Raw genomic sequence first — 115343 nt, 5'->3', positions numbered from 1 at the left:
GAAATGTGGGCGGTCCGCTGGAGATCGGGGGTGTCGCGGTACCGGGTCACGAGCGTCACGACGTTCTCCAGCTCCAAGTCCCCCCAGGCGAAGGCGTCTTCGGAACGGGGGAAGGGAGCGGTGGCCGCCACTTCCGTGAGGTGACCGGGGAGTTGGGCCGCTGTGGGTCGGCGGCGGTCGTCCTGGTCGAGGCCTGGTTCGACGATGGCGGTGAGCGTGCGTTCCGCTACCGCGGCGTACCAGGCGAGGGCAGTGTTCACGGGGTCGGTTCGGGTGGGGGCGGTGTCGGTTCGAGTGGAGGCGGCGTTGACGGGGTCGCCCTTCCTTTCCGTGCCCTTGCTCCTGTCTCCTCCCCCGTCCCCTTCCCTCTCCGCCAGTTCGCGGGCGAAGTCGCGAACCAGGTCGTGCGGGGTGTAGCGGCCGTACGCCGTTTCCTCCAGGAGGGCTACGTCGACGAGGCGGTCGAGGGCTGACCCGGCGCGGTGTTCGGGGGTGCCGGCGAGGCGGGCGAGGAGGGGGCGCCGTAGGCCGGGAGGTCGAGGGCGCCGATGTGGCGGAGGGCGAGGGCAGCGTCGCGGTCGGTCCGGCGGTGTGAGGCGGCGAGGGCTTCGTGGGCCACCGCCAGGGAGCGGCGGACGCTGAGGTCGTCGTACTCCAGGTGGTGCAAGCGGCTTTCCGTGGCGGCGAGTTGACCGGCGAGGACGTCCGGGGTGAGGGCCCGGCGGGCGGCCAGCCGGGCGGCGACCACGCGCAGGGCGAGCGGGAGGCGGCCGGTGAGTTCGACGAGCGGGTGGGCCGCGTCGAGGCCCTCGCGGCCGGAGACCGCGCGCAGCAACGCGGCACTGTCCTCGCCGGACAGCGGCGCGAGCGGGAAGCGGCGGGCACCGTCGAGCGCGGTCAGCGGCGAGCGGCTGGTGACGATCACCGCGCACCCGGTGCCGGCGGGCAGCAACGGCCGTACCTGGGCGGCGTTCTCCGCGTCGTCCAGCAGCAGCAGCGTGCGGGTGGGGGCGAGCAGCGAGCGGAGCAACGCGCTTGCCGCGTCCGGGTGTTCGGGGATGTGCCGGGGTTCGGCGCCGAGGTCGCGGAGCAGGGCGTGGAGTGCCTGGCCGGAAGTGAGGGGGGTCATGCCCGGGGTGGCGCCGTGCAGGTTCACGTACAACTGCCCGTCGGGGAAACGGGTTCGCAGCGCGTGCGCCGCGTGCAGCGCGAGCGCGCTCTTGCCGACGCCCGCCGTGCCGCTGATGACGGCGAGGGGGTGGGAGCGCCCTGGTTCCGTGGACGGGTGCGCGAGGGTGTCGTGGAGTGCGTGGAGGGTGTCCGTGCGGCCGGTGAAGTGGGCCGGTGGGGGCGGGAGTTGGGCGGGGCGGGGGGATGGGGGTGCGTGGGACGGCGGTGAGTGGGACGGGGCGGGGGCACGCATGCCGGGGGCGGCTGTCGGGTCGGGCGGGTTCGCAGTCGGGTCATCCGAGCCGTCGGCTGCGGCGGCTGCGGCGACTCCGGTCACGACGGTGACTCCAGCAGTTCCACCGGCCCCAACGTCTCCGTAGCCCCCGGTGAGACCAGCAGTCCCCTCCCCTTGTCCGTCCCCCTGTACCAGCCCCTCCCCCCGAACCTCCACCCCCCGCAACACCTCCGCGTGCGCCTCCCGCACCCCAGCCCCCGGCTCGATGCCGAGTTCCTCGATGAGGCGGTTGCGGAGGTCGCGGTGGACGGCGAGGGCCTCGGCCTGGCGGCCGGTGCGGTGGAGGGCGAGCATCAGCTGGCGGTGGTAGCGCTCCCGGAGGGGATGGTCGGCGACGAGGGCGGCCAACTCCGGTACGAGACCGCCGAGTCGGACGCCACCCAGGGCCAACTCCGCGTCGTAGCGCCATTCGAGGGCGAGGAGGCGGGCCTCGGTCAGGCGTTGGGCGAAGGCGTAGCCGCCGAGTTCGGCGGGGAGGCCGCTGAGCGAGGTGCCGCGCCAGAGGGCGAGGGCCGCCGTGCAGGCGCGGAGCGTGTCGGGCCAGTTCCGGGCCGCGTGCGCGGTGCGGGCCTCGGCGACCCGGGTCTCGAAGACATGGACGTCCAACTCGCCCTCGTCGACGCGGAGAAGATAGCCCGGCGGGACCGCTCGCAACCGCTCGGGATCGTCGAGCAGACGGCGCAGGCGGGTTACGTGGTTGTGCAGGGAGGCGTGCGCGGACGCCGGCGGCGAGCCGCCCCACAGGGCGTCCTTGAGGGCGTCGACGGAGACCACCCGGCCGGGTTCCAGGAGCAGCGCGGCGAGCAGGACCCGCACCTTGGGGCTGCCGACGGACCGCACACCGTCGCCGTCACGGCCGTAGAGGACGGTCGTGCCGAGCAGTCCGAACCGCAGCTCGCACCGCATCACACCGACCCGTCGCCCTTCCGCGCGGCCACTCGTGGCCGTGCTCCGCGGCGGAGGTCTCCGCCGTCCCTGGCGGATTCCCGCCCTGCTCACAGCGGTTTCCCGCCACGTTCTCCCAGCGTCCGAGAGCCGGGATCCGTTACCGTACCGGCCGTCTCCCGCCGCCGCCCCACGACTTCAGGCCACACCGCCCAGGGGCACCGGGCGCACCATTGGCCACATGTTAGCGATCCGTTGGTGCGACCTGATGTGATCACTTCATCGGATCTGGCCCGACGGTGCGCGCGTACGACGCGCAACTCGGGGGAGTGTCGCCGTCGCGGCCGGGTCCGGGGACGCGAGAGGGCCCCGGTCGGCGGAGGTGACCGACCGGGGCTCTCGTCCCTTACGCAGTCCTGATCCGGACCCGCGTCTCAGATGACGGGCGGGCGGCCCAGCCGCGTCAGCCGCCACACCGTCCGCCAGCGCATCGGTCGCCGCTCCCCCGCCGGTTCGCGCAGGCCCTCCATGAATCCGCCGAACCAGGCCCGCAGCCCGGCGCGCGACCGCGTCCGTACGAGGGTGAGCAGCGTCCACACGCCCAGGTGCACCGGGATCAGCGCGAGCGGGAGCCGGCGGCGGACCAGCCAGACGCGGTTGCGGGCGGTGACCCGGTAGTAGATGGCGTGCCGGGCGGGCGAGGTCTTGGGGTGCTGGAGGAGCAGTTCGGGGGCGTACAGGATGTCCCAGCCGGCGTCGGCGGCCCGCCAGGCGAGGTCGGTCTCCTCGTGCGCGAAGAAGAACTCGGCCGGCCAGTCCCCCGTCTCGGCGAGCATCGCCATGCTGAGCGCGTGCCCGCCGCCGAGGAACCCGGTGACGTATCCGCCCTCCATCGGGTCGCCCGCGCCGACCCGCGGCACATGGCGGCGCTGGGTCTCGCCGTGCTCGTCGGCGATCCGGAACCCGACGATGCCGAGGCGGGGTCGGGCCGCGTACAGGTCGTGGACACGGCGCAACACGTCGGCGTCGACCAGGAGTCCGTCGTCGTCGAGTTCCACCACGACGTCCACGTCGCCGAACGCGCGGAGCCGGGCCAGGCCGACGTTGCGTCCGCCGGGGCAGCCGAGGTTCTCGTCGACGTCGATGGTGGTGACCTCGCCGGGGAGGGAGAGCCGGTCGGTGAACTCGGGGAGCCGGCAGCCGTTTCCGACGATCACGATGCGGGTGGGCGCGAGGTCCTGCTTGGCCACGGACTCCAGGAGCGCGTCGACCTCGGCGGGCCGGTTTCCCATGGTCACCACGGCGACGGCGATCCTCGGCTGCACCACGTCCCTCACTCCATCCGGCCATCCGGCGATGCCCGCGCCCTGACCGCGCGGCACTCGCCGTTCACCAAGATGTTTCCCTACATCGACCGGTTGCCCCAACTCACGTTCATTTTGCGGGAGCTTTGTTCCGGCTTTGCCGGTTTTCCCGCCGCCGTACGAACTTCAGCCCCGACCAGTCGTCGCCGAGCGCGGCGACCTTCACATCGACGACACCGAGCGGGAGGAAGAGCTCGCGCAGGCCGTTCTCGGTGATGTCGCTGACATGGCCTGCGGCCTTGCGGGGCCAGGCGATCCAGAGCATGGCGGCATCGGCGAGACCGAGGACCAGATCCGGGGCTTCCGCCTCCAGGTGCCGCCGTTCCCGGTAGAAGGCGACGGTGACGTCCGCGCCACGGGGGCCGCCTGGGGTGACCTCGCAGTCGTCGGGGAGTCCGGGGACGGTCCAGTGGTCGGGGGCGTGGTGCAGGTGCACCTCGTGGCCCGGTTTGACGCCGATCTTCCTGGCGAGCGGGGTGGCGGAGTAACCCCCGGCCCCCGTGGGGGAGTTGACCATGTCATTGCCCTCCGGCCCGTGGTTCCGTGCACTGTTATGAGGAAGTGACGCGCGGTACACCCGATGATCCAGGAGCCGCTGTTAGCCTCCGGTGCATCTTGCATGGGGGGACAGCCGGGGGGCTGTACATACGCAGACACGTCACGGAACCCGCCGACGCGCACGCGCACTCACTCGGCCACCGCCGTCCCGCCACGCCCTGCCCTCGTCCAGGAGGCCGCGTTGGCCCGCCGTAGCACCGCCCGCCGAACTACCGCCCGTGGCATCGTCGCCGTGTCGGCGGTTCTTGTCGTGACCGCCGCCACCGGACCACTGTCCGTGCCTGCCGTCGCGGCCGGGAGCACTGGCACAGCGGCCGAGAAGGTCTTCCAGTCGGACCGTTACGTCCCGCGCGCGGACCGGCTGTACTCCGCCGGAGCGAGCGGCTATCTGCATGCGCAGGAGGGCACTTCGGGGTACCTCTGGACGTCGTACGACTCCGGTACCACGACCGAACTGGGCGCCCTCGCCCGGCTGGAGACGCCCGCGTATCTCGGGGCGTCGTCCGATCTCGTGACCGATGTCGTCTCGGCCACCGCGAAGGTCGTCCTGCGGGACCCGGTCGCCGGTACCGCCACGGACGTGGCCCTCACCCACGGGACGTACGCGGCGACGTACGGCACCCACGTGCTGACCCAGGCGCGGACCGCCGACGGCAGCCGTGTGCTGTACCTGTACGGCGACGGCGCGCCCGCCGACGGTGCTCCCGTCGACGGGTGGCTGACCGGGATCACCGCGAACTTCAGTGTGCTGGGCGGTGACAGCGGGGCCGCGGTGATCAGCTACGCGCTGGGCGCCGTACGGCACTTGGCGCTGGTGGATCTGGCCGCCGCGAAGGTCACCGCCGATGTGACGGTGTCCGCCGCCCCGGCGGGCGTCGCGCTCAGCGCGGACCGGCTGGTCTGGTACGCGGACGGCGGCACCGCCGCACACGTCCTGGACCGTGCCGATCCGTCCGCCGCGGAGACGACCGTGACGCTGCCCGGCACCGAGGGCACCCCGTCCCTGGGGATCGCCGGACGCTGGCTGGTGGTGGCACGTTCCGTGCCGGGCCAGCCGCACAACCTGGTCGACAGGTCCGGCGAACCGGTCATGGCGGTCCCCCTCGCGGGCGGCGACGCGGTCACCCTGCTCCGGCACGCGAACACCTCGGTCACCCCGACACCGGACGGCGGCCTGTTGGTCGCGGGCGGCGCCGACGCGGCGCACTGGGCGGTGCGCAAGGTCACCGACACGGGGGCGGACGCGCCGACATCGACGGACGTGACCGCCGTACCGCCGGTGGCCGCGGAGATCGACCGGCTGTCGCTGCAGAACGGCCTCCTGGCCACCGACGAGCGCGACTCCAGCTTCCTGGCGGCCTACTACACCCGCCGGATCTCGACCACCGGCACGTCCTACTCGCCGGGCGCACCGACCTGGCAGACGTGGGACAACTACACGACCGGCCCGTACGCCACCGGCGACGGCCGCGCGGTCGCGTTCCTGGCCGACACCGCCACCAACTCGGGAGGGGCGTTCGTCCAGTCCGTCGACAACGGTGACGAGGAGGCCTTCAACATGCCCTCCACCTCCGGAACCGTCCTCGACCTCGCCGGCCGCTACGCCGTCGTCAACGGCACCTCCCCCACCAAGCAGTACGTCGGCGATCTCGGCGTCTACGGCAACCTCAAACCCGTCGTCACCCGCTCCGTCACCGCCGCCTCCGTCTGGGGCACCAAGCTCTGGACCCCGGGCACCGGCAACGGCGTGGTCACCGCGAAGGATCTGAAGACCGGCAAGGTGACCGACACCGTCAGCACCGGCGCGCCGTGCGTCGCCAAGGAACTCCAGGTCGTCGGCCGGTGGATCTACTGGTCCTGCGGCCCGACCGCCGAGGCCGGCGTCTGGGACCGTACGGCGAAGAAGAACGTCACCGTCCCGTCCGGCGAGGCCCTGCTCGGCGACGGCTATCTCGTCCGGCACGACACGACGGCCCAGACGCTCCAGCTCACCGCCTTCACCGACGGCACCGCGACCACCCGCACGATCGGCACGCTCGCCGCGGGAGCGGGCAACTCCAGCCTGCGCGGGGTGAGTTGGACCGTGGACAAGTTCGGCGGACCGGCGGCCTACATCGACGCCAACCACCGGATCCACCTGGTGCCCGCGGGAGTCACCCCGCAGCCGCTCGCGATCACCGAGTCCGAGGCGACCGACAACTCCTTCGGGAGCGACGCGATCAGCAACCCCTGGTGGCAGTACCGCGCGCTGCTCTCCCGGCCCGCCGCCTCCTGGACGGCCACCCTCACCAGCAAGGCCACGGGCAAGGTGGTGCGGACGTACACCGGCGGGGAGGTGTCCGGCACCCTGACCGCGCGCTGGGATCTCCGCGACACGGCGGGCGTGCTCGTCCCGAACGGGGCGTACACCTTCAAACTGACGGCCGCGCCCGCCGACGGCTCGGGAGCGGCGCTGACGATGTCGCAGTTGGTGCGTGTGTCCACCGGGGCCGCCGTCCGCCGCGACTTCACCAACTACAACTCCTGGGCGCCCGACGGGATCGGGGACGTCCTCACCCTCTCCCCCACCGGTGTCGTCAGCTACCGCCCCGGCAACGGGACCGGCGGCCTCGCCGGCACCATGTCGGCCAACGGCTGGCCCTCGACGGTGGCCCTGGTCCCGTTCGGCGACCTGAACAAGGACCGCCGGAACGACGTCCTGGTCCGCTTCGCCAGCGGTGAACTGCGCGTCTACCGCACCTACCGCGGGCAGGCCTTCCTCACCTCCACCCCGCACACCTCGCTGGGCACCGGCTGGAACCAGTACAACGTGCTGACCTCCCCCGGCGACCTCACCGGCGACGGCCTCCCCGACCTGATCGCCCGCAAGACGTCCACCGGCGAGGTCTTCCTCTACAAGGGGACGAGCGCGGGCAAGCTCTCGGCGCGGGTGCGCGTCGCGACCGGCTGGTCCGGCTACAAGAAGATCGTCGGCATCGGCGACTTCAACGGCGACGGCCGCGGCGACCTCCTCGCCCAGGACAGGTCGAACACCCTGTGGCGCTACGACGGCAACGGCACCGGCGGCTTCAGGCCCCGCGTGAAGCTCGCCACCGCCTGGGGCTCGTCCTACAACGTCGTCATCGGCGCCGGCGACCTCACCGGCGACGGCAGGCCCGACCTCGTCTCCCGCGACACGGCGGGCACGATGTGGCGCAACTCCGGCAACGGCAAAGGGTCGTTCGGACCGCGCGTGAAGGTCTCGACGGGCTGGCAGACGTACAAGGGCCTGTTCTGACCCCGAGCCCCCGCCCTGCTTCTCCTCTACGACTTCTCTTCTACGAGTTCTCTCCTACGAACACGGCGCCCGTCTCGATCGAGACGGGCGCCGTGTGTCCGTACGGGTGCCTTCGGATCAGCCGGTGATGTCGAAGGTGGCGGTCCTGGGCGCGAACGTCGTGTCGCCGTCCTTGGCGGTCGCGAGCGCCGAGACGTACCAGGTGCCCTTGGCCGCCTCGGCGGCCTCCTTCTTGGTGATCTTGAAGGTGTAGGTGCAGCGCGAGGTGCTCTCCGAGGTGCTCTTGCATATGGCGGAGTCGACGAAGCGAAGGTCGGCCTTGGTGGGCTCCAGCTTCGAACTCGCGGGCCAGGCAATGACCTTGAGGCCGCGGATGCCCGAGTCGTCACTGACATCCACGGTGTAGGTGAAGGAGCCGGTGCCGGTCGCGGAGGGCGCGGTGTAGCGGGCCGAGCCGTTCTCCAGCGTCGGCTTCTCGGGGGCCGCCGAGGCGGCCGAGGCGGCGAGCCCGCCGGCGACGACTCCGCCGACCGCGGCGACACCGGCGAGCGAGAAGAGGAGCGTGCGCTTGGTCATGGACATGGGAGATCCCCCTGGGTGGTGTGGATGGTGTGGGAGGCGGTGGTCGACCGCTTCCCTCGATGTGATCGAGCCTAGGAGCGGGACGGGCCCCGGTCCTCGGGCGGAAGGACGGTTGCCGCGTCGAACCAGAGATAGAGAAGCGCGGGACCGCAATCCCCCTTCAGCCTGAGCCGGGCCGTTCACCCGCGCCCCTAGCCTTTGAGGGTCATGAGACGAACCGACGACCGGCTGCTCCCGGTCCTGCTGATCTGTGCCCAGGCCCTGGTGTGGCCGGGGGCTCCGCTGCTGCGCGGCACCGTGCCGACCGCGGCCGACCTGCTGGTGGCCGCGCTGGTCGCCGGACCGGTGACGGCCGCGCTCGCGTTGCGCCGCAGCCGCCCGGTGATCACGCTGATCGTGGTCGCCGCCGCCTGCGCGGTGGGCGCGGGACCGCTGCCCACCGGCGCGATGGCGGTCCTCGGCACCGCGGGCGTCGCGCTCGCCCTGTTCACGGTGGCGACCGAGCGCGACACCTTCACCACGGTCCTGTCCGTGGTCGCGCTCGCCCTCTGGCAGTTGCTCCAGAACATCACCCTGAACGGCCTCAGCGACAACAACGGCCTCGACCTCGTCCTGACCGCCCTCCTCTATGTCACCGCGTGCGGAGCGGGCTTGTTCGTACGCTGGTCCGCCCGCGCCCGCCAGACGGCGGAACTCCGCCTGAACCGGGCCGAGTCCGAGCGCCACCGCCTCCCGGCGGCCGAACGGCGCCGGATGGAACGGGAGTTGCACGACGTCAGCGCCCACCACCTCACCGCCGTGGTCGTCACCGCCGGCGCCGCGCTCGGCCTGCGCGAACGCCGTCCCGAACTCGCCGCCGAGGCACTGGAGTTCGCCACCGAGACCGGCCGCGAGGTCACCCGAGCACTCGGCGCGGTCCGCGCACCGGCCCCCTCACGCGAGGAACTCCCCTCCCCCGAGGAACGGTTGCGGTCCCTGGTCGCCGGCTTCCGCCGCCTGAACCAACCGGTCGACCTCGAACTCGACCCCCTCCCGGACGGCGCCGTCGCGGACGCGGCCTACGGCATCGTCCGCGAGGCCCTGACCAACGTGGCCCGCCACGCACCGGGCGCCCACACGACGGTGATCTGCCGCTACGGCGACACCCGCACCGACATCGTCGTCACCAGCGCGGCACCCCCGTCCGGTACACCGGCCCATGGCGCGGGCCTCGGCGGCGGCCGCGGCCAGGGCTTCCTCCGCTCCCGGGCCCGCGAAACGGGCGGCACACTGACCACCGGCCCGACGGCGGAAGGCGGTTGGGAGGTCCGAGCGGTCCTGCCGGGCCGTACGGCGACCCCGGCGGAACCCGTCGTCCCGCGGAACTATCGCGTCGCCCAGGTCATCGCCGCGATCGGCCTGTGCGTCCAGCCACTGCTACCGGTCCTGATCATCCGAACGGAGACGACATCGAGCGGTTCGCATGTGTCGGCGGGGGTGCTGTTCGCTCTGCTGGCGGCTGCCCAGGCGGTGGCGCTGTTGTGGCTGGGCAGAGCGCGTGTCATCGCGCAGGGCGCACTGCTGGTTCTGGCTCTGCTGTGGCCAGTGGCGATGCAGGTCGGCAACTACACAGGCCCGGTACTGCTGCCACCGACACTGAGCATGATCGCGACGAGCGTGGCGCTAGCGGCTTTCAAGGGGCGCGAGGAACTGCGCGACCAGCCCCCACGGACCTGCGCATACCGACTGCCTCAGGCTCCCACCCCTGTCTTTTCCATCGCAGCCACAGCCGCACACACCACCGCCCTGACGACCGCCGTCCTGCACCGAGGCACAACCATCCCCACCTGGGCGGTAATCCTCCTCGCAACAGCAGGCGTATCCCTGGTGATCGCCACCGCACACTGGATCGGCTCCCTGCGCGCGCAGCGCAACAAGACAGCTCAGGACGCCCAAACCCAACGCCTCGCCACCTGGACCGAGGACGCCGTAAGAGACGCCTGGGCGGAGCGCCGTCGCATCGCAGCCGGTCTGGAGACAACCGTGCTGGCCCGAACCGCCGACATGATCACAGCGGCCCGGGCAGGCAGACTGGACGAAACAGCGACCCGCGCCCGCGAGGCCCTCGCCGCGATGCGCGCCCTCCTGGACGAAGTCCGCGTCCACGACGACGGGACGACCACCCCCGCCCTACGCCCCCAACCCACCGTCCAGGCTCTCGACCTGCTCGCCCACCAGGCGCGCGCGACCGGCCGCGACGTGGAGATACGCCTCACCGACCGCGTCCCGGACCGGCTCCCCACCGAGGTGGACCTGGCCGCCTACCACGTCGCCGAGACCCTCCTCGCGACCGGCGACGACGACCCCGCCGTGCTCGAACTCGACGTGGACGACAGTACGTTGACGATCACGGCCACCGGCGTGCCCCGCGCCGCCGACCCCGCCGTACGGGACCGTCTGACGGCACGGATCGCGCCGCTGGGCGGCACCCTGACGGCCGGCCGCCCGCCGGGCACGGTCCAACTCCGGCTGCCGCTCGCGGCGTCGGACGACGAGGAGAGAGAACGATGAGCCTCAGGGTGCTGGTCGTCGACGACCAGGGCATCGTCCGGGCGGGCTTCGCCGCCGTGATCGACGCCGAGGACGACATGACGGTCGTGGGCGAGGCCGCCGACGGCGCCACCGCGGTGGTCCTCGCCGCCGAACTCGCCCCCGACGTGGTCGTGATGGACGTACGGATGCCCGAGCTGGACGGTATCGCCGCCACCCGGATCATCACCGCCCGGGAGAACGCGCCCCGGGTGCTCGTGCTGACCACCTTCGACCTCGACGCGTACGTCTTCGACGCGCTGCGCGCGGGAGCCTCCGGTTTCCTCCTCAAGGACGTGCACGCCTCCGAACTCCTGGACGGCATCCGGGTGGTGGCGAGCGGCGAGAGCGTGCTCGCCCCGTCCGCGACCCGTCGGCTGATCGGCCACTACGCGTCGGGAGCGGGCACGGGATTCCGTTCCTCCGACCCCGACTCCGGTGCGGGGAAGGGCCCGCGCGAGCTGGAGAGTCTCACCGGCAGCCAGCGCAACGTCCTCGCGCTGCTCGCCTCCGGCCTCAACAACGCGGAGATCGCGGCGGAGTTGGACATCACCGTCGGCACCGTGAAGTCCCATGTCAACGCCCTGCTGCGCAAACTCGGCCTGCGCGACCGGGTCCAGGCCACGATCCTCGCCTACGACCTCGGCATCACCCGCCCGAACCCACCGGGCGCGGACCACCTCTGACGGACCCTCAGCAACCTCAACGCCCTTTCACCCACGCGCACTCAGGAGTACACCCATGCCCGGAACCGATGCCCACGCCGGCCGTTCGCCCCTCCACCGGCTCGGCCGGAACCTCCGCAACCCCTTCGCGCTCGGCTACCTCGGGATCTGCGTGGCCACCGTCGTCTGGACCGTCGTCGTGACCGTCATGGACGACTCGGGCGAGTCCATGGCGGGCGTCGTCCCTGTCCTGGCCACCGCCCCGGCCAGTCTCGTGCTCCTCGTACTCCCGGACGCCAGGGCCATGTTCGTAGTCGCCGTCGTCCTCGGCGCGCTGGTCAACGCCTCGATCATCGGCTGGTGCGCCCATGCGCTGAGCCGCGGCGGGCGTCCGGATCCGACCCGCTGAACGCTCGGGTCAGGGACCGCCATAGCCGATCGAGTGGTCGTCGGGGTCCTCGGTCGCGTAGAAGGAGGGCCCGAGGCGAGCCGCGACAGCGTCGCCCGCGATGTGCGTACTGGTGACCGTACCGTCGTCGTTCGAGGTCAGCTCCGCGTAGTAGCCGAGGGCCATCCAGTCCATCGGGCGGTGGAAGAAGAACTCGGCGGTGTCGTCCGGGTATTCGGCGCGGAGCAGGGGGAGCACCGTCTCCAGGTCGTACTCGGCGCTGCTGCCGCTGATCGCCACGATCACCTGGTCCGGCGCCGTCCGCCACACCCGCACATGCGCGTAGCCGCGCCGGCCCTGGGCGGACTGCCAGGGATGCTCGTCGCGGATCAGTTCGGGATGGACGTCCTCAACTCCCATACGGGGACCTCTCTTTCGGATCCTTCGGCTTCTTCGGCTTCTTCGACTTCTTCGGCCACTCGGTCGCGTACGACCACGGTAGGGACGGCACGCCGGGCCGAGTCCGCAGCTCGCAACGCCCCGTGCCGTACGGCCAGTTCAGCGGGTGTGGGCCGGGTGGAGACCCGTTCCCGTTGCGGGCCGGACCGGGGAGGTGTCGCCGAACTAGACTCCCCTCGCAGACAGGCAGGTCGGTCCGGGGGGAGACGCGGGTGGGCGGGCGCGAGACCGACGACGATCCCAGACTGGCGTTCGCGGCGGCCCTGACCCGGCTGCGCCGACGGCTGCCGGACGTGTCGGACGAGACCCTGGCGCAGCGGGCCGGCGCGGTGACCCTGCCGTCCGGGCGGCGGGTCGAGGTGAACGCGCGCAGGCTCGGCGAGTGGCTCAGCGGACAGTCCGTGCCGCGCCGGTTCGAAGCGGTGATGGCCTTGGTGCGGACCGTGGAGAAGGCGGCGGGCGGACTGCCGGGCAGCGGGCCGGGCGGGCAGCTCGGTGTGGCGCAGTGGCAGGGGTTGTGGCGGGCGGCCCGGGAGTACCGGAGTGTCCCGGCCGGTCCGGGACAGCGGGTGCCGGTGGAGGCCCGGGCGCGGATCGTGGTCGGCCGGCCCCCGGGGGACGCCGCCGCGCTGCGCACCCGCGAGGAGCTGGCCGGGAGCATCGACGGGGCTCTGCTGGATCCTTCCGTACGGCAGGTGTTGCTCACGGGGGCGGGCGGGGTCGGGAAGTCGCAGTTGGCCTCGGCGGCGTTCCACCGCGCGGAGCGGCGGGCCGAGGTGCTGCTCTGGGTGTCCGCGGGCGACCGGGTGTCGGTGCTGGGCGGTTACGCCCGTGCGTGGCGGGCGCTGTCGGGGGCGAGCGGGACGGGCGCCGCGCATGCCTCCGGCGGGGACGACGAGACCCAGGCCGAGCTGTTCCTCGCCTGGCTGCGGTCGACCGCCGTTCCCTGGCTGGTGGTTCTCGACGACATCGACGACCCCGCCGAGCTGGCCGGGCTACGGCCCACCGGTGACGCCGGCCGGACCGTCCTGGTCACCCGCCGAAGAGACGCGGCACTGCTGCGGCCCGGGGTGCGGGTGATACCCGTGGGGGTGTTCACGCCGGACGAGTCCACGGCGTACCTGACCGCCCGACTCCGGCTCGACCCGGATGATCTCGGTGATCCGGGCTCGGCCGCACACCGCCACGACGATCTCGCGACCCTCGCCGCGCTGTTGGGCCACTTCCCGCTCGCGCTCTCCCAGGCCGCCGCCTTCCTCATCGACACCGGCATGGACCTGCCCACGTATCTGACCCTGCTGGCCGACCGGCGGGAGAGCGTCGCCGGTCTCCTCCCGTCCTCCTCCCCCGCTGACGAACACGGCGCCACGGTGACGGACACCCTCCAACTCGCCCTGGGCCGGGCGGAGTCACTCGCGCCGCCCGGCACGGCCCGCGCGATGCTCGAACTGATCTCGGTGTTCGCGCCGGACGGCATCCCCGACGCGGTCCTGCTCGGCTCGGCGGCACGCGCATGGCTCGGCAGCGGCGCCGCCCCGGACGCCGTACCGGAACGGGCCACCCTCCTGGCCCTCCGGGCACTGCACCGTCTGAGCCTGGTGACCCACCACGTCCCCGCCCCCGCCGACGGCGCCCTGCCCGTCGTAGAGGTGCACGCCCTGGTCCAGCGGGCGATCCGCGACGGCATACCGCCCGACCACCACGAACGTCTCGCCACGGCCGCGGCCGACGCCCTGGAGGAGACCTGGTCCACACCGGACTGCGCCCCGGAGACGGAGAGCGCCCTGTACCGCAGCGCGGAGACCCTCCTGACCCATGCGGACGGCCACCTGTGGCAGAGCGACTCGTCGCATCACCGCGTCGAGCCACAACACCCCCTTGGACTACGGCCGTTGCCCGATGGGCACCTCCCGCCCACTCCCGGTCTGCACCCCCTGCTCCGCCGCTTCGGGCCGTATCTGACCGCCCTGGGGAGGCCTGGCGCGGCGCGGGACATGGCCGGGGCGCTGGTCGATGTGGCCCGGCAGCGGCTGGGCGACGCCCACCGAGACGTATTGACGCTGCGGGCCCAGGTGGCACAGGCCGGGGGTGAGCTCGGGGATGCGGCGGCGGCCCTTCGGGCGCTCGGGGAGATACGGCGGGCGGCGGAGGAGAGGCTCGGCCGGGTCGATCCGGACACCTTGGCCATCCGGCTGCACGAGGCGCGGTTTCGGATGGAGTCGGGGCTCATCGACGCCGCGCTCGCCGACTTCGTCGTCCTGGCCGCCGAGGCGCGGGCGGCGCTCGGCGCGGGCGACCCGGTCGTGGCGCTCGCCGACGATCACGTCGCGCTGTGCCGGGGGCTGTCCGGGGACGCCCGCGGCGCGCGCGAGGGATATGCCGTGCTCGTCGGGGAGTTGGAGCGGGACCTCGGGTCCCGGCACCCGACCACGTTGAAGGCGCTCACCGACCTCAGCCGGTGGATCGGCGAGACCGGTGACGTGGAGCTGGCCGTGACCACGTACCGGCAGGCCGTGGAGGGGCTGGTCGCGGTGCTCGGGCGGCTGCATCCCGACACCCTCGTCGCCCGGCACAACCTCGCCTACTGGCACGGAACGCCGGCCAACTCGACGAGGCGATCGAGCAGTTCGTCACCGCGGCCGACGACGCCGAACGCGCGCTCGGCGCCGAGCACCCCACCACCCTGACCTACCGGGTCAACCTGGCGTTCTGGCGCGGCGTCGCCGGGGACACCGCCGCCGCGCTCTCCCAACTGGAGGAATTCCAACGGACCTTGGAACGGGTGCTGGGCGCGGACCACCCCCGCACCCTGCGCGCCCGCCAGCAGCGGGCCGAACTCCTGCACCGCCACGGCGATCCCACCACCGCCGCCGCCCAACTCACCGTCCTGCTGGCCGACATGGTCCGCGTCCAGGGCACCAACCATCCCCGCACCCAGGAGGCCGAGCACCTGCTGGAGCGCTGGTCCCGGGCGGGAGCTCCGCCGGACCTCAGCGCGACGGAGCCGGCGTCACCGGACGCGGACCGCGCCCCCGGCGACCGTTCCTGACCATCACACCACCCACCACGGCCACCACCGTCCCGCCGATCGCCACCTGGATGTTGAGCCGCTCGCGGTCCTGGACATCCGCCAGGTCCGCCCGCGCCCGCGCCTCGTCCTCCCCCGAGAGCCCAAGGTCGTAGACCCGGTGTTCGGCGAGCCGCCGGTCGTCCTTGTCCGCGTACGTCAGCAGACTCAGCAGGGCGAACGCGACGCCCACCACGATCATGAGTACGCCCACCACAGACCTGGTCCCGCGCATGATGCCTCCCCGATGCCGCCGACGTTCCCGAGGCTCCCGAACGTAGAGCCGCAGCCCGGTCACCGCCCCGCCCGCACCCGCATCGCCCCAGCTCAGCAGCGACATCACGCGTCCCCGCTCCGGCCCGGTACGGGAGCCGTAGGGTCGGCCCATGACGCGAACGCCGAACGGCCCTCGTCCTTACGGCCGAGGCGGGCGCCCTCAACCGGCCGTTGTGCCGAGGCGGCGGGCGCCCGCGCGGCGGCAGGCTCTGAGGACAGCAGCCGGTGGGTACCGGCCGCACCGCGAATCGAGGAGCTCCGTATGAAGCGCATCGTCATCGCCCTGGCCGCGGCCGCCGTCCTGGCCGCCGGCGTCGTGGTCGCCTGGAGCGTGTTCGACAACTCGTCGGTCGCCACCGCGAGCGGAGCCGATCACACGGTGCCGCGCTCGGAGGTCGAGAAGCAGGCCAAGGAGAACTACGCCATTCCCTTCTTCCAGGACGGCCCGCAGTCCGTGAGCTGCCCCGGCGGGCTGCGCGCGAAGATGGACTACACCGTGGAGTGCACCGCCGTCTTCAAGGGCCGGACCAAGAAGATGCTGATCTCCGTCACCGGGGTGCACGGCGACCGGGTGAGCTTCGACTACGGCCTGACGAAGTAGGCGATACGACGAGGCGGGCCAGGGCGACGGCGGCGGTCAGCGGTCGCCCACCACGCCGCACCGCCACGCCCACGCGGCGATCTCCACCCGGTTCCGCAGCTTCAACTTGCCCTGGACGCTGGCCATATGCGTCTTGACGGTGGAGAGCGACACGAACAGCTCGGCGCTGATCTCCTGGTTGGTCCGGCCTTCGGCGACCAGCCGGACCACGTCAAGTTCTCGTCCGGTCAGTGGACTTGAGGACTCGGCAGCCCGCCGGGCGGCGTCCGCCGCGGGCCGCTGCTCGCCGATCCGCTCCAGCAGCCGTACCGTCACGGCGGGCGACACCAGCGCGTCACCGCGCGAGGCCGCGCGTACGGCCTCCACCAGCAGCCCGGGGCCCGCGTCCTTCAGCAGGAACCCGCAGGCGCCGCCGTGCAACGCGCCGTAGACGTAGTCGTCCTGGTCGAAAGTCGTCACGACCACCACCCGCAGCGGGTCCACGGCCTTCGGCCCCGCGAGCAGCCGGGTCACCTCCAGGCCGTCGAGTCTCGGCATCCGGATGTCGACGAGACACACGTCCGGCCGCAGCTTCCTGGCCAGCTCCACGCACTCCGCGCCGTCCGCCGCCTCGCCCACCACCTCGATATCGGGCTGGAGTTGGAGGATCAGCCGGAATCCGGTGCGCACCATGTCCTGGTCGTCGGCGATCAGGACCCGGATGCGTTTCCCCGAACCACTCACGCCGGCACCGGCATTGGCCTCGGTCATGCGGGCGATCCTGTCACAGCCCCGCGCGACGAGGACTCCGCCGTCGCCCCGCGCAACGGGAACTCCGCCGTAAGCCGCCATCCCCCGTCCTCCGCCCGGCTCGCGTGCAGGGTGCCCCCGACGGCCTCGGTGCGTTCGGTCAGCCCGACGAGTCCCAACCCGCCCCGCCCGCCGAGGGGTTCGGCGTGCGGCGCGGTCCGCCGCGAGGGCGGCGCGTTGTGCACCTCGACGCGCAGCCGCCGGGCATCGCCGTCCCCCTCGCCCGACAGGCCGACCCGCACGGACACGGACGGCGATCCCGGCGCGTGCCGGCGTACGTTCGTCAGTCCCTCCCGCACCACGTTCCGCACCGACGTCTCCACCTCGGGATCGGGCCGCGCCTGCCGCACCTCGGCCGCGACCTTGAGGGTGGCGGGGGCGTCGCGTTCGGCGAACGCAGCGACCAGTTCGCCCAGTTCGGCGAAGAGATCCCCGGGCCGTACCGCCCGTGCGTCGTCCTCGCGCAGCACCCGCACCAACTTCCGCATGGACTGGAGGGTTTCGGACCCGGCCCGCTCGATGTGCCCGAGCAGCACGTCCACCTGCTCCGGCGCGCTCTCCCGGATCGCCCGCGCGGCCTGTGCCTGGACGACGATGCCGGTGACGTGGTGGGCGACGAAGTCGTGGAGTTCCCGGGCGAGTTCGAGCCGCTCGCTCTGCCGGACCCCGGCGACGGCGCGCCTTCTGCGGTCGTCGAGGCTGCGCAGATAGCAGCCGAGCCCGACGGCACCGCCCGTGGGGAAGGTCAGCAGGAAGGCGAAGACGACACCGCTCCCGTCCAACCGCATCGGCGCCGCGAGCACGGCGATACCGAGCGCCGCGCCGAGCGCGGCGGCCAGTCCCGGCGACGGCACGTCCTGCGCCGTACGCACCAGCAGAAGCAGCAGACAGAGCGTCTCCAGCAGGCCCCAGCCGGCGAAGGTCGGCGTCACGGACCCGAGCAGCCCCAGCGTGACCGCCCAGGAGACGGCCGCGGCCACCCCCGCGCCCCAGGTCGACGCGGGCGGCCTGCCGGGCGACAGCAGTACGGCACCGGCGACGACACCGGGCAGCACCCGCCACCACACGCCGTTCCCCTCGAGCCCGGCGGCGCCGACGACAGCGGCCACGTCGAGCACCCACAGCAGCGCCATGACCACCGCCAGCGCGGTGAGGGCGGTACGGCGGGACAGTCGGGAGAGGGGCGTCTGATCGTCCGGGTTCCGACGGTTGTTCCGATCGTGTACGTCTCGCACAACTCGCAGCGTAGGGGCGGGCGTTGCCATGCGACCCCGGAACTCGTGAGTCGGACGGCCCGTCAGGCGCCGAGGCTCAGGCCGCCGTCGACGTGGATCTCCGCTCCCGTGACGTAACGGGAGCGGTCGTCGGCGAGCCAGAGGACGGCGTCGGCGATCTCCTCCGGTTCCGCCGGGCGCTTGAGGAGGGTCCGGTCCAGGGGTTGTCGGCGCATCTCCTCGGGCATGTCCTCCATCATCTCGGTGCGGACCAGGCCCGGCGTCACGAGGTTCGCGGTGATGCCGTAGGCGGCGTACTCCCTGGCGATGCTGCGGGCGAGGCCGACCAGACCGGCCTTGGACGCGGAGTAGTTGGCGGCACCGCGCCGGCCGCCCGTGCCGAGCACCGAGGAGATGAAGACCATCCGGCCGTTCCGGAGCCTGACCATGCCGCGGCTCGCGCGCCTGGCGACGCGGTAGGCCCCGGTGAGGTTCGTGTCCAGGACCCGGCCGAACCGGTCCTCCGCCAGGGCGGCCGGCGGCGCGGAGTCGGTGATCCCGGCGTTGGAGACGAGGATCTCCACCGGCCCGTGGGCCGACTCCGCGGCGGCGAACGCGGCGTCGACCTGCTCCGTGCTCGTGACGTCACACGGCGGGTCGAGGGCGCCCGGCGGTCCGTCGCCGCCCCCGCCCCCGCCCCGGTGCGCTACGGCGACGCGGTCGCCCTCCTTGAGGAAGGCCTCCGTGATGGCGCGGCCGATACCGCGGTTGCCACCGGTGATCAGGACGGAACGGTTCATGTGAGGCGCCTTTCGCGGGTCGCTGCTTCGCGGGTCGCTGCTTGGCGGGTCACCAGTGGAAGGCGATCTTGCCGACGACCTCGCCGTCCAGAAGCCGTTCGAAGCCCTTGCGGGCGTCGGCGAAGGGGAGTTCGTCGGCGATGTCGGGACGCAGACCGTGCCGGGTCATGAGGGCCAGGAGGCGGCGGAGTTCGTCGAGGGTGCCGGAGGTGGAGCCGACGATCCTGAGAGCGCTTCGTTCCAGAAGATCCGGTTCAGGTGGGCGATCGGGTCGGCGCCCGAGATGGCGCCGGTGACGACGATCGTGCCGCCGGGGCGGGCCGAGCGCAGGGAGTGGGACCAGGTGGCGCGTCCGACGCTCTCCATCACCGCGTCCACGGGCCCGGGCAGCGGCCTGCCGCTGGCGAACACGGCGTGCGGGGCGGGTTCGAGGATCTCCAGGGCGGCACCGGCGTCCGTGGGCTCCAGGGCGCGCACCCACGTCAACTCGGCCAGGAACTGCCCGGCGTCCGACTCCAGCGGCGAGACCTTCAGCAGGTATCCCGTGGCCTTGGCCAACAGACCTTCCGCGCCCGGCACTTCAGGCTCCCACTGCCGCAACGCCCGCCGCAGCCGCGTCATATGGGCGTGGACGGCGCGCAGCGGCTGGCGCGGGATGTCATCACCGTAGAGCGCGTCCGCGAGCCGGTCGGTGGAGACGACCACGGACTCCGCGGCGGGCAACTCCGTGATGAGCGTGGCCTGCAAGCCCCGCACATGGACGACGTCGCCGTCCGCCAGTTCCACTCCCAGCGCACCCAGCACGAGGAGTTTCACCATGCACCGGACACGAGGTGTTCGAGTAACTCGCCCACTGTCTGCTTATGCACCGACAACTCCACTCAATACTGGAGGAGGCTGCTGCCTGACAATCTAGCGGTGCAGGTTGTTCGGTACAACGAGAAGCCCATCAGAAGTCATGGACGTTAAAAAGCCATCCCAAAATCATTTCAATTTGCTGTGCAAAAGCGATGGCGGCCTCCATGGCCCGCTCCATCACCCTCCACAGGGCGATCCGCAGCAGCCTGAACTGTACAAACAGGCAACACATCACCCCCGCAGGAAAGCTCCGCACAGGCAATTCAAGACAAAGAAATGATCCCCGCACAAGTCGCGCCGAGGACCCAAAAAATAGGTCACCCAGGACCGAATGAACAGGTCTCGAGAAAACGGCCCCGACCCCGCCCACCGGAATCGACGACAAAGGCGGCGGCGCCGTCACTTCTGCCGCAGATGCCGATTTGTCCGCCGCTGCCGGCCGGGTGAGCGGGAGGTCGCCGGAGGTCGGACCCGCCGCTAAGTCAACGGACGCTCGCACCTCTCGAAGGACGCCATGCGCCGCGTGGGGGACATGTTCCGGCCCGCCCCGGAACAACCTGACCCGCCCCCGCCGCCGTATCCGGCAAAAGCAAAAGCCCCAGGTCACGGCGAGTGAGTCCTGAGGCTTCGGCAGAGCCGCCTTCGGGATTCGAACCCGAGACCTACGCATTACGAGACCATGAGCGACCGTGTTGTGCGGTGCCTGGTCGTGCTGCCCAGTGACGTTCTGCCTGATCAGAGGATGCGCCGCGGGTTGGCCTGTACCACCTCGTGATGCACCGTCCAAAGGCGTCCGGCCACCGGGCGGCCACCACGAGCGCTATGGCCACGAGCATCGCCGCCTCCACCTGCCCTCCACACCTGTTGTGGCAGACCTACAAGTCACGGAGGATGCGCGCTCCGGCGGGTGGCCCACGAACCCGGCAGCGAATGGCATCGGCGGCAGTTCACCGGACGTCGACGTAGTCGGTGACCTGGGCGCTTCTGAGGTAGTGGTCTCCGGTCTGGCGGCTGAGGGCGATGGCCCAGGTGCCGTCCTGTTTGGCGGTCTCCATGCCGATGAGGTGGCCGTGCCTGTCGGTGCCCAGTTCGGTGACGTAGCGGTATGTGGTGGAGCCACGGGGCTTGAAGTAGAGGGTGGGGGAACCGCCGTAGAACGGCTTCCAGGTGGTGCCGTTCTTGTACTGAAGGGTGCCGGCGAAACTGAACGCCTGGTTCTTGCGGACCGGGTTCGCTGAGGCATGGAAACCGGTGATGCGGGTGGCGTAGCGGTAGAGGTGGACAGGTTTGGTGGTGTTGGTTGCCAGGTCGGGATTGCCGTCGAAGCGGGCGCGCCAGTAGGCGTTGGTGTTCGTCGTGGTGAGGGTGCGGGCGAAGTCCTCCTCGAACAGGGGCTTGTTGTAGCGGATCTTGATGGGGATCGTGGCCGCGTTCTTCCAGCCGCTCTTGCCGTCCTTGGAGTACTGCAGGGTGACGGTGGGCTTGGCGGGCCAGTGGGCGCGTGCGTCTTCGTAGTAGACGTAGCCGGAGACCTTGAGGGACGAGGTGTCGGTGAGGTCCGCGCTCATGTCGAGGTGGGTGGCGTAGGCGACATGGAGGCTGAAGGGTTCGGTGGCAAGTTGCTGGAAGGGCATGTAGTCGGTGCCCGCTATGAGCTCGGCTGCCGGGGCGGCGTTGTAGGAGGAGACGTGCAGCGTGTAGGCGCCGTGGCTGTCGGTGGTGGTCTCGCCGACCTCGAAGGAGGGACGGTTGCTTGCGTCAAGCCCGGCGAGGGAGATCGTGGTGTTCGGCAGTGGCTGCCAGCCGGCGGTGGTCTGGATCTCGGCGCGGCCGGTGACGGTGCCGGTGGCGCCCTGCTTCAGGTTCAGGGCGTGCGTGCTCGCGCTGAAGCGGACGGGTGCCTGGGTGGTGTGCAGGGACTTCTTGGGGCTCAACAGGTCGATCGCGCCCGGGTAGTTGACGGAGGCCCCGGGAGCGGCCGTCAGGTCGATGGACGTCTGGACGGGGACGAAGGCGACGGTGAAGCGGCCGTCAGCCGTGGTGGTCGCGTTCACCCGCCCCCGCCCGGTCTCGATGTCGACGGGTACGCCGGCGGCGGGAGTTGGGGTGTCCGGGTGGCGGGGGTCCGTGGCGACGGCGGTGCCGCTGACGGTGACCTGCTGGTGGAGATAGTCCGGCACGGCGGGGGTGGCGGTCAGCTCGGGGATCCTGACCAGGGTCTGATACCGCAGCGTGTGCGGTGAGAGGGCGCCGGTGACGGTGGCGCCGGAGGCGTCCTCAAGGTCGACGGTGACCCGGTAGTCGCCGAGGTCGGCCAGATGGACCGGCGCCCGCCAGACCCCTGACGTCGCGTCCTGTCCGGTGTACTGGGTGAAGTCCTCGGTCGATCCGGCTTCCGGTCCGCCCGCCGGTGCGTCCAGCGGATAGAAGTGGGCCGTGATGTGCGTGAGAGGCCGGTCCGAGTGCGCGGTCACGAAGACCAGCCCCGGTTCGTACCAGCCGTCCGCGTCGGACAGGACGGGGCCGCCGGTGGTGTTGTCCGCGTGGGCCGGGGCGAGGCCCGCGAAGAGGGTGGCGGACAGGGCGGTCGCCGTGGCTGCCGCCAGGAAGGTACTGCGTCTCAAGATGGTTCCCCCAGAGAATCGGACGACTTCGAGCATGAGTATGAGGATCGAGAATTTTAGTGACGTGCTCTGACGGGGCGGTGCTTGGGGGCGCCGTCAGGGGCAGCTGCGCAAACTCACGGCCCCATCAGCGCGAGGCGCTCGCCCAGGAACTGCTTGGGCGAGCGCCTGAACGCCCTTAGTGGATCAGCCGAGTTGGCTGACAACAGCGTTGTCGCCCTTCGCGGCGGCGTCGGCGGGCGGCAGGGCCGTGTCGTAGATGTGGATGTCACTGACCTTGCCGACGGCGTACTCGCCGTAGGTGCCTTGGTAGAGGCGGCGACCGATCTGGACGGGACCGGCGGCGTTCCAGGAAGTGCCGCTGTAGGCCTTGGTGCCGGACTGGCGGCCGTTGACGTAGAGGGTGAGTTGGTTGGTGGAGGCGTCGTAGACGCCGACCAGGTGGGTCCATTGGCCGATGGTCGGGGTGCCTCCGTAGACGGCCGTGAAGGACGTACTGGTGGTGTCGTCGTTGTGGCGGCTGAAGGCCCAGGCCTGTTTGGCGGAGGAGTAGTACAGCTGGAGTCCGTTGGCGTTGCCCGCGCTGTCGGACTGCGAGACGAAGGTCGAATTGGCCGTGAGAGACGCGGGGTTGACCCACGCCGAGATGGTGAAACTCTTGGACGTGTCGACGGCCGGTCCGCTCGTGGCGGCGTATCCGGTGGTGCCCGTGAGGTTGAGGACCTTGCCGCGGGTGGTGTCGGTGGTCCAGGAAGAGGCGCCGCTCAGGGTGGCGCCGAGGGTACCGACGCTGTCCTTCGCGGTAGTGCCGGTGCCGTCGTCGAGAGTCCATCCATGGGTGGCGGTGTTGGTGACCGTGCCCAGGGAGACGGGGTCACCGAAGATGTACTGGGGCGGGGAGACGAGGACCTTGCTCCGGATGTACGGGTATTCCGTGAGCCCGCCGTGGATGTCCACGGCGTACAGGTCGGGGTTGCCGTCGGGTCCGCCGGTCGGGCTGTTCAGGTCACCCGGTGAGGCGACGACGGGGTAGGTGCTCGGTGACAGGGTCAGCGGCAGGTTGGCGTGTGTGGAGGCGTGCAGGAGTGCGGGCAGCCCGTTGGCGTCGACAGTGAGCGGGTAGCTGTAGAGCGCCCCGGTGGAGTTGTCCCGTGCCCACAGGGTGGGCGTGCCCTGGAACTTGCCGGGCGCGATCAGCGTGAGGCCTGACCAGTCGCCGTCACCGAGAAGGATCGGGTCGGCGAGGTGCTTGCCGTTGTCGGTCTGGTAGATCCACAGCTTGCCGTTCTCCACCGTGATGACGGCGGGGTGGCCCTGCTGATTTCCGTAGACGTCGCCGGGTGCGATGAGTTGGGTGATATTCCAGGGCGTGGTCGGGTCGTATCCGGCGCCCGCGCAGCGGCTGTCGGGAACGGTCGGCTGGCAGGGGTCCTTGGTCACGGGGTCGCCGGCACGCTTGCCGATGTAGCCGGGGAAACTGGACCACGGGTCGAGCTGGGCGGCACTGTCGTTCACCGGATCGAGGTCGTTCGGGACGACGTACAACTGGGACGTCTTGCGGTTGTAGGCAAAGAGGTCGTCGACGTCCGCGCCGTGCAGATTGCCCCGGTGGGCGACGAGGTAGTTGTTCCAGCTGGTTCCGTCGGGCGAGTCGGCCGGGGTGGAGACGAGTACCGGGCCGCTGATCGCGGGAGCAGTGCTGACCTGCCCGGTCTGGGCGGGGGTGGAGGTCTGGGCGGGATCGGTGTCGCCGGGGATCAGTTCGAGGTCGCCGCTCCTGGTGGTGGCGAGCAGGTCGGGAATGCCGTCACCGCTGATGTCACCCGGTGTGATTTCTGTGTCGGGGTTCCACGGCACAGTGAAGGTGTAGCCGGCTGGGGCCTGGGAGATGTTGCCGGCCCCGTCGACGGCCGCAACGTACAAGGTATGCACGCCCCATGTGGGCAATGCATTGATGGGGATCTTGCCGGTTGCGGTGCCCTGGCTGTCGGTGCTGATGAGCGGCGCTGGTGTGCCGGTGGTGGCGGTGGGTTGGCTGTCCATCTGCCACAGGAAGTGGTCGACGCCACTCGACAGGCATGCGTTGGGCGTGCAGCTGCTGTCGGAGGGAGCGCCGTCCGCCGCGGTGACGGTGAAGCTGGTAGGGCTGCCGGTGTAGATGCCGTGGGCTGTGGAGCCTGTACCGACGGCCGGGACGTCGGAGTTGTCCGCGATATTCGGAGTGTCCGGCGGGGTGAAGTCGGTCTTGAACCAGCAGTGGTCGCTGATGTCGGAGATCAGGCTCAGGGTGGAGTTGTTGTCCTGGGCGTAGACGTCCCAGCCGTATTCGTGGCCGTCCTTGAGCGTGAACCCGATCGGCATGGTGGCGTCCGAGCCGGATGAAAGGTAACCGCTGTCGGGGGTTGAGTCGCTGTAGGCGTTGCCGCTGGAGTCGAGGACGGTGCGGTCCCAGACGTGATAGTGCGCCTTCACGAGTTCGCCGGAGACGTTCGCTGTGACCTTGGAGTGCAGTTGGACGTTGCTTCCGGCGTCGGAGGAGGTGACTGCGCCGATCCAGCCATCGCCGCTCGTGACGCAGGAGCCGTCGGCTCCGTCGGCGGGTGGGGTGGTGGTGAGGCCGGTCGGGATGCCCGGGGGGATGTCGAACTTGACGGTCATAGTGAGTTTGCTGGACATCCGCAGGTAGTCGTCATTGCTGGACGAGATGCTCTCGTTGCCGTAGAGGGCGACGGTCCAGTAGTCGCCGCTGGAGCTGTGATAAGTCGCTATCCGCTGGGCCTGGTCGTGCACCTGGAACGACGCGGTGTGGTCGCTGCAACTGCTGCCGGAGTTGGACGCGCTGGGAATCGTGGTCTTGACGGGGTCGTAGCTGTCGTCGACGGGGAGGGGCTTGTTGTTCCAGTCGGTGCCGGAGTCGATCGATCCGGTGGTGTGCAAGGTGATCGGCTGGTTCTGTGAGCAGTCCCAGCTGGCCCCGTACGTGGAGCTCACCGTGATGAGCGCGTCGTAGACCTGCATGGAGGGATCGAGGCCGCTGGTGGGGATGGCGTAGTACGAGCGTTCCAGACCCGTGCCGCAGATGCCGCCCCAGCGCTGATAGCCCACGCCTTCGCCAACAGGCTGTGGCTTGTCGTACTGCGGGCTGTCCGAGCAGGTGGAGCTGGAGTAGACCTCGTCGTAGTGACCGGAGGTCTTGCTCACGGGGTTGCTGAACGGGTCGATGTACACCGGGTAGGTCGTGCCCGGGTCGTCGAGCACAGCCGTGTCCGGTGCCAGCGTGAGACCGCTGGAGGTGGTGCGCATCGGCACTGCGTCCACGTTGGCCCCCTCTCCAGGGCCGTCGACGGAAGACGTCGCGGGGGCGTCACCAGTCGCGAGGGAGACTGCCGCGGATGCGGTCTCCGTCAGCCCGTTCGGCGGAGTGCTGGAGTCCCACATCAGCGGGCGGGGGCTGACGTAGGCAACGGAGCCATCGGTGGCAGTGGCGTCCATGCCGCCCGAATCCGTGGCGGAGAGAGTCAGCCCCTGAGTGGAGGCGGCCTCGGTGAGCTGTTTGATGTGCGGGTCGGCGGCGGCTGCGGCGTCGTGGACGATCAGCACGTCGCTGAAGCCACCCTGGTCGGTGACCGACACGGACAGATCCACTCCGGGCAGCACCGACTTGTACACGGCCGTGTCGTCGCTGACGGTGGGCGTGGGCAGGGTGAAGGGCATGGTCAGAGCCATGCTGTGCCCGTCCTGGTTGGTGAGGGTGACCAGGGGCCCGCTGCCGCCACTGGAAAGGGTGACACCGTTCGGCGTGGCTTTGGGTGACAGCGTTCCGTCCGGATTCGCGCCGAGGGTGGCGTCGACCGGTGTCCAGACACCGCCCTTGAGGACCCGTACCGGCATGACGTTGGTGGTGGAGGTGAACATGCCGTCGGGGTTGGCGGTGACGGCGGAGGTTTCCGTCGTCACCGACTCGACGGGCACGTCCTGGCCACTGGCGACGGCCTCGGTCTGGGCGGCCAGCATCGGATCGCTCGGAGCCGGATCGTCGGCACGTGCCGAAACGGCGGGAACGGTGAGCAACAGGCCTGTCAGTGCGGGCATCAGCGCCAGTCGGCGTATCAGCTCTCTTCGCTTACCCGGCTTTCGGGCGTATCCGGACAACACGAAACAGCTCCCCCTCTATTTGCCAACACTTTGCATTCGTGATCTTCGTCACGTTTAAGGGTGTTGAGGATGCGACGGGCAATGCACGCGGTGTCTGGTTTGTCGCTAGGTGATGACGTTCGCCCCTTCATGGAAAGGGCACACCAGGCACTCAGTTGGCATACGTGATCGCCACATCGTCGGCACAGGGTATTGAGTTGCCCCCTTCCCATCAATAGCCTCCCGTCGATCACGCTTCCCGCGTGATCGGGGTGGGACGGTCTGTCAAGGCCGCTGGTCATGGGGGAATTGAGTGAGCGGCAAGCGGCGTTGGTTTGCGAGCGTCCAGCACCGGATCTGGGGCAGAGCACTGACTCTTGCCACGGCGACCGTCGCGCTGATGGCGCTCCTGGTGCCCATAGCGGTGGCCGAGGGCGCCGTCGTAGGGCCCTACCGCTTCAAGGGCACAGTGTGGAACCCGAAGACCCTGCCCAAGACTCCGGCGGTCGGCAGCCATGCCTTGCACCAGCCAACTACCCCTCATCCCAAGGGCTACAAGGCAGTCAGCCGGTATCGTGCCGTCAAGCCCGTGTGGCCGTCGGCCGGCACGAAGACGGTGTCCCTGACACACACCACTCAGTCCGCCGACACCGCGTCCACCACCGCGGCGACGCCGAGTTCGTCGTCCAGCCACGCCGGCGCTTCCAACACGGCCACCAAGTCGGTATCCACTTCTTCTCCTTCGCCGAGCACTCGTGTCGTCCCAGTGACGAAGCCCGTCAAGGCAGGCGCCCTGCCGGTATGGGTGGCGCCCGCGTCGGTATCCGGCCAGAAGCCCGGCTCCGGCAAGGCAGTTGGCCCGGCTTCGGTACAGGTGAAGGTCGCATCGCACACTCAGGCGCTGCGGGCGGGTGCCGACGGCATGCTGCTCGCTTTCACCCGCGCCGGCGCGAAGTCCAGCAGTGGCCGGGTACGGGTGGTCATCGACTATGCGTCGCTGGCCAAGGCGTACGGCGGTGGCTTCGGTTCGCGACTGAGGCTGTACCAGGTCCCGGCCTGCGCGATGACCACGCCTCAGCTGCAGCAGTGCGGGACGCGGACCCCCATCACCTTCACCAACCGGGCGAGCGCGGACCAGTTGACCGCCACGCTCACGCTTGGCTCATCCACCGCGTCGACATCACGTGCAGCAAGCGGCACAGCCGGGGCGACGGCGATGTCCGCGGCCACCACGGCGGTGGAGGTCACCTCGGGCAGTTCCGGCTCGCAGGGCAGCTACGCCGCGACTTCACTGAACCCGTCAGGAACGTGGCAGGCCTCCGGGACCGGCGCCTTCACCTACTCCTATCCGATCGACGTTCCGTCCACGATCGGCGGCAACGCCCCGTCGGTGGCCTTCTCCTACGACTCGCAGTCCGAGGACGGGGAGACCTCGGCCCGTAACTCCCAGGCGTCCTCGATCGGCGACGGCTGGGGCTACCAGCCGGGCTTCGTCGAGCGGACGTATCGTTCCTGTGGCGGCCTCCTGAACAGCGACGGGAACAAGATCCTCAAAGGGTCGGGGGACGAGTGCTGGGCCGGTGACAACGCCACGATCTCCTTCGGCTCGCACTCCGGACAGTTGGTGCCCGACGGTGCCGATTCCACTGTGCCGGGCGAGATCAAGCAGTGGCGGCTGACGGGCGACGACGGAACGCTCGTCCAGGAACTCTCCGGCGCCCCCAACGGCCTGCAGAACGGCGTCTACTACCGGGTTCTGACCACGGACGGCACGGCCGCCTACTTCGGCGCCGACCATTCCCCGACCGGCCCCGGCCCCTCCGGCGCGATGCAGTCCGGTACACCCGGCGACACCTCGACCGACTCCGCCTGGGGCGTGCCCGTCCTGCATCCGGAGTCGGGCGATCCGTGCTACGACTCGGCCAAGGGCAAGGCGTCCCAGTGCGACAAGCACGAGGGCTGGCGCTGGAACCTGGACTTCGTCGTCTCGCCGAGCGGGTTCGTGCAGCGCTACGACTACACGACCGAGAGCAACTACTACGACCTCGGCGGCGGCCAGGCCGCGACCGGTGACTCGGGCACCCTGACCTCGTACGTCCGCGGCGGAAAGCTCGACAGCATCTCCTATGGCTACAAGCTCGCCGACGAGCAGACGGGGGGCACCCCCGCCGGGCAGGTCGTGTTCACGTCCAAGCAGCGCTGCCAGACCACGGCTTCCTTCACCGACTGCTCGGCCGGAAACCTCAACGACAACACCGCCCCGCACTGGCCCGACGTGCCGTGGGACCTGCACTGTGACTCCACCGACAGCACCACCCTGCCGTCCGGGTCGACCTCGGTACCGACCAACGTCTGCATCACCGGGGGACCGACGTTCTGGGCCACCACCCGCCTGGACAGCGTCACCACGAAAATCCATGTCAAGGACTCGTCGACGGACGCTCTCGTCGCTGTCGACACCTATCAGCTGGGGCAGGTGTACTCGGATTCCGGCGGCACGGTCGACCCGGTCACCGGTACCACCGTCGACCCGAAGGACGCGGGCTCTCTGCAGGCCGTGATGTGGCTGCAGTCGATCCAGCACACCGGCAAGGACACCTACGGTAACGGCAACAGTGACATCAAGCTGAACCAGGCCTCCTTCACCGGTACGGAGATCGACAACCGGGTCAACGACACCTCCCCCTCCGCGCCACCGTTGTACCGGCCGAGGATCTCCTCGGTCCAGACCGAGACCGGCGAGTCCATAGCCGTCGACTACAACGCCAACCCGTGCGCGAACAAGACGCTGTCGATCTCGGCCGCGGACGCGAACACCAACTCCTGCTATCCGGTCTACTGGACGGTGCCAGGGGCGTCGAAGCCGATCGCGGACTGGTTCAACAAGACCACCGTGCACACGGTCACCGCGTCCGACCTGACGATCGCGTCCCAGTACAAGCCGGACTCCCAGAACATCCCGGCGGGTTCGGAGACACAGGTCTCCACCTACAGCTACGCCGGGGCCGCCTGGCACCGGGACGACTCGGCGCAGACGGACGACCAGTACCGCACCTGGGACCAGTTCCATGGCTTCCGCACCGTGACGGTGCAGACCGGGCAGGCGCCCGAGCCGGTTACCCAGCAGACCACCACCTACCTGCAAGGCATGGACGGCGACTACAAGGCCGACGGCACCCGCCGCTCGGTCAGCGTGGACGCCAAGGTCGGCGGCTCCACGGTCCAGAGCGTCACCGACGTCGGCCAACTCGCCGGCACGGCCCTCCAGAGCGACACCTACACAGCGGCCGGCGGCACCATCGATGCCGTCGCGGTCAACGGCCCCTTCACCTACACCACCACCGCACACACCGGCCAGACCCCGTGGACGGACTGGACCCAGGAGGACAACCCCGGCGACACGAAGCCGACCCTGTCCACGCTGCCCGATCTGACCGCCTACCGCATCAAGACCAGCCAGTCGCACGCCTACGCGCTGCTCGCGAACGGGACATGGCGCCACACCCGGACCGACACCGCCTACGACAGCCAGGGCCGGGTCTCCACCGTCGACTCCCATGGCGACGTCAGCGTGGCCGCACAGGAAAAGTGCGCAACCACCACCTACGCGACGCCCTCGTCCAGCAACACGATGACCCTGACCTACCCGGACCAGGTCACCTCCGTCAGCGGACCGTGCGGCACCGCCGCGTCTGCGAGCACGCTGCTGGCGGACAAAAAAATCTACTACGACGGCGACGGCACCCTCACCAGCCTGGGCGCCTTCGGACAACTCGACCAGACCGCGAGCACCGCCATCGGCCAGGTCAGCGCCGTACGCACCGCCACCGACTACACCGGCGCCACCGAGAATTGGCAGACCAGCTCGGCCATGAAGTACGACGGCGCCGGCCGCATCACCGACGCCCTCGACGCCACCGGACAGAACACCCACACCGCGTTCACCCCCGCCTGGTCCCTCCTGGGCGGAAACACCAACCCGACCACCATCACGAGCACCAACTCCCAGAGCTGGAAGGTCACTTCAACCCTCGACGCGCTGCACGGGCTGCCCACCGAGAACGTCGACGCCAACAACCGCAAGACCGACATCACTTACGACGCACTCGGGCGACGCACGGCCGTCTGGCTGCCGGGCCGCGACAAGGCCAGCCAGTCCGCGGACGAGACCTTCGCCTACTCCATCAACCCCGGCGCGGTCTCCGCACCCGGCGGCACCGTCACCACACCTGGCAACCCCTCCGCGGTGACCACGAAGACGCTGCGCGAGGACGGCACCTACGCCTCGTCGATCACCATCTACGACGGGATGCTGCAACCGCGCCAGACCCAGGCCACGGCCCTCGGCGACACCAACTCCGGCCGGATCATCTCCGACACCTTCTACGACTCGCACGGCTGGCAGACCGCGTCGTTCGCGCCGTACTCGGAGCCGGACAACAGCCCGTCCACCACGCTGTACGCGGCGAACGAGAACCAGGTCCCGTCGGAGACGACGACCGCCTACGACGGCCAGGGCCGCCCGGCCACCAGTACGCTGTGGCACCAGGCGGTCCAGCAGTGGCACACCACCACCAGCTATCCCGGCGCCGACGAGACCGACAGCACCGCCCCGGCCGGTGGCCGTTCCACCGCGACCTACACCAACGCGCTGGGACAGGCCACCAAGAGCGTGGTCAAGAACACCGGCAGCACGGTCAAACTCACCCAGGGCCAGGCCATCCCGTCGGGAACGTCACTGACCTCGGACAGCGTGCGGCTGGCCATGCAGGCCGACGGCAACCTGGTGCTGTCCTCCCTCGCGACCGGTAAAACCCTGTGGTCCACCAGCACTTCGGGCAACCCGGGAGCCTTCGCCACCCTGCGGAGCGACGGCAACTTCGTCGTCTACAACGCCGGCGCCACCACAGCCCTGTGGTCGACCGGCACCACCACCGGCACGACGTTGCAGATCCAGAACGACGCCAACACGGTGCTCTACGACAGCACCGGCGCCACCACCTGGAAGACCGACACCCTGAACCAGGCCGCGGAAGCCGACGCCACCACCGCGTACACCTACACGACCGCCGGCCAGGTCGACTCCATCAAGGACACCGCCGGCAACACCTGGTCCTACCACTACAACCTGCTGGGCCAGAAGACCTCCCAGACCGACCCGAACACCGGCACCACCAGCTACGACAAGTACGACACCGTCGGCAACCTGCTGCAGACCACCGACGCGCGCGGCCAGGTCCTCTCCTACGCCTACGACTGGGACAACCGCCCCACCGCCGAGTACAACAGCGCGTGGTCGGCCACACCCGACACCTCCAAAGAGCTTTCCTCCTGGGCGTACGACACCCTGGCCAAGGGCTACCCGACCTCGTCCACCCGCTACGTCGGCGGGACGACCGGATCGGCGTACACCCAGGCGGTCACCGGCTACAACACGGCCTACCAGCCGACCGGCACCACCCTGACCGTCCCGGCCGCCGACGGTTTCGCCGCAGCCGGACAGTCCGCCGCACCCACCAGCGGCACCGTCACCTACACCGCGTCCGCCTTCTACACCCCGACCGTCGGACTACTGTCCACCCTCCGCTACCAGGCGGACGGCAACCTGCCCGCCGAGGACATCGACTACGGCTACACCCAGCAGGGCAACCTCGACGGCATCGGCGGGTTCATCACCGCGGCCAACACCCCCGACTACCTGGACACCGCCGTCCACGACCCCTTCGGCCGCATCCTGCAGACCAACTACGGGACCACCGGCAAGGAACTGGCGACCTTCGCCCAGTACGACGCCACCACCGGCCGGGTCACCCAGACGTCCAGCATGCTGCAGACGTCCACCACCGCCCTGGACGTGGCCAACTACCGCTACAACCAGGCCGGCGAGATCACCGCGATCGACGACCTGCAGAACAACACCACCCACGACACCCAGTGCTACACCTACGACTCCTTCCAGCGCCTGACCGCAGCCTGGACGGACACCGCAGGCATCACCAACCCCACCAGCGCCCCGGTCGGGAGCGTCGGCGGCTGCACCACGGGCTCCGTACAGACCACCACCACGGCCCCCGTCACAACCAGTACGGTCGGCGGCCCGGCACCGTACTGGCAGACGTACACCTACGACCTGCTCGGCGACCGCACCGGCATGGTCAACCACGACACCACCGGCACCGCGGCCAACAACACCACGCAGACCACCGCCTACACCGGCACCGACGGCACCACCACCGCGACCCTGCCCGACCAGTCAGGCACCACGACCAGCAGCAACCCGACCACCGGCACCGCCACGTGGACACCCACCTACACCGACCCGGCGTACAGCAACAAGAACGCCGGCGACACCATCACCCGCAAGGTATCCACCACCGGACCCGTCAACACCGGCTTCACCCTCTCCGGCGGCGGCAAACTCTGCATCGACGACGCAAGCGCCTCCACCACACCCGGCGCCGTGGTCCGCACCTACACCTGCAACGCCTCCGCCGCCCAGAACTGGACCATCGGCACCGACGGCACCGTCAAGGTGCTGGGCACCATGTGCCTGGACACCACGAGCAACGCCACCACCGCCGGCACCCTCCTGGTACTCGACACCTGCAACAGCGACGCCACCCAGAAGTGGAAGGCCACCAGCACCGGCACCCTGGTCAGCAACGCCAACAGCGCGATGTGCGTGACCGACCCCGGCGCCAGCGCCACCATCCGCACCCAGCTCACCCTCGCCACCTGCGGCAGCACCGGCCAGACCTGGACCACCGCCGGCACCGGAGCCCTCCCGTCCGGCCAGACCCAGACCCTCACCTACGACGCCGAGGGCCGCACCTCCACCGTCGCCACCGGCTCGGGCATACACACCAACACCAGCAAGTACCTCTACGACGCCGGCGGCAACCTGCTGGAACAGACCAGCGCCGTCGACGGCACCGACAAGACCCGCATCCTGTACCTCTTCGGCGGCACCGAACAGATCACCCTGAACGTCTCCGCCAAGACGTGGACCGGCCTGCGCAACATCACCGGCCCGGACGGCACCACCATCACCCGCTCCAGCAGCGGCACCGTCACCTACCAGGTCGCCAACGCCCAGGGCACAGCCACCACCGCCATCGACGCCGGCACCCTGGCGGTCACCCGACGCTCCTACGACCCCTACGGCAACTCCCGCGGCACCAAGCCCACTTCGTGGGTCGCCGCAGACGAAAACCACGGCTACCTCGGCCAGCCCACCGACACCACCACCGGCCTCGACCTCCTCGGCGCCCGCAACTACGACCCAGTCCAGGGCCGATTCCTCACCCCCGACCCGCTCTTCGAGGCGGGTGACCCCAACCAGATGGGCGGCTACACCTACTCCGCAGACAACCCTGCCAGCGGCTCCGACCCCAGTGGCCTGTGCCTGGACGACGGCACTGGCCACTGCGAACGCAGCGGCGGCACGGGCAGCACCGGCAATACCAGTTCCTCGAGCAGTACGAGTACTTCCAGCGGCAACACCGGCACGTCGCCCTCACCGTCTACCACTCCGACGCCTTCGCTCGGCCCAGCGCCCTCCTCTACGCAGACCCCCACACCGACTCTCGGTGAAGTCCCCTGTTCGCCGGCTGACTTCGGCACGAACCGGTGCGGAAAATGGGGAGGCCTCAAGGCTCTGGAAGTCGAGGCGGCCGCCATCGTGGCAGTGCCTGTGCTCTACGGGTGCCTGGCGAGCGGCGTCGTGGACTGTGTTTCTGGTCTGGTGCTGGGAGCTGCGGACGCCGAGGCGGGCGGGAGCCTGCTCCTCGGCAGCCGCATCATCGTGGGACTCGGCGGAGCTGCGGCCGAGGCAACCGAAGAGTACGCCGACGAGTTGGCGGCCGAGAGCGGAGCAGCCAAGCAAGCCAACGAAGATGCCTCAGCCGCCAAGGCTGCCGGAGCCAAGAAGGCCGACCCACAGGCCGAAGCCGGACACGCCAACGCCGCTGCGGCCAAACCGGACAAGCCGTCATCCGGTACTTCCAACGGCGGAACAAAGTCTCCGAGTCGCTGCAGCTTCTCCCCCGACACCCCCATCCTGCTGAGCGGCGGCAAGACCAAACCGATCGGCAAGATCAAGACCGGCGACAAGGTCGAAGCCGCCAACCCCAAGACCGGCAAGCACCAAGGCGCCCGCACCGTCCAACACGTGTGGATCAACCACGACCACGACCTGCTCGACCTCACCATCCTCACCGAGGACGGCCACACGGCCACCCTCCACACCACCGCCAACCACCCCTTCTGGAACGACACCACCCACACTTGGGTCGCCGCCGGCAAACTCCACAACGGGGACGCCCTCAACACCGCTACCAACGACCACGTCTACGTTGTCACCACGCAGCCCACACCCGGTACGGCAAACCGGTGGAACCTAACTGTCCAGCAACTCCACACGTATTACGTCGTTGCAGATGGCACGCCGATATTGGTGCACAATACCGACGGGGGTGGCGGTGAAAGATGCACGATCCCACTCTATCGATCTCCTGGACTGGGAAATCAAGCGAGTGAAGCCAACGGTTTGAACCCTGCTAATCACAGCGGAAATCATGCGACTGTTTACCTCTCCAATATGCCGGAGGGTGCGGCGCAGTATGCCGGGACTGGGCATGATCCCGGATTCCATGTATTCCATATGGATTCTGCATTCCTGGATTCGAATGCAGGAGGAACTGCGGAAAAGACGTTCGGAGAGCTCGAATTCCCCCTCGAGAACAAGAATGGCCTCCAGGGTGTAACTGAGTTCAGGATTCCAGCGGCGCGGGCTGACGAGTTCAATTCATTCATTGACCATTCTCGAACCCAATGGGTGCCTGCCTATCAGGGGTGGTGGGATGAGGGTGATCTCGGTTAGCTCCACAGAAGGGATCGGAGCGGCTATCATTCACCACACTGCCTATTCCTTGCGGAGCGTCTGAAGTGACTGGTCGTGACACCGCCGAGCGGCTTGACCTGTACCTGGCGCACCTGCGCGCCGTGACGGGTGAAGACCCGATCATTGAAGAGGTCGAGCCGCGTGACCCGAGCGATGGCCGCGTTCTATCCCTCGGATACAGGGACGTGCCGGGCCCCGGTCTCCTGACTGGGGTCACGTACGGGCTCTCGCTTTCAGGCCCCGGGGGCGGGTTGACAAGTCGTCATGAAATGGTGATTACACTCCGAAGCCAGGATTTGTCTTGGGCCAGCGTTCCCGCTAGGGCGGTTGGTGCACTGCGCGGACTTTCGCCATTTGATCCCGGTCGCGCAATTGGCTATGCACAGCGTTTTGTCGAAGAGTCGGGAATGTCTAGCCTCCTCTTGGGGAATCCGGCGAGCAGCCTGGGGCTATTCCCGTTCAGCATGCACCCGGCCGAGTCAGGGGAAAAAAGCGAGGATACGGTAGACTTCGTGGGCGTATATCCAATCTACTCATCCGAGCGAGAGTTCGTGAAGAAGAATGGATTTAAAGCATTCTGGGAACTCGAATGGAGTCGATTTGACCCATTGCGCAAACCGGCCGCTTGAGCAGAAAAAGTCTATTTATCGGATTCCTCGAAGCCGCGGAGAAGGCCCATCAGATGTAATCCTGGTGGACTTCTGGGATTGTTGACTGCAACGTCAGCGGAGGGGTGCCATACAAGGCGGAGTCGGCGGTTGGCGGAATTTCCCAGCGAAGTAGACGAGCAGGGTGTCCTCGGCATCAGCGGCGGCACCACGCACGACCTCGTAATCGGTGGACGGGTGCTCGGGGTCAGCCGGCATGGTGACCTGCGTAGGTGGGATGGTTCCAAGGTCCGGATCGGTGAAAATGTCCTCAACAGCGGTGAGGTTGTTGCGGACCGCAGGCAGATCCTGCAGCCGCTCGTACGCCGCCGTGCCGATCAGAACGACGCGCCAGTCCCGACAGTTCGAGAAATCTGCCTCTTTCCTCGGTCTGCTGCCAACTCGCAGACACATCATGCGAGTTACTGAGAACCTCTGCCCATGGGAACGCCGGACACAGATGCGGCAACCGAGGTCGTGCTGCGGCTCAGCGCGGCAGAAGCCTCATCACTGATGGCATGGCTGGACCGCGAGCCGGGACGTCGTGGCCGGGTGACACGAGGCCAGGAGCTTTTGGCCCCAGGTCTCATGGGCCCCGTGCTCGCATGAACGTGGTCACGCTCGGCAGCGGCGACTCGGCAGCGCTGCTGGCTCGCAGTCTCCCCCTGTGGATCAAACAGCCGCACACTGAGGTCACTATCGAGCTCGGCGTCGGAGACCGTACCGCGCGTATCGAGGCCAACCATCTGGAACCGGAGCATGCCCGACGGCTCATGGAGGAGGCGCTGACTCACCTGTCGACGCCCGAGCTTGAGGGCAGTGCATCCGATCCCCAGGACTGAAGCGCTCCCAGTCTGATGGAAGCTCTGGACCGTCCCGAGTTGGGTGGAGTCGAATTACTTGGTTTCAGGGGCTACTGGTGGGACCCGGAGTTCGTCCTCCACCGCAGTGCTGAGCATTCCCAGCACGGAGTGCCTGTTGATCGTGGGATTGTCCGGATGGCACAGCCCTGTAACCGTGAGCATGCCTGTAACCGCAAGGCGGATCGGGACTCGTTTGCACGATCACTGCACGCATGGCCACCGCACGGCCACCACGCCGAACCCGACAGATCCGAGCCGACCGGCAGCAAGGAGCAAAGACCCAGCTCACAGCCCTGCCAACGGAAACGGCCACTGGCAGTCAATCCCGGACCTACGCATTGCGATACGTAGCCCACAGGTGTCCAACTCGCCCGGATTGCAAGGTCACCCGAGACAAGAAACCCCAGGTCAGAGGCCCGACCTGGGGTTCACCATAGAGCCGCCTTCGGGATTCGAACCCGAGACCTACGCATTACGAGTGCGTTGCTCTGGCCAGCTGAGCTAAGGCGGCGCGCTGTCGACACCATGGTGCGATCAGCAACGTCGGAAAGTCTACACAGTTTCCGGGGGTGCTCCGTACACCCCCCGGCCGCACCCCCGAACCGGGCCGCGCGGAGCTACGAGCAGCGCTTCCCCTCCCCCGGCGCCGTCCCGCGGAGCAGATACGCGTCGATCGCGGAGTCGATGCACGTGCTGCCGCGCCCGTACGCGGTGTGGCCGTCGCCGACGTACGTCAGCAGGCGGGCCGAGGAGAGCTGGCGGGCCAGGGACTGGGCCCAGCGGTACGGCGTCGCAGGGTCGCGGGTCGTGCCGACGACCACGATCGGGGCGGCGCCCTTCGCCTCGATGCGGTGGGGTTCGCCCGTGGCCTTGACCGGCCAGTACGCGCAGCTCAGGGAGGCCCAGCCGAGGCCCTCGCCGAAGACCGGGGACGCCTTCTCGAAGGCGGGGAGCGCCTGCTCGACCTGGTCGGCGGTCGAGAACGCGGCCGGGAGGTCGAGGCAGTTCACGGCGGCGTTGGCGAACATCAGGTTCGAGTAGCGGCCGTCCGCGTCACGCTCGTAGTAGCTGTCGGAGAGGACGAGCAGCCCCGCGCCGTCGTTCTCCTTCATCGCCGACGTGAGCGCCTCGCGCAACTGCGGCCAGGCCGCCTCGTCGTACATCGCCGCGATCACGCCGGTGGTGGCGAGCGCCTCGCCGAGCTTGCGGCCGTCCGCGTCGCCGGTGGGGACCGGGTGCGCGTCGAGCTTGTGGAAGAAGGCCTTCAGGTTCGTGCCGACCTCGGCGGGCGTCGTGCCCTTGCCGCCGAGCGGGCAGTCCGTCTGCCGTACGCAGTCCTTCGCGAAGGACTGGAACGCCGTCTCGAAGCCCGCCGTCTGGTCGAGGTTCATCCGGCGCGCGGGGAGGGACGGGTCCATCGCACCGTCCAGGACGACGCGCCCGACCCGGTCGGGGAAGAGTCCCGCGTACGTCGCCCCGAGGAACGTGCCGTACGACGCCCCGACGTACGTCAGTTTCCGGTCGCCCAGCACCGCCCGCAGGATGTCCATGTCCCGGGCCGCCTCGACGGTGGAGACATGGCGCAGCAGGTCGGGCGAGTGCGCGCCGCAGCCCTCCGCGAACTTCTTGTACTCGCCCACGAGTCGAGTCGTCTCGTGCTGGTCGTCCGGGGTGGTGTCGGTCTGCGTGAACGCGTCCATGGCCCGCCCGCCGAGGCACTCGACGGGTTCGCTGCGGGCGACGCCCCGGGGGTCCATCGCGACCATGTCGTAGCGGGCGCGGACCTCGGCGGGGTAGCCGATCCCGGCGTACTGCTGGAGATAGCCGACCGCCGAACCGCCCGGCCCGCCCGGGTTCACCATCAGCGAACCGAGCGCTTTGCCCTTGCCGGTGGCCTTCTTGCGGGCGACCGCGAGCCGGATGTCCCCCGCGCCGGGCTTGTCGTAGTCCAGCGGCGCCTTCATCGTGGCGCACTCGAACCCGGGGACACCGCAGGTGTGCCAGCTGAGCTTCTGCCCGTAGTACGACGTCAGGGCGGCCGGTGTCGACCTCGGCAGCGGGGCCAGCGCCACGTCCGCCGCCGGACTCGTCGCCGTCGTCGAACTCCCCGGGGAGCACGCGGACACGAGCAGCGCGGCGAGCGCGAGCAGCGTGCCACCGGCCCGACGACCGCGGGGGCCACGAGGGCTACGAGGGCTACGACGGCCGCTGTGGCTCCGGCGACCTCGACCGGCCTCGGTTTCGACCTCGGCCTCGCCGGGCTGACGCGGCTGACTCGGCTGACTGCTTCGGCTGGGCCGGCGAAGAGGGCGCCTGATCTGCATCGAACGAGCGTAACGCTGCGCGATCACTTGAATGCCCTGCGTGCACGATCCGCCCCGGACGAGTTACGCCGTCAATCTCACGCCCGCCGAATCAGCCCACCGGGGCCACCCACCACAGCGCACCGCACCGCACCGCACCGCAGCGCATCCCGGCCCACTCACCCCGCTCTGAGCGCCAAGGTCATCGCCTCCACCGCCAGCAACGGCGCCACATTCCGGTCGAGCGCCACCCTGCACGCACCGATCGCCTCGATACGGCGCAGCGTGGACTCCGGGGAACCGGCGCGCGCGAGCCGCTCCAGCGCGTCCTCGGCGTCCGCGTTGGCGATCGCCACCCGGGAACCGAGCTGGAGGGCGAGGACATCGCGGTAGAACGCGGTGAGGTCGGTCAGCGCGAGGTCGAGGCTGTCGCGCTGCGTACGCGTTCTCCGGCGCTTCTGCTTGTCCTCCAGGTCCTTCATCACCCCGGCCGTGCCCCGGGGCATCCGGCTGCCCTGGCCGCCGCCCATCGCCGCCTTCATCTCCTCGGTCTCCTTGTCGTCCACCTCCTCGGCCAGGTGCTTCGCGTCGTCGGCAGCGGCGTCCACCAGCTCCTGGGCGGCCTTGAGACAGCCGCCGACGTCCTCGACGCGCAACGGCAGCTTCAGTACGGCGGCCCGGCGCTCCCGCGCGGCCGGGTCGGTCGCCAGTCGGCGGGCCCGGTCGACATGGCCCTGCGTGGCACGCGCGGCGGCCGCCGCCACGGCCGGCTCGACGCCCTCCCGCCGTACGAGCAGGTCGGCGACGGCGTCGACCGAGGGGGTGCTCAGGTTCAGGTGACGGCAGCGGGAGCGGATCGTGGGGAGGACGTCCTCGATCGAGGGCGCGCAGAGGAGCCAGACCGTGCGGGGGGCGGGTTCCTCGACGGCCTTGAGGACCGCGTTGGCCGACTTCTCGTTCAGCCGCTCGGCGTCCTCGACGAGGATGATCTGCCAACGGCCGGTCGCCGGCGAGGTGAAGGACTTGCGGACCGTGTCCCGCATGTCGTCGGCGAGGATCTGCGTGCCCACCGCGGCGACGGTGCTGACGTCCGCGTGGGTGCCGATCAGCGCCGTATGACAGCCGTCGCAGAAGCCGCAGCCGGGGCTGCCGCCGAGCGCGCGGTCGGGGCTCACGCACTGCAGCGCGGCGGCGAAGGCCCGCGCCGCCTGGTTGCGTCCCGCTCCGGGCGGCCCCGTGAACAGCCAGGCGTGCGTCATCTTCGACGCCTCCGGCGGTGCCGTACCGGTAGTCGCCGCGGTGACGAAGGCGTCGGCGTCCCGAGCAGCGGCGTCGAGCTGCTCGCTCACCTTCTCCTGGCCCACCAGGTCGTCCCACACCGTCATGGGTCACCGGCCCTTTCGTCACACATCGGGTTACGCGATCCATTGTGCGGGCCACCACTGACAACGGGGGTCGGGGCGGGGCGCGGAGGCCGACCCGGGGGCACGGAGAGCGAATCACCGGCCCCCGCTGTCGTCAGCCCGTCAGCCCGTCAGCTCCTACGGCCCCGACCGCGTCCCCGCCCGGGCCCGCGCCCGGTGTCGTCGTCGCGGTCGAAGTCGCCGTCCTCGCGCGGGCCGAGCAGTTCGTCGGCGAGCGAGGGCAGGTCGTCCAGCGGAGTCTCCTCGGCCCAGTCGGGGCGCGGCCGGCGCCGGGGTGTGCCCTGCTCGTCGACCTGGGGGAGTTCGCGGGTGCGGTCCTCGCCCCCGTCGGACCGGCCGGCCGGACGCTCGTCCCGGAAGAAGCCCGCGGGCACCCGGTCCGACGGCCCCTGCCCCCGCACCGGCGGCAGCACAGCGGTCTCGTCCGCGGCACCGACCGGCGGCAGCACGGCCGTCTCGTCGGCAGCACCGGACGGCACGGGCGGCAGTACGGCCGTCTCGTCCGCGGCCCCCGCAGGAGCGGGCGGTTGCGGCAGCTCGGCCGTCGTCTCGGAGTCGCGCGCCTCGGAGTCCTCGGAGTCCTCGGAGTCCTCTGAATCCACGGACACCGACCGCAGCACGGCCGTCTCGTCCCTGGCACTAGACCTCACCGGCCGCAGCACAGCCGTGTCCTCCACCGACCGCGCACCCGCACCCGCACCCGCACCCGCACCCGCACCCGCAGGCTTCACCAGCGGCGTCTCCACAGTCAACGCCTCGGGCCTGGCCTTCGGAGCGGCCGGAACCACAGGAGCCGTCGGCTGTCGGGCGGCCAGTTCCGCCGCGGCCGCAGCCTCCGCAGCAAGGCGGCGGGCCTCCTCGGCCGCGAGCAGGGCCGCCTCGGCCTTGCGCTGCTTCTCCAGGCGGCGCTCCTCCGCCTCGGCGCGCAGCCGGGCCTCGTCCTCGGCCTGCTTGCGCAAGCGGTCGGCCTCGGCCCTCCGGCGGGTCTCCTCGGCGGCGCGGGCCTCTTCCTCGGCGAGAAGGCGGGCCTTCTCCTCCTCGGCACGCCTGCGTGCGTCCTCGGCGCGCTGGCGGGCTTCTTCGGCCTGGCGCTCGGCCTCGCGGCGCTGGGCCTCCTCCAGCTCGCGCCGCTTGCGCTCCTCCTCCTCGGCGCGCAGCTTGGCGAGCTGCTCCTGGCGCTCGCGCTCCAGGCGCTCCTCCTCGGCCTTGCGCGCGGCCTCTTCCTCGGCCTTGCGGCGGGCCTCCTCCTCGGCGGCCTTGCGCGCCTCCTCCTGGGCCTTGATCTCGGCCTCGGAGAGCGGCAGGACCGTGTCGAGGCGGTGCCTGATCACCGTGGTGACGGCCTCGGGCTCCTGGCCCGCGTCCACCACCAGGTAGCGGCTCGGGTCGGCGGCGGCCAGGGCCAGGAATCCGGACCGTACGCGCGCGTGGAACTCGGCGGGCTCCGACTCCAGTCGGTCCGGCGCCTCCGTGAACCGCTCGCGGGCGGTCTCCGGGTCGACGTCCAGCAGGACGGTCATGTGCGGGACGAGTCCGTCGGTCGCCCACCGGTTGATCCGGGCGATCTCGGTCGGGGACAGGTCGCGGCCCGCGCCCTGGTAGGCGACGGACGAGTCGATGTAGCGGTCGGAGACGACGATCGCGCCGCGCTCCAGGGCGGGACGTACGACGGTGTCGACGTGCTCCGCGCGGTCGGCCGCGTACAGCAGGGCCTCCGCGCGGTGGGACAGTCCCGCCGACGACACGTCGAGCAGGATCGACCGCAGCCGCTTGCCGACCGGTGTCGCGCCGGGCTCGCGGGTCAGCACGACCTCGTGTCCCTTGCCCCTTATCCACTCGGCGAGGGCCTCGGCCTGGGTGGACTTCCCGGCGCCGTCGCCGCCCTCCAGGGCGATGAAGAAGCCGGTGGCCGCGGGCACCGTGTCGGGGTCGTCGCCGCCGAGCAGCGCGTCCCGCAGGTCGTGCCGCAGCGGCACTCCGGAGCGGTCGTCGACCTTGGCCAGCACCAGCGCGGCGACCGGCAGCAGCAGCGCGCCGACCAGCATCAGCGTGAACGCGGCACCGCCGTGCGCGAACACGAACTTGCCGTTCTCCAGGCGGTGCGGGCCGATCAGCGCCGCCACCAGGGGGGCGATCAGCGCGCCGAGCGCCACGGAGACCCGTACGACCGCGTGCAGGTGCTCGGTCGTGCGTGCCCTGCGGTAGTCCTCGGCCTCCTGGTCGAGCAGGGTGTGCCCGGTGTTGGCGGCCACGCCCGCGCCGATGCCGGCCAGGGCGACGATCAGCAGCACGGTGGTGACGTCCGGGACCAGGCCCGCGGCGAGCAGCGCGATGCCGGTGAAGGCGATCGCCAGCGTCAGCAGCCGGCGCCGGGACAGCGTGGGCAGCAGGGCGGGTGCCGTACGGATGCCGACGACGACCCCGCCGGTCAGTCCGAGGACGAGCAGGCCGAAGGTCACCGGACCGCCGCGCAGATCGGTGGCCTGGAGCACGGACACGGCGACGGCGGCGGAGATCGCCCCGGCGACGGCCGCGCAGGCGACCACGAGCAACGCGATCGCGCCCGTACGGCCCTTGTCGACGCCGGTACCCGTCCTGGGGCGGCGCAGCCCTTCGAGCGGCGACCGCGCGCGCGGGGTGCGCGTTCCGGGCACTTCCAGGGCGGTCAGCACGGAGAGGGACGCGGCGAACAGTCCGGCCGCGACGTACGAACCGAGCGCGGCCTGGTGCTGGTCGAACCAGGCGACGCCCGTGCCCAGCAGGTTGTTGAGCAGGGCCGCCACGACGAGGGCGGCGGCCGCTACAGGGATCGCCACGAAGCTCGTGCGCAGCGACAGCCGGCGCAGGGCGTCCAGGTGGTCGGGCAGCGGCCGGACCGTGGCGCCCTCGAGCGGCGGGGCGGGCAGCAGGGCGGGACCGGCGCTCTCGCGGCACACCGTCCAGAAGCGCTCGGCGACCCCGGTCACGAAGGCGGTCACCAGGAGCACGGCCAGTGCGTTGTCCGGAGTCCAGTCGATCCACAGCGGGGCGACGATCAGCAGCGCGGCCCGCAGACTGTCCGCGCCGACCATGGTCCAGCGCCGGTCGAGGGGCCCCTCCTTGGAGATCAGCGAACTGAGCGGGCCGAGCAGCACCGCCCCGAAGAGCAGCGTCGCCAGGACGCGCACCCCGAAGACGGTCGCCACCGCCAACGCCACGCCCCGATAGCCACCGCCGAAGGAGCCCTGGGCGATCGCCGCCTGGAAGGCGAGCACGACCAGGACCAGCAGGGCGAGGGTGTCGCCGACCCCCGTCACGAACTGCGCGCTCCACAACCGCTTGAGCTGCGGCTGGCGCAGCAGGGCGCGGACGGCACGCTCGCGGGAGTCCGCGACAAGGGCGTCGTCGGGGGCCGACTGGTGGGCCGTTGGCTGCTCGGCTGGCGTCATGCTTTCAGCCTATCGGCAGCCACCGACAACAAGCCGCGCCCGCCCGGACCTGCGCACGCCCCGACACCAAAGTGATGCCGGGGCGTTCGTTTCGCGACCTTGTGGTGGAGGAAGCGTGCGCTCCCCAACCCTCGGACCGGTCCTCGGGCAGCGGACCGCCCGGACCTAGTCCTCGGACGTCACCTTGGAGGTGGCCGTCTTCTTGGCCGTCGCCGTCTTGGCGGCCGTGGTGGTCTTCTTGGCGACGGCCTTCTTGGCCGTCGTCGTCTTCTTGGCGGGCGCCTTCTTGGCCGCCGTCTTCTTCGCCGGGGCCTTCTTCGCCGTCTTCTTGGCGGGCGACTTGGCCCGCTTCTCGGCGAGCAGCTCGTAGCCGCGCTCCGGGGTGATCTCCTCGACGCTGTCGTCGGAGCGCAGGGTCGCGTTGGTCTCGCCGTCGGTGACGTACGCCCCGAAGCGGCCGTCCTTGACGACGACGGGCTTCTCGCTGACCGGGTCGGTGCCCAGTTCCTTCAGCGGCGGCTTGGCGGCGGCCCGGCCGCGCTGCTTGGGCTGGGAGTAGATCTCCAGCGCCTCATCGAGGGTGATCGTGAAGAGCTGGTCCTCGGCCGTCAGCGAGCGGGAGTCCGTGCCCTTCTTCAGGTACGGCCCGTAGCGCCCGTTCTGCGCGGTGATCTCCACGCCCTCGGCGTCCTTGCCGACGACGCGCGGGAGCGACATCAGCTTGAGGGCTTCGGCCAGCGTCACCGTGTCGGGGGTCATCGACTTGAACAGCGAGGCCGTACGCGGCTTCACGGCGTTCTTGCCGGTCTTCGGGGTGCCCTCCGGGAGCACCTCGGTGACGTACGGCCCGTAGCGGCCGTCGCGGGCGATGATCTGGTGGCCCGACTCGGGGTCGGCGCCCAGCTCGAAGTCGCCGCTCGGCTTGGCGAGCAGTTCCTCGGCGTGCTCGACGCTCAGCTCGTCCGGCGCCAGGTCCTCGGGCACGTCGGCGCGCTGGTGGTTCTCGGAGTCCTTCTCGCCGCGCTCGACGTAGGGGCCGTAGCGGCCCACGCGCAGCATGATGTCGTTGCCGACCGGGAAGGACGACACCTCGCGGGCGTCGATCGCGCCCAGGTCGGTGACGAGCTCCTTGAGGCCGCCCAGGTGGTCGCCGTCGCCGTTGCCGGCCTCGGCGGCGCCCGTCGCCTCGCCCTCGCCGAAGTAGAAGCGCCGCAGCCACGGCACGGCCTGCGCCTCACCGCTGGCGATGCGGTCGAGGTCGTCCTCCATCTTGGCGGTGAAGCTGTAGTCGACGAGCCGCCCGAAGTGCTTCTCCAGGAGGTTGACCACGGCGAAGGACAAGAAGGACGGCACCAGGGCCGTGCCCTTCTTGAAGACGTAGCCGCGGTCGAGGATCGTGCCGATGATCGACGCGTACGTCGACGGGCGGCCGATCTCGCGCTCTTCGAGCTCCTTGACGAGGCTGGCCTCGGTGTAGCGGGCCGGGGGCTTGGTGGCGTGCCCGTCGACCGTGATCTCCTCGGCGCTGAGCGCGTCGCCCTCGGCCACCTGCGGCAGCCGGCGCTCACGGTCGTCCAGCTCGGCGTTCGGGTCGTCGGCACCCTCTACGTAGGCCTTCAGGAAGCCGTGGAAGGTGATCGTCTTGCCGGAGGCGCTGAACTCGACGTCCCGGCCGTCGGACGAGGTGCCCGCGATCTTCACGGTGACGGAGTTGCCGACCGCGTCCTTCATCTGGGAGGCGACGGTCCGCTTCCAGATCAGCTCGTAGAGCCGGAACTGGTCGCCGGTCAGGCCGGTCTCGGCGGGCGTGCGGAAACGATCACCCGAGGGGCGGATCGCCTCGTGCGCCTCCTGCGCGTTCTTGACCTTCCCGGCGTACACGCGCGGCTGGGCCGGCAGGTAGTCGGCGCCGTACAGCTGCGTCACCTGGGCGCGGGCGGCGGTGATCGCCGTCTCGCTCAGGGTCGTGGAGTCCGTACGCATGTAGGTGATGTAGCCGTTCTCGTACAGCTTCTGCGCGACCTGCATCGTGGCCTTGGCGCCGAAGCCGAGCTTGCGGCTGGCCTCCTGCTGGAGCGTCGTCGTACGGAACGGGGCGTACGGCGAGCGTCGATACGGCTTCGACTCGACGGACCGGACGGCGAACCGTGTGTCCTCCAGGGCGGCGGCCAGCGCGCGGGCGTCGGCCTCGTCCAGGTGGAGGGTGTTCGCGCCCTTGATCTGGCCCAGGGAGTCGAAATCGCGCCCCTGGGCGACGCGCTTGCCGTCGACGGCCTGGAGACGGGCGACAAGGGTGGACGGGTCACTCGCGTCGCCGGTACGTCCGGTCCCGAAGGTGCCCGTCAGGTCCCAGTACTCGGCGGAACGGAACGCGATGCGCTCGCGCTCCCGCTCCACCACGAGCCGGGTGGCGACGGACTGGACACGGCCGGCCGACAGGCGCGGCATGACCTTCTTCCACAGGACCGGCGAGACCTCGTAGCCGTAGAGGCGGTCGAGGATGCGGCGGGTCTCCTGGGCGTCGACCAGCGGCTGGTTGAGGTCGCGCGGGTTGGCCACGGCGGCGCGGATCGCGTCCTTGGTGATCTCGTGGAACACCATGCGCTTGACCGGGACCTTGGGCTTCAGCACCTCCAGGAGGTGCCACGCGATGGCCTCGCCCTCGCGGTCCTCATCGGTGGCGAGGAAGAGTTCGTCGGAGTCCTTGAGCAGGTCCTTGAGCTTCTTGACCTGGGCCCGCTTGTCGGCGTTGACCACATAGATCGGCTCGAAGTCGTGGTCGACATCCACACCGAGGCGACGGACCTCGCCGGTGTACTTCTCGGGCACCTCGGCGGCGCCGTTGGGAAGGTCGCGGATGTGCCCGACGCTCGCCTCGACGACATATCCGGGGCCGAGGTAGCCCTTGATCGTCTTCGCCTTGGCAGGGGACTCGACGATGACGAGTCGGCGGCCGCCGTGTGCGGTCTCGCTGGTCGGGGACAACTTCGCTCTTCTCTCCGGTCGACGCTGGGGGCCTCCCCTGGGTTGTTCGGTCCCGGGGTCGGGTCATGGTGACGCTGCGGAGTGTGACGGTACATCCCGCCCCCGTGTCAAACGGGAAAAGCCCGCAACGGCCACTCGAACGGTAACCCGACTACCGCCATTCCTGCCGCCCGGAGTCCCCACCGGCCTTTTCGGAGCCATCCGGAGGGTGATCCCCCGGTTACCTGCGTCCCAGGTCGGGTGCGGCGCTCAGACGTGCAGGAAGCACCAGGTTCCGAGCAGCAGGGCGGCGACCCCGACGAGGCTCGCGAGGGTCGCCGATGCGACCGGGTTCACACCTTCCGCGACAGGTTCGCGGTGTCGCACCCTGACCGCGGTCCACAGCAGCAGCGCTCCTCCGAACAGGGCGAACACCAACCCCGCGAAGATCGCCGGCCCGCTCTCCATGTGTGTCCTCTCCCGACCCGATGTCCCGGTCCGGGAGGCTGGCACCCGCGGGCGACGGGCAGGCCAACCCCCGGTGAATTCGCGGCGGCCGGTCCTCAGGCGACCGCGCCGGAGGACGATATCGCCCCGGTCGTCCGGGAGCGATCGACCTGTCCCACCGTGCACACGACCGAGTTGAAACCGGCCTTCCAGTTGCTCTCGTCGGACAGATACCCGAAGACGGAACGGTCGGATCCGGGTGCCCAAGTCGACTCGAACTTGTTGCCGCAGAGCTTGTTCCCCTGAAGCAGGGCCTCCGAGAAGGCCATCGTCTCCGGGGCCTTCACAAAACCGATCACCTGGTCGGTGTGCTCGTCGGCACACTCCGTCAGGGTCGCGGTGAAGTACGTCTTGTGGTCGACGTACAGCCAGCAGTCGCCGATGCTCATCTCGGTGGTCCACACGTTCGACTCGGTGCTCCGGAAGCGCCCTATCTCGCCGCCTATCGGCACATGCCGGCCGAGGACGAGACACGCCGTGCCGCCGCCCGCCGTACCGAAGCCCGCCTCCGTCGGCGTCAGCGCGTACACGTCAGCGTCGGCCAGGGAGTCGGCCGCAGCCTTCGCCTTGCCCACACACCGCTCGGCCCCGTGGTCACGCGCGTCGGCGAAGTCGCTCGCCGTGTCGACCGCCATCACCTGACCGTCCGGGTCGTCGTGCGCACAGCTCACGACCCCAAGGTTGGGCCGCGAGGCGAACGCCGTCCCGGTCCACACCGCGTGCACGCAATCCCCGGTCTGCAACGCCTTCTTGAGCCCGACGTCCTGGCCGTACGGGTACTCGGAGCCCGTCGGCGAGGACGACACGGACGGGCTCGCCTTCTTCGTCGCCGCGCTGTCCTTGTCACCGGTCAGCGAGGTCGCCGCCCACACCCCACCGGCGATGACCAGCGCGACGGCCACCACCAGGGCGACAACCGCCCCGACCGGCTTCCGCCGCCGGCCCCCACCGGGTGGCCCGCCGCCGACGAACCCCGGGCCCCCGGGATACGTCGGCCCCTGACCGCCCGCGTACGGCGGCGGAGGCGCGCTGCTCTGATGGGCGCCCTGGTAGGACATCGTGGGGCTGTTCGCGTACGGATTCCACTGGCCGTACGCCCCACCGTCCCCGCCCGAACCGGCCTGCCCCTGGGGGGCGTACGGCGACGGGGCGCCGTACGGGGTGTTCGGTGTGTGCGGTGTGTTGGGGGTCTGCGGGGCGCCCGGGGTTTCCGGTGTCCCCGGGGCGGGCCGGCCTGCGGGCGTGGAGCCCCCGAGGAGGGCCGCGGGCCGGTCGCCGTACGGCGCCGGGCCCTGGTCGGCGTCCCCGGGACCGGCCGGGGTCTGCGGGGCGTACGGGCCGCCCACGTAGGGCCCGCCCACGCCGTATCCGGGCCGTCCGCCAGGGAATTGCCCCCGGGGCCCGCTCTCGGCAGGACCCGGCTCGCCCGGCGGACCACTTCCGACGTAGCCCCGCTGACCACCCCCGACCTGGCCGGGCGCACCGCCTGCGACAGCCCCCGGCGACTGATCAGCGCTGAACTGACCGCCCTGTGCCGAGCCGAAGCCGCCCGGCGGCGGGCCGAACCCGTCCGCCACCCGGCCGTAGCCCTCCGGTGTCGACGGGCCTCCCGGCACCGCACCGGCCGACCGCGCCACCCGCTCCAGCCCCTGTGCCGCGGTCTCCGGTGCCGACCGCAGGATCGGGTCCTTGACCAGCAACCCCTGGAGTACGGGCGCCAGTTCACCCGCGCGGACGGCGGGCGTCGGCTCCTCGCCGAGCAGGGCGGTCAGGGTCGCGTAGTCGCCATGCCGGTCGAAGGGGCCACGGCCCTCGACGGCGGCGTACAGCGTGGCGCCGAGGGAGAACAGATCGGCGGCCGGGGTCGGCGGCTCACCGCGGGCGCGCTCCGGGGCGAGATAGCCGGGGGTGCCGAGGATGCCGGCGGTGGCGGTGAGGCGGGGTTCGCGCGACTCCGGCTGGAGGGCGATGCCGTAGTCGGTGAGCAGCACGCGCGCGTACGGATCGCCCGAAGCGTTGGGCGCCAGAAGGATGTTGGCCGGTTTCACATCCCGGTGCAGGATGCCGATGCGGTGTCCTGCGGTGAGCGCGTCGAGGACCGCGAGGCCGATACGGGCCACCCGGGCGGGCGGCAGCGGGCCCGAACGCCGCAGCACCGCCTGGAGGTCGACGCCGTCCGGGACGTACTCCATGACGATCCAGGGCAGGCCCTCGTGGATCACCACGTCGTGCACGGTCGCCACATGTGGATGCCCGCGCAGCCGGGCCGCGTGCCGTGCCTCGCTGCGGGCCCGCGCGATGCGCTGCGCGGGCTCGCCGACGTCGGCCGGCACGTCCGGCAGCGAGATCTCCTTGACGGCGACCTCGCAGGCCAACTCCTCGTCGTACGCGAGCCATACGCGACCCATGCCGCCCGCGCCGAGCATGCGCAGCAGCCGGTAGCGGCCGTTGACCACCCTGCCCTCGCCCTGTTCCGGCGTATCCCCAGCCATCACGCCTCCCCCGAGACGGCGCGCCTCCCCCGAGAACGCGCGGAACCTGTCTCCGAAGGTAGCCTCGCACCCGCCACTGACAAGAGCCCTTTTCCGCACCAATCCCACCAATCCAGCGGGGCCCTGCCCCATGCGGCCCAGCGGTACGGAGGGGCCTCAGGCGTGACAGGGGTGGGCGGGCTTGTGGCGGGGATCTACGGGGTGGCGTAGACGGCGGGCTCGGCCGATCCACGAGAGGCGGACCCGTCGTGCGCGGTCGGCCGTAGGAGAAGTCGACCGTGGGAGAAGTCGGCTGCGGGAGCGGTCCGGGGCGGGCGCGGTCGGCTGCGGGAGCGGTCGGCCACGGGAGCGGTCCGGCGCGGGAGCGGTCGGCCACGGGAGCGGCCCGGACTCAGAAGCCGTCCGGCGTACAGGCGGTCGGGGAATCAGGGCGACGCCCCGGCCCGAGTCGACGAGTTCGTGCGGGGACACCGGGGCGCGGTCGGCGAGCGGGTGGCGGGGTGAGCGGTACGGCCAGGTTCACGACGTCCGTCGGTAGGCCGTCCGACAGCTGAGTAAGCGTCAGCCACCCGGAGGTATGACCGCCGCCCACCACACCCACCCGCCCGGAGGTACGGCCCCGCTCGCCACACCACCCCCCGGAAATGCGATCGCCACGCACCACCTCACCGCCGGAAATGACGATCGCCGCCCACCACAACACCCGCCCGGAGACGCGATCACCACCCACCACAGCACCACCAGGAGGGACGATCGCCGCCCACCAGCACTCCCCCACCGGCGCGATCACCACCGCAGCATCACCTACGCCAGCGCCGGCCACCCCGGAGTCACTCACCCCCGGCGCCGGCCACCCCGGAGTCACTCACCCCAGCGCCGGTCACCCCCGAAGCCACTCACCAGACCCCGATCGCCCCCCGAAGCCACTCACCCCACCGGCTCCAAAAACCCCTGCTCCACCAGCAACCGAATCTGCGCCGGCGTCCGGTCACGCAGCAAAACCGGGTCCTCGCCGACGAGTTGGGCAATGGCGTCGAGGATGCGGCCCGCGCTCAGCGTGCCGTCGCAGACGCCGACGAAGCCCGCGCCGACCGTGTCGACCTTGGTCGCCCGGCGCATGCCGCGGTGCTGGCGCAGCACGACGTGCTCGGGGTCCTCGGCGCCGGGCAGTCCGACCTGTTCCTGGATGACCTCGTCGGCCAGTTTGAAGTGGGCGGCGAGCAGGGCCGCGTCGTCGTGGGCGCGCAGATAGTCGACGCGGTCGAAGTGCGTGCGCACGGTGTCGCCGAGCGGCTGCTCGATCGAGTGCGGCCACTCCTCGACGGTGATCGAGGGCGCGTCGGAACCCGTCCTGCGCAGCGTGATCCAGCCGAAGCCCACCGCCCTGACCTTGCGCGCCTCGAACTCGTCGAGCCACGCGTCGTAGAGCGCCTCGTACGCGGCCGTGTCGCCCTGGTGGTCGCCCGCGTCCCTGAGCCACAACTCGGCGTACTGCGTGATGTCCTGGACCTCGCGCTGCACGACCCAGGCGTCGCACCCGCGCGGCACCCACGACCTGAGCCGGTCCTGCCAGTCCTCCCCCTCGACGTGCTGCCAGTTGGCGAGGAACTGCGCGAATCCGCCCTCGCGCAGCCGGTCCCCCGCTTCCTGAACGAGTGACCGGCACAGATCGTCCCCGCCCATCCCGCCGTCCCGGTAGGTCAGCCGGGCACCCGGGGAGATCACGAACGGCGGGTTCGACACGATGAGTTCGTACGTCTCGTCGTCCCGGACCGGCTCGAACAGCGAGCCCTCCCGGAGGTCCGCGGCCGGTGCGCCGGACAGCGCGAGGGTGAGCGCGGTGATGTGCAGGGCGCGCGGGTTGAGGTCGGTGGCGGTCACGCGCGTGGCGTGCCGGGCCGCGTGCAGCGCCTGGATGCCGGAGCCGGTGCCGAGGTCGAGCGCTGCGGAGACCGGCGTCCGTACGGTGATGCCCGCGAGGGTGGTGGACGCGCCGCCCACCCCGAGGACGACGCCTTCCTCCCGGCTGCCGATCCCGCCGGCCCCGCCGACGGCACACCCCAGGTCGGACACGATGAACCAGTCCTCGCCCCCGGGCCCGCCGTACGGCCGTACGTCCACGGTCGCGGCGACCTCGTCGGCGCCCACGGACACCAGCCAGCCGCTCTCCAGGCACGCGGCGACGGGCAGCACGTCCGCCACGCGTGCGTGCGGCACGGGCTGCTGGAGCAGGAACAGCCGGACGAGCGTCTCCAGTGGGGTGTCGCCTCTCGTCGCCCGGAGGGCCGGCACGGTCTCGCTGCGGGCCAGCGCCGCGTACGCGGGGGCACCGAGCAGGTCGAGCAGTCCGTCGGCGGTGAAGGCGGCGCCGAGCAGGGCGTCCCGGAGCCGGGCAGCGACCTCCGGGCGGTCGGATGCGGGCAGCGTGGGCAGACTGGAGTTACTCACACCCCCATTGTGGCCGCTCCCACCGACAACATGCGTGCCACGGATCGACCCGGCCCGCGCACAAGCGAAGGCCCCGGCACGCACGCGTACCGGGGCATCTTTCGGCAACTGAAAGATCGCTGCCTACAGAAGAGGCCGGAAGGAGCTCAGGCCGCCGACGACGAGGCCACCGGGGACGCCGTCTTGCAGGCCTCCTGCTTGGTCATCGCCTTGCCGACGTCGCCCTCTTCGAGGGTCTTCAGGGCGTCGTTCCCGCTCGTGCTGAGCTTGTCCAGCGAGCTCGCGATGCCCTTGAGGCCGTCCGCGAACTTCGCCTGGTCCTTGGTGTCGAGCACGTCCACCTGCTTCTTCAGGGCGGCGTACGACGTGGCGATGCCGTTGAGCTCCGTGACCGCGTCCTGCTGCTTCTTCGCGCCGCTCTCGACGTCCGGTGCCCCGGCGGAGTTCACGGCCGCCCCGATCGCCTTGTAGGCGTCGGACATGTCCTGGAAGGCCTGCGAGTCGGTCTTCTGGACGTCCTGCGGGGTGCTGTTGTCCGAGGTCTCCTTCTGGATCGCCGCGTTGGCGGCCTGGATCTTCTTCGCCTGCGGCTGCACCGCGAGGCACACCTGCTTGGCCCAGGCGTCCAGTTTGGCGTCGCTGTCGTCGCCGCTGCCGCCGCATCCCGACAGCGCCAGTACCAGTACCGCACCGCCGGACAGTGCGGCCGCGAGCTTCTTGTTCACCGGGTTGGTCCCTTCCATGGCTCTCGGCCCCGGAACATACACGCCGGACGGACCGCACCCCGGGGCCCAAGGTCCGATAGAAGACTATTTGGGGCTATCTGCACCAAGCGAGAGAAGGCTCACGGCGAGGGCCTGAACACGCGCAGAACGGGCGGGCGGCGCCCACAACTCGCGCCACCCGCCCGCCCGTTGGACCCGCCTCCGGATCCGCCTCCGGACGACCGCCTACGAAACCACCGCGGCGTCCGCCGACTTGGCCGCCTGTTCGGCGTCGTCCTCCTCCCCCACGGCGATCCCGCGCCGCTTGGAGATGTACACCGAGACGGCGATCACGAGGAACGCGAGCACCGCGATCGTGATCCGCGCCCCGGTGTTCTTGTCGTCGCCGTAGCTGAACTTGATGACCGCGGGCGCGATGAGCAGCGCGACGAGGTTCATCACCTTCAGCAGGGGGTTGATGGCCGGTCCGGCGGTGTCCTTGAACGGGTCGCCGACCGTGTCGCCGATCACCGTCGCGGCATGGGCCTCGCTGCCCTTGCCGCCGTGGTGGCCGTCCTCGACGAGTTTCTTCGCGTTGTCCCAGGCGCCGCCCGAGTTCGCGAGGAAGACCGCCATCAGCGTGCCGGTGCCGATCGCGCCCGCGAGGAACGAGCCGAGCGCGCCGACGCCGAGCGTGAACCCGACCGCGATCGGGGTGAGCACGGCGAGCAGCCCCGGCGTGGCCAGTTCGCGCAGCGCGTCCTTGGTGCAGATGTCGACGACGCGGCCGTACTCCGGTGTCTCTGTGTAGTCCATGATCCCGGGGTGCTCGCGGAACTGCCGCCGCACCTCGTAGACCACGGCCCCCGCGGACCGCGAGACGGCGTTGATCGCCAGGCCCGAGAAGAGGAAGACGACCGCGGCGCCGACGATGAGCCCCACCAGGTTGTTGGGCTGGGAGATGTCCATCATCAGGTTGAGCGGCGCACCCGGTCCCGAGACCTTCTCGCCGACGTCGTTGGCGGCGGTGAGGATGGCGTCCCGGTACGACCCGAAGAGCGCCGACGCGGCCAGGACGGCGGTGGCGATGGCGATGCCCTTCGTGATGGCCTTGGTGGTGTTGCCGACCGCGTCCAGGTTGGTGAGCACCTGCGCGCCCGCGCCCTCGACGTCGCCGGACATCTCGGCGATGCCCTGCGCGTTGTCGGAGACCGGCCCGAAGGTGTCCATGGCGACGATCACGCCGACCGTGGTGAGCAGTCCGGTGCCGGCCAGCGCCACCGCGAACAGCGCCAGCATGATCGACGCGCCGCCGAGCAGGAACGCCCCGTAGACGGCGAGGCCGATCAACAGGGCGGTGTAGACGGCCGATTCGAGGCCGAGGGAGATGCCCGCGAGGATGACGGTGGCCGGACCGGTGAGCGAGGTCTTGCCGATGTCCATCACGGGACGGCGGTTCGTCTCCGTGAAGTAGCCGGTCAGCTGCTGGATCAGGGCGGCGAGCACGATGCCGATGGCCACGGCGACGAGCGCGAGGATCCGCGGATCGCCGTCCTTGGCCTTGATCGCCGCGTCGGTGACGCCGTCGAGGTCGGCGTACGACGACGGCAGGTAGACGAAGACCGCGACCGCCACCAGCACGAGCGAGATCACCGCGGAGATGAAGAAACCCCGGTTGATCGCGGACATGCCGCTGCGGTCGGTCCGGCGCGGCGCCACCGCGAAGATGCCGATCATGGCGGTGATCACACCGATCGCCGGCACGAGCAGCGGGAAGGCGAGACCGGAGTCGCCGAACGCCGCCTTGCCGAGGATCAGGGCGGCGACCAGCGTCACGGCGTACGACTCGAAGAGGTCGGCCGCCATGCCCGCGCAGTCGCCGACGTTGTCGCCCACGTTGTCGGCGATGGTCGCGGCATTGCGCGGATCGTCCTCCGGGATGCCCTTCTCGACCTTGCCGACCAGGTCGGCGCCGACGTCTGCGGCCTTGGTGAAGATGCCGCCGCCGACCCTCATGAACATGGCGATGAGGGCGGCGCCGAGGCCGAATCCCTCCAGCACCTTCGGCGCGTCGGCCGCGTACACCAGCACCACGCAGGAGGCGCCGAGCAGACCGAGCCCCACCGTGAACATGCCGACGACGCCGCCCGTGCGGAAAGCGATCTTCATTGCTTTGTGCGAGACGGCGGTGAGATCCTTTTCGGGCTCACCCTCCGCCGGGGTCGCTTCCCGGGCCGCCGCGGCGACACGGACATTACTGCGTACGGCGAGCCACATGCCGATATAGCCGGTGGTCGCCGAGAACACCGCGCCGACCAGGAAGAAGATCGATCGTCCGGCGCGCTGATTCCAGTCGTCCGCGGGCAGCAGCAGAAGCAGGAAGAAAACGATCACGGCGAATACGCCGACCGTGCGCAACTGCCGTCCCAGATAGGCGTTGGCGCCCTCCTGGACCGCTGCCGCGATCTTCTTCATGCTGTCGGTGCCCTCGCCGGCCGCCAGTACCTCGCGGACCAGGATGCCCGCGACCACGAGCGCTGCCAGCGCCACGAGGCCGATCACCATCACGAGGATGCGGTTGTCGTCGGTCAGGACTGCGGCTGCGAAGGTTGTGGGGTGGTCAAACTGCTGAGGGGTAGAAAGCCCCGCCATTCGTCCTCCTTGACGCCTGTGCTGAGCTCAAGATGTGGACGGATTGTAGGTACCGGAACCTGATCAAAACAGTGCGCGGCAAACGGAATTGGCCTTCGCATAGTAATGCCTTAAAAGCATTGACGCTTGATCAAATTATCGGGGCGCCGATCTGCGGGTCGATCCGGCATTGATCCGGTAATGATCGTGAATTGATTCACGAATTCCACCGCGCGGAGAACGCACGCTCGCGGTACTCTCCCGGAAATGCCGAAGGGCCCTGCTCAGCAGGGCCCTTCGGCTGTGATGTGCGGCGGTTCTCAGGAAAGCGTCGTGGCCGGCGGGGTGGTCGGCCAGGTCATGCGGATCGATCCGCCGTGCTCCCCCGCGGTGACCTCGACGTCGTCGACGAGCCCGCTGATGACAGCGAGACCCATCTCGTCCTCCTCGGTCTCCGCGTCCGGATCGTCACCCAGGGACCCGGGCGCCTTGTCGCCGGGAGCCGAGCGTGGTGCCTCGTCGCCGACCTCGATGGAGAACTGCTTCTCCTCCTCGATCAGCAGCACCTTCACCGGGGCGGTGATCCCGCTGCTCTGGTGCAGCCCGACCGCGCGGGTGCAGGCCTCGCCGACGGCGAGTCTGACCTCGTCGAGTACGGCCTCGTCCACTCCGGCCCTGCGCGCCACCGCTGCCGCCACCAGACGGGCGGTCCTGACGTGCTCGGGCAGCGCGCTGAAGCGGAGTTCAACGGTGGCCATGCATCCCCCTCGGGACTACGGGCGTGCTGTCGGAGGGCCGGGCCGCCGAAAGCCCGGTCCACCGGTCGTCTATACGGCCGATCGAGGAGCGGTCGGGTGACCGCTCCCTGAACGGTCGGTCAGTCGGTGGCCGCCACCGCTTCCTCGACCGAGGTGTGAATCGGGAACACCTTGGTGAGGCCGGTGATACGGAAGATCTTCAGAATGCGCTCCTGGTTGCAGACCAGGCGCAGCGAGCCCTCGTGGGCACGCACCCGCTTCAGGCCGCCGACCAGCACACCGAGCCCGGTGGAGTCGAGAAAGTCGACGCCCTCCATGTCGACGACGAGGTGAAAACTCCCGTCGTTCACCAGCTCGACCAGCTGTTCGCGCAACTTGGGCGCGGTATATACGTCGATTTCTCCACCGACCTCGACGACCGTACGATCGCCGACGGTACGGGTCGACAGGGACAGGTCCACGGATCCTCCAGCACCTTGCTATCGAGCGGTCATCCCATGGGACACCTCGGCAGAGCCCCCAGGACGGTTCGCCAGCCGCGATGGCATTCAATCACTTACCGCAGGGCGTGCACGACGCCTTGGCTCCATTGTCCGTCACGCCAGTGACACACTCGGTGCCGATGGCCAAGAATCAGCGAACCGATCGACCCTCGGCGGACCCCGTGTCCGGCCTCTCGCCGAGCACGGTTCTGGACCGGCTGGCGTCGGGACCGAGCCGGGCTTCGCGCATCACTCATACGGAGCACTTGCCCCCACGTGCGGGCCGCCATGCCGTCTGGCCTGACCGGATTCGCGCCGAGGTGATCGCCACCGTCCAGGAAGCCGGTATCGAACACCCCTGGGCCCACCAGGCACAGGCGGCCGAGCACGCCCTCGACGGCGAGTCAGTGATCGTTGCCACAGGCACCGCCTCGGGCAAGTCGCTCGCGTATCTGGTACCGGTCCTCTCGGCGCTCCTCGACGGCTCCGAGGCACCGAACGGCCGCGGCACCACCGCCCTCTACCTGGCGCCCACAAAAGCCCTGGCAGCCGACCAGCTCCGCTCTGTGAAGGAACTTTCACAACCGCTGGGCAATGCCGTTCGCCCGGCCGTGTACGACGGCGACACTCCGTTCGAGGAGCGCGAGTGGGTACGTCAGTACGCCAACTACGTCCTGACCAACCCCGACATGCTCCACCGGGGCATATTGCCCTCGCACCCGCGCTGGTCCTCTTTCCTGAAGTCCCTGAAGTACGTGGTCATCGACGAGTGCCACACCTACCGCGGCGTCTTCGGCTCCCACGTCGCCCAAGTGCTGCGCCGACTGCGCCGCCTCTGCGCCCGCTACGGCTCCTCCCCGGTCTTCCTGCTCGCCTCCGCGACCGCCGCCGAGCCCTCGGTCGCCGCCCGCCGCCTCACCGGCCTCCCCGTGGTCGAGGTCGCCGACGACGCCTCACCGCGCGGTGAACTGGTGTTCGCCCTCTGGGAACCCCCGCTCACCGAACTGCACGGCGAGAAGGGCGCCCCGGTCCGCCGTACGGCCACCGCCGAGACCGCCGACCTGCTGACCGACCTCGCCGTCCAGGGCGTCCGCACGGTGGCCTTCGTACGGTCCCGGCGCGGCGCCGAGCTGATCGCGCTGATCGCCCAGGAACGCCTCGCCGAGGTCGACCGCTCGCTGGCCCGGCGGGTCGCCGCCTACCGCGGCGGCTACCTCCCCGAGGAGCGCCGCGCCCTCGAACGCGCCCTCCACTCCGGCGAGTTGCTCGGCCTCGCCGCCACGACCGCCCTCGAACTCGGCATCGACGTCTCGGGGTTGGACGCCGTACTGATCGCCGGCTACCCCGGCACCCGCGCCTCCCTGTGGCAACAGGCGGGCCGCGCCGGACGCTCCGGCCGGGGCGCCCTGGCCGTCCTCGTCGCCCGCGACGACCCCCTGGACACGTTCCTCGTCCACCACCCGGAGGCCCTGTTCGACCAGCCGGTGGAATCCACGGTCCTGGACCCGGACAACCCCTACGTCCTGGCCCCGCACCTCTGCGCGGCAGCGGCCGAACTCCCGCTCACCGACGACGACTTGGACCTCTTCGGGCCGGCCACCGCGGACCTGCTGCCGCAGCTGGAGGCCGCGAAACTGCTCCGCCGCCGGGCGAAGGCCTGGCACTGGACGCGCCGCGAACGGGCCGCCGACCTCGCCGACATCCGCGGCGGGGGCGGAAACCCGGTCCAGATCGTCGAGAACGGCACCGGCCGCCTGCTGGGCACGGTCGACGAGGCCGCCTCCCACACGACCGTCCACGAGGGCGCGGTCCACCTCCACCAGGGCCGCACGTACCTGGTGCGCTCCCTGGACCTCGAGGACTCGGTGGCCCTGGTCGAGGAGGCCAATCCCCCGTACTCGACGGTCGCCCGAGACACGACCGCGATCTCCGTCCTGGAGACGGACATCGAACTCCCCTGGGGCCAGGGCCGGTTGTGCTACGGCTCCGTCGAAGTCACCAACCAGGTCGTCTCCTTCCTCCGCAGACGCGTCATCACCGGCGAGGTCCTCGGCGAGTCGAAACTCGACCTCCCTCCCCGTACGCTCCGCACCCGCGCCGTGTGGTGGACGGTCACCGAGGACCAACTCGACGCCGCCCGCATCAACCCCGAGATCCTCGGCGGCGCCCTGCACGCCGCCGAACACGCCTCGATCGGCATGCTCCCCCTCTTCGCCACCTGCGACCGCTGGGACATCGGCGGCGTCTCGATCCCCCTCCACCCCGACACCCTGCTCCCCACGGTCTTCGTCTACGACGGCTACCCGGGCGGCGCGGGCTTCGCCGAGCGTGCCTTCCACACGGCCCGCGCCTGGCTCACCGCCACCCTCCAGGCCATCGCCTCCTGCGAGTGCGACGCCGGCTGCCCGTCCTGCATCCAGTCCCCCAAGTGCGGCAACGGCAACGATCCGTTGCACAAGCGGGGGGCTGTGCGGTTGCTGACGGAACTCTTGCGAGAGGCACCGGAGGATGCGCGAGCGGCACCGGGAGAGAAGGTGAACGGGACCTAACGGGCGGCTGCCTGCGGCTCATGGGGCCGGTGCCGCAGGGCCCGACGGAGGAGCCGGCACCGGTGCCGCGGAGGGCGCGGCAGGCACGCCCGGTGGTACGGGCCCCGCAGGACCCGCCCGTGCCCTGACCTCCGCCGCGAACGGCCCCCCGCCCGCCGACGCCGTCACGTCCGACGTCTCCCCCACGATCGCGCACCGCACAAGCCGCGTCCTCTGCGCCCGCGCCACCCGCTCCGCCCGGGCGCAGGCCCCCGTACCGCCCTCCGCCCAGTGGTCGGCCGCCGCGAGCGCCGCGAGATCCGCACCGCCGGCCGCACGGTGCCGGGCCACGACGGCCTGCCCCAAGGCCAGCACGACCCCGAACACGACACACAGCACGGCGATCGCGGCGAGACTCCACACGGTGGCGGACCCCCGGTCGTCCGAGTGCCCCACGCCCGGGACACGCCGTCTCCCAGCGACCCGGCCACGACACCTCACGGCCCCGCCCTCCCCTCGCCCACCGTCTCCTCCGCCACCGCCACGGCCTCCTCCCGTACCTCGAAGGGCAGTCCGCTCAGCACCGGTGGCCTGGCGACCACGACCACATGGACCTGGTCGCCCTCTCTGCCCACCGTGACTTTCGCGCCACGCGGTGCCGTGTCCCGGGTCACCCGGACGACCGCGTCGGCCGGGTCCTGCCGAGCCGCGGCCCGGGCGCCGGAACGGGCCGCGTCCACACACTGGATCTGCGCGGCCACCACCAGCAGCCCCCACACCAGCGCCATCGCGAACATCACCAGCACGGGCAGCACCACGGCCGCCTCCGCCGTCACGAACCCCGCGTCCCCGGTCCGGCGTTCACACCTGCGCATCGAGGGCCCGCTTCACGATGCTCTGCAACTCCTCGCTGACCGCACCGCTGGTCACCACCTTGTAGAGCACCACCGCGAACGCCACCGCCGCGACCAGCCCCATCGCGTACTCGGCGGTGGCCATCCCCGCGTCCCCGCGAGCCATGCCCCTCATCCGCACCGCGCGCACCACTCGTACAGCTGCCGTCTTGACCGCCTGCATTGCCTTGTACATCTCAACCCCCGTGAGTTTCTTGTCAGTTCACCGGCTCGATGAGCCGTTCTTGATCATCGGTCCTACGTCCGTCACCGCGCGCCCTCCCGTCAGCCGCCACCCCCTCCCACTCCCCCCGCGCTGCCCGCGAGCCCGATCACCACGGGCAGCACGCCGACCGCGATGAACGCGGGCAGAAAGCACAGCCCCACAGGTGCGGTGACCAGGACAGCGGCCCGCCGGGCCCGTGCCGTCGTGGTGCGGGTCCAGTCGGCGCGGGCCTCCGCCGCGAGCCGGGCGACCGGTCCGGCGGCGGGGAGCCCCGACTCGTCGGCCCGTTCGAGCAGCCGGGCCAACGGGCCGGCGCCCGGAAGCGCCGCCAACCTCCGCCAGGCGTCGGCCGGTTCACCACCGAGCCGCACCTCCGCCGCCGCACGCGCCAGCCGCTCCCCCACGGGCCCCTCCAGGGCTTCTCCGACCGCCTGGGAGGCGATCACCGGCGAGGCTCCCGCGGCGATGCAGGCGGCCAGCAGATCGGCGGCGAGGGGGAGTTGGCGGGCGGCGGTGGCGGCATCGCGCTCGGCGACGGTGGCGTCGGCCACCTGCCGACGCCGCCACTGCCACAGCCCGACCGCTACGCCGGCCCCCACCACGACCCCGGCGACCCCACCGACCACCACCCACCCGGCGCCCACGACCCCCACTGCGGGCACCCACCGCCGCGCAACGCCCCGAACCTCGAACCGCCGCCCGGCAGACGTCACTTCCCGGCTCCCCCGGACTTCCCGAACCTCTCGAAGCAGCAACCCGGCCAGCCGTCGCCGAGCCCTCCGTTCCCGCCGCATCTCGTCCAGCCACCGCACCGAACACCCCACGACCAGCACCGCCCCCAAGACGACCCCCAGCCTGTGGACAACTTCCGCACTCACGCCGCCTCCTCTCTCTGACCCCGGCCAACTCCCACTCCCACACCCACACCCACTCCGCTCCGAGCCATCGCCAAGCACCCGCCCCTCTCAATCCCGCCGACCCCGAATCCCAACGGCCTGCCAATCACGCCCTGGCGGCGCTCTCGCCTCCGGCACCTCCAAGTCCGAATCCCGACCGCCGTCCCACCGCGGCCTCGTTCCACCCCGGCTCAGCGGAGCCACTGAGATTTCCGGCACGACCAACCCGGCGGCCCAGCCGCTGGCCCATCGCGCCCTCGCGTCGCCCCGCCCCACCAAGCCCGCAGCGCCGCCCGCACCACTCCGCCGACTCCGCCTCCGGCGACCACCACTCCCCCGCTCACGCCGTCTCCACCCCTCGCACGATCCGCAGCGCCCACCACAACCCCAAGCCCTCCAGCAACCCCCCGACCACCAGGCACCCCAGCCCCGCCCCGCTGTGCAGCAGCACCCGCAACGGATCGGCGCCCATCGCCGCGCCCAGCAACAACCCGAGCACCGGCAACCCGGCGAGCATCACCGCGGTGGCCCGCGCCCCCGCCAACTGAGCTCGAAGATCGGCCCGTTGATCCCGGTCGGCACGCAACGCCCCTTCGAGCCTGTCCAGTCCCGCCGCGAGCCCGGCGCCCTGGTCCACGGCGACCCGCCAGCACGCGGCGAGCCCCAACAGGCCGTCCGCGCCCGGCTGTCGTGCCGCCGAGATGAGCGCACCCGGCACATCCCCGCCGAACCGCGCCGCCGCCAACACCCCGGCCTGCGCCTCACCGAGCGCGCCGGAGTCACCCGCCGCCCGCAGCAAGGCCTCCCCCGGCTGCCGCCCGGCACGCACCTCCCCGGAGAGCGCCGAGCACAGCGCGATCACCGCGTCCCCGCGCAACTCCCGTGCCCGCCGCGCCTCCCCGGCCAGCCGCACCCGGCGCAGCAACGGCACCCCGACCGCCCCCGCGACGACCGGAATGACCGAGGTCCCCAAGACCGCCAGCACCAGCCCGGCACCCAGCGACCACCACTCGGCCCTCAACCGGCCCCGGATCCGCCGCAGTTCACCCACGGCCCGCTCCCACGAGGGCGGCCCCGCACCCACCGCCCCGCCACCCGCGAACAGCAACTCCGCCCGTCGCGCCCCGGATTGCCACCCGCCCATCGACCAGACCAGGGCCCCGACACACAGCGCGACCACCCCGACCGACACGTCACCCATCGCCACTCCCGTTCGCCGTCACTGCCACTCGTCCCGTACTCGCGGCCACCACCACTCCGGCCCACCTCCGCACGCCCGGCACGGCCCCTACGGCCACTCCCGCCGACCAACGCCCGCCCCACACGAACCCGCGGCCACTCCCGCTGGCGAACATCCGCCGCATCACCACTCCCGCCCCTACGTCAGCCATCCCGGGCGACGGCCCTATCGACTCCGGCCACACCCCCACGCCCGCCCTCCGTCCCGCCGCACACACCCAGCCGCTCCCACCCCCCACACACCCATCACCACTCCTGCTCGGCGCACCGCGGGTCCGCACACACCCCCATCACCCCTCCCCCGCACCGGAGTTCACCCTCATCCACCCCTAACCCCCGTCACCCCCACCCCGAATCAACCCCCGCAACCGCTCCCACCCCCGCTCATACGCGAACGCCTCCGCACCCCACCGCAACGCCGGCACCGTCCGCACCAACCCCGACGGGTCCCGCTCCAGGACATGGACCTCGGCGATCCGTCGCCGCCCGGCCCGGTCCCGTACGAGATGCAGGACCACTGACAGCGCCGCCGCCAACTGGCTGTGCAGCGCGGCCCGGTCGAGGCCGGCGGCCGTGCCCAGGGCCTCCAGGCGGGCGGGGACATCGGCCGCCGCGTTCGCGTGGACGGTGCCGCAGCCACCTTCGTGGCCCGTGTTGAGCGCGGCGAGCAGGTGGACGACCTCCGGGCCGCGCACCTCTCCGACGACCAGCCGGTCCGGCCGCATCCTCAGTGCCTGGCGGACCAGGTCCTGGAGCGTGACGAGCCCGGCGCCCTCCTGGTTCGCGGGCCTGCTCTCCAGCCGTACGACGTGCGGATGGTCCGGTTTCAACTCGGCCGAGTCCTCGGCGAGCACGATCCGCTCGCCCGGTCCGACCAGCCCGAGCAACGCGCTCAGCAGCGTCGTCTTGCCGCTGCCGGTGCCCCCGCTGATCAGGAACGAGAGCCGTGCCTCGATCAGCGCCCGCAGGATGCGGTCCCCGCCCGGCGGCACCGTGCCCGCCGTGACCAGCTCGCCGAGCGTGAACGCGCGCGGTCGTACCACACGCAGCGACAGGCACGTACAGCCGACGGCGACCGGGGGCAGTACGGCGTGCAGGCGGGTCCCGTCGGGCAGCCGGGCGTCCGCCCAGGGCCGTGCGTCGTCCAGCCGGCGTCCGGCCACCGCGGCCAGGCGCTGCGCGAGGCGTCGTACGGCTGCCGCGTCCGGGAAGGAGACGGCGGTCAGCTCCAGGCCGCCGCCCCGGTCGACCCACACCCGGTCCGGGGCCGACACGAGGACGTCGGTCACCGAGGGGTCGGTGAGCAGGGACTCCAACGGCCCGCTGCCCACCAGCTCGGACCGCAACTGCTCGGCCGCGCCCAGCACTTCGGCATCGCCCAGCACCCGCCCCTGCTCCCGCAACGCCTGCGCCACCCGCGCGGGCGTCGGCTCACCCCCACTCTCGGCCAGCCACCGCCGCACCCCGTCGAGCAACCCGACAGGCATCCCCGCCCCACTGCTCGCCTCTCCCTCACGCGAAGCCCAGCGCCCCGAAACACCCGCCAGATCCCGCACCCGTTCGGGCCCGACAGCCCCGCTCGCCCCGGCCCCACCCGAAGCCCACTGCCCTGAAGCGCGCACCGAGTCCCGCACCCGCTCAAGCTCGACGGCAGCCCCGTTCACCCCAGGCCCACCCGAGACCCACCGCCCCGAAACCCCAGCCGAATCCCACTCCCGCTCAACCCCGAGGGCAGGCCCGATCTCGCCAGTCCCATCCGAGGCCCACTGCCCTGAAGCGCCCGCCGAATCCCGCACCCGCTCAAGCCCGACAGCAGCCCCGTTCACCCCAGGCCCACCCGAGACCCACCGCCCCGAAACCCCCGCCGAATCCCGCCCTCGCTCAACCCCAACGGCAGCCCCGATCTCGCCAGCCCCACCCGAAGCCCCCACCCGCTCCAGCCCGACCACCCCACCAGCCGGCACACCTCGCGAACCTCCGCCCTCAGAAGCCACGCCCCTCCGTGCAGCCACCACACCTCGCTCCCCGGAGGACACGCCCCTCAGCACCCCCTCCGAACCATCCATCCCCCCGAGTCCAGGCAACCCGCTCCCCAGACCCCCCGCCGAACCACTCCGGGAGGAGAGCCCACCGCCCCGCCCGGAACCCCCCGCGCCCCTCGCCAGCCGCCTCATACGCCACCCACCTCGACCAACGCCCGCTCCAGGAACTCCCGGCAGAACCGCGCCAACGGCCCCCTCCCGACCGCCCCCGGCGGCGCCTTGCCCTCGTGCGGCCGCAACAGGCCCGATTCGAGCGGCACTTCACCCGCCAGTGGGAGGCCGAGCAGGCGGGAGACCTCACGGTCGTCCAGGCCGGAGGCGTAGGGCCCGCGTACGGCCACGCGAAGGTCGCGCAGGACCATGCCGACGGCGGACGCGACCCGTCCGGCCGCGGCCACGGCGCGCAGTTCGGCGGGGACCACGAGGAGGCCCACGTCGAGTTGCGCGAGGGCCTCGGCGACCCCGTCGTCGATACGGCGGGGCAGGTCGACCACGACCGTGCCGCCGCGCCGTCGGGCCGCGGCGAGCACCGCCCGCACGGCCTGCGGCGGGATGGCGACGCAGTCGCCGCGGTCCCAGCTGAGCACCCGGAGCGAGTGGAGCTCGGGGAGGGACTCCTCCAGGGCGCCGCCGCCGACCCGGCCGCGCGAGGCGGCGAACGCGGGCCAGCGCAGGCCTTCAGCGCTCTCGCCGCCGAGGAGTACGTCGAGTCCGCCGCCCAGTGGATCCGCGTCCACCAGGAGCGTGCGCAGCCCCTCACGCGCGGAGGTGACGGCTAGGGCGCACGCGAGCGTGGACGCTCCGGCCCCGCCACGGCCGCCGATGACGCCCACGGTGAGCGCGGGGCGGCCGACGCCCTCGGCCACGTCGGCGATGCGGTCGACCAGCCACTGTTCGCCGTCGGGCAGCATCAGGACGTGGTCGGCGCCGATCTCGACGGCCCGCCGCCAGACCCCCGAGTCGTCCTGGTCCCGGCCGACCAGCACCACCCCGCGTCGGCGCGCGGCCCCGCGCACCCGTCGTGCCGCGTCGTCGCCGACCAGCACGAGCGGCGCCGTCTCCCAGCCGCCCTGGCGCTCCGGCACCCCGTGATGGACCTCGGGTGTCGCGCCGGCCGCCGCGCACAGGCGCAGCAGGTCGTCGAGGAGTGCGGCGTCCTCGGTGACGATCAGCGGTCCGCCCTGTCGCCCTCCGCCGGCGGGCGGCGGATCGTGTGTGACAGTTCCGGCCATGTTTTCCATCCCCCATCGCTGTGTCTCTCGCGTCGCCCCTGCGGTCCCGCGATTCCCGAACGTGCGGAAAACCGGTGTCCGGCCTCCATATGCAAGGCCGACAGAAACCGGCCAAACGCGTCCGACAAACGGAACCGGCCATGAACTCGCCGCGAGCGAGGACGCGTTGGAATCACAGTGCGGGCATCGCGGAAATCAAGTGGATCTTGGTCGAAAACTGTGGACAACTCAGGGCCTGTGAATATCGCCTTCACCCATACCAGTGAGCCCTGTACCAGCCTCTGTGCGAGTTCCACAGCGCAGTCCGCCAGCTACACACGGTGACGTGTCCTGGGCATGAAAAAGAGGCGGCGCCAGCCGCCTCGCGATGGCCTCACGACCACGTACAGGGAGAGAAAATGCGTCCGGACATGCGACGACCCCCACCGGGGGGGAGAGTGGGGGTCGCCTTCACGGCCGACTCGGGGGGGGAGGAGCCGGGCCGCGTTAGCACGGTCGCGAACGATCCGTGACTTCCATGGTGTACCCGAGAGGCCTCTCAGGCAAACCCACGCGCCTCACCTTACGCCGAATGGGCTGCACCTATGCTCTGGGTTGTGGAAAACCACTCCTTGCCCCGCACAGCAGCCTTCTTTGACCTGGACAAGACGGTCATTGCGAAGTCGAGCACGCTCACCTTCGGCAAGTCCTTCTACCAAGGCGGGCTGATCAACCGCAGGGCCGCCCTGCGGACCGCCTATGCGCAGTTCGTCTTCCTCGCCGGCGGCGCCGACCACGACCAGATGGAGCGGATGCGCAAGTACCTGTCCGCACTCTGCCGCGGCTGGAACGTCCAGCAGGTGAAGGAGATCGTCGCCGAGACACTGCACGACCTGATCGACCCGATCATCTACGACGAGGCCGCCTCCCTCATCGAGGAGCACCACACCGCTGGCCGCGACGTGGTGATCGTGTCCACGTCCGGCGCCGAGGTGGTCGAGCCGATCGGTGAACTCCTGGGCGCGGACCGGGTGGTGGCCACCCGCATGGTCGTCGGCGACGACGGCTGCTTCACCGGAGAGGTGGAGTACTACGCCTACGGCCCGACGAAGGCCGAGGCGATCAAGGAGCTGGCCCAGTCCGAGGGGTACGACCTCGATCGCTGCTACGCCTACAGCGACTCCGCGACCGATGTGCCGATGCTCGAGTCCGTGGGCCACCCCTACGCCGTGAACCCGGACCGCGCGCTGCGTCGCGAGGCACTCGCGCGCGGGTGGCCGATTCTGGACTTCAACCGCCCGGTCCGGCTCAAGCAGCGGCTGCCCGCGCTCTCCGTACCGCCCCGCCCGGCGCTGGTCGTGGCCGCGGCCGTGGGTGCCGCGGCGGCCACGGCGGGGCTCGTCTGGTACGCGAGCCGACGCAAGGCGGCGACCGTTTAGACCGGTTGGTGACCCTTTGAGAGCAAAAGTAAAGAAGCACGGCCAGGGGTTCCGCTTCCTCCAGGGCTGGAGTACAAAGGATTAACGGCCCGCGAGACCAAGGACATCCGAAAGGATCACCTTAATAACGCATTTGGCCCCACGGACCGCGCATGAACACCGAGCACCCACGCGACGTCGACCCGTCGATTACGGGCCAGCCGCACCAGGTGACGGGCAGTGTTCCCGACCTGATGGGCAATATTTCGAGGACGCTTGGTAACCCGGTGGAACATGCCAGCGGCGGTACGAATCCTCGTACCGCCGCATCCCTTTGACGGCCCTCCAGTAGAGGGCCATTTCGCTGTCAGGCGGCCCCGCGCTGAAGCGCCTCGCACACCGCCGCCGACTCGCGCGCCCCCAGCTCGACCGCCCTGCCGCAGTGCGCGATCCAGGCGGCCATGCCCTCCGGGGTGCCGGAGACATACCCGTCCAGCGCCGCCAGATAGGCCGCGCGCCCCAGTTCGGCGTGGCCGACCTCGGCCGGGCACACGGACTTCGGGTCGAGGCCGCTGCCGATGAGGACGATCCGCTCGGCGGTGCGCGCGACCAGGCCGTTGCGGGAGGCGAAGGGGCGCAGGGCGAGCAGTTCGCCGTGCACGACGGCGGCCGTCACCAGCGCCGGCGCCGAACCGCCCGCGATGATCAGGTCCGCGAGTCCGTCCAGGCGCGCGGACACCTCGGCCGCGCCGGGCAGCGGCAGTTCGACGAGCGGCTCGTCGACCGGCTCCCCCTGTTGCCTCGGCCGTCCGACCTCGTCGCCGTTGCTCGCGGCCGCCACCAGGTGCAGCCGGGCGAGCACCCTGAGGGGCGACTGCCGCCAGATGGACAGCAGTTGGCCCGCCTCGGCGGACAGCCTCAGGGCCGCGCCCATCGTGCGGGCCTCCGCGTCGCCGCTGAAGTCGGTACGCCGGCGCACCTCTTCGAGTGCCCAGTCGGCCCCGGACAGCGCGGCCGAGCCGCGCGCGCCGCGCAGTGCAGCCTCGCCGGTGATCTCGTTGCTGCGGCGCCGCATGACCCTGTGCCCGTAGACGCGGTCCACGGCCTTGCGCATGGACTCGACGGACTCGGCCACGGTGGGCAGCATGCCCAGGGCCGCGAGCGGATCGGCGGTCGCACCTGTCGTACTCATGAGTACGACAGTAGCCATCCCAGGGGTGCGCTCCACGATTGAGTGGTCTTCTTCACGCACACCCGCCACGTACAGCTATGACCCGACTACGCTTCGTGAACATGAAAATTGCTTTCGTCGGGAAGGGCGGTAGCGGGAAGACCACCCTGTCCTCCCTGTTCATCCGCCACCTCGCGGCCACCGCCCAACCGGTCGTCGCCGTCGACGCCGACATCAACCAGCACCTGGGCCCCGCCCTCGGCCTGGACGAGGCGGAGGCCGCCGCACTGCCCGCACTCGGCGAGCATCTCCCCCTGATCAAGGACTACTTGCGCGGCAGCAACCCGCGCATCACCTCCACCGACACGATGATCAAGACCACCCCGCCCGGCGAGGGCTCCCGGCTGCTGCGGGTCCGCGAGAACAATCCGGTCTACGACGCCTGCGCGCGACCGGTGGAACTCGACGGCGGCGCCGTCCGTTTGATGGTCACGGGCCCCTTCACGGACGCCGACCTGGGGGTCTCCTGCTACCACTCCAAGACCGGAGCGGTGGAGCTGTGCCTGAACCACCTGGTGGACGGGCGCGACGAGTTCGTCGTGGTGGACATGACGGCGGGCTCGGACTCCTTCGCCTCCGGCATGTTCACCCGCTTCGACATCACGTTCCTGGTGGCTGAGCCGACCCGGAAGGGGGTCTCCGTCTATCGCCAGTACAAGGAGTACGCCCGCGACTTCGGGGTCGTCCTGAAGGTCGTCGGCAACAAGGTGCAGGGTCAGGACGACCTCGACTTCCTCCGCGCCGAAGTCGGGGACGACCTGCTCGTGACGGTGGGGCACTCGGACTGGGTGCGTGCCATGGAGAAGGGCCGGCCGCCCCGGTTCGAGCTCCTGGAGGACGCCAACCGCCGCGCCCTGCGCCTGCTGGAGATCGCCGCCGACGCGACGTACGAACTGCGTGACTGGGAGCGCTACACGCGTCAGACGGTGCACTTCCACCTGAAGAACGCGCAGAGTTGGGGCAACGAACGCACCGGGGCCGACCTGGCGGCGCAGGTCGACCCCGGTTTCGTCCTCGACGAGAGCGTCGGCGTCACCGTGTGAGGCGCGCCCCTCGTCGACCGCCTACTGCTTGGCCGCCGGCGCCCCGGGCACGCCCTTCGGGGCCGGGGCGGGGCGGCCGGTCAGGAAGGACGTCCAGCCCGGCTTGGGTGCCTCGCCGACGTTCAGGGTGCGCAGCTTCGCCAGGGTCCCCGGGTCCTGGGCGTCCAGCCAGTCGGACAGCTGCCGGAAGGAGACGCAGCGCACCTCGGACTTGTTGCAGACCTTCTCGATGACCTCGTCGAGGGCACGCATGTAGGTGCCGCCGTTCCAGGACTCGAAGTGGTTGCCGATGACCAGGGGCGCGCGGTTGCCGTCGTAGGCCCGGTCGAAGCCCTTGAGCAGGCCGTCACGCATCTCGTCGCCCCACTGGGCGAACTTGTCGGGGTCGCCCTGGGTCTGCGTGCCGGACTGGTTGACCATGAAGTTGTAGTCCATGGTCAGTTGCTCGTAGGTGTGCCCGGGGAAGGGGACGAGCTGCATGGACAGGTCCCACAGCCCCTCCTTCTTCTTGGGCCAGATCTGGTCGTTGACCCCGCTGGTGTCGTAGCGGAAGCCCAACTGGCTCGCCGCCTTCATGAAGTTGGCCTGGCCCTCCAGGCAGGGTGTGCGGGCGCCGACCAGTTCCTTGTCGTAGTCGAAGGGCAGTGAAGACGCCTTCTTCATCCCGGAGTTGGTCTTCCAGGTCTTCACGAACTGCTTCGCCTGGGCGATCTCGCTCTTCCACTCGGCGACCGACCACTCGCCGACCCCGCCGTTCTTGCCGCAGAAGTGACCGTTGAAGTGGGTGCCGATCTCGTTGCCCTCCAGCCACGCCAGGCGCAGCTGCTTCACGGTGTCGGCGATGCCCCGCTCGTCGTTGAAGCCGATGTCCGAGCTGCCGGGCGAGTGCTCCGGGGGCTTGTAGAGGTCGCGCTTGTCCTCCGGCAGCATGTACACACCGCTGAGGAAGTACGTCATGTTCGCGTGGTTGGCCTTGGAGACCTCGCGGAAGTGGGAGAACAGTTTCTGGCTGTCCTCGCCGGCGCCGTCGAAGGAGAAGACCACGAACTGCGGGGGCTTCTGGCCGGGCTTGAGCCGCTCGGGTCTGGGCAGATGCGGCTGCGCCCCGGTGTACGACGTGGAGCCGTCCCCGATCAGGCGGACTCCGCCCTTGGGTGCCGGGGCGGGCGCCGCCTTGTGCGGACCGTGCGCTCCGCGCGGGGAACCGTTGTCACCGATCGCGCAACCGGCGAGCGACGCGGCACAGGCCGCGGCGATCACGGCGCCCGCGGTGAACCTCTGGGTGGCGGCCATGTCCGCCCACCTTCTTCCTTCGTTCGGACCGACGCCGGTCAGGGCGTTTTCTGGTGATGTGCCGGGATTCCCGGCAGCGCCGCCAAGGTCGCACGGGGCCGAAGGTGGGATTAGTACGACAAGCCGATGAAATTCTCACTTCACTCTGCGAGGTGACCTTTTAACCCATTTGCTCGCAAATCCTATGCTTGACCTTTACTCTGCATTACGATCCATTTACCGAGCGTTGAGATATCCCGCCGCTGCACGCCGTGACCCACGGCCGCGACCGACCCCCGCCATCGACGGGGACCACCAGTTCCGCGACCGCGCTGCCCCGGAGGAGACGGGAAGACATGTCAGCCTGCGTACGCACCCGCGCCACCGACTCGGACACGAATCGGACCCAGCGCGTCCACCAGCCCCACAGCCCGCCGCCGCCCCGCCGCTTCCGCATCGCGGGCGCCGATGTGTCGGCCTCCATCGCGGTCTTCCTGATCGCCCTCCCCCTGTCCCTCGGCATCGCCCTCGCCACCGGCGCCCCGCTCCAGGCCGGCCTGGTCGCCGCCGCCGCGGGCGGACTGGTCGCCGGCCTGCTCGGCGGCTGCCCCCTCCAGGTCAGCGGCCCGGCCGCCGGACTCACCGTGGTCACCGCCGACCTGATCCACCGCTACGGATGGCGTACGACCTGCGCGGTCACCGTCCTCGCGGGCCTGGCCCAACTCGCCCTGGGCTGCCTGCGCGTGGCCCGCACCGCGCTCGCCGTCAGCCCCGCGATCGTGCACGGCATGCTGGCCGGCATCGGTGTCACCATCGCCGTCGCCCAACTGCACATCGTGCTGGGCGGCACCCCGCAGAGCTCGGTCCTCGCCAACCTCCGTGCCCTGCCCGCCCAGTTGGCGGACCTGCACCCCGCCGACGTGGCGATGAGCGTGCTGACGCTGGCCCTTCTGCTGCTGTGGACCCGCGTGCCCGGCCGGCTCGGGCATCTGATGCGCAAGATCCCGGCCGCGCTCGTCGCCGTCGCCGGGGCCACGCTCACCGCCTCTCTCGCCGGGCTGAGCCTGGCCAAGGTCGACCTGCCGTCCTGGAGCAGCCACGCGCTGGCCGGACTGCCCGAGGGACCGGTGCTCGGCATCGCCGCCGCCGTGCTCACCACCACGCTGGTGTGCAGCGTGCAGTCGCTGCTCGGCGCGGTCGCCGTGGACAAGCTGGTCGCCGGGCAGCCCGGGCTCTCCGCCCGCGTCGGCCGCTCCGACCTGAACCGCGAACTGCTGGGCCAGGGCGCCGCCAACATCGTCTCCGGCGCGCTCGGCGGACTGCCGGTCGCGGGCGTGGCCGTAAGAAGTTCGGCGAATGTGCAAGCCGGTGCCGTGAGCCGGAACTCCACGATGCTGCACGGCGTTCTCGTAGTGATCGCCGCGCTGCTGATGGTCCCGGTGCTGGAGCTGATTCCCCTCGCTTCGCTCGCCGCACTCGTGATGGCCGTCGGCATCCAGATGGTGTCCCTGCACCACATCCGCACGGTGACCCGCCACCGCGAAGTGCTGGTCTACGCCGTCACCACCCTCGGCGTGGTCTTCCTCGGTGTCCTGGAGGGCGTGCTTCTCGGGGTCACCGTGGCCGTAGCCGTCGCCCTCAACCGCCTGGCCCACACCCGCATCACGCACGACGAGCAGGAAGGAGTCCATCACGTACACGTCCGAGGCCAGTTGACGTTCCTCGCGGTGCCGCGGCTCAGCCGCACCCTGCATCTCGTACCCCAAGGCACCCACGTCGTCGTGGAGTTGGACGGTTCGTTCATGGACCACGCGGCGTACGAGTCACTCCAGGACTGGCAGAACGCACACACCGCGCGGGGCGGCTCCGCCGAACTCACCGGCCGCCGTACGGGAGTTCGGATCGCCGAGCACGGAGGACCGGCCGAACCGGGCAATCCAACCAACCCCACCGGCCCCACCAGCGCGACGAGTTCGGAAAGCTGCCGCTGTCACCCCTGGACGCCGTGGCGCCAGCACCGGTGCGAGCGCCCGCAGTCGGCACCCCGCAGTGGCGATCCCACCTCCGGTCACCAACTGGCCCGCGGCATCAGCGCGTTCCAGCGCAACACCGCACCCCTCGTGCGGGGCGAGCTGGCCCGCCTGGCCCGGGAAGGGCAGCAGCCCTCGCAGCTCTTCCTGACCTGTGCCGACTCGCGGCTGGTGACGTCGATGATCACCTCCAGTGGTCCCGGCGACCTGTTCGTCGTGCGGAACGTGGGCAACCTCGTGCCGCCGCCCGGCGAGGAGAGTGGGGACGACTCCGTGGCCGCGGCGATCGAGTACGCGGTGGATGTGCTCCGCGTGAGATCGATCACGGTGTGCGGACACTCCGGGTGCGGAGCCATGCAGGCGCTGCTCAACTCCGCGCCCGAGAGCGCCGGTTCCGAGCCGGGGGGTGTCCAGACGCCGCTGAAGCGGTGGCTGCGGCACGGGCGGCCGAGCCTGGAGCGGATGGCCGACGACGGCCGGCCCTGGGCGAGGCTGGCCACCAGGGCGCCCGCCGACGCCGTGGAGCAGCTGTGTCTGAGCAATGTGGTGCAGCAGTTGGAGCATCTGCGGGGGCATGAGTCGGTGGCGCGGGCACTGCGGGAGGGGGCGTTGGAGTTGCACGGGATGTACTTCCACGTCGGTGAGGCGCAGGCGTACTTGCTGGGCGGGGAGGGCGAGGAAGGCGGGGACGAGTTGTTCATCGATGTGGGGGCGGTGGACATGTCGGCCTGAACCTCGTCCACCCGGCGTCCGTGAGTACGAAAGACCCCCGCCACGCAGATCCGTTCGCGGGTCCGATGACAGGTCTAAACCAATATTTCGGCGACCCTTGTCATCGGACCCCCGGGTCTGATGAGCTGGCCCGGGACACAACGGACACCCTGGGAAAGGCAGATGCCGTGAGCAACGAAAGCCTGGCCAACCTGCTCAAGGAAGAGCGCAGGTTCGCACCCCCCGCGGACCTGGCGGCGCACGCCAATGTCACCGCGGAGGCGTATGAACAGGCCAAGGCTGACCGGCTCGGCTTCTGGGCCGCGCAGGCCCGCCGGCTGAGCTGGGCCAAGGAGCCGAGCGAGACGCTGGACTGGTCGAACCCGCCGTTCGCCAAGTGGTTCAAGGACGGCACGCTCAACGTCGCGTACAACTGCGTGGACCGGCACGTCGAGGCGGGCAACGGCGACCGGGTCGCCATCCACTTCGAGGGCGAGCCCGGCGACAGCCGCGCGATCACCTACGCCGAGCTGAAGGACGAGGTCTCCAGGGCCGCGAACGCCTTGCTGGAGCTGGGAGTTCGGCAGGGCGACCGGGTCGCCGTCTACATGCCGATGATCCCGGAGACCGCGGTCGCGATGCTCGCCTGCGCGCGCATCGGCGCCGCGCACTCGGTGGTGTTCGGCGGCTTCTCGGCGGACGCGCTCGCGACCCGTATCCAGGACGCGGACGCCAAGGTCGTCATCACCACGGACGGCGGCTGGCGGCGCGGCAAGCCGTCCGCGCTCAAGCCGGCCGTGGACGACGCGGTCGACCGTCCGGACAGCGGCGTCGAGCACGTCCTCGTGGTCCGCCGTACGGGCCAGGAGGTCGCCTGGAACGACGAGCGGGACGTGTGGTGGCACGAGATCACAGGCCGGCAGTCGGCGGAGCACACGCCCGAGGCGTTCGAGGCGGAGCAGCCGCTGTTCATTCTGTACACGTCCGGTACGACGGGTAAGCCCAAGGGCATCCTGCACACCTCCGGCGGCTACCTCACCCAGGCCGCGTACACCCACCACGCCGTCTTCGACCTCAAGCCGGAGACCGACGTCTACTGGTGCACGGCGGACGTCGGCTGGGTCACCGGACACTCGTACATCGTCTACGGCCCGCTCGCGAACGGCGCGACCCAGGTCATGTACGAGGGCACGCCCGACACCCCGCACCAGGGCCGCTTCTGGGAGATCATCCAGAAGTACGGGGTGACGATCCTGTACACGGCGCCGACCGCAATCCGTACGTTCATGAAGTGGGGCGACGACATCCCCGCGAAGTTCGACCTGTCCTCCCTCCGCGTGCTGGGTTCGGTCGGCGAGCCGATCAACCCCGAGGCGTGGATCTGGTACCGCAAGCACATCGGCGCCGACCGCACGCCCATCGTGGACACCTGGTGGCAGACCGAGACCGGCGCGATGATGATCTCGCCGCTGCCGGGCGTGACCGCGACCAAGCCCGGTTCCGCGCAGACGCCGCTGCCCGGCATCTCCGCGACGGTCGTCGACGACGAGGCGAACGAGGTGCCGAACGGCGGTGGCGGCTACCTGGTCCTCACCGAGCCGTGGCCGTCGATGCTGCGCACGATCTGGGGCGACGACCAGCGGTTCCTCGACACGTACTGGTCGCGTTTCCCGGGCAAGTACTTCGCCGGTGACGGTGCGAAGAAGGACGACGACGGCGACATCTGGCTGCTCGGCCGCGTGGACGACGTGATGCTCGTGTCCGGGCACAACATCTCCACCACCGAGGTCGAGTCGGCGCTCGTCTCGCACCCCGCGGTCGCCGAGGCGGCCGTGGTCGGCGCTGCCGACGAGACGACCGGGCAGGCGATCGTCGCGTTCGTCATCCTGCGCGGCACGGCGGACGCGGACGACGAGAACCTCGTGGGCGACCTGCGCAACCACGTCGGCGCCGTCCTCGGCCCGATCGCCAAGCCCAAGCGCGTCCTCCCGGTGGCCGAGCTGCCGAAGACCCGCTCCGGCAAGATCATGCGCCGCCTGCTGCGGGACGTGGCGGAGAACCGTGAACTCGGGGACGTCACGACCCTGACGGACTCCTCGGTCATGAACCTCATCCAGGCCGAGCTCCCCGCGGCGGCCAGCGAGGACTGACCTGCACGTCACCTGGACGTACGTCCATGAGGGGTGCCCGGCGCAGCGCGCGCCGGGCACCCCTTTTAGGTAAACTAAGCAAAAAGTGACCCTCATGGTGTGCCGGGAAGTCTGGTCGGCGAGTAGCTCCGTCCTGCCCACCGACCGGAGGTTCCCCCGATGGCCGCGCCCCGCCCCACCACCCCCCGCAAGGTGTTCGGACGACTGTCCCTGCCCGAGCGGAACTTCGTCGCGGACGCGCTGCGCACCGAGACCGTCGGCGGTGTCCTCCTCCTGATCGCCGCGGTCACCGCGCTGATCTGGACGAACGTCCCCGCCCTGCACGACAGTTACGAGAGCGTCAGCCACTTCCATCTCGGCCCCGGTGCCCTCGGCCTGCACCTCTCCCTAGCCCACTGGGCCGCCGACGGTCTCCTCGCCGTCTTCTTCTTCGTCGCCGGTATCGAACTCAAGCGTGAACTCGTCGCCGGCGACCTGCGCGACCCCAGGGCCGCCGCCCTGCCCGTCGTGGCGGCCCTGTGCGGGATGGCCGTACCGGCACTCGTGTACACGCTGACGAACCTCACCGGCGGCGGCTCGCTCCAGGGCTGGGCCGTGCCGACCGCCACGGACATCGCCTTCGCGCTCGCCGTCCTCGCGGTGATCGGCACCTCTCTGCCGAGCGCGCTGCGCGCCTTCCTGCTCACCCTGGCCGTCGTCGACGACCTGTTCGCGATCCTGATCATCGCGATCTTCTTCACCGACCGGATCGACTTCGCCGCGCTCGGCGGCGCGGTCGTGGGCCTCGCCGTCTTCTGGCTGCTGCTGCGCCGAGGCGTGCGCGGCTGGTACGTGTACGTCCCGCTCGCGCTCGTCAACTGGGCGCTGATGTACAACAGCGGCGTCCACGCCACGATCGCCGGTGTCGCCATGGGCCTGATGCTGCGCTGCACCACCCGCGAGGACGAGGACCACTCCCCCGGCGAGCACGTCGAACATCTCGTACGGCCCCTGTCGGCGGGCCTCGCGGTGCCGCTGTTCGCGCTGTTCAGCGCCGGGGTCGCCATCTCCGGCGGCGCGCTGGGCGACGTATTCACGAAGCCCGAAACCCTTGGCGTGGTCCTCGGACTGGTCGTCGGCAAGGCGGTCGGGATCTTCGGCGGGACCTGGCTGACGGCCCGTTTCACCCGGGCCTCGCTCAGCGACGACCTCGCCTGGCCGGACGTGTTCGCGGTCGCCTCGCTGGCCGGCATCGGCTTCACCGTGTCGCTGCTCATCGGGGAACTCGCGTTCGACGGCGACCAGGTGCTCACCGACGAGGTCAAGGCGGCCGTCCTCGTGGGCTCTCTCATCGCGGCCCTGGGCGCGACCGTGTTGCTCAAGCTGCGCAACGCCCGGTACCGCAGGATGTACGAGGACGAGGAGCGCGACGAGGACCTCGACGGCATCCCCGACATCTACGAGCAGGACGACCCGGCGTACCACCTGCGCATGGCCGAACTCCACGACCGCAAGGCCGCCGAGCACCGCAGGCTCGCCGAGGTGAAGGCCGCCGAGCGGCGCGGGCCCGCCGAAGTGGCGGGCGGGGCGGGCGAGGACAGGGACGGTCCGGCATGATCTGACGAGACGGTACAAACACATGCCGGTACACACACATGCGGAAGAGGGAGTACGCGATGAGCGCACCCGACGGCAGCCCGGTCGGCGCCGAACGCAGCATCGGCCAGTTGTTCGCCTCGGCGACGACCGAGATGTCCGCGCTGGTGCACGACGAGATCGCGCTGGCCAAGGCGCAGCTCAAGCAGGACGTCAAGCGCGGCGCGGTGGGCAGCGGCGCGTTCACGGTCGCCGCGGTGGTCCTGCTGTTCTCCCTGCCGATGCTCAACTTCGCGCTGGCGTACGGCATCCGCACCTGGAGCGGCTGGAACATGGCGCTCTGCTTCCTGCTCTCCTTCGCGGCGAACGTGCTCGTCGCGATCGTCCTCGGCCTGATCGGCGTGCTCTTCTTCAAGAAGGCAGCGAAGAGCAAGGGCCCGCAGAAGGTGGCCGCGTCGGTCAAGGAGACCGCGGGCGTCCTCGGCAACGCCAAGCCGCATCCACGCGCGGCGATCGAGGACCGTGTCCCCGAAGCCATCGAGGCTGTGGCACGCTCGTCCTCATGACGGACCCCGCCCATCCTTGGGCACAACCTGCTTCGGTCGTACGACTCGACATTCCCGGCGGGCGCGAGGTGACCCACCGGGATGTCGCGGCCAACGGCGCGCGCTTCCACATCGCGGAGGTGGGCGACGGGCCGCTGGTGCTGCTGCTGCACGGCTTCCCCCAGTTCTGGTGGACCTGGCGGCACCAGTTGGGCGCGCTGGCCGACGCCGGGTTCCGGGCCGTCGCCATGGACCTGCGGGGCGTCGGCGGCAGCGACCGCACCCCGCGCGGCTACGACCCGGCCAACCTCGCCCTCGACATCACCGGCGTGATCCGCTCCCTCGGGGAGCCGGACGCCGCGCTCGTCGGCCATGACCTGGGCGGCTATCTCGCGTGGACGGCCGCCGCGATGCGCCCCAAGCTGGTGCGCCGGCTCGCCGTCTCCTCGATGCCGCACCCCCGGCGCTGGCGCAACGCGATGCTCTCCGACGTCAAGCAGTCGGCGGCGAGTTCCTACATCTGGGGGTTCCAGCGCCCCTGGCTGCCCGAGCGGCAACTGATCGCCGAGGACGCCGAGTTGGTGGGCACCCTGATCCGCGACTGGTCCGGCCCGCGGCTGCCGGACGACGGGGCGATCGAGGCGTACCGGCGGGCCATGCTGATCCCGTCCACCGCGCACTGCTCGATCGAGCCGTACCGCTGGATGGTGCGGTCGATGGCACGCCCGGACGGCATCCAGTTCAACCGGCGCATGAAGCGCCCGGTGCGGGTGCCGACGCTGCATCTGCACGGCTCGCTGGACCCGGTGCTGCGCACCCGCAGCGCGGCGGGTTCCGGGGAGTACGTCGAAGCGCCGTACCGCTGGCGGCTGTTCGACGGTCTCGGGCACTTCCCGCACGAGGAGGACCCGGTGGTCTTCTCCACCGAACTGGTCAACTGGCTCAAGGACCCCGAACCCGACCGATGACCGTTCGGTGACCGTCCCGCCGCGCCCGGTATCCGGATCTGAACACCTGTCCTACGAACGGCTACTTGCCTCGCGCATACGCCAATTGGGGCCCCAAGGGGTGGTTATCGACCTTGGGGCAGGGGCAGACGGAGGGGTATGGGCTGGACGCACGACTACAGTGACGCAGCACGCAATCGCCGCTCGGACCACGGTCTGAGCTCCCACCAGCGAGGCGCCCCGCAACTCCAGGGCACAGACCTCAGGGTGGGGATCCCGCGCATTCTGCGCCGCCGGGCCCGATGGGTCTCGGTACGGCTGCGTCATCCCCGAGGCTGACGCACCCACCTCTTCACAGCGGCCGGCGCCTCACAGCGCGCAACTGTCGCTGTCCACCTGCTCGTTGGCACTGCGCCCCTTGACGATGTCCTCCTGGATCTCGTCCGCGGTGAGCGCGTACCCGGTGTCGGGGTCGTCGAGGGACTTCGCGAAGACCACGCCGTACACCTTGCCCTCGGGCGTGAGCAGCGGGCCGCCGGAGTTGCCCTGACGGACCGTCGCGTAGAGCGAGTACACATCGCGGCGGACCGTGCCGCGGTGGTAGATGTCCGGGCCGTTGGCCGTGATGCGGCCCCGCACGCGGGCGGCACGGACGTCGTACGACCCGTTCTCCGGGAAGCCGGCGACGATCGCGCTGTTGCCGCTCGTGGCGTCCTTGGTCGCGAACTGGAGGGAGCGCGCCTTCAGGTCCGGTACGTCGAGTACGGCGATGTCGCGGTGCCAGTCGTAGAGGACGACCTTGGCGTCGTACTTGCGGCCCACGCCGCCTATCTGGACGGTGGGTTCGTCGACGCCGCCGACGACGTGCGCGTTGGTCATGACGCGGCGGTCGCCGAAGACGAAGCCGCTGCCCTCCAGGACCTTGCCGCAGCTCTGGGCGGTGCCCATGACCTTGACGATGGACTGCTGGGCGCGGGTGGCGACCGCGCTGGAGGCGAGGGCCGGATCGGGCGGCTGGACGTCGTTGATCGGCTCGTTCGCGAAGGGGCTGAAGACCTGCGGGAAGCCGTTCTGCGCGAGGACCGAGGAGAAGTCCGCGAACCAGGTGTCGGCCTGCGAGGGCAGCGCCCGGGACACCCCCAGCAGCACCTTGGAGCTGCGGACCTCCTTGCCGAGCGTCGGCAGGGTGGTGCCGGCCAGGGCGGAGCCGATCAGCCAGGCGACCAGGAGCATCGCGAGGACGTTGACGAGGGCGCCGCCGGTCGCGTCCAGCGCGCGGGCCGGGGACCAGGTGATGTACCGGCGCAGTTTGTTGCCGAGGTGGGTGGTCAGGGCCTGGCCGACGGAGGCGCAGACGATGACGACGATCACCGCGACGACGGCCGCGGTGGTGCTGACCTCCGACTTGTCGGTCAGCGCGTCCCAGAGCACGGGCAGTGTGTAGACGGCGACCAGGCCGCCGCCCAGGAACCCGATCACCGACAGGATGCCGACGACGAACCCCTGGCGATAGCCCACGATCGCGAACCACACGGCGGCGACCAGCAACAGGATGTCCAGCACGTTCACCGGTTCAGGCCTCGCCTCAGCACTTCGCGATCACTCCAGGTCGGTCGGGGGGCCGGCCCGCCGCGGAGCGGCAATCGGATACGGCGTCCCCCGGGAAGACACAGCACGACGGACACCTTGTCATGACCGCCAGTCGAGGGGGACCTGCTTCTCGCGGTCCCAGGGGCGCTCCCAGCCCGCGTAGTGCAGCAGGCGGTCGATGACTCCGGCCGTGAAACCCCAGACAAGTGCCGATTCGACCAGAAATGCCGGACCCAGGAAGCCGCTGGGGTGCGAGACCGTGACCCTGTTGGCCGGATCCGTGAGATCCGCCACGGGGACCGTGAACACCCTGGCCGTCTCGTTCGGGTCGACCACGCCCACCGGTGTCGGCTCCCGCCACCAGCCCAGCACCGGTGTCACCACGAAGCCGCTCACCGGGATGTACAGCTTGGGCAGCACCCCGAAGAGCTGCACTCCGGCCGGGTCGAGCCCGGTCTCCTCCTCGGCCTCGCGGAGAGCGGCCCGCAAGGGCCCGTCGCCCGTCGGATCACCGTCCTCGGCGTCGAGAGCGCCACCGGGGAAGGACGGCTGCCCGGCATGCGACCGCAGTGACGTCGACCGCTCCATGAGCAGCAGCTCGGGCCCCCGATCGCCCTCTCCGAAGAGGATCAGCACCGCCGACTGCCGACCCGCCCCGTCCTCCGGCGGCAGAAACCGGCTCAGCTGCAACGGCTCGACCGTCTCCACGGCGTGCACCACCGGATCCAGCCAGTCGGGCAGCCCCTCCTTGTCGAGCCCCACACCCTGGGTATTGCTCGCGCGTGTCATCCCCCACCCCCGTTCACACCGATCAACGCCCGATACCTCCGAGATCGTTCCGTCATCCGGCCCCCGACGTCGTCGTCATGCCGATCCCAGGGGCGGCGCCGGTTTCCCGCCCGCGTCCAGGTAGGACTGCGGAGGGTTCAGGCGCTGGCCGGGATAGCCGCCCTTCTCGTACTTGAGCAGCTTCTTCGCCTTCTCCGGGTCGGTCTCGCCCTCGCCGTACGCCGGGCAGAGCGGGGCGATGGGGCAGGCGCCGCAGGCGGGCTTGCGGGCGTGGCAGATCCGGCGGCCGTGGAAGATCACGTGGTGCGAGAGCATCGTCCAGTCGCTCTTCGGGAAGAGCGCTCCCACGGCGGCCTCGATCTTGTCGGGCTCGGTCGCCTCGGTCCACTTCCAGCGTCGTACGAGCCGCTGGAAGTGCGTGTCCACGGTGATCCCGGGCCGCCCGAAGGCGTTGCCGAGCACCACGAAGGCGGTCTTGCGGCCCACACCGGGCAGCTTGACGAGATCTTCGAGCCGCCCCGGGACCTCGCCCCCGAAGTCCTCGACCAGCGCCTTGGAGAGCCCTATCACCGATTTGGTCTTGGCCCGGAAGAACCCGGTCGGGCGGAGGATCTCCTCGACCGCCTCCGGGTCGGCGACGGCCAGATCCTCGGGGGTGGGGTACTTGGCGAACAGGGCCGGCGTCGTCTGATTGACCCTCAGGTCGGTGGTCTGGGCGGACAGGACCGTGGCGACCACGAGCTGGAACGGGTTCTCGAAGTCGAGCTCCGGGTGGGCGTACGGATAGATCTCGGCCAGTTCGCGATTGATGCGGCGGGCACGGCGGACCAGAGCGGTGTGCGATTCGGCCTTCACAGCAGCCACCCCTTTTGCCCCTTTCACCACTTTCCTACCGCCGTCAGGGCCCTGTTCGCCCACAGCGGAATCACGAGGTACAACCATCCGCCCAGCCCCCTTGGCCTGTGCTCTCACCGGCGATTTGGACACCCGGCCAGCCTAGAGCCCACCACTGACATCCGCCCCGGACCCCGAAGATCAGCCCCCAATTGGACCCCTGCCGCTTACCTCGGGACACCTGTGCGGCATCCTTGTGACAGATCACACTGTTTGGACGGTCCAGCAAAATGGGGAGCACGGTCCCCTGGTAACAAGGGGGAGCACCATCCCCTGAGCAGGTCGACAAGGAGAGAACTCGTGGACGACGTTCTGCGGCGCGCCCCGCTCTTCGCGGCGCTCGATGACGATCAGGCCGCGGAGCTGCGCGCCTCCATGAGTGAGGTGACCCTCGCGCGCGGGGACTCCCTCTTTCACGAGGGCGACCCCGGAGACCGGCTCTATGTGGTCACCGAGGGCAAGGTGAAGCTCCACCGCACCTCCCCGGACGGCCGCGAGAACATGCTGGCCGTCCTCGGCCCCGGGGAGCTGATCGGCGAGCTGTCGCTGTTCGACCCGGGCCCGCGCACGGCGACCGCCAGCGCGCTGACCGAGGTCAAGCTGCTGGGCCTGGGCCACGGCGACCTCCAGCCCTGGCTGAGCGCCCGCCCCGAGGTGGCCTCCGCGCTGCTGCGCGCGGTCGCCCGCCGGCTGCGCAAGACCAACGACGCGATGTCCGACCTGGTCTTCTCGGACGTCCCCGGACGCGTGGCCCGCGCCCTGCTGGACCTCTCCCGCCGCTTCGGCGTGCAGTCCGAGGAGGGCATCCACGTGGTGCACGACCTCACGCAGGAGGAGCTGGCCCAACTGGTCGGCGCGTCCCGCGAGACGGTCAACAAGGCGCTCGCCGACTTCGCGGGCCGCGGCTGGCTCCGCCTGGAGGCCCGCGCGGTGATCCTGCTGGACGTGGAGCGACTGGCCAAGCGCTCCCGCTGAGGACCGCCGGCCGACGACTGCTCGCTGCTCGCTGAGGACAGTTTTCGTACGACTACGAAGGGCCCTGCTCGTATTGCGGGGCCCTTCGCGTGTGGCCGGGTGGGGACCCAAGGGGTGGGGATGGACGAGGACAGAGCACCGGAGTCGGCCTGGAGGCACTCCTGGTGGCGAAGATCGGCGCGCTCCCTGTGGAGGAGCGCCGACGACCACGCCGACGGCGGTCTGAAGCCGCTGGGCCTGTGGCTGAAGGCCGACGCCGTCGTCATCGCCCACGCCGACCGGTTAGAGGCGTTCCGGGCCACCACGGGCGCACCGCTGTGGACCTGGCGCCCACCGGGCCCGCAGGCCGTCGCCCTGGCCTCCCCGGACCTCGACGACGGCGCGGTCGTGGTGCTGCACTGCGACGACGGCCGCCGGGACGTGAAGCGCGTCGGCCTCACCTGGCTGGCCGTCGACACCGGAGAGGTCGTACGACGCCGGAAGCAGGACGCGGCCCTCCTGGGGCACATACCGGCCAAGGTCGCCCTCGGCGGAGGTCTCCTCGCGACGGCCGGCGAGTCCTGGAAGGACTGGGAGACGCGGCCGGTGATGCGCGCCCTCGACCTCCGGACCGGCGAGATCCGCTGGAAGCACGACCTCACGGACCCGGGCCTGGAGAGCGTGTCCGTGATCAGCGCGCAGCCCTTCGTGGCGACCCTGCGGACCCGCGTCCGCGGCGCACGCGCCGAGCACCGGCTGCTCGTGCTGGACGACGACGGCGCGGACGGCGTGACGCTCGCCCCGCCGGACGGCTACGAGAGGTTCGGCGAGCGGATCGCCGTCACCGGTGACGTCCTGGTGGTGGGGCTGGTCCCCAAGGACAGGACCGAGCTCGACCGGGGCAACCGGCTCGGGGCGTACTCCCTCTCCACCGGCGCGTTCCTCTGGGAGTGGCACGGCGAGGAGACCTACCAGGACACCCAACTCGCCCACCAGGGCCGGTTGCTGGTCGTCCACGAGTACGGCGGCCGCCTCAGCGTGCTCGACCCCGCCGACGGCCGGGTCGTGGCCCGGCGCAAGCTGCGCGGCACCGCGTTCGAGTCCCTCGTGGCCGCGAACGGCGACCTGGTGGCCGTCGCCTGCGAGGCCGGCGACTACAGCCGCGGACTGAGGATGTTCCGCTGGCGATGACCCCGTACGGCTTCGGGACACCGGAGGACGACGACCGGAAAAGCACTCCCCCGGGGCCCGTCTCCCGGCACAGTGATCCCATGGCCGAAACCGTCCCCCACAGAGGGCTCGACGCCCAGGGATACATCGAACGCGAGGGCTCCCTGGGACGCGTCCCGCACGCCTTCCGACCGGTCGTCGCCACCGCGCGGGACCGGCTGATCGACCTCTACGGGGGACGCCTCAACAGCGCGTACCTCTACGGGTCGATCCCGCGCGGCACCGCGCGCGTGGGGCGCAGCGATCTGGACCTGCTGGTGGTGACCCGCCGGGAGCCGACCGAGGAGGACCGCTCCGCGGCCCGCGACCTCGGCGAGGCGCTCGACAAGGAGTTCCCGGAGATCGACGGCGTCGGCACGCTGCTGTACGGCTGGGCACGGCTGCTGAGCGAGCCGGAGACGTACGACCTGGGGTGGTTCGTGGCCTGCCTGTGCACACCGCTGCTCGGGGAGGACCTCGCCGAGGACCTGCCCCGCTACCGCCCCGACTCGCTGCTCGCCCGGGAGACGAACGGCGACCTGGGGCTGCTGCTCCCCCGCTGGCGCGAGCGGATCGCGTCCACGGAGGACACGGACACGGCCCGGCGCCCCCTGGTGCGCTTCATGTCCCGGCACCTGGTCCGCACCGGCTTCACCCTCGTGATGCCCCGCTGGAACGGCTGGACCAGCGACCTCGGGGAGATGGCCGAGGCGTTCGCCGCGTACTACCCCGGGCGGGCGGCGGAGTTGCGCAGGGCGGCCGTCCTCGGTCATGGGCCGACGGGAGACGCGCGCGTGCTGCGGTCGTACGTCGACGATCTGGGCCCGTGGCTGGCCGCCGAGTACGCGCGCGTGCACGGAGTGAAGACCCCGCGCCCCCAGGGACCGGATCAGACCGTCGCCTAGATCAGGCCGTGTTCCTTGAGGTAGTCCAGCTGGGCCCGCACCGACAGTTCCGCCGCCGGCCACAGGGAGCGGTCGACGTCCGCGTACACGTGGGCGACGACCTCGGCCGGGCTGCTGTGACCGTTCTCGACGGCCGTCTCGATCTGGGCGAGCCGGTGGGCGCGGTGGGCGAGATAGAACTCGACGGCACCCTGGGCGTCGTCCAGCACCGGCCCGTGGCCCGGCAGGACGGTGTGGACGCCGTCGTCGACCGTGAGGGACCGCAGCCGCCGCAGCGAGTCCAGATAGTCGCCCAGGCGGCCGTCAGGATGCGCCACGACGGTCGTACCGCGCCCCAGGACGGTGTCCCCGGTCAGGACGGCCTGATCGGCCGGGAGATGGAAGCACAGGGAGTCTCCGGTGTGCCCGGGCGTCGGCACGACGACCAGCTCCAGCCCGCCGACCCGGATCACCTCCCCGGCACCCAGCCCCTCGTCCCCGAGCCGCAGCGCCGGATCCAGCGCGCGCACCTTGGTACCGGTCAACTCGGCGAAGCGGACGGCGCCTTCCGCGTGGTCGGGGTGTCCGTGCGTCAGCAGGGTCAGCGCGATCCGCTTGCCCGCCTTCGCCGCCACATCGACGACGTTGCGCAGATGCCCCTCGTCCAGCGGCCCCGGGTCGATCACCACGGCCGACTCGGAGTCCGGCTCCGCGACGATCCACGTGTTCGTCCCGTCCAGGGTCATCACGGACGCGTTGGGCGCGAGCACGTTGACGGCACGCGCGGTGGCGGGTCCGGCGAGGACCCCGCCACGTGGCTGGCCGGGGAGAGCGGCTGCGTCGGTCATGCGGGGGCGCCTTCTCTGGGGTGAGGTGCGGTGGGGTGGATGCGCGGGGTGTCTCTCGCCGGACCCGTCATGCCGGCGCCCCGCCCACAGGGATGTGCTTCGTGAACTCCTCGTGACCCGGCCACGCCAGCACGATCTCGCCGTCCGCCAGGCTGGCCCGGGCGAGGACAGGGGTCAGATCGTGCTCCGGGGCCGACGACAGCGCCTCGGCCGCACTGCCGTAAGGGATCAGGCCGCGCAGGGTCGCGATGGTGGGCGGCATCATCGTCAGGTCGCCCTTGTCGTACGACGACGCCGCCTCGCCCGGGGTGATCCACACCGTACGGTCGGCCTCCGTGGAGGCGTTGCGGGTGCGCTGGCCCTCCGGGAGGACCGCCACGAAGAACCACGTGTCATAGCGGCGGGTCTCGAACTCCGGGGTGATCCAGCGGGCCCACGCGCCCAGCAGGTCGGAGCGCAGGACCAGGCCCCGGCGGTCGAGGAACTCCGCGAAGGACAGGTCACGGGCGACCAGGGCGGCCCGGTCCGTCTCCCAGTCGGGGCCCGTGGTGTCGCCGACCACGGAGTCGGGGGTCGGGCCGGCGAGCAGGACGCCCGCCTCCTCGTACGTCTCCCGGACCGCCGCGCACACGATCGCCTGGGCCGCCGTCTCGTCGACGCCCAGCCGGTCCGCCCACCACGCGCGCGTGGGGCCCGCCCAGCGGACGTGAAGGTCGTCGTCGCGCGGATCGACACCGCCGCCCGGGTACGCGTACGCGCCCCCGGCGAAGGCCATGGAGGCGCGTCTGCGCAGCATGTGGACGGCGGGGCCGGTGTCGGTGCCGGTGTCCCTGAGGAGCATCACCGTGGCCGCCCGCCGGGGCTCCACCGGAGTGAGCCGGCCCTCCGCGAGCGCCCTGATGCGCTCGGGCCACTCCTCCGGGTACCACTGACCGTTCGCCATGGGCGGAGGCTATCCCGTAGCGCGCGGATGTTCGAGAGGCAACAACGTGCACTCCAGGACACCGATCACGCCCGGTCACGCACTCCGGGACAGCGACTACGCCTGCGTCAGCTCCACCTGGATCTCGACCTCGACCGGTGAGTCCAGCGGCAGTACCGCCACGCCGACCGCGCTCCGCGCGTGCACGCCCTTGTCGCCGAGGACCTCGCCGAGGAGTTCGCTGGCGCCGTTGACGACACCGGGCTGGCCGGTGAAGTCGGAGGCGGAGGCGACGAAGCCGGTGACCTTCACCACGCGCGCGACGCGATCCAGGTCACCGGCGACGGACTTGACCGCCGCGAGGGCGTTCAGCGCGCAGGTGCGGGCCAGTTCCTTGGCCTCCTCCGCGGTGACCTCGGCGCCCACCTTGCCGGTGACCGGAAGCTTGCCGTCCACCATGGGCAACTGGCCGGAGGTGTACACGTAGACACCGCTTTGCACGGCGGGCTGGTACGCGGCGAGCGGCGGGACGACCGCCGGCAGGGTCAGACCGAGCTCGGCCAGCCGGGCCTCGACGGCGCTCATGCCTTCTCCCGCTTGAGGTAGGCCACCAGTTGCTCGGGGTTGTTCGGCCCGGGCACGACCTGGACGAGCTCCCAGCCGTCCTCGCCCCAGGTGTCCAGAATCTGCTTCGTGGCGTGGACGAGCAGCGGCACAGTCGAGTATTCCCACTTGGTCATGCGGCCGACTTTAGCGGCTGCGAACCGGCCGCCCGTGGCCGCGTTGTCCGGCACGTGTCCGTCGCGTATCCGTCGGGCTGTCCGTCGCGTTATCCACAGCCTCCCGGTTGGTTCGGGCGCGGACTGGTTAGGCTCGAAGACGTGAGCAGGCTCCAGGTCGTCAGTGGCAAGGGCGGTACCGGCAAGACCACGGTAGCCGCGGCCCTCGCGCTGGCCCTGGCCACCGAGGGGAAGCGGACGCTTCTCGTCGAGGTCGAGGGTCGCCAGGGCATCGCGCAGCTCTTCGAGACGGAGACGCTGCCCTATGAGGAGCGGAAGATCGCCGTCGCTCCCGGGGGCGGGGAGGTGTACGCCCTGGCCATCGACCCCGAACGGGCCCTTCTGGACTACCTCCAGATGTTCTACAAACTGGGCAGCGCCGGCCGCGCCCTGAAGAAACTCGGGGCGATCGACTTCGCGACCACGGTCGCGCCCGGCCTCCGGGACGTCCTCCTGACCGGCAAGGCCTGCGAGGCCGTACGCCGCAAGGAGAAGAGCGGGCGGTTCGCCTACGACTACGTCGTCATGGACGCGCCGCCCACCGGCCGCATCACCCGCTTCCTGAACGTCAACGACGAGGTCGCCGGGCTCGCGAAGATCGGCCCGATACACAATCAGGCACAGGCGGTGATGCGGGTCCTGAAGTCCCCGGAGACGGCCGTGCACCTGGTGACGCTCCTTGAGGAGATGCCCGTCCAGGAGACCGCGGACGGCATCGCCGAACTGCGGGCGGCCCGGCTGCCGGTGGGCCGGATCATCGTGAACATGGTGCGGCCCGAGGTGCTGGACGCGACCGACCTGGATCTCGTACGGGCCGTGCCGCGCACCGCCGTGGCGCAGTCGCTGTCCGCCGCGGGCCTCGGCGGGGCCCGGCGCGGCGGCAACGCCGAGAAGCTGGTGGATCCGCTGCTCGCGCAGGCCGAGGAGTACGCCGAGCGGTACGCGCTGGAGCACGACCAGCGGGCGGTGCTCGGCGAGCAGGGCCTGCCGTTGCACGAGCTGCCGTTGCTCGCCGAGGGCATGGACCTCGCGGGCCTGTACGAACTCGCCAGCGAGCTGCGGAAGCAGGGGATGTCATGAGTCCGGATACGGCCCGCGCACAGAACACCGCCCAGGGCTCCCGCTCCCACCACATCTCCCACGCGCGCGTGCTCGACGTCGACCCGCTGATCGACGACCCGGAGACCCGCATCGTGGTGTGCTGCGGCTCGGGCGGGGTCGGCAAGACGACCACCGCGGCGGCGCTCGGGCTGCGGGCGGCCGAGCGGGGGCGGAGAGTCGTCGTCCTGACCATCGACCCGGCCCGGCGGCTCGCCCAGTCCATGGGCATCGACTCGCTGGACAACACGCCGAGGCGGGTGAAGGGCGTCGACGGGGGCGGCGAACTGCACGCCATGATGCTCGACATGAAGCGCACCTTCGACGAGATCGTCGAGGCGCACGCGGACCGTGAGCGGGCGGCCGCGATCCTGAACAACCCCTTCTACCAGTCGCTCTCGGCGGGCTTCGCGGGCACGCAGGAGTACATGGCGATGGAGAAGCTGGGCCAGTTGCGCGCCCAGCACGACTGGGACCTGATCGTCGTGGACACCCCGCCGTCCCGCTCGGCGCTCGACTTCCTGGACGCGCCGAAACGTCTCGGCTCGTTCCTGGACGGCAAGTTGATCCGGCTGCTGACCGCACCGGCGAAGCTGGGCGGCCGGGCCGGGATGAAGTTCCTCAACGTCGGCATGTCGATAATGACGGGCACCCTGGGCAAGCTGCTCGGGGGTCAACTCCTCAAGGACATCCAGACGTTCATCTCCGCCATGGACACCACCTTCGGCGGGTTCCGCACGCGCGCGGACGCGACGTACAAGCTGCTTCAGGCGCCCGGCACCGCGTTCCTGGTGGTCGCGGCCCCGGAGCGGGACGCGCTGCGCGAGGCCGCGTACTTCGTGGAGCGGCTGGCGGCCGAGGAGATGCCGCTGGCCGGTCTGGTGCTCAACCGGGTGCACGGCAGTGGTGCCGCCCGGCTGTCGGCCGAGCGGGCACTCGCCGCCGCGGAAAATCTTGAAGAGACCCGCATTGTCGATCAGGTGGGCGGGAAAGCTGGACTTCGTAACTCTCCCGACACGTACGGAAGTTCAGAATCTCCCGGTCCCAGATCTCCCGCTTCCGAGACGACAGCCCGTGCCGCAGCTCCTGACGAAGGCTCCCCCGCCGACACGGACCAGGAGCGGTCCGCCGCCACGGACGACCAGCCGCCCGGCGACGAGCGGTCCGACGAGCGATCCGTGGACCAACTCACCGCAGGCCTGCTCAAGTTGCACGCCGAACGCATGCGACTGCTCTCCCGTGAGCAGCGCACACGTGACCGCTTCACCGCACGCCACCCCGAGGTGGCCGTGGCCGAAGTGGCCGCGCTGCCCGGCGATGTGCACGACCTCGCGGGGCTGCGGGACATCGGGAACCGGCTCGCGGCCGGTCGGCCGGAGCTGCCCGAGACGCAGGTCTGACGCGGACCTCCGGGCGCGTGCCCCGGGGATCGCCCGAGGTAGGCCCCGAAGGGACCGGTGGGCGTCAGCCCACCGCCGCGTAGTTCTCGTAGATCTCGTCGTCGTCGAGGGGGATGATGCCGACCCCTCGCTCGTACTCGATGCGCGCGGTCTCCAGTAGCCGGCGCCATGAAGTGACAGTGGGCCGCCTGCGCAGCAGTGCGCGGCGCTCCCGCTCCGTCATTCCTCCCCACACGCCGAATTCGACGCGGTTGTCGAGCGCATCGGCGAGGCACTCCGTGCGTACCGGACATCCGGTGCACACTGCCTTCGCCCTGTTCTGCGCTGCTCCTTGAACGAACAGTTCATCCGGATCGGTAGTGCGGCAGGCCGCCTGCGCACTCCAGTCGGTTACCCAGCCCATACCGGCGCCGTCCTCTCCCGAATCGAGGCTCCCCCACGGCGGCAGCGGCATATTCACCGCCGCCAGTTGAGGACGTTACGGAAGGTGGGCACAGCGCAACACCCCCTTCGGGCCCAATCTTGAATGGCCCGAACGGACTATGGGTAAGCGGCAGATCACCCGGGGGAGTGAGCTGGCGACATGCGTGACTTTCCCGGCAAACCGGGACAGTTGACATGCGCCACAAGGGGCACCAGGTGACACAGGAGGCGGATTCGGACACGCCCCCGACAAAAAACTGAGGAACGACCGGAACGATTCGGGGTCGCCGGACGTATTGATACGTGACCGCTCTGCTGTGACAGTTGAGAGCAGCTTAGGCCAAGGCCTATACACGTGTCCGGCGAATGAGAACGTAGGCTGCCCCCATGCCAAAAAAGCGCTCGGGTGGTGGTCTGTCCCCTCTGCAGCAGGCCACCAAGTTCCTCGGTGTCAGTGTGCTCGCCGGTGCCGTCATGGCCGGAATCGCGTTGCCCGCGGCCGGCGCGCTGGGGCTCGCCGCCAAAGGCTCGGTCCAGGGGTTCGACGACATCCCGGACAATCTGAAGAGCCCTCAGCTCAGCCAGCGCACCACGATCCTGGACAGCAAGGGCAACCAGATCGCCTCGGTCTACTCCCGTGACCGCACGGTGGTGGAGCTCAAGGACATCGCGCCGTACATGCAGAAGGCGATCGTCGCGATCGAGGACTCGCGCTTCTACCAGCACGGAGCGATCGACCTCAAGGGCGTCCTGCGCGCCCTCAACAAGAACGCGCAGAGCGGCGGGGTGTCCCAGGGCGCCTCGACCCTCACGCAGCAGCTGGTGAAGAACTACTTCGTCGAGGAGGCCGGCGACGACCCGACGAAGGTCGCCGAGGCCACCCAGCAGACGCTGGGCCGCAAGGTCCGCGAGCTGAAGTACGCGATCCAGATCGAGGAGAAGCTCGGCAAGAAGAAGATCCTCGAGAACTACCTGAACATCACCTTCTTCGGAGAGCAGGCCTACGGCGTCGAGGCCGCGTCCGAGCGCTACTTCTCCAAGCACGCCAAGGACCTGAACCTCCAGCAGTCGGCACTCCTCGCGGGCATCGTCCAGTCGCCCACGCGCTACGACCCGATCAACGACGAGGCCGAGGCCAAGAAGCGCCGCAACACCGTGCTGGCCCGCATGGCCGAGGTCGGCGACATCTCCAAGGCGGACGCCGCGAAGGCCGAGCAGAGCGAACTCGGCCTGAAGGTCAGCCAGCCGAAGAACGGCTGCATCACCGCGGTCAAGGGCGCCAGCTTCTTCTGCAAGTACGTCGAGAAGGTCTTCCTGAGCGACCCGGTCTTCGGCAAGACCAAGGAGGCCCGCGCGAAGATCTGGAACCAGGGCGGCCTGACGATCCGTACGACCCTGGACCCGCAGGCCCAGGACTCGGTGCAGGCCTCGCTCAAGGACCACATCTACAAGTCGGACTCGGTCGCCGCCGCGGCCACCCTCGTCGAGCCGGGCACCGGCAAGATCCTCGGCATGGGCCAGTCGAAGCCGTACGGCTACGGCAAGAACGAGACGGAGTACAACTACTCGGTCAACGCCGACATGGGCGGCTCGAACTTCGGCTTCCCGACCGGTTCGACGTTCAAGCCGTTCGTCGCGGCGGCGGCGCTGGAGCAGGGCCTGCCGGCCACCCAGCAGTACCCGTCGCCGTACACGATGGACTACCCGAGCCCCGTCTCGACCTGCAGCGGCAAGAACTGGGTCAACACGGGCGGCGCGACGGTGGAGAACGAGAGCGAGTCGGAGCACGGTCCGTACGCGCTGAAGGAGGCGATGGCCAAGTCGGTCAACACCTACTTCGTGCAGATGATCTCCGACATCGGCCTCTGCCCCGTCGTGAGCATGACCAACAAGCTCGGCGTCGTGCAGGGCAACGGCGACAAGATCCCCGAGGTCCCGGCCATCGCGCTCGGCTCCAAGGGCCTCTCGCCGCTGACGATGGCCACCGCGTACGCGACCTTCGCCAACGAGGGCACGTACTGCACGCCGATCGCCATCGAGTCCATCACGCAGAAGGTGGGCAACGAACAGAAGTCGCTCGCCGTCCCCAAGTCCACCTGCTCGCGGGCGATGAGCAAGAAGACCGCCGACACCATCAACACCGTGCTGCGCGGCGTGGTCGACTCCGGCACCGGCCAGGAGGCCGGCCTCACCGACCGCCAGAGCGCCGGTAAGACGGGTACGACGGACTCCCGCAAGAACGCCTGGTTCGTCGGCTACACCCCGAACCTGGCCGGCGCGGTCTGGGTCGGCAGCGCCAAGCAGAACATCGAGATGACCTCCATCCGCATCGGCGGCGTCTGGCACGACCAGGTCTACGGCGCCGACACTCCCGGCCCGATCTGGAAGGACGCCATGACCGGCGCCCTGGAGGGCAAGCAGGTCGAGAACTTCCAGCTCGTCAACATCCCGGACCCCGTCAAGGAGAAGGACAAGAACAACGACGGCGGCAAGAACAACGACAACGGCGGCGCGACCACCGACGGCACCACCACCGGCACGACCGACGGCGGCACCACCCCGGACCCGACGTTCTCCCTCCCGGACGGCTTCATCCAGGGCACGTCGAACGGCGGCAACAACGGCAACGGGAACGGCGGCAACCGGGGGTAGCCAACCAACTCCCCCGCGGCCACCGGCCGTTCAGGCTCTTCGTCTACGACGACGGGGGCGCCCCTTTCCGCAAGGGGCGCCCCCGTCGTCGTAGAAAGTCGTGGGTGGGTCAGCCGGCGAGGAGCTTCTTCACCACGGCGGCGACGCGGCCGCCCTCGGCCAGGCCGGCCACCTTCGGGTTCACGATCTTCATGACGGCACCCATGGCGCGCGGTCCCTCGGCGCCGGCGGCCTTCGCCTCCGCGACCGCCTGGGAGACGATCGCGGTCAGCTCCTCGTCACCGAGCTGCTTGGGCAGGTACTCGGCGAGGATCACGCCCTCCGCCTTCTCCTGCTCGGCCTGCTCGGGGCGGCCGCCCTGCGCGAAGGCGTCCGCGGCCTCGCGGCGCTTCTTCGCCTCCTTGGTGATCACCTTGAGGACCTCGTCGTCGGAGAGCTCGCGCTTCTCCTTGCCCGCGACCTCCTCCTTGGTGATCGCGGTGAGCGTCAGCCGGAGCGTGGAGGAACGCAGCTTGTCGTGCGCCTTGATCGCGGTGTTGAGGTCTTCCTGCAGCTTCGACTTGAGCGTGGTGGTCATGGGTTTGATTCTCGCAGGTGCGTGAGGTCGGCCGCCCGCGGATTTAGGAGGCGGCGGCGAACGGGGTGTCAGGCATGTCAGTGGGGTCTGACACGATGGAGGAATGCGCGCGCGATACGGAGTACCCCTGGGAATTGCGGCGGCCGGTGCCGCCGGTCTGGTCTACGCGGCGGGCTTCGAGGCCCGCTCCTTCAGACTGCGCCGGGTGACGGTCCCGGTCCTGCCCCCCGGCATGCGCCCGCTCAGAGTCCTCCAGGTCTCCGACATCCACATGGTCGGCGGCCAGCGCAAGAAGCAGCGCTGGCTGCGCTCGCTGGCGGGCCTGCGCCCCGACTTCGTGATCAACACCGGGGACAACCTCTCCGACCCGGAGGCCATCCCTGAGGTCCTGGACGCGCTCGGCCCGCTGATGGAGTTCCCGGGGGCGTACGTCTTCGGCTCCAACGACTACTACGGCCCCAAACCCCGTAACCCCGCCCGGTACTTGCTGGAGAAGAGCGCGGGCCGCCACGGCCTGAACGGCAACCCGCCCGTCGTGGGAATCATCCACAACCCGTGGGAGGACCTGCGGGACGGCTTCGACGGGGCGGGCTGGCTCAACCTGACGAACACGCGCGGCACGCTGAAACTCGAGGGCGCGTCGGTGGAGTTGACCGGCCTCGACGACCCGCACATCAAACGCGACCGCTACGCGCGCGTGGCCGGCGGCCCGTCGGACGACGCCGACTTCTCGATGGGCGTGGTGCACGCGCCGTATCTCCGGGTACTGGACCCGTTCACCGCGGACGGCTACCCCCTGACCCTCGCGGGCCACACCCACGGCGGCCAGCTCTGCATCCCCTTCTACGGCGCCCTGATCACCAACTGCGACCTGGACACGGACCGGGTGAAGGGCCTTTCCCGGCATACGGCGGAGGGGCGGACGTCGTATCTGCACGTGTCGGCGGGGTGCGGGACGAATCGGTACACGCCGGTGCGGTTCGCTTGTCCGCCGGAGGCTTCGTTGTTGACGTTGGTGGGGCGGGAGTAGGTCGTCGGGGGGGGGGAGGGCAGCACCGGGGCTACCGGGGCTCGGTGGGGGGCGGGTACCTCGGAGACTCGGGGGGGGAGTTGAGGTACCCGGGTGGGGGGCCTGTGGGAACCGGGGGGCCAGCCCGGAGAGCAGGGGCAGAGGGCCGGGAGTGGGGAGTAGCCGGGTCAGAGACATGGGCGAGGCGGGGGCACGTTCAGGGTCGAGGGCAGGGTGCAGAGCGGACGGGGTACCTCATCCAGCCCACCCGTATCGCCCGTTTCGTCCCCGCTGCCTAGCGTGAGGACATGACCGCCCCGATACCCAGGGACATCCCGGACCTCCCCGCGGTACCCGGCATGCCCGCGCTGCTCGCCTCACCCGTTCCCGCCACCGCGGTGGTGGCCCCGTACCGTCGCCCGCTGACGGCGGCGTACCGACTGCTGGTCGCGTTGGTGGCGGCAGCGGCGGTGACCGTCGACCTGTTCCTCGGCAGCCCGATCCGGGTGCTGACGTACTTCACGATCCAGAGCAACATCGTGCTGGCCCTGGTCATGATCGCCACGGCCCGCCGAGCCTGGACGGCCCGCCGCCCCCTCTCCCCGCTGGTCACGGGCGCGGCTCTGCTCTACATCACGATCACCGGCCTGGTGTACCACCTGATCCTGGCGCACGCGTCGAGCCCGTTCGCGATGACGGGCGGGACGACGGCCCCCACGGGCTGGCAGGCCGTGACGAACCAGGTCCTGCACACGGTGACACCGATCGCGGCGGTGATCGACTGGCTGTTCCTGACCACCCCCGGCCGGCTGCACGTACGGATGGCGGCGACGTGGCTGCTGTACCCGATGACATACCTGGCGGTGTACCTGGTCCGAGGGGAACTGATCCTCCCCGGCGCACCGGGCCGCTACCTCTACTCCTTCCTGAACGTCGAACAGCACGGCTACAAGAGCGTCCTGGGCAACGCCCTCCTCCTCGGCCTCGCCTTCTACGCCCTCTCCGTCTTCCTCGTGGCCCTCGACCACGCCCGCCCCAACCCGATCCGCCACCGTGCCAAAACCGGATTTCGTCTCTAGCCAGCGGTGGGCTAAAGTAAACGACGTCGCCGCGATGAGCAGTAACACCGGCAAGATGAGTGGCGACATCGGGGTGTAGCGCAGCTTGGCAGCGCGCTTCGTTCGGGACGAAGAGGTCGTGGGTTCAAATCCCGCCACCCCGACAGCTAAATCGCAGGTCAGGCCCGGTGCTGAGTAATCAGCACCGGGCCTGCCTCGTTCTCCAGGGCCTCTCTGGAGAAATCCTGGAGAAGATCTTGGAATCTGTCTCCAGATCAGCACGCTGCTAACGAGCTTTCAGCAGCGCATCCAGAGCGGTCACGGGCGAGCCGAGACTCATGGTCCTGCGCGCGTCCAACGCTTCCTCCCACATCCCGGTGAGCGCAGTCATCAGCGTCTGCCGCATCCCGGGCGTGATGTGGTCATAGCGCGACTGGACGGAGCCGTCCTCGTGGCCCATGCGTTCGTCCATGAGTTTTGGCGGGGTCCCCACTTCCCTCATCAGGGTCTTGTGCGTGTGGCGCAGCCCGTGCGGGGTGAGCCCCGGGGCGATCGGCACCCAGCACGCCTCAGCCCTCTTGGACGCTCCTCGCCCGCGTGCCGGGATGCCGGGCCACGGCTCAGCAACGACGGGAACGGGCCGCTCTTCCTGGCTGCCTCGTCCGGGGTACCGCCCTGTCGCGGCTGGTCGAAAGAGCCATGTGGCGAAACCGGAGCGCCGCCAGTGCGCAGCCAACTCCCCCGATGCGGCGTTGCGGATGTATCCGAGATCACTGACGGCTTCCAGCACCTTCAGACGAGTCGGCCCCGCCACAGCATCCGGACGGTTGAGAACGTTGGAGACAGTGCCGGTCGATACGCCGGAGCGACGCGCCACGTCGACCAGCTTCGCCCCGGGGCGACTTACGGAGCCGTTGGCCGTTCCGTGGCCCCGGAAGACGTAGGCCAGTCCGTGGCACTCGCAAGGCTTCGGTCTCGTGCGGGCGATGTGCCTGGCCAGCAGCGAGGCGAGGAAATCCGGAGTGTCGATGTCGCGGTAGGAGTCGTCCTTAGGCGGGCAGCGGTGCAGTTCGCCGGTGTCCAGCTCGTAAAGCTGCCACTCCACCCTGATGCTCTTCGGTCGGACGAACTCAGGCTCAAGGCCAACGATTTCGCCCCAGCGCATGCCGGTGTAGCCCTTGACGATGCCCGCAACAAACTCGTCATCGCGGCCGGACAGCAGGGCCATTCTCTCGGCGAGCAGCAGGATGCCCAGTGCGGTCGTGACTGCCTTCTCCGGGCCACGGTTACGTGAGCGGCCGGCACGCTTTCCTCGTCCGCGGCGTTTGGTGGCCGGGTTGGAGTCGCGCAGCCCCTCGTCAACAGCGTCGGCAAGGATCAGGTGCAGTGTCGCCCGCCACGTCTTGACGCTGGATGCCGCATAGGGCACGGCGCGTTCGTGCTTCTCCCAAGCGGCAATGTCGGTGCTCAGGATGTCGGCAACGGCAGAATCCTCGAACGCGGGAAGCAAGTGCTCTTCGATGTGCCGCCGGTAGTTCTGCATGGTGGATGCCGCCAAGTCCTGTGCGGCATACCAGCGGTTGACGTAGGCACCGAAGGTGATTCGCTCACGAGGCGTCTTCTTCGTTCCGGCCAACAGCTTCGCTTCTTCGGCGTCAGCTGACTTCTTCGCCGCGGCCTTGGTCCGGAAGCGGATGGCATCTCCATCGGCATCGCGGACGGTGGCGTACTTGCCCGGCGCGAGCTTGTACCGGCCGCGCCAGTAGCTGCCGAGACTCTCGGCATAACCCACCTTGTTTCTCCTATGAACGGGTGTGCCGCCCGGCTGAAGAGCCGGGCGGCACACGGAATCAGGCTGCGCTGGACTGCGGTTGGCGGCCTTGCGCCCTGCGTGGCGGCCTTGCCTTCAGGGAGGTGACGGACGCCACCGTTGCGGTCGCACTGCGGCGTGGTGCTTGTTTTGCTGGCACAGGAGCGTCATTGCTTTCGGCGGGGCGGCTCTCGAAGATGCGCATGATCTCGGCGAAGTGCTCGGCCGTGAACCGGTAGCTCCCTGCGGGCTTGGTGAAGGGGATACGTCCTTTGCGGGCTTGTTCCTTCACCCACCACTCCGAGCAGTGGAGTGCCTTGGCGATGTCGCTCGGGAGGTAGACAGGGGGAAGGGCCGGGGGTTCCAGTCGCGGAGCGGTGCTCATGTGGCGGTGACTCCTCACGAGGAAGCGGGATCCCGTGACAGAACCGACAGAACCTCGCCGATAAGCCGTTGAGCTGCGGTTTTATCGGGTTCTGGATCTTTGACAGAACTGAATTAAAACCTGACAGAACCTCTTCGGGGGAGGTTCTGTCACAGGGCCCCCGGCAGTGCTGCCGGGGGTTCTGTCGAGTTTTAACTCAGTTCTGTCAAAAACGTGATCCCGTTCGTTCGTGCAGGTCAACGGCTTGTGCGGGGGGTTGTGTCAGTTGTGTCAGCGGTCCGGGGGTTGTGTCAGGCTCCGCGTGCGATGCGGGGGTGGGTTTCGTAGCGCGGGGAGGGCGGCCGGCCGCCGCGACCGGTGCGTGGGGGCGGTGGCTGCTGGCGGATCCAGCCGTGTTCTTCGAGCAGGGAAAGGGCGGGGTCGAGGTCGCCGATGGCGGGGAACTCTGCCCGGCGCAGCATCCGGAACAGCTCGCGTTTGGTGAATTGTGCGGGGTTGCTGGAGACGAGTTGCGCGAGGACGGTCACCGCGGATTCGTGGGCGGGGTCGGCGCTCATGACGCTGAACACGTCCAGGGCGTGGGCGGTGAAGTAGTCGCCCAGTTCGGTGGCGGCGGCCATGGTGGACGCGTCGATGGGCTTGTGCCATCCGTCCTCGGGGTGGGCGGCAAGGTGCAGGAGTCCGGCGATGCGGGCCACGGCGCCGTCCCGCTTGGACGCCCATTTCACGATCGGTGCGAAACTCCCGTCCGGACCCAGCCGCGACTCGGTGACCTTCTGGAAGGCCAACAGGACCGCGTCTGCTTCCGGGGTGAGTTGGATGAGGGCGGGGTCGGTCCAGTCCGCCAGGGCGAGCGTCAACCCTGCCAGGTGTTTGGCGTAGGTGGCGGCGACCTGCTCGTCCAGCAGGGCGGGGGTCAGGTTGCGGGATCCGACCAGGGACAGGGGCTTGGAGTAGAGGAAGCGGGCGAGCAGGCCGCGTCCGTCTGCTCCGTCGATGCGGCTGAGGGCGTCCAGGACTTCCGGCTGGACGGCGAGGCCGATCGTGACTGCCGGTGAGTCGACGTGTTGGGCACTGCGGCCTTGCCGGTTGACCCGGAGCATGTCCCCGGCGTGGCCTTTGAGGAACATGCCCATGTTGGGCTTGCCGGTGTAGCGGCCGGCGATGATGTCGAACAGCTCTCCTTCGGCGCTCAGGCAGGAGATGCGTCCGCCCTGCTCGTCCAGGAGGGTTCCGACGTTTTCCGGGGTCACGTCGTCGGCGACGAGTTGCGGTTCGGTGGGAATCCTCATCTTGTCGGCGTCCTGCGCGAGTTGGACGGCTTCGGCGGTCAGGGCGTCGCGGTGTTCGGGCTCCGCGTTGGCGGCCTTTCCTGCGGCTTTCTCGGCTGCCGCCTTGGCCAGCCTCGCCAGGGTTTCCGCTTCCGCCCGGATGGGTCCGGAGAGTTCGATGAGGGCTTTTTCCGCGTCGAGCAGCGGTTTGACCATGAGGTCGAAGACGGCGGACTTGCGGTTGCCGGGGGGCAGGGCGATGGCGGTGTAGATGTTCACGGGTTCGCGCCAGTGGCCGCGTACGCACACCTTGACGCGCCCGCCGGCGGCGGTGGCCAGGACGGCCAGGGCCAGGCATCCGGCGAGGTCTGCCGGGGTCTGGGTCTCCTCGGCGACACCGCGCACCATGTTGCCCAGCCAGGCCGGGAGGACGTCCACGGGGAAGTCGGGCAGGGGCGGGCGGGTGCGCAGGGGTACGGGTTCGTCCCAGGCGGGGCCGGTGATCTGCTCGGGTTCGATGTGCTCGAACCCTTCCCACAGATCAGCGTTCGTGTAGTTGCTCGTCATGCGGCGGCCCTTCCTTCCTTCGGGGTGCGCAGCGGGCAGGTGTCGCGGTGATCTGCGTGGTCGCCGATCAGGGCGTGCACGTTTGCGTGACCGACGGCGCTGCGGTCCCTGCCGCACAGGCATGTGGAGGTGGCCGTGGGCTTCACACCGCGCGACGCGGTGATGGTGAGCCACGCGAGGGGGTAACGGCCGTCTCCGACCTGCTGGCCAGAGAGAAGGGCCGTGGGGACGCCCTTACGGGCGGCGACAGTCGGCTCGCCCCCGGCCGTCAGGGGTGCGGGCGGTCGGGCGGCGCGCGGGCTGGTCGGAGTGTCGGGGATGCTCTTCAGGAGGGGACGGGGAGGGGTGCTCATGCCGCATCCCGGCAAGCGGAGTTGTGGGTAATGGACCAGTTCAGGGAGCTGCGGAGGGTGGAGCGGCACTCGGCGACGGTGAGTCCGCCGGCCTCCCCTGCCTCCTGAAGAGCCTGCTCAACCACACTGCGGGAGAGGTCGCCCCACGCGACGAACCGTCCCAGGGCGCGCGCTGCCCGGAACAACGCGGCTTCCCGCGCCCCGAGTTGGGCCGCGGCGACGTTTCGTGTCTCAATGGTGAGCGCTACATCCGCATATCGGCGTGATTGCCCCGCTATAGCCGTTGAAGGGGCCTGAGGCGCCCTGGGGGCCGGTTCGAGGATGCTGTGCAGCCACGCGGGCAGGGGGGCCGCCACAGAGCCGCTCAGCGCTTCGTACGCTCCGGTGGGGGTGATGCTGCCCGCGGCTACGACGTATCCGCCCCATGCACGGGTGTCGATCAACTCACCGATGGTCCCTGCTGTGTTGGAGAGGCGGATGCCGTCGGGGGCGGTGAAGTGCAGGTGCTGTCCGCCGCTCGCGGTCCGGGTCCGGTAGGTGTTGGGGACGGGGTGTCCGGCTCGCTCGCAGAGCGCTGCAAAGGTAGTCGCGCCGTCAGGTGCGCCCGCACTGCTGTTGTCCTTGGGCATGTCGAGGTCGACGACGACCAGCCCGGAGGGGCCGGTGGCGATGCCGACGTTGAACGGCGTGCGGGACCAGGCCGCTTGGATGCGGTCGGGGTCGGTGGTGGCGCGCTGTTCCCACTTGCGGTGGCCGCGGGCGCACTCGCCGATGCCGGGGCAGGCGGCAGTGCCGTGCAGGGCGGGCCGCTTGGTGCCGGGCCGGAGGGGGAAGACGTGCCAGCCGCGCGCGGCAGCGTCCAGTGCCGCGCGGAGCAGCGCGGTACGGAGGTCATGGGTCATGCTGGATGTCTCCAGTTCCTTGACGGGTTCTGGTTGGACCAGGGCGGCCCCGGACTTTGGCGAGACGGGGGCCGCCCTTGGCGTCGCTACTGGTGGTTGTTGGTCTTGGCCCACACGCCGGTGGTGCGGGTGTGGACGTTGCGCCGGTCCTGGTAGACGGGTCCTTCGTAGTGGTGGTGGACGTCCGGGGCGGGCTTGGCCTTGGTGGCGAGCCGGGCGAGGGCGAGCACGAGGGCGGTGGGGGCGCCGAACACGAGGCCGCACACGAGCGGGTCGGCGAACTGCGAGAGGTACATGAGCACGGCCGCGGTGCCGCCGACCATGGCCGTGGCGGTGCCACCCGCGAGCATGAGCACGCTCGCGTCAGTGGCGCCCTGGCTCATCGGGGGGCGTCCCGGCTGGATGACGGGCGGGGCGGTGCCGTAGGCGGGGGCCGGGGTGTCGTCGCGGTAGGCGGTGGGCCGGTAGGCGTCGGCGATGATCCGGCGAGCCTCAACGGCGGCATCGTCTTCGGTCATTGCGGCGTCCGGCCGGACGCTGCCGGGGGTGGTTTCGCGGTACATGCGGAATCCCTTTCGGTGAGTGTTCAGGGAGGCAGGGACACCCCCTTCGGGGTGTGCTCTGGAGGGGGTGTTCGGGGGGTGACCTGCGCCGCCTCCCTGCCTCCCTGATTGATCATCTGCGCAGGTCAGGGCAAGGGAGGTGGGGCAGGGAGGGGTTCAGGGAGTTCTCCCTGCCTCCCTGCCCCGGGCGGGGGTGGCTCCCTGCTATCCGGCGTCGGAAGCGGAATGGTCGGTGTCGCGGTTGGTGAGGGCGCGTGAGACGCGCTCGGCACCGACGACCATGCGGCCGTCCGACTTGTAGGGCTCGGCTCCGGTGCCGTCCAGGACGCGCTTGAGGTTGATGAACGACCAGGCGCCATAGGTGTCCGCGTCCAGTACGGCCAGCCGCTTGAGGACGTCCTGAGTGAGCACACGCGGGGCGTCCCCGAGTACGGCGGCGATGTCGGCGAGCGCGTCGCGCTGCTCACCCCGCTCGATGACGGTCAGCGTGGTGACGCCGTCGCGCAGGGCCTTGGCGCGCTCGATGATGGCTTCGGCCGCGTCGTCGTCGATGTAGTGCGTGCGTACCGTGATGGACGCCTGCCCGGCCGGAATGTCGATGCCGGACGATGCGAGGACCAGCGTTCCCTGATCCAGCCCTGGACGGAGCAGGTTGGGTGCGGCGCCGCCGTCGACTGCCTTGTCCCCCAGCGCCATCCGCGCCTGAGACTCGGTCCCGAGGGCGAGGGAGGCGCGGGTGTGGGCTCCTTCGCGGACCAGCTTGGGAAGGTTCTGGTCGGTGGGGTCCTGTGTGCCCTGCCACATCAGGACGTTCACCGCGCGGCCCTGGTTGTGAATCTTGCGGACGGCCATGAAGTACCGCGAGGTGGCTTTGGAGCCGCCGTAGGGGCGCCTCTCGTCGTCGAGGACCGGGCACATGAACGCCATCTGCGCTTCGTCGACGATCACGATCAGCGCAGGGAACACCGTTCCGGGCGGAGCCTGGATACGGCGGTTCATCTCCTCCACCGCGTCCTCCACCATCTCGGTCACCTGGATCACGTGGTCATCCGTCGGGCCCTGGATCAGCCGGGCGGCCAGACCCAGGAACTTGGCCCAGTCGCCCACGCCCTTGAGGTCTCCGATCCAGAACTGCACCGACTTGTCGAGCGCCAGCCACAGGGCCAAAGAGCGCAGAGCAACGGTCTTGCCCTGGTTCGACAACCCTGTGATCAGGAGGTGGCGCTGATACAGGCTCAGCGCTGCCATGTCGCCGCGAAGGTCCTGACCCCACGGTGCCTTGCCCTTGGCGTAGTCGGCGGTCATCGTCTCGTCGGTGACCAGCGGCGACGGGCCGATCGGCTCGTCCAGCGCACCAGAGTCCGCCACCCACAGCCGCACCGTGCGGGCCGCGGTGGGGATGGTGATGAACACCTCGTGCTCGTGCCGGGTCAGGTTCTCCGCCAGCTTGCGGCGACGCTGCTGCACCTCATTCGTCGACACCCCAGAGGGCAGGGTGACGTCGACCTCGACACCGCATCCGGCGATCCGGATCGGACCCAGCATGGCCGCGCCTGCGTCGCCCATCTCCTTGATGGCGTTGCGCATGGCGGGGATGCCGAGATCCCGCAGGGCCTTGACGACGATGGACGGGGTGATCGGCTCACCTTCGCTGTTGCGGACGTTCGCGGGCATGACCCATGCGGGGGCAGCCTGCTGCTTGCTGCCGACAGCCCACATGCCCAACAGGGCCAGCAATGGGCCGATCACGAGGGCGGGGCCCCATACGACCTGCACGATCCTGATGAGCAGGCCGATGAACTCGATCGTCGCTGCGAGCGGGGTGATGACGTCGGTGATGTCGTGGTTGTTGATGGCCATTACGACCCCGAGGGCGACCAGGACGCCGATGCTCATTCCGACGCCGACCCCGACGCCCTTGGCCACGTCCAGCGGGGAGTGGAGCAGGTCCATGCGGCGGCGGTGGCGGGCCTCGCGGAAGCGCTGCAACCGCTCCTCCCACTCCTCCGCCACCTCGTAGTTCCCCGCAGCTTCGGCGGCCCGGAGCATGCGTTCGTAGCGGGCACCGGTCTTGCCGTCCCACGTCCGACGGGCCACGATCCGGCCCCCGTTGAACGTGTAGAGGCCGTGCCGGGCCACCGCGCGGGCGGTGGTCTTGGTGGTCTCGTGCGTGATGACGGTGCGCACGGCGCGACCGGAGCGCACCCACAGCGGTATGGGCTTGGCCGGAGCGGGGTCGGGGACCACAGTCAGCGTGGTCACGGATGCGTCGGCGGGCGGATCGGGGTCGGGGTTCTTGTGGAGGCTGATGACGTTCTCGGACATGCTGAACGTGCTCCTGACTGCCCCGAGCAGGGGCGGAAGGTTGGGGAGTTGCCGGGGTGGCCGGGTCCGTGGCAGGGACGACCACCCCGGTACAGCAGGTATGTCAGTAGCCCTCGCGGGCGCGGTTCTCGGCACGGCTGAGCTTCGAGGGCTTGGTGCGCGGGCCCTCAACCCAGCAGAACGGGCGGATGCCGTCAGCGGCCGTGAAGGTGCGGATGGCGGCCCCGGGCGGGGCATCGGGCAGCGGGTACACGCGAGCGCCGTCGAGGGAGGCCAGCAGACGGGCGCCGTGATGCTCGCACCCGTCAGCCCCGGCACCCGTCGCGTCCAGCACGCTCACAGTGACCGGGCCGACACAGGCGGTGAGGTCTTGCGGGTGAGCGGCGGGGCAACGGTCGTCCATGCTCACCACCAGCTCGACTTCTTCTTGGGCACCAGGTATGGGCAGCCGTTGTTCATGTGGTCCAGGCACGGCTTGCAGTCCTGGCGCGGCTTCAGCGCGCGGTGGATGCGCTTGTTGTGCGCGTGCTCCCAGCACTGCGGGCACTCACCCGCAGGCGTCTCGGTGGCAGCCACGCTCACCACCAACCCGACGACTTCTTCGCCGCCTTGTCCTTGGCGGCCTCGGTCACGATCCGCTGACGCTCGCCCTGCAACGCGGTGAGTTCGGCGATCAGCCGGAACTGGGCGGACTCCGAGACGGAGTCCATCTGCTGTTCGGCGCGGGCAGTGCTTTTGCCCCGCGCCACCCGGTAGGAACCGCCGACCAGGCCGCGCAGCACCTGACGGCGTTCCTGGCTGGTCAGGGGCCACATCTCGCCGTTGCGGACCGCTTCCAGCTTGCGCTGCGTCAGCCTGATCTCCTTGTCCAGGCGACGCGTATCGGGCTTACCCATGTCAACTCCCCTTCTGGCAGGTCTGGTTGGCGTCGACGCAGATCCCGCACATGCCGTGACGGCGGGAAATGCAGTAGCTGTAGATCACTCCGCAGGCCGGGCAGGTCTGGCGGGCGAGCATCGCCAGGGCGAGGGCGCCCCACTTGCGCGAGGTCATCGGCCGGACCGGCAGCGCGCAGTCGACGCGGTACAGGTAGGCCACGCGCGGGCTGCCTGCGCGGCGGTTGATGCGCATGGCCTGCGCGGCGATCTGCTGACCGCCCGGACGCAGCCCCAGGGCCCGTAACTGCCGTCGGGTGGCCAACCCGTCCGGGGCCAGGCGCCACGGGTACGTCGGTATGCCGTGGCGAGCCCCGGTGGGGTCGTAGCACTTGCCCCACGCGGCGGACATCAGGCGACCCGCTTCCATGCCGCACGGAGGCGGACCTCGGAGGCGGAGTGGCCGGCCGCGCGGAAGCGCACCGCCATCTCCCGATACGACAGGGCGGGGGTCTGGCTGGTGCGGATCGTGTCGACGAGCGTGTCCAACTCGCTGTCACTGAGTGCGGACGGGACCGACTCCAGCGCGGCAACGGGCTCGACAGCGCCCCATACGGGCAGTTCCCAGCGGGGTGTGACGTCGGGTGTGACGCGGCTCGTCACGCTGGTCAGTGCCCTGCCAGTGTCCTCGCCGCGCCGCGCTGTCTCCAGCGTGGACCATGCTCCGGCGAGGGTTTTGGCGGTCTTGGCCTGGACGCGGGCGACGCGGGCCCCGGCACCCGTCACAGCGGTCAGCCGGGTCTCCTCGGAGGTCGCTTCCGCTCGCAGGCGGGCGCGGGCCACGGCGGCTTCGTCGCGGGCCTCCTGCTGAATACCGCGGATCGCGTCCAGAGCGAGCGGAGTCAGCGCAGTGCGCTCCCACAAGCCGTGGACAAGCCACAGGGCCTTAGCCGCGATCGGCAGCCACGCCACCGCCAACCACGCGGCAGGCGCCTGGGAGGTCAGCGCGTGGGCGACCAGGAAACCGGTGGCGACCAGGCCGAACAACCAGCCCACCGCGGTCACGGTACGGCTGTGGTCGCCTTGGGAGGCGAGGCGGCGTTCGTAGGCGAGGGTGGCGAGCCATCCGCCGTCGATGCCCACACCGACCACGAGGGCGACCAGCCACGGCACCGCCGCACCCAGCCACATCAGGACCACCGCGAGGGTCAGCACCATGGACACGGCCGTCATCGCCACGGCGGGCAGCACGGTCTTGGTGCTCTTGGAGTTCATGCCGCACCCCCAAGCGCGAGCACGACGGCAAGGATGAGCAGGGCGCCGCCGGTCAGGGTGAGGTCGACGGCACGGCGCAGACCGGTGAACTTGACCACCGCCAGCCGGGACAGACCCGCAATGTCCGCGGCCAGATCCCGAGAAACGGTGTCGGTGATCTGCTCGGGGGTGAGGGTGGCCCACAGCGGGAAGCCGTGCCGGCCCGACAGGTTAGGGCGTACCGACCGGAGCAGCAGACCGGCCGCCGCAATCAGCAGCGCCATACCGAGACCACCCACGGTGGCGGCGGGCCAGTACAGGGGCAGGTCGGCGGCCATCGTCCACGTTCCGGCGAGCACCGCGCCGATGAAGGCCAGGAGCAGCGCGACCTTGTTGTCGGTCCGCGCGATCTCCGCCTTCACCTCAGCGTGCGCGGCCGTCAAATTCTGCGTCAGGGCGCTCATGCAACGCCCCCGGACAGCGTGACGTCGGCGGTGCGGTTGACCAGAGCCAGACCCTCCACCAGCACCCGACGCCGCGCACGGCGGACACGGCGGGTGTCCAACTCGGTCGGGGTCCGGTCAAGGGTGATGATCCGCGCGTCGAGCAGGTCGACGCGCGCCAGGATCAGCGGCATCTCCTGCTCGATCGCGTCCAGCTCAGCGTTCGTCGGCTCCATGAAGTCGGCGAACGCGGTAACAGCTTCCTGAACAGTGACGATGTGGTCCATTGGGTCGTGGTTCCTCTCACAGGTGGACGGCCCGAAAAGCGGCCCCGGTGTTCGAGCACCGGGGCCGCGCGCCGTGGAAGTCGGTCAATCCGGCTCCCCTCAGCGCTGCTCGTACGAGACGAACAGCGGAGGCAACCGGCCGCAGCAATCACGCGGCGGAAGTAGAAGTGCGCGGGCCTGAGCCGCGCCGGACACCTTTTTTCGGGAGGTGACGGCCCGTACTGCGCGATATGGATCTGTGCCTCCGTCCCGCTCCTCCGAGGAATCGCATCTCGGTCTCTTCGCGCGGCGTTCGTGCCCTTGGGCAGATCCGTTTTTTTGAGTCGGCACGTGTCCCTGACGGGAGATGACCGACTGGTCTCCACTCGCCTCAGCCGGTTCGGTCACGGCCGTGGGGTCTGCGGTGGATCACGCTGTGGAGTTGTGTCTTGCGTTACGTGGGAGGCAGCCCAAAGAAGGCCCCTTCCAGAGCAGCTGTCCTAGGACTGCGGCCCTGAGAAGAAGATGGCACGCAGTCCTGGGACTGTCAACAGTCCTAGGACTGTGCTTCACTGGTTCGCGTCGAGAGGAGTTCTGCGTGGCACCGAAGTGGCGCGACCTGGCGGACAGGTTCGCGGAGCAGATCAAGAGCGGTGAGCGTCCACCGGGCACTCTGTTGCCGCAGATCAGAGAGCTAGTAGAGGCAGGGGAAGGATCGAAGGAGACCGTCCACAAGGCTTACAAGGCCCTGGAGGCTGAAGGCCTCGTGACCTCCACGCGCGGGCACGGCACTGTGGTGCGTCCGCGTACTCCGCTTAAACGGCTGGGCATCGCTCGGTACGACAAGGCGAAGTGGCGCGACAGTGACGAAGTCGCGTTCATCGCTGACCGAGTCGCCTCAGGTCGTGCGTACAAGCGCAACGAGCAGACGCAGACCGTAAGCCGGGTCCAGGCGAACAACCTTGTCGCGGAAGGGCTCGGCGTCCCAGTCGGCTCAGAGGTGTACGCACGCGCCCGACTCGTTAAGGAGGGGACGCAGCCGACTCACACCCTGACCAGCTACTACAGGCCGGAACACGTCGAGGGAACACGCATCGTTGACCCTTCCCCGGGCCCTGCCGGCCGTGGCGGCGGGTACCGGGTCCTCTACGACGCGGGATACGAGATCGACCACATGAGAGAGGGCCTGTTCGCCCGTATCCCGACGGCGGACGAAGTGCAGCTCCTACAGCTCCCCGTTGGTGAGCCCGTAGTCGAGTTGCACCGCACCACGTACACAGCAGATGGCACGGTGGTGGAGTTCGCGGTGGGCATTCACTCAGCTTCTCGCTTCGCGTGGGAGTACGACTTCGAAGTTCCCGACTCGGCACAGGACAGGAAGGAACAGGAATGATCTCGGCACAGGCATGGGCGGATGCTCGGCTCCTGTGGGACTACCACTTCATGCACCACGACCCACGGCCGTGTTCGGTGGCCGTGGGTCTGGGCAGTCACGACCTCGGCGTGGCTGACGTGACGGCGGAGCTGTACCACCGGGGCCTAGCGCCGGTCATCATCTTCACCGGGGCGACCAGCCCCACGACCCGGGCGCGCATGCCGCGCGGTGAGGCTGTCCACTACCGCGAGCGGGCATTGCAGCTAGGCGTGCCCGATTCAGCCGTACTCCTGGAACCGCGTGCCACGAACACCGGGGAGAACATCGAGTTCACGAAAGCGGTGTTGGCAGCCGCCGACGTCAAGGCCTCGTCCGTCCTGCTCGTGAGCAAGCCGTACGAAGAGCGACGCTCATACGCCATGATGCGCAAACTCTGGCCTGAAGTCGAAGTGGTATGCGCGTCCACCCGGATGAGCCTGGAGGAGTACACCGACTCCATCGGGGACGCTCGCATGGTGATCGACATGATCGTGGGCGCCCTACAGCGAGTGCTCATCTTTCCGAGGTTGGGTCTGGCCATCGAACAGGACGTACCGGACACCGTTGCAGCCGCCTTTGAGCGGCTGTGTGTCGAAGGCTTCACTAGCCGACTCATGCCGGCGAATGTCGCTCCGCGCCCGACGACCAGCGGTTTCGTGGACGAAGCATCGAGTCTAGGGTTTGATGCCTGACTTCATTAGGCCCGCCCGGATCGCCGGGCGGGCCATTGTTTTCCCCGAGCGCCCACGGGAGGTTTTCGGTTGGCTCGCCAATTCCCTCACGGCTTCCACTCGCAGCCTGACGGAAAATCTGCACGCTCCGAACAGATCTTTCCAGCGCGCATGAGATTGTGGACACTGATGAAAATAACTCACACTACGGTGAGCGAGTCCGAGAAGACCATAATTTCATTTGCCTTGGTCACTCTATGCGCCGAGTAGTTTAGGGAGAAAACTTCGCGCCGCCTGTCCGAATACAGCTCCGCGACTCTGGGCACGTTGTCATAGGTTAGCAACCACTTTGCGTCGCTCACCTTATTCAGGCAGGAAGCTAGTGCGGAATGATGGGAATCCGTGAATGAGTTTAGATATAGTGAACCCGCTTTCTCGAAGTAAGGGGGATCAGCGTAAATCAGAGTGTTATCTCTTTTTGAATATCGCTTGATTACCGTCATGCCATCTGTGTTGAGCACTGAGATTCTACTTGCGTGTAGAGCGATCAGGCGAAGGCGTTCGACAAGCGTCTCGCGATTAAATCGGGCGTCGATCTTATACTTACCGCTCTGGTCCATCCCTCCGATGGGACCACCATTCAAGACGCCCGACCTATTGGTTCGATTGAGGAAGAATGTCGCGAACCCCAAGCTGAGGTAATCCTCACGAGGGCCATTTAGGTATATGTCCTTTTGATGTGACCATTCCAGAACGGTGAGATCGACACTTTTGATCATCTGGGCGATTTCTAGGGATTCGGTTGTAATCGCTTTCCAGAAAGCATAGATGGCCGGGTCGAGATCGTTGATGACGATTCGCCGAACCTGTCCCGTGACGAGCAAGCCGAGCGCGGCACCTGCGCCGCCAGCGTATGGCTCTACGTAGGTGCCCGAAGTTAGGTCATTGGCCCGGACGATGGCCCGGAGCCTTGGGTAGAGCGCAGCCTTCCCGCCTGGATACCGCAGGGGGGAAATGATGGGCTTTTTGTGGTGCTTCATCGCGGAGCCTGAATTGTTCATGGCTTCAACATCACCCTAATCAGGCCTTCCATGCCATCCCAGCAGTCACGCACTTCCTCTGACGTGGCAAAGACGTGATGATTGTGATTAATGGCGTTCATATGATCAACGGTTGGCGTGTAAACGCCCACCTGGTTGCCTCGAACCTTTTTGATCACCTGAATGAAAGCCGTTTGCTTGGTGTTCTTGAGATGTTCTTCAAGCCAGGTGAGGCAGTGCGCAAGCTGCACAAACCCGCTACCCGACTGCTGGCCTGCATGTTGCTTCAGATCGATTTTTAGTTTCTCAGCGTACGCCTTGATGGATTTCTCAAGGAAGGTGCGGAGCAGATCAAGGGTTGCGTTTGGATATTTCTTGATATTGATCAATGCCAGTTCCGCATAGATCTTGTGAATGGCAGGAGGGTAGGCAGGGTCAATCTTGATCTGGCCGAGGTTCAAGTAGTTGTGGCTCGCCTTTGGCGGCTCCGTCACTTTACTCGGCGTGGCATTCTTCTTCACCGTGCCAGTGGGATTCGACGGCGCCTTGCCCTGCTGCGATGGTGATCCACTGGCAGGCGGGCTCTGCTGTGACGTGGGCGAAGTGGGTTGAGATGAGACGGGTGTAGTGGCCGTTTTCGTGGTGGCGGTGGGCGTGGTTACATTCCCGGGAGCGTGTGGAGCATGTACCTCCGTTTCGGTATCAACGTTTACCAGGTCACGCAATTTGTCCATGTAATCGATATAGAACTCTGATTGTGTCGAATTGAGCGTACGAGTGTTAATATGCTTGGTTTTAATATCTCCAATAATCTTTTCGGCCAGTTTGTCGAATTGTTCTTGTGGTGCCTCTAGTTGGACGGTCGCCCTCTGTTCGTTGACGCGGATTTTAGCGACGACCAGGAATCCGTCATAGTCATAGAGTCGAGCCAATACAGATACGGGGAAATTCCGCCTCTTGATGTAATCGCGCAACTCGATATCTTCGTAGTGTGCATTTCGGAATAGGTTGAGGATCTGGCTCCTGATGATGAACTTCTTTACTTCAACGGTCGGGTAGTGCGAGATAAGATATTCGGGCGACTTTCCCGCATCGATTTGTGCTTGAAAGAAGGCGGCCTGCCGGGCCGGTGACCAGCCTAGTCTTTGGGTCCCAGTGTGAATGGCGGCGATGAGTTGGTTGGCATCATCTTCGCTTGGGGCTAACTTGACTGAGATTGACCTGAGCGCATCCCGATTTACACCTTGAGTGGCTTTGGTGATTCGCGCTTGGTGCTCAGGAGCAAGGTAGGGGTTCTGGATTGCCTTAAGGGCGGCTACACGCCTGTTCCCCTCGACAACAACCAACTTTCCATCTCTTTTGATGGCGATTGGCACTTCGTGAGTCAGAAGCCCGATCTTGCAAATGCTTTCCACGAGAGCAAGCGCCTTCTCGTTGTGGAAAAGGTCGTCGATTATGTCAGACTCGGGAGAGGTGTCCTTCACTTCGATGCGCACATTTCGTGGATCCAAGTTCAGGTCGTTCACTACGTCGACGGTGATGTCTTTCCATGCCGACATATCAATCATTTATCCCCCAGCCCCTGAGTCGCAGCGCGGTTGAAGCTGCGATCACTCTGACTACCAGTACTCGCGCGGCTACTGCAAGCCCCCCTCCTGGTGAAGCAGGCTGCGTGCGAGGGGAGTTGCCCTCTTTCGAGGTGACTGTCTTCGGTCGCCCTCCTGTTGGACAGCACCTGAGCTATGAAGGTCGGGCCAGCTCTCCGCTGTGGCACCCTCTGGCCAGCAAGGGGGCATCAGATGTAGACCGAAAGTAGAAAGTTGCAGGTCAAAGGCCACTTCCTCGCAGGAATCCGACCGCTTGCAAACCGTCCCTCTCCGGCAGGGGGCTGCCGGAAGAGGACGAGCGCGGACGGCCCGCTACCCTGGCAGTCATGTCCGCCTACCGTTCGTGGCGCACCGCCAGTCGCGCGTGACTCGTCAGCCAACCCTGGGAGTTGGCCGCGAGAAGCCGACGAGCAGGATGACGCTGAGAGCGCGTACTCAGGTGAGGTCAGAATCCCCGGGAGCGGCTGGCAGAGCGGGAGTGCCAGGGCTCCCATTGGCACTTGGGGCGGGGCCAATCGCGGGTGGGGCCTCGGGAGGCGGCGGGAGCTCGACGCCCCGCTCAGCACGCAAGTAATCAGCATCCGCTCGACGTTCTTCGGCCCGGGCCCGGCTCCGTACGGCATCCGCTTCAGCGTTGGCCTTGATCACAATGGCCTCGCCCTCAGCCCTGATCTTGTGGGCTTCAGCGTTAGCCCTGATCAGCTCGGCTTCTCCCTTACCGCGCGACTCCGCGCCCTTGCCGCGAGACTCAGCCCCTGCACCGCTTTCCTTCCGCATCGTCCCGTATCCGCGCATGAGGCGTACTACGAAGAGTGCAACGCCAGTCGCAATGGCGGACGCACCTCCGAGCGCGACAATGATGTCGCCAGCGTCAGTGGGCCCCAGGGACCCGCGGGTTTGGTACGTATCCAGGACGTTTCGCAGCGCGTACCAGGTGCCCCAGACAACGCCAACAGCCAGTGCGCGCAACAGCGTTCCGACCGCAACAGTGCGTCGTCGCTCGTGTGTTTGCTCCCTGCGCTGCGCCCTCTCTGGGTGTCTCCGCTCCTCGCGTAGCTGCGCTAGGAGACGCGAACGAGCTCGATCTTTCCATTTCTGACGAAGGATCGGGATTTGGCTACTCAGAAGGGCGAGCGTGATTGCCCCAAAGACACTTGCCGCTAGCGTCTGTGCCCACGTCGGAGGCTCCCACACAAGCAGCGCCGCGGGTATCCCCACCGCGACGACCCCGATCACGACGATTGCGAAAATCGTGCGGGCCGAGTTTGGCCTCTGGTTTGGCATCTGCCGAGTATGGCGGGCACTGCCGCTAGTCGACAGGCCCTCGACGTGCCCACCCGGAGGGATCTCTCGAGCCATGATGCTGCGTGCAGCTCGGTGAGTAGAACTTGTGAAGCCGTTGGCAGACGCCGGCTCGGGCGACTGTCTCAGTTCTGGTCTCGATCGCCACTTGGTCCGACGGGGTCCTCTATCGTCCGCTGGTGTCGGAACGGCTCACGACCAGGCACGGAGGGTACTGCGCAGACAGCCGTGGACGGCCTCAGGCCGAGATCGGACAACTCGTAATGCGTGGCTCTCGCCCTTGACCGCTCGCGGTCCGCTACGCGACTTGGTGCGCGGGTGACAAACGAACCCACTACTCAGCCTCGCCCCTGCCGCCATGGAGAAATCCTGGAGACGATCTTGAGATAGCGACCTCGGAGTACCACCGGAGACCAACACACCCCAACGCTCTGACCTGCTGCTTTGACACACGTCCCAGATTGGCGAACTTCCAGATCCTAATTCGGGACGAAGAGGTCGTGGGTTCAAATCCCGCCACCCCGACAGCCAAATCGCAGTTCAGAGGGCCCTCACCGAATCGGTGAGGGCCCTCTGGCGTTGCTGCGTGGCTACCGACTCCTGAGTGCCTTAGCGTCTACGGCTCCCGCGGATCGGCTCCGAAGATGCCGTCGATGACAATGGCATCGGTCTGGATCACGGGCCGGTCGGACAGCAGCGACACGAAGCCGTGCCGGAGCTCCCGGGGCGTCCACCCCGCAGCGTCCACCCCGTCGACGTCCTTCAGCGCCTGGCGGAAGGCTCAGCAGACGTTGGCGGCATCGAGCGGCTTACCCACGGCTGCGGAGAAATGGAGAACGGAACTTCCTCGTCGTGTGCCACCTCGTCGATGAGTTCCACGCCAAAGGAGATACGCCAGCCAGGGCGAGGGCGCCAGCCCCGGCTTCTTCCCCTTGCTCGCTGCTCGCTGCTCGCTGCTCGGAGCACGACCAGCGCCCGTCGCAGCCATCGGCGTCGGCGGGCACGCGAACTGTGGGCGACGACGGACGCAGGATCGAATCCGTACGACGGGATGGGCAACGGCGGCTCGTCGACCGTTCCTTCCGCGGCACGCCCTTCCCGTACGCGCGGCCCCCGACCGAAAACCAGCACCCCACATGGGGCCGATCCGTACCGAGGAACGGCCCCATGTGTTCAGTAGGCGTGCTCAGTAGGTGAGAGCGTCCTGTGCGCTCGTCAACCAGTACGTCACCTTCAGCGAGTCGTCGACGTACACGCCCTTCGCCGGCAGTGTCGGCGTCGCCGCCGGGCTGATGCTGTTGTTGTTGCGGTCGAAGAAGTAGACGGAGAGGGACTTCGCCGTACGGCCGTTGGTGCCGCTGCCGTCGTCGCCGCCGGAGAGTGCCACGCCGGCGTAGCCCGACTGGCCCGGGGTGAGAGTGGTCACCGCCTGGGGCTGGGAGTCCTTGATCACCGGCGGTACGGACTGGGCGTCGCCGAAGTTGACGGCCGGGTAGTAGTAGAGGTCGCAGGTCTTGGAGCCGGTGTTGGTGACGGTGAGCAGCATGTGGTTGATGGGGCGGCTGACGGTCTGCGCGGTCACCTTGGTGTTGGCCCCGCTGCACGGGACACGGCTCGCCGACGCGTTCGAGCCCGAGTTCGTGCCCAAGTCCGAGTTCGTGCCGGAGCCCCCGCTCGTCTTGCCGCCACCCGTCGAGGAACCCCCCGACCCCGACGCAGACCCGGTCGACCCCGTGGAACCGGTGGACCCGCCCGACCCGTTCGATCCGGTCGTCTGCCCCGCCCCACCCGTCTTCGCCCCGGACGTTCCCGTCGGCGCCGCCGTGGACGAGTTCGGGCCGGCCGCGCCCTCGTCCTGTACTCCCAGCTTGTCGTTGCAGGCGGTGAGGGAGAGCGCGGCGAGTGCGACGGTGGCGGCGGCGAAGAGGCGGGTGCGGGGACGGGCGGTGAACGCGGACATGGTGGTGATCCCTTTCGGAAAGGCGGGAAGGAGCTGACCGCCCAACCGGTCGGCGGGCGGCGTGCTTTGACAGGGCTGTTCCAAAGTCCTGCCGGGTGGGTGAAGTTGCTGGTCACGGGGTCATGCCGAGGAGGTGCAGGGGACGGGTGAAGGGTTCGTAGGACA

The 115343-nt window shown here is 69.6% G+C and carries 90 protein-coding genes, 2 tRNA genes and 1 pseudogene (1 of these 93 running past the window's edge); 32 read left to right on the top strand and 61 right to left on the bottom strand.

Annotated elements, in window-relative coordinates:
- The 3 genes and pseudogenes from ACIRRY_RS40115 to ACIRRY_RS40105 form a co-directional block, all read right to left on the bottom strand.
- Window positions 1-2371 (bottom strand): annotated as a pseudogene (locus ACIRRY_RS40115) (BTAD domain-containing putative transcriptional regulator) (it extends 892 nt beyond the left edge of the window).
- 413 nt (window positions 2372-2784) lie between these two features.
- Window positions 2785-3678: a glycosyltransferase family 2 protein gene (locus ACIRRY_RS40110; RefSeq protein ID WP_403983242.1), complete on the bottom strand. Its 894-nt coding sequence runs from the start codon at window positions 3676-3678 to the stop codon at window positions 2785-2787.
- Window positions 3679-3784: 106 nt separating this feature from the next.
- Window positions 3785-4231 carry a DUF3052 domain-containing protein gene (locus ACIRRY_RS40105; RefSeq protein ID WP_403983240.1) on the bottom strand — a complete coding sequence of 149 codons (447 nt, stop codon included), beginning with the start codon at window positions 4229-4231 and terminating at the stop codon, window positions 3785-3787.
- A 222-nt stretch (window positions 4232-4453) separates the two neighbouring features.
- Here ACIRRY_RS40105 and ACIRRY_RS40100 point away from each other — a divergent pair, with 222 nt between their 5' ends.
- Window positions 4454-7549 (top strand): FG-GAP-like repeat-containing protein, encoded by a 3096-nt coding sequence (locus tag ACIRRY_RS40100; protein WP_403983237.1) that lies wholly within the window; start codon window positions 4454-4456, stop codon window positions 7547-7549.
- A 117-nt stretch (window positions 7550-7666) separates the two neighbouring features.
- On the opposite strand, the gene ACIRRY_RS40095 is transcribed toward ACIRRY_RS40100, so the two are convergent.
- On the bottom strand, window positions 7667-8125 hold the full coding sequence (locus ACIRRY_RS40095; protein WP_403983235.1) for a DUF5707 domain-containing protein: 459 nt from the start codon (window positions 8123-8125) through the stop codon (window positions 7667-7669).
- Window positions 8126-8338: 213 nt separating this feature from the next.
- On the opposite strand from ACIRRY_RS40095, the gene ACIRRY_RS40090 reads away from it, so the two are divergent.
- Genes ACIRRY_RS40090 through ACIRRY_RS40080 form a run of 3 tightly spaced genes read left to right on the top strand, consistent with a single transcriptional unit; the run spans window position 8339 to window position 11773 of the window.
- Window positions 8339-10681 (top strand): histidine kinase, encoded by a 2343-nt coding sequence (locus tag ACIRRY_RS40090; RefSeq protein ID WP_403983232.1) that lies wholly within the window; start codon window positions 8339-8341, stop codon window positions 10679-10681.
- Window positions 10678-11385 carry a response regulator gene (locus ACIRRY_RS40085; RefSeq protein WP_403983230.1) on the top strand — a complete coding sequence of 236 codons (708 nt, stop codon included), beginning with the start codon at window positions 10678-10680 and terminating at the stop codon, window positions 11383-11385. Before ACIRRY_RS40090 ends, ACIRRY_RS40085 begins: the two co-directional genes overlap by 4 nt.
- Window positions 11386-11440: 55 nt before the next feature.
- Window positions 11441-11773: an SCO4225 family membrane protein gene (locus ACIRRY_RS40080; RefSeq protein ID WP_403983228.1), complete on the top strand. Its 333-nt coding sequence runs from the start codon at window positions 11441-11443 to the stop codon at window positions 11771-11773.
- Between the two features lie 9 nt (window positions 11774-11782).
- On the opposite strand, the gene ACIRRY_RS40075 is transcribed toward ACIRRY_RS40080, so the two are convergent.
- Window positions 11783-12172, bottom strand: a complete 390-nt coding sequence (locus ACIRRY_RS40075; protein ID WP_403983225.1) for a hypothetical protein — start codon at window positions 12170-12172, stop codon at window positions 11783-11785.
- 251 nt (window positions 12173-12423) lie between these two features.
- Between ACIRRY_RS40075 and ACIRRY_RS40070 the strand changes: the two genes are divergently transcribed.
- Both ACIRRY_RS40070 and ACIRRY_RS40065 read left to right on the top strand, forming a co-directional pair.
- On the top strand, window positions 12424-14898 hold the full coding sequence (locus tag ACIRRY_RS40070) for an NB-ARC domain-containing protein (protein WP_403983223.1): 2475 nt from the start codon (window positions 12424-12426) through the stop codon (window positions 14896-14898).
- On the top strand, window positions 14796-15260 hold the full coding sequence (locus ACIRRY_RS40065; protein WP_403983409.1) for a tetratricopeptide repeat protein: 465 nt from the start codon (window positions 14796-14798) through the stop codon (window positions 15258-15260). The genes ACIRRY_RS40070 and ACIRRY_RS40065 overlap by 103 nt, the downstream gene beginning before the upstream one ends.
- Here the strand turns inward: ACIRRY_RS40065 and ACIRRY_RS40060 are convergent.
- The gene (locus tag ACIRRY_RS40060) at window positions 15202-15513 is read right to left on the bottom strand and encodes a hypothetical protein (protein ID WP_403983221.1); all 312 of its coding nucleotides are present in this window, start codon (window positions 15511-15513) and stop codon (window positions 15202-15204) included. The two genes, ACIRRY_RS40065 and ACIRRY_RS40060, sit on opposite strands and share 59 nt — an antisense overlap.
- A 303-nt stretch (window positions 15514-15816) precedes the next feature.
- Between ACIRRY_RS40060 and ACIRRY_RS40055 the strand changes: the two genes are divergently transcribed.
- Entirely contained in the window at window positions 15817-16155 is a 339-nt protein-coding gene (locus tag ACIRRY_RS40055) for a DUF4333 domain-containing protein (protein WP_403983218.1), read from the top strand.
- A gap of 36 nt (window positions 16156-16191) precedes the next feature.
- On the opposite strand, the gene ACIRRY_RS40050 is transcribed toward ACIRRY_RS40055, so the two are convergent.
- The 6 genes from ACIRRY_RS40050 to ACIRRY_RS40025 all read right to left on the bottom strand — a co-directional run bounded on the left by ACIRRY_RS40050 (window position 16192) and on the right by ACIRRY_RS40025 (window position 26532).
- Complete coding sequence (locus tag ACIRRY_RS40050; RefSeq protein WP_403983216.1) at window positions 16192-16905, bottom strand: response regulator; 714 nt, start codon at window positions 16903-16905, stop codon at window positions 16192-16194.
- Window positions 16902-18179, bottom strand: coding sequence for a sensor histidine kinase (locus ACIRRY_RS40045; protein WP_403983214.1), 1278 nt, complete (start codon window positions 18177-18179; stop codon window positions 16902-16904). Before ACIRRY_RS40045 ends, ACIRRY_RS40050 begins: the two co-directional genes overlap by 4 nt.
- A 62-nt stretch (window positions 18180-18241) precedes the next feature.
- Window positions 18242-18958, bottom strand: coding sequence for an SDR family oxidoreductase (locus ACIRRY_RS40040; protein ID WP_403983212.1), 717 nt, complete (start codon window positions 18956-18958; stop codon window positions 18242-18244).
- 165 nt (window positions 18959-19123) lie between these two features.
- The gene (locus ACIRRY_RS40035) at window positions 19124-19777 is read right to left on the bottom strand and encodes a hypothetical protein (protein WP_403983210.1); all 654 of its coding nucleotides are present in this window, start codon (window positions 19775-19777) and stop codon (window positions 19124-19126) included.
- Between the two features lie 986 nt (window positions 19778-20763).
- The gene (locus ACIRRY_RS40030) at window positions 20764-22440 is read right to left on the bottom strand and encodes a hypothetical protein (RefSeq protein ID WP_403983207.1); all 1677 of its coding nucleotides are present in this window, start codon (window positions 22438-22440) and stop codon (window positions 20764-20766) included.
- A 186-nt stretch (window positions 22441-22626) separates the two neighbouring features.
- Window positions 22627-26532 carry a LamG domain-containing protein gene (locus tag ACIRRY_RS40025; protein WP_403983204.1) on the bottom strand — a complete coding sequence of 1302 codons (3906 nt, stop codon included), beginning with the start codon at window positions 26530-26532 and terminating at the stop codon, window positions 22627-22629.
- Window positions 26533-27340: 808 nt separating this feature from the next.
- On the opposite strand from ACIRRY_RS40025, the gene ACIRRY_RS40020 reads away from it, so the two are divergent.
- Both ACIRRY_RS40020 and ACIRRY_RS40015 read left to right on the top strand, forming a co-directional pair.
- Window positions 27341-35455, top strand: a complete 8115-nt coding sequence (locus ACIRRY_RS40020; RefSeq protein WP_403983202.1) for a ricin-type beta-trefoil lectin domain protein — start codon at window positions 27341-27343, stop codon at window positions 35453-35455.
- Window positions 35456-35520: 65 nt separating this feature from the next.
- The gene (locus tag ACIRRY_RS40015) at window positions 35521-36105 is read left to right on the top strand and encodes a suppressor of fused domain protein (RefSeq protein ID WP_403983200.1); all 585 of its coding nucleotides are present in this window, start codon (window positions 35521-35523) and stop codon (window positions 36103-36105) included.
- A gap of 93 nt (window positions 36106-36198) precedes the next feature.
- On the opposite strand, the gene ACIRRY_RS40010 is transcribed toward ACIRRY_RS40015, so the two are convergent.
- Window positions 36199-36540: a hypothetical protein gene (locus ACIRRY_RS40010; protein WP_403983199.1), complete on the bottom strand. Its 342-nt coding sequence runs from the start codon at window positions 36538-36540 to the stop codon at window positions 36199-36201.
- 24 nt (window positions 36541-36564) lie between these two features.
- Here ACIRRY_RS40010 and ACIRRY_RS40005 point away from each other — a divergent pair, with 24 nt between their 5' ends.
- Together ACIRRY_RS40005 and ACIRRY_RS40000 are read left to right on the top strand one after the other, a co-directional pair.
- Window positions 36565-36732 carry a hypothetical protein gene (locus tag ACIRRY_RS40005; RefSeq protein WP_403983197.1) on the top strand — a complete coding sequence of 56 codons (168 nt, stop codon included), beginning with the start codon at window positions 36565-36567 and terminating at the stop codon, window positions 36730-36732.
- Window positions 36729-36965 carry a hypothetical protein gene (locus ACIRRY_RS40000; RefSeq protein ID WP_403983195.1) on the top strand — a complete coding sequence of 79 codons (237 nt, stop codon included), beginning with the start codon at window positions 36729-36731 and terminating at the stop codon, window positions 36963-36965. The genes ACIRRY_RS40005 and ACIRRY_RS40000 overlap by 4 nt, the downstream gene beginning before the upstream one ends.
- 458 nt (window positions 36966-37423) lie before the next feature.
- Here ACIRRY_RS40000 and ACIRRY_RS39995 read toward each other — a convergent pair.
- From ACIRRY_RS39995 to bldG, 12 genes are all read right to left on the bottom strand, one after another.
- Window positions 37424-37497: transfer RNA gene (locus ACIRRY_RS39995), tRNA-Thr, on the bottom strand.
- Window positions 37498-37603: 106 nt separating this feature from the next.
- Window positions 37604-39136 carry an alpha/beta hydrolase gene (locus tag ACIRRY_RS39990; RefSeq protein WP_403983407.1) on the bottom strand — a complete coding sequence of 511 codons (1533 nt, stop codon included), beginning with the start codon at window positions 39134-39136 and terminating at the stop codon, window positions 37604-37606.
- Between the two features lie 332 nt (window positions 39137-39468).
- Window positions 39469-40674 (bottom strand): DNA polymerase III subunit delta', encoded by a 1206-nt coding sequence (locus ACIRRY_RS39985; protein ID WP_403983193.1) that lies wholly within the window; start codon window positions 40672-40674, stop codon window positions 39469-39471.
- A gap of 149 nt (window positions 40675-40823) precedes the next feature.
- Window positions 40824-44141, bottom strand: coding sequence for a dTMP kinase (gene tmk / locus ACIRRY_RS39980; protein ID WP_403983192.1), 3318 nt, complete (start codon window positions 44139-44141; stop codon window positions 40824-40826).
- A 165-nt stretch (window positions 44142-44306) separates the two neighbouring features.
- Complete coding sequence (gene topA / locus ACIRRY_RS39975; protein ID WP_403983190.1) at window positions 44307-47126, bottom strand: type I DNA topoisomerase; 2820 nt, start codon at window positions 47124-47126, stop codon at window positions 44307-44309.
- 249 nt (window positions 47127-47375) lie between these two features.
- Window positions 47376-47573, bottom strand: a complete 198-nt coding sequence (locus ACIRRY_RS39970) for a hypothetical protein (RefSeq protein WP_403983188.1) — start codon at window positions 47571-47573, stop codon at window positions 47376-47378.
- Window positions 47574-47668: 95 nt separating this feature from the next.
- Window positions 47669-50104 carry a protein kinase gene (locus ACIRRY_RS39965; RefSeq protein ID WP_403983186.1) on the bottom strand — a complete coding sequence of 812 codons (2436 nt, stop codon included), beginning with the start codon at window positions 50102-50104 and terminating at the stop codon, window positions 47669-47671.
- Window positions 50105-51031: 927 nt separating this feature from the next.
- Entirely contained in the window at window positions 51032-52552 is a 1521-nt protein-coding gene (locus ACIRRY_RS39960) for a methyltransferase (protein ID WP_403983184.1), read from the bottom strand.
- A gap of 146 nt (window positions 52553-52698) precedes the next feature.
- A complete protein-coding gene (locus ACIRRY_RS39955; protein ID WP_403983181.1) occupies window positions 52699-53295 on the bottom strand; it encodes a small secreted protein in 597 nt (198 codons plus the stop codon).
- Between the two features lie 207 nt (window positions 53296-53502).
- A complete protein-coding gene (locus tag ACIRRY_RS39950; RefSeq protein ID WP_403983179.1) occupies window positions 53503-55908 on the bottom strand; it encodes a sodium-translocating pyrophosphatase in 2406 nt (801 codons plus the stop codon).
- Between the two features lie 299 nt (window positions 55909-56207).
- Entirely contained in the window at window positions 56208-56645 is a 438-nt protein-coding gene (locus ACIRRY_RS39945) for an ATP-binding protein (RefSeq protein ID WP_033286332.1), read from the bottom strand.
- A 119-nt stretch (window positions 56646-56764) separates the two neighbouring features.
- The gene (gene bldG / locus ACIRRY_RS39940; RefSeq protein ID WP_003975386.1) at window positions 56765-57106 is read right to left on the bottom strand and encodes an anti-sigma factor antagonist BldG; all 342 of its coding nucleotides are present in this window, start codon (window positions 57104-57106) and stop codon (window positions 56765-56767) included.
- Between the two features lie 80 nt (window positions 57107-57186).
- Between bldG and ACIRRY_RS39935 the strand changes: the two genes are divergently transcribed.
- Window positions 57187-59676, top strand: a complete 2490-nt coding sequence (locus ACIRRY_RS39935; RefSeq protein WP_403983177.1) for a DEAD/DEAH box helicase — start codon at window positions 57187-57189, stop codon at window positions 59674-59676.
- 18 nt (window positions 59677-59694) lie between these two features.
- Here the strand turns inward: ACIRRY_RS39935 and ACIRRY_RS39930 are convergent, their stop codons facing one another.
- From ACIRRY_RS39930 to ssd, 7 genes are all read right to left on the bottom strand, one after another.
- Complete coding sequence (locus ACIRRY_RS39930; protein WP_403983175.1) at window positions 59695-60156, bottom strand: Rv3654c family TadE-like protein; 462 nt, start codon at window positions 60154-60156, stop codon at window positions 59695-59697.
- The gene (locus tag ACIRRY_RS39925) at window positions 60153-60530 is read right to left on the bottom strand and encodes a TadE family type IV pilus minor pilin (protein WP_403983172.1); all 378 of its coding nucleotides are present in this window, start codon (window positions 60528-60530) and stop codon (window positions 60153-60155) included. Before ACIRRY_RS39925 ends, ACIRRY_RS39930 begins: the two co-directional genes overlap by 4 nt.
- Window positions 60517-60744, bottom strand: a complete 228-nt coding sequence (locus tag ACIRRY_RS39920; RefSeq protein WP_403983169.1) for a DUF4244 domain-containing protein — start codon at window positions 60742-60744, stop codon at window positions 60517-60519. Before ACIRRY_RS39920 ends, ACIRRY_RS39925 begins: the two co-directional genes overlap by 14 nt.
- Window positions 60745-60833: 89 nt before the next feature.
- On the bottom strand, window positions 60834-61652 hold the full coding sequence (locus ACIRRY_RS39915; RefSeq protein WP_403983166.1) for a type II secretion system F family protein: 819 nt from the start codon (window positions 61650-61652) through the stop codon (window positions 60834-60836).
- Window positions 61653-62010: 358 nt separating this feature from the next.
- The gene (locus tag ACIRRY_RS39910; protein ID WP_403983163.1) at window positions 62011-62871 is read right to left on the bottom strand and encodes a type II secretion system F family protein; all 861 of its coding nucleotides are present in this window, start codon (window positions 62869-62871) and stop codon (window positions 62011-62013) included.
- Window positions 62872-63238: 367 nt separating this feature from the next.
- The gene (locus ACIRRY_RS39905; protein ID WP_403983160.1) at window positions 63239-64396 is read right to left on the bottom strand and encodes a TadA family conjugal transfer-associated ATPase; all 1158 of its coding nucleotides are present in this window, start codon (window positions 64394-64396) and stop codon (window positions 63239-63241) included.
- A 683-nt stretch (window positions 64397-65079) separates the two neighbouring features.
- Entirely contained in the window at window positions 65080-66183 is a 1104-nt protein-coding gene (ssd, locus tag ACIRRY_RS39900) for a septum site-determining protein Ssd (protein ID WP_403983158.1), read from the bottom strand.
- Window positions 66184-66767: 584 nt separating this feature from the next.
- On the opposite strand from ssd, the gene ACIRRY_RS39895 reads away from it, so the two are divergent.
- Together ACIRRY_RS39895 and ACIRRY_RS39890 are read left to right on the top strand one after the other, a co-directional pair.
- Complete coding sequence (locus ACIRRY_RS39895) at window positions 66768-67601, top strand: HAD family hydrolase (protein ID WP_403983156.1); 834 nt, start codon at window positions 66768-66770, stop codon at window positions 67599-67601.
- 152 nt (window positions 67602-67753) lie between these two features.
- On the top strand, window positions 67754-67918 hold the full coding sequence (locus tag ACIRRY_RS39890) for a hypothetical protein (protein WP_403983154.1): 165 nt from the start codon (window positions 67754-67756) through the stop codon (window positions 67916-67918).
- 29 nt (window positions 67919-67947) lie between these two features.
- Here ACIRRY_RS39890 and ACIRRY_RS39885 read toward each other — a convergent pair whose 3' ends face one another.
- Window positions 67948-68772, bottom strand: a complete 825-nt coding sequence (locus ACIRRY_RS39885) for an oxidoreductase (RefSeq protein WP_403983152.1) — start codon at window positions 68770-68772, stop codon at window positions 67948-67950.
- 101 nt (window positions 68773-68873) lie between these two features.
- Between ACIRRY_RS39885 and ACIRRY_RS39880 the strand changes: the two genes are divergently transcribed.
- Window positions 68874-69854 (top strand): ATP-binding protein, encoded by a 981-nt coding sequence (locus ACIRRY_RS39880; protein ID WP_403983149.1) that lies wholly within the window; start codon window positions 68874-68876, stop codon window positions 69852-69854.
- Window positions 69855-69875: 21 nt separating this feature from the next.
- On the opposite strand, the gene ACIRRY_RS39875 is transcribed toward ACIRRY_RS39880, so the two are convergent.
- Entirely contained in the window at window positions 69876-71147 is a 1272-nt protein-coding gene (locus ACIRRY_RS39875) for a hypothetical protein (RefSeq protein WP_403983146.1), read from the bottom strand.
- A gap of 335 nt (window positions 71148-71482) precedes the next feature.
- Between ACIRRY_RS39875 and ACIRRY_RS39870 the strand changes: the two genes are divergently transcribed.
- From ACIRRY_RS39870 to ACIRRY_RS39845, 6 genes are all read left to right on the top strand, one after another.
- The gene (locus ACIRRY_RS39870) at window positions 71483-73888 is read left to right on the top strand and encodes a bifunctional SulP family inorganic anion transporter/carbonic anhydrase (protein WP_403983145.1); all 2406 of its coding nucleotides are present in this window, start codon (window positions 71483-71485) and stop codon (window positions 73886-73888) included.
- A 125-nt stretch (window positions 73889-74013) separates the two neighbouring features.
- Complete coding sequence (acs, locus tag ACIRRY_RS39865) at window positions 74014-76017, top strand: acetate--CoA ligase (protein ID WP_403983405.1); 2004 nt, start codon at window positions 74014-74016, stop codon at window positions 76015-76017.
- A gap of 159 nt (window positions 76018-76176) precedes the next feature.
- Complete coding sequence (nhaA, locus tag ACIRRY_RS39860) at window positions 76177-77613, top strand: Na+/H+ antiporter NhaA (protein WP_403983142.1); 1437 nt, start codon at window positions 76177-76179, stop codon at window positions 77611-77613.
- 59 nt (window positions 77614-77672) lie between these two features.
- Window positions 77673-78158, top strand: a complete 486-nt coding sequence (locus tag ACIRRY_RS39855) for a phage holin family protein (RefSeq protein ID WP_403983140.1) — start codon at window positions 77673-77675, stop codon at window positions 78156-78158.
- Window positions 78155-79105: an alpha/beta fold hydrolase gene (locus ACIRRY_RS39850; RefSeq protein ID WP_403983137.1), complete on the top strand. Its 951-nt coding sequence runs from the start codon at window positions 78155-78157 to the stop codon at window positions 79103-79105. Before ACIRRY_RS39855 ends, ACIRRY_RS39850 begins: the two co-directional genes overlap by 4 nt.
- A 138-nt stretch (window positions 79106-79243) precedes the next feature.
- The gene (locus ACIRRY_RS39845) at window positions 79244-79423 is read left to right on the top strand and encodes a hypothetical protein (RefSeq protein WP_078623198.1); all 180 of its coding nucleotides are present in this window, start codon (window positions 79244-79246) and stop codon (window positions 79421-79423) included.
- A gap of 30 nt (window positions 79424-79453) precedes the next feature.
- On the opposite strand, the gene ACIRRY_RS39840 is transcribed toward ACIRRY_RS39845, so the two are convergent.
- The 3 genes from ACIRRY_RS39840 to nth form a co-directional block, all read right to left on the bottom strand.
- Window positions 79454-80653, bottom strand: coding sequence for a MarP family serine protease (locus tag ACIRRY_RS39840; protein WP_403983135.1), 1200 nt, complete (start codon window positions 80651-80653; stop codon window positions 79454-79456).
- 120 nt (window positions 80654-80773) lie between these two features.
- Window positions 80774-81463, bottom strand: coding sequence for an NUDIX hydrolase (locus ACIRRY_RS39835; RefSeq protein ID WP_403983132.1), 690 nt, complete (start codon window positions 81461-81463; stop codon window positions 80774-80776).
- A 75-nt stretch (window positions 81464-81538) separates the two neighbouring features.
- Window positions 81539-82405 (bottom strand): endonuclease III, encoded by an 867-nt coding sequence (nth, locus tag ACIRRY_RS39830; protein WP_403983129.1) that lies wholly within the window; start codon window positions 82403-82405, stop codon window positions 81539-81541.
- Between the two features lie 252 nt (window positions 82406-82657).
- Here nth and ACIRRY_RS39825 point away from each other — a divergent pair, with 252 nt between their 5' ends.
- From ACIRRY_RS39825 to ACIRRY_RS39815, 3 genes are all read left to right on the top strand, one after another.
- Window positions 82658-83332, top strand: coding sequence for a Crp/Fnr family transcriptional regulator (locus ACIRRY_RS39825; protein WP_019063754.1), 675 nt, complete (start codon window positions 82658-82660; stop codon window positions 83330-83332).
- Between the two features lie 120 nt (window positions 83333-83452).
- The gene (locus ACIRRY_RS39820) at window positions 83453-84502 is read left to right on the top strand and encodes a PQQ-binding-like beta-propeller repeat protein (protein ID WP_403983127.1); all 1050 of its coding nucleotides are present in this window, start codon (window positions 83453-83455) and stop codon (window positions 84500-84502) included.
- Window positions 84503-84582: 80 nt separating this feature from the next.
- Window positions 84583-85425, top strand: a complete 843-nt coding sequence (locus ACIRRY_RS39815) for a nucleotidyltransferase domain-containing protein (RefSeq protein WP_403983125.1) — start codon at window positions 84583-84585, stop codon at window positions 85423-85425.
- Here ACIRRY_RS39815 and ACIRRY_RS39810 read toward each other — a convergent pair.
- The 4 genes from ACIRRY_RS39810 to ACIRRY_RS39795 form a co-directional block, all read right to left on the bottom strand.
- Window positions 85422-86252, bottom strand: a complete 831-nt coding sequence (locus ACIRRY_RS39810; RefSeq protein ID WP_403983123.1) for an MBL fold metallo-hydrolase — start codon at window positions 86250-86252, stop codon at window positions 85422-85424. The genes ACIRRY_RS39815 and ACIRRY_RS39810 overlap by 4 nt on opposite strands.
- Window positions 86253-86319: 67 nt before the next feature.
- The gene (locus ACIRRY_RS39805) at window positions 86320-87195 is read right to left on the bottom strand and encodes an NUDIX hydrolase (RefSeq protein WP_403983121.1); all 876 of its coding nucleotides are present in this window, start codon (window positions 87193-87195) and stop codon (window positions 86320-86322) included.
- Window positions 87196-87291: 96 nt separating this feature from the next.
- Entirely contained in the window at window positions 87292-87759 is a 468-nt protein-coding gene (locus ACIRRY_RS39800; RefSeq protein WP_403983118.1) for a RidA family protein, read from the bottom strand.
- Window positions 87756-87914 carry a DUF4177 domain-containing protein gene (locus ACIRRY_RS39795; RefSeq protein WP_019063748.1) on the bottom strand — a complete coding sequence of 53 codons (159 nt, stop codon included), beginning with the start codon at window positions 87912-87914 and terminating at the stop codon, window positions 87756-87758. Before ACIRRY_RS39795 ends, ACIRRY_RS39800 begins: the two co-directional genes overlap by 4 nt.
- Before the next feature lie 141 nt (window positions 87915-88055).
- Between ACIRRY_RS39795 and ACIRRY_RS39790 the strand changes: the two genes are divergently transcribed.
- Together ACIRRY_RS39790 and ACIRRY_RS39785 are read left to right on the top strand one after the other, a co-directional pair.
- The gene (locus ACIRRY_RS39790) at window positions 88056-89033 is read left to right on the top strand and encodes an ArsA family ATPase (protein WP_403983116.1); all 978 of its coding nucleotides are present in this window, start codon (window positions 88056-88058) and stop codon (window positions 89031-89033) included.
- Window positions 89030-90451: an ArsA family ATPase gene (locus ACIRRY_RS39785; protein WP_403983114.1), complete on the top strand. Its 1422-nt coding sequence runs from the start codon at window positions 89030-89032 to the stop codon at window positions 90449-90451. The genes ACIRRY_RS39790 and ACIRRY_RS39785 overlap by 4 nt, the downstream gene beginning before the upstream one ends.
- Window positions 90452-90515: 64 nt before the next feature.
- On the opposite strand, the gene wblA is transcribed toward ACIRRY_RS39785, so the two are convergent.
- Window positions 90516-90854 (bottom strand): transcriptional regulator WblA, encoded by a 339-nt coding sequence (gene wblA / locus ACIRRY_RS39780; protein ID WP_019063745.1) that lies wholly within the window; start codon window positions 90852-90854, stop codon window positions 90516-90518.
- A gap of 407 nt (window positions 90855-91261) precedes the next feature.
- Here wblA and ACIRRY_RS39775 point away from each other — a divergent pair, with 407 nt between their 5' ends.
- The gene (locus ACIRRY_RS39775; RefSeq protein WP_403983111.1) at window positions 91262-93526 is read left to right on the top strand and encodes a transglycosylase domain-containing protein; all 2265 of its coding nucleotides are present in this window, start codon (window positions 91262-91264) and stop codon (window positions 93524-93526) included.
- A 109-nt stretch (window positions 93527-93635) separates the two neighbouring features.
- On the opposite strand, the gene ACIRRY_RS39770 is transcribed toward ACIRRY_RS39775, so the two are convergent.
- Window positions 93636-94103, bottom strand: coding sequence for a GatB/YqeY domain-containing protein (locus ACIRRY_RS39770; RefSeq protein WP_403983109.1), 468 nt, complete (start codon window positions 94101-94103; stop codon window positions 93636-93638).
- Window positions 94104-94206: 103 nt separating this feature from the next.
- Here ACIRRY_RS39770 and ACIRRY_RS39765 point away from each other — a divergent pair, with 103 nt between their 5' ends.
- The 3 genes from ACIRRY_RS39765 to ACIRRY_RS39755 all read left to right on the top strand — a co-directional run bounded on the left by ACIRRY_RS39765 (window position 94207) and on the right by ACIRRY_RS39755 (window position 96334).
- Complete coding sequence (locus tag ACIRRY_RS39765) at window positions 94207-95133, top strand: metallophosphoesterase (RefSeq protein WP_403983106.1); 927 nt, start codon at window positions 94207-94209, stop codon at window positions 95131-95133.
- A 287-nt stretch (window positions 95134-95420) separates the two neighbouring features.
- Window positions 95421-96191 (top strand): Pr6Pr family membrane protein, encoded by a 771-nt coding sequence (locus ACIRRY_RS39760; protein WP_403983104.1) that lies wholly within the window; start codon window positions 95421-95423, stop codon window positions 96189-96191.
- A 69-nt stretch (window positions 96192-96260) separates the two neighbouring features.
- A tRNA-Pro gene (locus ACIRRY_RS39755) sits at window positions 96261-96334 on the top strand.
- Window positions 96335-96456: 122 nt separating this feature from the next.
- Here the strand turns inward: ACIRRY_RS39755 and ACIRRY_RS39750 are convergent.
- The 14 genes from ACIRRY_RS39750 to ACIRRY_RS39685 form a co-directional block, all read right to left on the bottom strand.
- Window positions 96457-97962, bottom strand: a complete 1506-nt coding sequence (locus ACIRRY_RS39750) for a tyrosine-type recombinase/integrase (protein ID WP_403983101.1) — start codon at window positions 97960-97962, stop codon at window positions 96457-96459.
- Window positions 97963-98020: 58 nt separating this feature from the next.
- Window positions 98021-98365 carry a DNA-binding protein gene (locus ACIRRY_RS39745; protein WP_403983098.1) on the bottom strand — a complete coding sequence of 115 codons (345 nt, stop codon included), beginning with the start codon at window positions 98363-98365 and terminating at the stop codon, window positions 98021-98023.
- A 290-nt stretch (window positions 98366-98655) separates the two neighbouring features.
- Window positions 98656-100203: a YfjI family protein gene (locus tag ACIRRY_RS39740; protein WP_403983095.1), complete on the bottom strand. Its 1548-nt coding sequence runs from the start codon at window positions 100201-100203 to the stop codon at window positions 98656-98658.
- The gene (locus tag ACIRRY_RS39735; RefSeq protein WP_403983093.1) at window positions 100200-100556 is read right to left on the bottom strand and encodes a hypothetical protein; all 357 of its coding nucleotides are present in this window, start codon (window positions 100554-100556) and stop codon (window positions 100200-100202) included. Before ACIRRY_RS39735 ends, ACIRRY_RS39740 begins: the two co-directional genes overlap by 4 nt.
- Entirely contained in the window at window positions 100553-101458 is a 906-nt protein-coding gene (locus ACIRRY_RS39730) for a bifunctional DNA primase/polymerase (RefSeq protein ID WP_403983090.1), read from the bottom strand. The genes ACIRRY_RS39735 and ACIRRY_RS39730 overlap by 4 nt, the downstream gene beginning before the upstream one ends.
- An 86-nt stretch (window positions 101459-101544) precedes the next feature.
- Window positions 101545-102021: a hypothetical protein gene (locus tag ACIRRY_RS39725; protein ID WP_403983088.1), complete on the bottom strand. Its 477-nt coding sequence runs from the start codon at window positions 102019-102021 to the stop codon at window positions 101545-101547.
- 204 nt (window positions 102022-102225) lie between these two features.
- Window positions 102226-104346 carry an ATP-binding protein gene (locus ACIRRY_RS39720; RefSeq protein ID WP_403983085.1) on the bottom strand — a complete coding sequence of 707 codons (2121 nt, stop codon included), beginning with the start codon at window positions 104344-104346 and terminating at the stop codon, window positions 102226-102228.
- A 103-nt stretch (window positions 104347-104449) separates the two neighbouring features.
- Window positions 104450-104749, bottom strand: coding sequence for a hypothetical protein (locus tag ACIRRY_RS39715; protein ID WP_403983083.1), 300 nt, complete (start codon window positions 104747-104749; stop codon window positions 104450-104452).
- Window positions 104750-104751: 2 nt separating this feature from the next.
- A complete protein-coding gene (locus tag ACIRRY_RS39710) occupies window positions 104752-104922 on the bottom strand; it encodes a pRL2-8 (RefSeq protein ID WP_403983080.1) in 171 nt (56 codons plus the stop codon).
- A gap of 2 nt (window positions 104923-104924) precedes the next feature.
- A complete protein-coding gene (locus ACIRRY_RS39705) occupies window positions 104925-105242 on the bottom strand; it encodes a hypothetical protein (RefSeq protein WP_403983077.1) in 318 nt (105 codons plus the stop codon).
- Between the two features lies 1 nt (window position 105243).
- Window positions 105244-105633 carry an RRQRL motif-containing zinc-binding protein gene (locus ACIRRY_RS39700; protein ID WP_403983074.1) on the bottom strand — a complete coding sequence of 130 codons (390 nt, stop codon included), beginning with the start codon at window positions 105631-105633 and terminating at the stop codon, window positions 105244-105246.
- Entirely contained in the window at window positions 105633-106496 is an 864-nt protein-coding gene (locus ACIRRY_RS39695; protein ID WP_403983071.1) for a protein spdB, read from the bottom strand. The genes ACIRRY_RS39700 and ACIRRY_RS39695 overlap by 1 nt, the downstream gene beginning before the upstream one ends.
- Entirely contained in the window at window positions 106493-106939 is a 447-nt protein-coding gene (locus ACIRRY_RS39690; protein WP_403983068.1) for a Pycsar system effector family protein, read from the bottom strand. Before ACIRRY_RS39690 ends, ACIRRY_RS39695 begins: the two co-directional genes overlap by 4 nt.
- Window positions 106936-107205, bottom strand: a complete 270-nt coding sequence (locus ACIRRY_RS39685; protein WP_403983065.1) for a DUF6284 family protein — start codon at window positions 107203-107205, stop codon at window positions 106936-106938. Before ACIRRY_RS39685 ends, ACIRRY_RS39690 begins: the two co-directional genes overlap by 4 nt.
- 577 nt (window positions 107206-107782) lie before the next feature.
- On the opposite strand from ACIRRY_RS39685, the gene ACIRRY_RS39680 reads away from it, so the two are divergent.
- Together ACIRRY_RS39680 and ACIRRY_RS39675 are read left to right on the top strand one after the other, a co-directional pair.
- Entirely contained in the window at window positions 107783-108577 is a 795-nt protein-coding gene (locus ACIRRY_RS39680; RefSeq protein WP_403983062.1) for a GntR family transcriptional regulator, read from the top strand.
- On the top strand, window positions 108574-109290 hold the full coding sequence (locus tag ACIRRY_RS39675) for a YdcF family protein (protein WP_403983059.1): 717 nt from the start codon (window positions 108574-108576) through the stop codon (window positions 109288-109290). Before ACIRRY_RS39680 ends, ACIRRY_RS39675 begins: the two co-directional genes overlap by 4 nt.
- A 179-nt stretch (window positions 109291-109469) precedes the next feature.
- Here ACIRRY_RS39675 and ACIRRY_RS39670 read toward each other — a convergent pair whose 3' ends face one another.
- From ACIRRY_RS39670 to ACIRRY_RS39655, 4 genes are all read right to left on the bottom strand, one after another.
- On the bottom strand, window positions 109470-110330 hold the full coding sequence (locus tag ACIRRY_RS39670) for a DNA adenine methylase (protein ID WP_403983056.1): 861 nt from the start codon (window positions 110328-110330) through the stop codon (window positions 109470-109472).
- Complete coding sequence (locus tag ACIRRY_RS39665) at window positions 110327-111835, bottom strand: hypothetical protein (RefSeq protein WP_403983053.1); 1509 nt, start codon at window positions 111833-111835, stop codon at window positions 110327-110329. Before ACIRRY_RS39665 ends, ACIRRY_RS39670 begins: the two co-directional genes overlap by 4 nt.
- Window positions 111836-113834: 1999 nt before the next feature.
- The gene (locus tag ACIRRY_RS39660; RefSeq protein WP_403983050.1) at window positions 113835-113966 is read right to left on the bottom strand and encodes a hypothetical protein; all 132 of its coding nucleotides are present in this window, start codon (window positions 113964-113966) and stop codon (window positions 113835-113837) included.
- Window positions 113967-114404: 438 nt separating this feature from the next.
- A complete protein-coding gene (locus tag ACIRRY_RS39655; protein WP_403983047.1) occupies window positions 114405-115178 on the bottom strand; it encodes a DUF4232 domain-containing protein in 774 nt (257 codons plus the stop codon).
- Between the last annotated feature and the right edge of the window lie 165 nt (window positions 115179-115343).

It is taken from the genome of Streptomyces sp. NPDC101776, assembly GCF_044766845.1.
GTDB lineage: Bacteria > Actinomycetota > Actinomycetes > Streptomycetales > Streptomycetaceae > Streptomyces.
Note: the sequence above shows the minus strand (reverse complement) of the source record. Positions and strands in the feature narration are given on the sequence as shown.

Coding starts and splice junctions, on each gene's coding strand:
- ACIRRY_RS40105 (WP_403983240.1), bottom strand. CDS start 4,231: ATGGTCAACTCCCCCACGGGGGCCGGGGGTTACTCCGCCACCCCGCTC.
- ACIRRY_RS40095 (WP_403983235.1), bottom strand. CDS start 8,125: ATGACCAAGCGCACGCTCCTCTTCTCGCTCGCCGGTGTCGCCGCGGTC.
- ACIRRY_RS40090 (WP_403983232.1), top strand. CDS start 8,339: ATGAGACGAACCGACGACCGGCTGCTCCCGGTCCTGCTGATCTGTGCC.
- ACIRRY_RS40085 (WP_403983230.1), top strand. CDS start 10,678: ATGAGCCTCAGGGTGCTGGTCGTCGACGACCAGGGCATCGTCCGGGCG.
- ACIRRY_RS40080 (WP_403983228.1), top strand. CDS start 11,441: ATGCCCGGAACCGATGCCCACGCCGGCCGTTCGCCCCTCCACCGGCTC.
- ACIRRY_RS40075 (WP_403983225.1), bottom strand. CDS start 12,172: ATGGGAGTTGAGGACGTCCATCCCGAACTGATCCGCGACGAGCATCCC.
- ACIRRY_RS40060 (WP_403983221.1), bottom strand. CDS start 15,513: ATGCGCGGGACCAGGTCTGTGGTGGGCGTACTCATGATCGTGGTGGGC.
- ACIRRY_RS40055 (WP_403983218.1), top strand. CDS start 15,817: ATGAAGCGCATCGTCATCGCCCTGGCCGCGGCCGCCGTCCTGGCCGCC.
- ACIRRY_RS40050 (WP_403983216.1), bottom strand. CDS start 16,905: ATGACCGAGGCCAATGCCGGTGCCGGCGTGAGTGGTTCGGGGAAACGC.
- ACIRRY_RS40040 (WP_403983212.1), bottom strand. CDS start 18,958: ATGAACCGTTCCGTCCTGATCACCGGTGGCAACCGCGGTATCGGCCGC.
- ACIRRY_RS40035 (WP_403983210.1), bottom strand. CDS start 19,777: ATGGTGAAACTCCTCGTGCTGGGTGCGCTGGGAGTGGAACTGGCGGAC.
- ACIRRY_RS40025 (WP_403983204.1), bottom strand. CDS start 26,532: ATGCCCGCACTGACAGGCCTGTTGCTCACCGTTCCCGCCGTTTCGGCA.
- ACIRRY_RS40010 (WP_403983199.1), bottom strand. CDS start 36,540: ATGATGTGTCTGCGAGTTGGCAGCAGACCGAGGAAAGAGGCAGATTTC.
- ACIRRY_RS40005 (WP_403983197.1), top strand. CDS start 36,565: ATGGGAACGCCGGACACAGATGCGGCAACCGAGGTCGTGCTGCGGCTC.
- ACIRRY_RS40000 (WP_403983195.1), top strand. CDS start 36,729: ATGAACGTGGTCACGCTCGGCAGCGGCGACTCGGCAGCGCTGCTGGCT.
- ACIRRY_RS39985 (WP_403983193.1), bottom strand. CDS start 40,674: ATGACGGTGTGGGACGACCTGGTGGGCCAGGAGAAGGTGAGCGAGCAG.
- tmk (WP_403983192.1), bottom strand. CDS start 44,141: ATGACGCCAGCCGAGCAGCCAACGGCCCACCAGTCGGCCCCCGACGAC.
- ACIRRY_RS39970 (WP_403983188.1), bottom strand. CDS start 47,573: ATGGAGAGCGGGCCGGCGATCTTCGCGGGGTTGGTGTTCGCCCTGTTC.
- ACIRRY_RS39965 (WP_403983186.1), bottom strand. CDS start 50,104: ATGGCTGGGGATACGCCGGAACAGGGCGAGGGCAGGGTGGTCAACGGC.
- ACIRRY_RS39955 (WP_403983181.1), bottom strand. CDS start 53,295: ATGGAAGGGACCAACCCGGTGAACAAGAAGCTCGCGGCCGCACTGTCC.
- ACIRRY_RS39950 (WP_403983179.1), bottom strand. CDS start 55,908: ATGGCGGGGCTTTCTACCCCTCAGCAGTTTGACCACCCCACAACCTTC.
- ACIRRY_RS39945 (WP_033286332.1), bottom strand. CDS start 56,645: ATGGCCACCGTTGAACTCCGCTTCAGCGCGCTGCCCGAGCACGTCAGG.
- ACIRRY_RS39935 (WP_403983177.1), top strand. CDS start 57,187: ATGGCATTCAATCACTTACCGCAGGGCGTGCACGACGCCTTGGCTCCA.
- ACIRRY_RS39925 (WP_403983172.1), bottom strand. CDS start 60,530: ATGCGCAGGTGTGAACGCCGGACCGGGGACGCGGGGTTCGTGACGGCG.
- ACIRRY_RS39920 (WP_403983169.1), bottom strand. CDS start 60,744: ATGTACAAGGCAATGCAGGCGGTCAAGACGGCAGCTGTACGAGTGGTG.
- ACIRRY_RS39910 (WP_403983163.1), bottom strand. CDS start 62,871: ATGGGTGACGTGTCGGTCGGGGTGGTCGCGCTGTGTGTCGGGGCCCTG.
- ACIRRY_RS39905 (WP_403983160.1), bottom strand. CDS start 64,396: ATGCCTGTCGGGTTGCTCGACGGGGTGCGGCGGTGGCTGGCCGAGAGT.
- ssd (WP_403983158.1), bottom strand. CDS start 66,183: ATGGCCGGAACTGTCACACACGATCCGCCGCCCGCCGGCGGAGGGCGA.
- ACIRRY_RS39895 (WP_403983156.1), top strand. CDS start 66,768: ATGCTCTGGGTTGTGGAAAACCACTCCTTGCCCCGCACAGCAGCCTTC.
- ACIRRY_RS39890 (WP_403983154.1), top strand. CDS start 67,754: ATGAACACCGAGCACCCACGCGACGTCGACCCGTCGATTACGGGCCAG.
- ACIRRY_RS39885 (WP_403983152.1), bottom strand. CDS start 68,772: ATGAGTACGACAGGTGCGACCGCCGATCCGCTCGCGGCCCTGGGCATG.
- ACIRRY_RS39880 (WP_403983149.1), top strand. CDS start 68,874: ATGAAAATTGCTTTCGTCGGGAAGGGCGGTAGCGGGAAGACCACCCTG.
- ACIRRY_RS39875 (WP_403983146.1), bottom strand. CDS start 71,147: ATGGCCGCCACCCAGAGGTTCACCGCGGGCGCCGTGATCGCCGCGGCC.
- ACIRRY_RS39870 (WP_403983145.1), top strand. CDS start 71,483: ATGTCAGCCTGCGTACGCACCCGCGCCACCGACTCGGACACGAATCGG.
- nhaA (WP_403983142.1), top strand. CDS start 76,177: ATGGCCGCGCCCCGCCCCACCACCCCCCGCAAGGTGTTCGGACGACTG.
- ACIRRY_RS39855 (WP_403983140.1), top strand. CDS start 77,673: ATGAGCGCACCCGACGGCAGCCCGGTCGGCGCCGAACGCAGCATCGGC.
- ACIRRY_RS39850 (WP_403983137.1), top strand. CDS start 78,155: ATGACGGACCCCGCCCATCCTTGGGCACAACCTGCTTCGGTCGTACGA.
- ACIRRY_RS39845 (WP_078623198.1), top strand. CDS start 79,244: ATGGGCTGGACGCACGACTACAGTGACGCAGCACGCAATCGCCGCTCG.
- ACIRRY_RS39835 (WP_403983132.1), bottom strand. CDS start 81,463: ATGACACGCGCGAGCAATACCCAGGGTGTGGGGCTCGACAAGGAGGGG.
- nth (WP_403983129.1), bottom strand. CDS start 82,405: ATGGTTGTACCTCGTGATTCCGCTGTGGGCGAACAGGGCCCTGACGGC.
- ACIRRY_RS39820 (WP_403983127.1), top strand. CDS start 83,453: ATGGACGAGGACAGAGCACCGGAGTCGGCCTGGAGGCACTCCTGGTGG.
- ACIRRY_RS39815 (WP_403983125.1), top strand. CDS start 84,583: ATGGCCGAAACCGTCCCCCACAGAGGGCTCGACGCCCAGGGATACATC.
- ACIRRY_RS39810 (WP_403983123.1), bottom strand. CDS start 86,252: ATGACCGACGCAGCCGCTCTCCCCGGCCAGCCACGTGGCGGGGTCCTC.
- ACIRRY_RS39805 (WP_403983121.1), bottom strand. CDS start 87,195: ATGGCGAACGGTCAGTGGTACCCGGAGGAGTGGCCCGAGCGCATCAGG.
- ACIRRY_RS39800 (WP_403983118.1), bottom strand. CDS start 87,759: ATGAGCGCCGTCGAGGCCCGGCTGGCCGAGCTCGGTCTGACCCTGCCG.
- ACIRRY_RS39795 (WP_019063748.1), bottom strand. CDS start 87,914: ATGACCAAGTGGGAATACTCGACTGTGCCGCTGCTCGTCCACGCCACG.
- ACIRRY_RS39785 (WP_403983114.1), top strand. CDS start 89,030: ATGAGTCCGGATACGGCCCGCGCACAGAACACCGCCCAGGGCTCCCGC.
- wblA (WP_019063745.1), bottom strand. CDS start 90,854: ATGGGCTGGGTAACCGACTGGAGTGCGCAGGCGGCCTGCCGCACTACC.
- ACIRRY_RS39775 (WP_403983111.1), top strand. CDS start 91,262: ATGCCAAAAAAGCGCTCGGGTGGTGGTCTGTCCCCTCTGCAGCAGGCC.
- ACIRRY_RS39770 (WP_403983109.1), bottom strand. CDS start 94,103: ATGACCACCACGCTCAAGTCGAAGCTGCAGGAAGACCTCAACACCGCG.
- ACIRRY_RS39765 (WP_403983106.1), top strand. CDS start 94,207: ATGCGCGCGCGATACGGAGTACCCCTGGGAATTGCGGCGGCCGGTGCC.
- ACIRRY_RS39760 (WP_403983104.1), top strand. CDS start 95,421: ATGACCGCCCCGATACCCAGGGACATCCCGGACCTCCCCGCGGTACCC.
- ACIRRY_RS39745 (WP_403983098.1), bottom strand. CDS start 98,365: ATGAGCACCGCTCCGCGACTGGAACCCCCGGCCCTTCCCCCTGTCTAC.
- ACIRRY_RS39740 (WP_403983095.1), bottom strand. CDS start 100,203: ATGACGAGCAACTACACGAACGCTGATCTGTGGGAAGGGTTCGAGCAC.
- ACIRRY_RS39735 (WP_403983093.1), bottom strand. CDS start 100,556: ATGAGCACCCCTCCCCGTCCCCTCCTGAAGAGCATCCCCGACACTCCG.
- ACIRRY_RS39730 (WP_403983090.1), bottom strand. CDS start 101,458: ATGACCCATGACCTCCGTACCGCGCTGCTCCGCGCGGCACTGGACGCT.
- ACIRRY_RS39725 (WP_403983088.1), bottom strand. CDS start 102,021: ATGTACCGCGAAACCACCCCCGGCAGCGTCCGGCCGGACGCCGCAATG.
- ACIRRY_RS39720 (WP_403983085.1), bottom strand. CDS start 104,346: ATGTCCGAGAACGTCATCAGCCTCCACAAGAACCCCGACCCCGATCCG.
- ACIRRY_RS39715 (WP_403983083.1), bottom strand. CDS start 104,749: ATGGACGACCGTTGCCCCGCCGCTCACCCGCAAGACCTCACCGCCTGT.
- ACIRRY_RS39705 (WP_403983077.1), bottom strand. CDS start 105,242: ATGGGTAAGCCCGATACGCGTCGCCTGGACAAGGAGATCAGGCTGACG.
- ACIRRY_RS39700 (WP_403983074.1), bottom strand. CDS start 105,633: ATGTCCGCCGCGTGGGGCAAGTGCTACGACCCCACCGGGGCTCGCCAC.
- ACIRRY_RS39695 (WP_403983071.1), bottom strand. CDS start 106,496: ATGAACTCCAAGAGCACCAAGACCGTGCTGCCCGCCGTGGCGATGACG.
- ACIRRY_RS39690 (WP_403983068.1), bottom strand. CDS start 106,939: ATGAGCGCCCTGACGCAGAATTTGACGGCCGCGCACGCTGAGGTGAAG.
- ACIRRY_RS39685 (WP_403983065.1), bottom strand. CDS start 107,205: ATGGACCACATCGTCACTGTTCAGGAAGCTGTTACCGCGTTCGCCGAC.
- ACIRRY_RS39675 (WP_403983059.1), top strand. CDS start 108,574: ATGATCTCGGCACAGGCATGGGCGGATGCTCGGCTCCTGTGGGACTAC.
- ACIRRY_RS39670 (WP_403983056.1), bottom strand. CDS start 110,330: ATGAACAATTCAGGCTCCGCGATGAAGCACCACAAAAAGCCCATCATT.
- ACIRRY_RS39655 (WP_403983047.1), bottom strand. CDS start 115,178: ATGTCCGCGTTCACCGCCCGTCCCCGCACCCGCCTCTTCGCCGCCGCC.